Below are 114,748 nucleotides of genomic sequence, written 5' to 3'. Positions count from 1 at the left end.
TCCTCCAGCGCCACGTTAACCCCCGCGCAGAGGAAGTGCCAGAAACTTAACTTCTGTCCCTACTTCATGTAACCTTTCAGCGCCCACTCATACGTCTCGATCGCCTGCTGCAGGTTCATGTTAGCTGTCTCCTTATCGATCTGCTTTTCCAGTACGGAGACTTCCTCGCTCTTGTACTCCATCTGGGTCGTCATGCCAAGCTCCAGCTTCTTCTGCATCGCATTCATCGCCTGCGTCTCTGCTGCCAGAGACGCATCGGCAAGCTGCAGGGCTGTCTGCTTCTGCATGATGTCGTTGTAGAGTGTCTGCATACTGGAGCGGATCGTCTGCTCCTGGTTCTTGATGGTGCGGTCCATGTTTTTCTTATCAGCTGAACCTTCTGCCATATTGGCATAGCCGCGCTTATTGGACTGTAAGGACAGGTTCTGTTGGAGCGCCGTCTGTGTGTCCGCCGCCAGGTTCATTGCCGCGATCCGTCCAAGATCCGCCTGCGGCAGATCCTGGATATCCGGTTCCGCGTCATAGGTCCAGCCGGTCTGGACGCAGAGCTGCTGGTGCTGGGTCTGAAGCCCCGCTTTCGTCTGTGTCAATGTGGATTGAAGCGACTGCAGCGATTTCTGTGCATTTAACACATCAATCTGGGTCGCCTGACCGAGCTGCTGGCGTTTCTGAGTCATCTGCAGTGTCAGTTCCTGCAGTTCCAGCGATTTCTCCATCAGCGGAATTGTCTTTTTGACCTGATTATACGCCGCAAACGCTGCCTCTACCTGTACCACGACCGCATCCTGGCTGTTCATATAGTCCAGACGGTCCATCTCGCTGTCGCGGTAGGAGGAATCGGCCGACTGCTGCGTTTTTAATGCATTCTGCTCGACCATCACCGATGCAGACATCAGGCTGGCATACGCACTTGCCATGCCCGGCACTGCCAGATAATCCTCAATCTGGTCTGCCTGATCCCGCAGGTTATCCGCGCTGTCATACAGGTCATTTGCCTGATTGTACTGCTTATCCTGCACTTCCTTCGCATTCTTTGTATCGCGTCCTGCCTGATAGGTTGTCTGGTTGTTTAAATACGTCGGGTTGTACTCCTGTACCAGATACGGCAGCTCGCTGTATTCCATCACATTGTCCTGAAGCTTCGCCCATGTATCCGCATCGTAGGCGAACTGCGGGCTGGCAGCCAGCGCCGCAAATGATCCCTGCAATGCCAGAACCGCTGCTGCCGCTGCGCTCAGAAGCGCCGTTTTCCTTCTTCTATGTTTCATTTCCGGTTCCTACTTCCTTTCTGTTCCCATTCACGTTACGGTTCACGCATACGTGTCCAGTAACGGAATTTGCCGTGGCTTCGCATTTAAATACGGCAAATTCCTGACGAACTACTTGCTTACAATCAGGCCTCTAACTGCCCACTCATAATTTTCCACCGCTTTGGTATATTCCAGCTCGGCGGTCTTATACGATGCCACGCTGCTGAGCCAGGAACACTCAAGCCCCAAATAATTGGCTCTTGAGAGCATTCCCAGTGCGTTCTGGCGCTTTGCCGCCTCGTAACTCTGCGCGGCCGCCTGATATCCGGCTGCTGCACTGTCATACGCCTGCTTCTTGGATACTACCGCCGCATAGAGGTTCTGGATTGTGATCGCCACCGAATCCTCGGTATAAGCAACGTTTCTTTTTTTGACCGTACGGTTGGAAGAACCCGTTGCCTTATTTGCACGTACCGACATCAGATCATAATTCGCACTGACTGCCGCCTGTGTATCGGTACCCAGATCCATTGCCGCGATCCGGGACGCATCCGGAACCGGCACATCCGCAAAGGTTACCGGCGCATCCGCGCCAAATCCAAGTAGCATTAAAATATTCTGTTTGAGCTGCAATGCCCCGTTTTCTGCCTGCTGGGCGCTGGAATTGGCCTGTTGCAGCGCCTTCTGCGCCGTCAGGACCTCCTGCGCGGAAGCACGGCCGAGCGCCTGCATCTTCTGTGCGGCATCGGCATTTACCTGGCACATTTCCACATTCTTTTTCGCTGTTTCCACCTGCGGGAGCAGTTCCTCATACTGGATGAGCAAGTTCTGCACCGCCTTGACTAACTTATTCTTTGTCTGACGCAGGGTCCGGGCATAGGTGCCGGAAAGCTCCTTGTTCGTAAGCTTTGCCCCCTGTTTGCGCAGCTCTCTCGCTGCCGCCTTGTAGCCCTCAAACAGCTCTCTCGTCTCCGCATCCATATCGTCGGACTTCAGGTCCATCGCATCTTCCATGAGGGCGCTCGCCTCTGCCGCCAGGGCAGTTCCCGCCGACTGGCTGGTCGTCTGGCTGTAGAGCTGGGAACGCAGGTTTAAGTACGTGCTGTTGTACCCCTCGATTCGCCATGCGATCTCGCCATATTCCAGCGTCCCATCCTCTAGCTGTTCTTTGGTGTACGGGGAAGTTTCCTCCTCCACCTCGGTATTGCCGCCCGTCAGCACCGGACCGGTCGCATCGTCGCCAACCAGCGCATCTGAGCCGATCCCCGGCGTTTTAGCCGCATATGCCGGCATCGTCATAGCCGTGCTGACTAACGCCGCCTGTAAAAGAATGGCAAACAGTTTTTTCCTGTTTTTCTTCATCTTACTCATCTTCATTTCCTTTCGGCGCTCTGCGCGCCCGCTCCCGATTCTATCCCAGCGCCCCGTTTCAGGATGCCGAGTGTCAGGGCAAACCGTTCCCGGATACGGTTTTCCGGAACTCCGTCGTGAAAGCTCTTGATCTCCATCGCGATCGCCATCATCGCCATGCGGAAAAAACTCATATATTCCTCCCAGCCCATCTTCCGCAAGGATTTTCCCACGCACGACTCATAGGCGGCACGTTCCAGCTTCCGTCCACGCACGGCGCGTGGACTGTCCGGATCGGAGCTGAATATATCAAAGATCAGCGCCTCGCGGCTGCTGCACTCCATGATGTTGCGGATGAAATCGGTGCGTCTCTCATCGCGGCACAGGGCAAGCGAACCGTTTAAAAACTGCCCTAACATCTCCCAGATGTCCCCCTGCGCCTCTTCAAGGCAGCGCACGCCGCACTCATAAAATTCATTGATAAAACTCTCACACAGATATCCTAAAACATCCCATTTACTGTCAAAATACGTATAAAAACTGCCCCGGGAGATCCCGGCATCTTCTATCATACGGTTGAGCGATGCTTTTTCTATCGTTGTCCGCGTATATTCAGCCATACACGCGTCCCGGATTTTCTTCTGTTTTTCCTCCGGCAATCGCTTAAATCGTTCCGACGGCATCTTCTTCTCCCCCTTTTTCTATCCGTACAGGCAGCTTCCCCGCCCCGGGTCCGCCGCCTGACAGATTCACTGCTTAACCTGCTTTTCCTTAGTCGCAGTCCAGCTTATCATACTCATCTTCTTTGCCTTTTCCCATGTTATAAACCACCCGGTAGAAGGACGGAAGCAGTACCAGCGTCAGGATCGTCGCCGCAACCAGACCGCCGACGTTTACAAGCGCTAAGCCCTGCATCATCTTGCCCGCCTTACCAAATGCCAGACAGTTCGGGATCATCGCAATGATGGTCGTCAGTGTCGTCATGCAGATTGGGCGTACACGGATCGCACCGGCTTCTACCAGCGCCTCGTCTAACGGCATCTCCATCCGCAGCTGGTTCACCGTATCCACGTATAAAATACCGTTGTTTACAACCGTACCGACCAGCATCAGGAAACCAAGCATGGAGTTCATACTGATCGGGCAGTCCGCCAGAAACAGGAATCCAAAGGAACCGATCAAACTGAACGGGATCGTTGCCATAACCATCAGGGAGAATTTCGGGGACTCAAACTGGATCGCCATGACAATGAAAATCAGAAAGATCGCTGTGACAAGCGCCATTCCCAACGCGGAAAGCTCCTCGCCCATCGACTCATCCAGGCTATTGGTCGCCATCTCAACGCCGTACGGGAATTCCCAGTTCTGCACGAAGCTCTTGACATCTTTTTCAGCCGTCTTCTTATAATCTGCCTGTGCCTGCATCGTGATCGATACCTGGTACTGTTTCTCTTTTCGTGAAATCTCCTGTGGGCTATCCTGGTAGTAGATCTCTGCCAGATCCTCCAGCGGAAGCGTATTACCCGTCGCCGTCGTGATCATCATGCCCTGCAGTTTCGCGATGGAATCGTAGCGATCCGGCGCAAATTCTACCTTCACGTCCTGATCATTGCCGTTGACGGAGATCGTCGCCGCTTTCACACCGCTTAAATTACTGTATACCATCGAACCGATGCTGGCCGGGGTCAGTCCCTCTGCCTCTGCCTTAACCGGATCCACATTTACCTTGATAACCGGCGCCGCATTCTCAACAGAAGAATGTACCTGCATAACATCCTCGCGCTTGCGAAGCTCAGTTACCAGATCATCCGCTGCCTTCTTTAGGGTGTCGTAATCGGTACTCTGCAGATCCACCTCAATTGAATCACCGCTGCTCATGCTGCTGCTCATACTGCTGCTGCCCTGTTCCAAGGTAATGGTCGCATCAACGTAGTTCTGTGTCGCATATCTCCACTTCTCGATAACCTCGTCCGTGGAAAGTTTTCTCTTATCTTTTAAGTAGGCATTCAGCGTCACATCACTTCCGGAAGTCATGCTGACACCACTGTTTCCATATGTCATCAGGTAATGATCCACATCCTCGTCTGTCTCTACCATATTTTCCAGATCGAGCACAGTGTCACGGATCGCCGATACCGAATAACCCGGTTTCGTCTTGATCGTCATCGTGACGATACCTTCATCGATCGAAGACATCAGCTCCAGGTTCAGTCTGGACGCCATGAGGATGGACAGGACAACCAGCACTGCAGTCGTTCCGAATACAAGCGCATAGCGCTTGATGACATGCGGCATATGCTTGCGATACCAGCCCTGGATGCCTTTGATTATACGTCCTGCCGGCGCATGATCCTTCTCAACCGGATGCCAGAACATATAGCAGAGCGGCACGATGATGACTGCTGAGAATAAGGAAGCCGTCATACAGAAAATGATCGTGTACCCGAGCTGTGTAAAGAGCTGTCCAGACATACCATTTAACATCAGAAGCGGAATAAATACAACACAGGTTGTCAGCGTACCGCCGGTGATCGAGCCGATCATCGTGCGCGTACCTTCCAGCGCCGCATCATAGAAATCCAGTTTTTCCTTTGCCCGGAAACATCCGTCGAGGACGTTGATCGAGTTATCAACCATCATACCTACACCGAGAACGAGCGACGTCAGGGAAATAATATTCATTGAGAATCCCATCGCCGCCATACAAATGATCGCCAATACAACGGAGATCGGAATGGACGTACCTACGATGACCGACGCACGCAAATCGCCATAGAATAAGAACAGAATGATCATGGACAGGATGATCGCCAGGATCAGGGTCTGGATTACGCTGCTTAAAGACTGTTTCAGCGTGTCACTGGCATCATCTACCACGGTGATTTTAAGACCCGGATACTGCTTTTCAATTTCCTGCACCTTCTTGGTTACCTGGTTGGAAACCTCGATCGCGGTGGAACTCTGCTGTTTTTTGATTCCCAGGGAGATAACATCTTCGCCATTGTAACGTCCGATCGAGCTTGCATCCTCCAGCGCCTCATAGACATTTGCGATATCAGAAAGATGGATCGTCTCACCGTTTGCCAGCGGAAGTACGACATTTTTCAGACTTTCCGTGCTCTTAAATTCGTTGCCGACACTGACGTCGAGATCCTGTTTTCCAACCCGGACATCGCCCGCCGGGATCGTGAAATCGGCGGCACCGACTAACTGTGCAACCGTATTCATATTCAGGTGGTACTGTGCCAGTTTTTCCGGAATCAGTTCCACGCGGGTGTAGCTATCCTGACCGCCGGCAATCGAAACCTCGCCGACCGAGCTTAATTTCTCAAACTCAGGAACAATTTTGTCATCTACATATGTATAAAGGTTCTGATCAGCGTCGCCGCTGACTGCCAGCGTAACCGTCGCCATCGAGTTGATATCCAGCTCCATGATATTCGGATCGTTGGCATCGTCCGGCAGATCGCTCTGAATGCCATCTATCGCCTTTTTCAGGTTAATGTATGCGGTATCCATGTTGGTACCGTACTCATACTGGACAATGACGATCGATACATTTTCACGGGAAATGGACTGTACCTTATCGACCGAGTCCAATGATGTGATCGCATCTTCTTCTTTCTTGGTAACCAGATCGGTTACGTCCTCCGGGCTGGCTCCCGGATACACCGTAGCGATGATTAACATCGGCATCTCCATCTCTGGCGTCAGTTCCAGCTTCATGCCCATGACGGACTGAAGGCCGAAGTACGCGATGGTAATCAGACAGAGAATGATGGTAACCGGACGCCGCAGTGCGAGTTTTGTCAGTCGAATCATTCTTTGTCACCTGCCTCTGTCGTCTCCGCTGCTGTCTCATTGTTTCCGTCTGTCTGCGCGCCATCGGTATCCTGTGCTAACAGGACTTCTCCCTGATCCACCAGCTCGTTGCTCCAGCTCACGATGACCTGGCTGTCACTCGTCAGACCCGATTTTACTTCCATATTTTCATCGTCATAGATACCTGCTTCGATCTCGGTCTTCTCCGCTTTTCCATCCTCATAGAGATATACAAACGGGGCACCGTTGTCATAGCTGACTGCATCGACCGGAACGGTCAGCACCTGGCTGACATGGTCCATGATAACCGTCATTTTTACGCGAGAACCATTCGTAAGACCTGCTGCATCCGGCACCATCGCACGCGCGTCATAAAGGCCGCTGCTCTCGTTGACCATAGATCCGATTTCGGTTACAGTACCGGTGTAATCCGCACCATTTTTCTCCAGCGTCACGCTGTCGCCCAACTCCATCGTCTGGTGGATCTTCTCGGTGATGCCGAATTTAACCTGTAACTGGCTGGCACCGGAGATCGTGCAGATCTCGCCTGCCGGAGATACATGATCATGCGGCTCGACGCTCCGGGACTCGATCACACCGTCGATCGGCGCCGTCACGGTCGTGTATTTCACCTGCAGATCGTACTGGTTCTTCGCAGATTCATAGGAAATCTTCGCATTCTGTGCGCTGTTTTGTGCCTGCTCCATCGCCTCCTGGGAGACAAAACCATCAGCAAAGAGCGCCTGGGTACGGCTTAAATTGCTGTCCGCATTCTTTAAGGCAACGGAAGCCGCATCCACCTGTAGCTTTAACGCTGTCAACGCGTCGGAATCGATCTTGCACAGCGCCTGCCCTGCCTGGACCGTATCACCCGCCTGGAAGTAAACCTCCAGCACCTCGCCGCTCATCTTCGGCATGACGCTCGCGCGGGACTGCGGCTCTACCAGTCCGGTCAGATCCGTGTACAAGCTGATGTCCTGACGAACCGGATTTTCTACTCTTACGGTTGGACGGGATTCATATTCCACCGCCGTATTCTTATGACCGCATCGGGACAAAACGACAGCGCCAACAACTACAATCGCAGCCAGCGCCAGAATCTTTCCTCTTTTTTTCATAATTTCCTCCATCTATGCTTGTTCTTGGTAAAAATTTTTCTCAGTCTATATTTTACTCATCTCGTATACACTTTGCCACTCCCAAGTTCGGACAGGTGTGTACACAAATTCGCCAAAATGTATCTATCCATGTTCATCTTTTTTTCATGGCACCCGAATTCTCCTGCCGCTGACCGTTTTTTCCGGGTACATGACAGCAAAAACGCAGAAAAAACCAACCAAATACCGCTGATTCCTCCTGCGTTTCCTTGTTCCATTTTCTAATTGATAATAATTCGTAACTGTTCAGTACCTTCACAGTCACGCGCAGACCTACTGAACAGTTACAATAATTCTCAAAACTGCCGGAAACCTGCTTTCCTAACGGACCTGCATAGGGTCACGCCCGGTGCATTTGCGGATCACGCTCATGAACGTGGCGACGCGCTCCTTCACATCCGCCTCATCCTTAAACGGCGCGTCAAACGCAACTCCCATAACCGAGAAAATGATGATCTGCACCGCCATCGCCGCCTCCGGCATCGTCAGGTTCTTAAACATACCAATCCGCTCCAGATGGTTATAAAAATACTGGTACACCTTTTCTCCCATCTGACGGCGCAGCGCCATGAACTGTACCGACTCGGACAATGCCCTGATATGCTTCTGATTTTCCATGATATACATATACAGCTGTGTCAGCGCCTTCTCCGGATCTGGCTGGCTCATCGTCTCTTCCATGACGCGCTTCATCTCGCGTTCCATCCGGTATTCCATCAAATCATATATATCTTTAAAGTAATAATAAAATGTTTTTCTTGTGATCCGGCTCCGCTCGACCAGCGCCGTGACCGTGATCTTCTCGACCGGTCTTTCCGACTCCAGCTCGATATAAGCCTCTACAATCCGTTCCTTCGTATTTCCCTGCTGCATACTCTTTTCCTCCGGCAAACCGTTGTTGTTTAAGTATAGTTTATAATTCAACAAACTGCAAGTATTGCCTGAAATTTCCATGTTCCTGCGATGAATCGTTACTGTTCACGCATGCGTGCCCAGTAACGGAATTTGCCGTGGCTTCGCATTCAAATACGGCAAATTCCTGCTGCCACCACGTTTTCTTACGGCACTTTCGGTTCCAAAAGTGCCTACCCGTGAACAGTAACGATGAATCCGCGTTACTGTTCACGCAAACGTGCTTACTTGTGAACAGCAGCCGATACGGCCGGTCCGATTTCGTGTTTCACACGCCCTTCCACCTGCGGCAGTTTCTGCGAGTATACAACCACCCGGTCGCCTTCCAGTATCTGCGTACCGCCGTCTGGAATGATGATCTGGCTGCCCCGCTTTATCATCACAATGATCGTATTCTTATAGAAGCGCGCCTCCGCGATCTTCTTACCACACCAGCGGTGATCTGGTGTCATCAAAATCTCTTTTAAAAGGATTCCCTGGCTGTCCGTAAAGCCCTCTGCACCCAAGACGACGGTATCCCCTTCCTGAATTACAGTCTGTCCTTTGGGCACAATCGTCTGCGCGCCGCGCCGGATCACTGTGATTAACATACCCGGAAGCATCTCGATCTCACAGATTTTACGGTTTTTCCACGGATGATTGTCCCCGATCGGAAGCTGCACGAACTGAATCTGCATATCGCCCGTATAGTCCGAGAACGTCCGCATGACATCGGTCGAGTTGTCGATCATGTCACATTTTTCTGCCACCTTCGGAAGCAGCGAACCCTGAAAAATGATGGAAAATAAAACAACGCAGAACACAATGTGGAATATATCATATTTCATATATCCCTCACTGAGCGTCGCCATGATCGCAAATACGATTGATGCCGCACCGCGCAGACCCGCCCAGGAAATAACCAGATACTGCCCGATCGGCGGTTTCGACGGCGCGAGCAGCAAGCCAACCGCCGCCGGACGCGCCACAAATGTTAAAAACAATGCGATTGCGATCGACGGAAGCACGATCGACGGCATCTGCGAAGGAAACGCCAGAAGTCCCAGTAAGAAAAACAGAAGCATCTGCATCATACCGGTAAACGCATCAAAGAAGCCAACCAGCGCTTTCTGGTTCTTCAGCTCCTGATTTCCGAGGATAATACCGGTCAAATACACACTTAAGTAGCCATTTCCGCCAATCTGGGATGCAAGCGCGTAGGAAATGATTGCCGCCGCAAAGACAAAGATCGTGTCAAATCCCTCGCCATAAAAGGCATACCGCTTTAAAAGCCATGTCACCAGAAACGCGATCGCCGCGCCGGTCAAAAGCCCGAATGCGAGCTGGCGGATCAAAAGCAGAACCGCCGAACCGCCGCTCACACTCCCCGTCATCGCAGACAGCAGAATCACCGTCATCATGTACGCAAACGGGTCGTTGCTTCCGCTCTCTAACTCCAGCATGGATGCCGTGCCGTATTTGAGGTTCAGCTTGCGCGAACGCAGGATCGAGAACACGGATGCCGCATCGGTCGATCCAAGAACTGCGCCGAGAAGCATTCCTTCCATCAGTGCCATCTTAAGCACCAGATGACAGAACAGGCCGGTCAAAAGCGCCGTCAGCACTACACCCACCGAGGATAACAAAATCGACCGCCCCGCGACCGGCTTCGCCTCACTCCAGCGCGTGCCGAACCCGCCGTAAAACATGATAAAAATCAGTGCCACCGAGCAGACCTGTTCCGCCAGTGCAAAATTGCCGAATGGAATCTTAAAAATACCGTCCGATCCAAACAGCATTCCCAGCATAATAAAAATAAACAACGTCGGCACCCCCAGCCGCCCCGAAAGACGGCTTCCCGCGATGCAGACAAGGATAATAATCGCTACGACCAGAAGCGCAAATGAAGTTGAAATATGTATCATTCCTTTCTATGTTTAGTAGGTATCATAAATGTGGTGTTTTTATAATGATACAATATCTCTATGCCTCTTTCGTGTTAAGATTCCATTAAAAAGAGGAAATCTTACAGCGACAGATCTCCCTTCGCCCGCGCCCTCCGGTCGCGGATCGACTGGATCACCGGCACCAGGAACATTGCGACGATACCGCCCGCAAATCCATTGTTATAGAGGTTCATGCCCCCATACACGATCCCGACATTGAGCGCCACCGACGCGTGCAGAAAACCGGCTAACACGCCGCATAAAATTCCAAACTCTCCGGCGATCGGCGCCAGCGTCGTGGAAAAGAGCAGCGCCAGAAGTGCCGACGGATTCGTGATATCCCACGCCCGGACGGTACTCGCAATGCAGACGCCCGCCATGATCGGGAAAATATTCCGCAAATGTTTTCCAGTCGCACTGAATCCAACGATGGTAAAGATTCCGCCGATCGTCGGTCCATTTAGGTTTCCACCGACTGCCAGCACAAAGAAGGTCGCAAACAGACCATTGAGTCCCATGTTGAGAAGCGTCACCGCACCGCCCAATTCCAGCAGGTAATCGGTACCGCCGATTCCCGTTGTCCCAAGGAGTTTTTCATACCCTAAAAGCGTATCTTTTCCGCGCCACAGCACTGCCACCACCGACATGCCTGCAAACAGGACAAATAGCAGCCCTAAAAGCATCGCATCATTGCCGGAGGACCAGATAAGACGCGCCTCCGTCTCAATTCCAAAGGACTTAAACGTGGAGACCAGGACCGTCGCAATGATGCCAGAGGCAAATCCCACATTATAAAGGGAATATCCCTTATGGGCATAGTGGGAATGCGTCGCGAGCGGTGGAAGCACGAATCCGATACAGATTCCCACCAGAATCGTCACACAGAAGCGCTGCCAGATCGGCAGCTCCACCACGTGCATCAGCTGTGTGATGATCGGAGACAGGCTCGTTCCGTAGATGCCGACATAAATATAGTTGGATAAGTGCATTTTATGATATTTTGCATAGAGAAATACACCCAGAAAAATCGCCCAGATATTCATCAGATTTTTTCCGAACAAAGAGAATCCAAACATCAGACAGCAGGACGTGATCGTATGCCCGTCCATCTCCATCCCAAGACTATAGACAAAGTAGATGCTGATAAGCGCCATCATCCCGGCATTGACAAACGCGGCTCCCATGCCGCCGACCGCAATATAATCGGTGATCAGGAAATCCGGCTCCCATATGATTTCATAGATACCAGTCACAATGGAATCAAACGGCTGTATAATCAGCCCCACTGAAATGAAATAGATCGGAATCAGTGCCAGAAGAAAGAATTTCATCTCTCTGGACAGAGATTTCACTGTAGTCATATACGCACACCTTTCAAAAAAGGGATGCAAAAAAGATTCCGCATCTTTGCACCCCGACTGTTAACATTCTATAAAAATGGTTACTATTCTATTGTATTGGATTTTCAACTGTTTTGCAACTGATTTTTTTCTCACTGTAACCCGTTATGAAAACCACCGACAGAACCGGCTGCCCCCATTCTCATGTGAAATTGTTACTCTTCCTCCGGCGCACTTCCCAGCACATAACCGCGCTCTTCCAATATTTCGCGCAGCTCATCAACCACCGCCCCCAGCTCTTTACCTTCCTCGTCGATCGTGATGTCCGCGTATTTCTCAAAATACGAGATCCTCTCATGGTAGAGATCCAGAAGTGTCATGCCGTCTTTCAGCGCCACGCCGCGGTCCTTGACATCGCCGACGCGTTTTACCAGCTCGTCATAAGTAATTTTCAGATAGACAACCAGTCCGATGGATTTTAAATGTTCCATCGCTTCCTTTCCGTAGATCACGCTGCCACCCGGTGCGATGACCGCCTGCTCGGCTTCCACCCCCGCGTTGACGCGGTTCTCCACATCGAGAAATCCGTCCAGTCCCTGTTCTTCGATGATCTCGCGCAGACGCTTACCTTCCTGTTCCTGAATCAGCAAATCCACATCTATAAAGGAATAGCCCAGTCTCTTTGCTAAAAGCACTCCGACCGTGCTTTTTCCTGCGGACGGCATACCAATCAGGGTTACATTATTTTTCATCTTTGGCACCTCTTCTTTTTCTTTACACTCCATCCAAATGTTCCAAGAAGCTCTGAAAGCCCATAATAGCCGCCATGCGAATACACAATCGGTTCCGCCTTTGCAAGCTCCAAGCTGCCGCGCTCGTTAAGCCACTGCTCGTCCACACTGACACCCGTTACCTCTGCCAGAAACATATGATGTGACCCCAGTTCCTTGACTTCGGTCACCCGGCACTCGATCGCGACCGGGCTTTCGGCGATCACCGGCGCTTTCACCGTCTGCGCCGGAACCGGTGTGAGCCCTGTCTCCTTCCATTTATCCACATTCCTGCCGGAGCGGACGCCGCAGTAATCGGTCGCATACGCCATCGACTCCGTCGCCAGGTTGATGACAAACTCACCGCTCTCCCGCAGCATATGGTAAGAATAGCGCTCCGGGCGCACCGAAATGTACGCCATCGGCGGGTTCGTACAGATCGTGCCCGTCCAGGCAATCGTGATGATGTTGCTGTTTCCTTCGCAGTCCGCCACTGTGACCAGCACCGCCGGAACCGGATAAATCATATTGCCCGGCTTCCACTGGGCGCGCGGTCCCGGAGTGTTCCGGGTCTCCATCCGTTTTTTCAACTGTCCTTCCGGGTTCTGCCTTGCTCCTCCCCGGCGACGCTCTTCTGGCTTTCCAGCCGCTCTCTTCTGTGCCATCCCTATATCCTCTTAATCGTTGTCCGGGAGAAGTTTGATCCGGACCATGATCTGTTTCACCATGCTTCCTTCCGGCAGGCTCATATCATCGATATGCGTCTGTGCCGGCAGATCGCCCTCTTCCTCCAGCTCCAGGCTGATCCAGTTGTACGCTGCCTCCCGCGCATTTTCCACCGCATCCTCCAGATCCGGACCTTCCGCCTCGCAGCACTCCAAATCCGGGAAATATGCATCATACCCTTTTCCATCTTTCTTAGGCGTAAAAACCGCCGGATATACAAATGTCATGGTATCCTTCCTTTCCGTCCGACCTTCCTGCCCTGCACGAACTATCACTGGATTTTCCGTATGAAACAATCCCGTCCGCGCACTGTCACCTGATTTACTGCTCCAGTGTCACTGTCAGTGCCGGAATCAGCTGTTTCTTTCTGGAAACAACGCCCGGCAGTGTTGCCGTCTGCTTCAGCTCTTCATTTGCATCACCTACGTGGAACGCATCTGCCACAACCTGTGCCGCCCCCTGTCCAACACAGAGAAGTTCGGTCGTCTCCGTCAGGATATTCGTCAGCATGAAGAAGATCATATCCAGACCTTCGTCCTCACGCGCCTTCTCCATAAACGGCAGCATACGGTTCTTCAGCTTTCCAAGTTCCTCTGCATTCAGGGAGTTGATCTGACCGACGCCGAAGTTTGTCTTTCCAGCTGAGAATTTCTTGAAATCCAGATACAGAATCTCTGCATCGCTCTTGCCCTTTAACTCGCTGCCTGCCTCAAACATCTGGTTTGCGAACTCATCCAGCTTGATGCCTGCCATCTCAGCCAGAGAAACCGCTGCCGCCCGATCCATCGGTGTGCAGGTCGGAGAACGGAACAGAAGCGTATCGGAGATGATCGCACTGCAGAGCAGACCTGCGATGGTCTTGTCGATCTCCAGCCCCTGTTCGCGGTACATCTGGAAGATGATCGTTGCCGTACAGCCGAGCGGCTGGTTACGGAAGAAGACCGGTCCGACTGTTTCCACAGTCCCCAGACGATGGTGGTCAATCAGTTCCAGGATATTGGCATTCTCGATGCCGTCTACCGCCTGGCCGCGCTCATTGTGATCGACCAGAATCACGTTCTTGCCGCGCGCACCCAGTAAGTTACGGCGGGAAATCAGGCCTTTGTATTTGCCTTCTTTATCGAGTACCGGGAAATGACGGAAACGCTTGCTTGCCATCACATCCTTAATATCATCGATGAAATCATCTGTATCGAAGGTGATCAGCTTCTCAGTCTTCATGAAATAGCTGATCGGCATACTCTGGTTAATGAGACGGGCTGCCGTGTAGGTATCATACGGAGTTGTGATGACGGTACAGCCGCGCTCCTGTGCCAGTTTTTTGATCGTCATGGAAACGCCAGCGCCCTCACACACGATGATACAGCTTGCACCCATCTCGATCGCGCACAGCTGCGACTCATAGCGGTTGCCGAGGATAACCAGGTCGTTCTCTTCAATATAATATTCCATCATATCCGGATTAGCTGCCGCAATCAGGACTTTTCCTTTATCAAAATACGCTTTCTCATCGCCAACAAAAATCGCGCCCTCCAGGGTCTCGATGATATTTGCATACTGGGTGCATGCCTTGGAAAGAATGCTGCTGTCGTATACATTCATATAAGAACGGGTGATATCGCCGACTGTGATCAGACCTTCCAGTATATTCTTATCGGTAACAGCCGGAAGTGTTACCAGACCGTCCTCCTGCATCAGGTTCCATGCTTTTCTCAGGGAAATATTCTTGGAAACACCTGGAGTCTCGCGGATCTCAATATCCTTGACCTGCGTTTTGACGGATTTAATCAGTTTCGGCACATCTACCTTAAAGTAATCCAGTACGAAGGTTGTCTCCGGGTTCAGTTCTCCGGCACGGCACGGTACATATTCGCCGCCCGTCTGAAGTGTTTTGAAATTCGCATAGCCGATTGCAGAACAAATCGAATCCGTATCCGGGTTTTTATGTCCAATTACAATCGTTTTCTTTGCTTTTTCTGCTGCCATTTTTTCCTCCTGATTCGCACCGTGCGCTGCAAATTCTGCCATTTTTCTTTCTATCCTCTGTTTTGATAGAGAAACCTCTGATTCATGAAACTTTTTTGTACAAAATCGCCAATTTTCATAATCTGTTTACACGGTGTTCATATTTTATTCATATCTTATTTTTATACTAAAAGCATAAAAGATTTCACTTTTCAAATTTGTTTTATAGTGATTTTGCACATAGATTTTTCATAATTGCCCCGGATGCTTGACCGCTCCGGGGTCTCCTCTTGTCTACAGCATTTTTCGTCATATCTGAACGTTTTTCTATCCCTATTTCCTTCAAACGTCCAGCCCCTTTACCCTGCACTCTGTCACTCAAAACAAGGCGTCTAATCGTAACTGTTCAGCACCTTCACAGTTACGCCTAATCTAAGATCAGTCTCGCCGCCCCATAGATACCTGCATCATTTCCCAATGTTGCCAGGCGAACCTCGCCCTTATTCTCAGAGATCGGGGTCAATTCGCGGTAATAGCGGTCAATCCAATCCGTTAAAAAAGTCCCCGCCTTGGATACGCCGCCTCCGATGACGAAAATCTCCGGATCCACGGTCATCGAAATGGTCGCCAGCGCCCATCCGAGATAATAGCACACGGTGTCCATAACCTCCAGCGCCAGTGCATCCCCGGCTTTTGCCGCATCCAGCACATTTTTTGCGGTGATCGCATCACCGTAGGCACGCATCACCGATGCATCCGGCTTTGCCGCCATCTTCCGTCTCGCCTCCCTGGCGATACCGGTCGCGGACGCTACCTGTTCCAGACAGCCGTGTCCGCCGCAGTTGCAGGTTTCTTTCTCGCCCTCGCGGATATGGATATGACCGATCTCGCCGCCCAGTCCGTGGCGTCCTGCAACGATCTTCTGATCGTGTACCACGCCGCCGCCGACACCGGTTCCCAGCGTCACCATCACGATATCATGGCAGCCCTTGCCGCCGCCCTGCCACATCTCGCCGAGCGCCGCCACATTAGCATCATTACCGGAGCGGACCGGCATTCCATCTAATAACTCACTCAAAATCTTCTGCGGGTTCAGATCGCGCCATCCTAAGTTGACGCAGACCTCCACATAGCCGTCCGGCTGCACCGGCCCCGGAAATCCCATGCCTGCGCCGATCACGGCATCCATCGGGATTCCCCGCTCGTTCAATTTCTTCCTGATCGAAGCGGCTACATCCGGAAGAATGTACGCCCCATTCTCTTCCTTGCGGCTCGGAACCTCCCACTTATAAACAAGCGTTCCGTCCGTCTCAAAAATACCAATCTTAACCGTCGTTCCGCCGACGTCTATCCCAATACATTTTTTTTCCATGTCTGGATCCCTTCCCTTACGGCTGCACTGGCAGCCTTTCTTCTATGCCCTCATCTTTTTTCTGCGCTGGCTCTTATTATACGCAATGCATCCCCGTTTTGCAAGGTTTGGAAAGCAAAATACACCTGCCTGCCGGAGAAAGGCGCATTTCTGCTTAAGCAGTACCGCATTCTTTTCTGCCGACAGACAGGTGCCTGTCTTTTATCTTATTTTTCTTTCAAAATCAGCATTATTTCAGGCTCTTAGCCACCTCTACCACATGCTCAACGGTAAAGCCGAACTTCTTGAACAGAAGCCCTGCCGGTGCGCTGGCGCCGAAACTTTCCATCGCGATGATCTTGCCGTCTAAACCGGTGTACTTGTCCCAGCCGAAGCTTCCAAGCGCCTCTACTGCTACACGGCGGCGTACTTCTCTCGGAAGTACGGACTCCTTGTACTCCTCGCTCTGCTCCTCGAACAGATCCATACACGGCATGGAGACAACGCGGACTTTCTGACCTTCTGCTGCCAGAGTCTCTTTTGCATGAACCGCCAGAGCCACCTCGGAACCGCTGGCAATCAGAATTAACTCCGGTGTGCCCTCGCAGTCGTCGATGATGTAGCCGCCCTTTAATGCCTCACGGCTGCTGCCTGCCATCGGCTCCAGATTCTGTCTGGTCAGCACCAGTGCGGTCGGTGTGTGCTCGGAAGTAACAGCACTGTACCAAGCTGCCTCTGTCTCGGTCGCATCACACGGGCGGAATACATGGAAGTTCGGCATCGCACGCAGCGCTGCCATCTGCTCGATCGGCTCATGGGTCGGTCCATCCTCGCCAACGCCGATGCTGTCATGCGTAAATACATAGGTCAGCGGCACGCCCATCAGTGCAGACAGTCTTGCCATCGGTTTGCAGTAATCACTGAATACAAAGAAGGTCGATACATACGCACGCAGACCGCCGTGCAGCATGATGCCATTTCCGATCGCTGCCATCGCAAGTTCGCGGACACCGAAGTGCAGGTTACGTCCAGCTCTGTCCTCCTTGGAGAAGTCGCCCGCATCCTTCATGTTGGTCTTGTTGGACGGTGCCAGGTCAGCAGAACCGCCAAACAGGTTCGGCAGAACATCCTTGATGTAGTTGATCAGGCGTCCGGAGATCGCACGGCTTGCTTCCGGTTTCTCCTGTTTTGCCCAGAATCCGGCGTCATCTTTCAGCGCCTCGCCCGCCTTTGCATTGTGATACTGGTTCCAGAGCGCTTCCATCTCCGGATATTCCTCGCAGTAAGCGGCAAACATCACGTTCCATGCAGCTTCTACCTCTGCCTTCTGCTCTGCGATCTCGGAGTAGTTTTTGTATACCTCTTCCGGTACGAAGAACGGCTCTTCGCTCGGCCAGTTTAAGTTCTTTCTGAGTGCTTCCACATTCTCCACGCCCAGCGGCTCGCCGTGTGCGCTCGCCTTGCCCTGTTTTGCCGGGCAGCCGAAGCCGATCTGCGTCTTGATGGTGATAAAGGACGGATGCTCGGTATCTGCCTTTGCAGCCTCGATCGCCTTGCCGATCGCGTCGATATCATTGCCGTCTTCTACCGTGATCGTCTGGAAACCAAATGCCTGCATACGCTCCTGTACATTCTCACGGAATGCGATGTCGGTGCTTCCCTCGATGGAGATGCGGTTGGAATCATAGAGAACAATCAGCTTGGAAAGTCCCAGGGTACCTGCCAGAGAGAATGCCTCAGAGGAAATGCCTTCCATCATACATCCGTCGCCGCCCAATACATAGGTGTAATGGTCAACTACCGGATAATTTTCTTTGTTGAATACGCTTTCCAGATGTGCCTCAGCCATCGCCATGCCGACTGCCATACCCATACCTGCGCCCAGCGGACCGGTCGTCGCCTCAACGCCAACGGTATGACCATATTCCGGATGTCCCGGAGTCTTGGAATCTAACTGGCGGAAGTTCATCAGATCTTCTTTGGAAAGATTTCCGTAGCCAAACAGGTGCAGCAGAGAGTACAGCAGCATGGAACCATGACCGCCGGATAAGATGAAACGGTCTCTGTTCTCCCACTTCGGGTTAGCTGGGTTATGGTTCATATGATGTGCCCACAGTTCATAAGCCGCTGCTGCACATCCCAGCGGAAGTCCCGGATGACCGGAATTTGCCTTCTGGATTGCGTCTGCGGATAAAATCCGGATCGCGTTTACGGATAATGTGTCAATCTGATTCATAAGTAACCTCCTGCTATGTATCTTAATTTTAAAAACTAAACGTGTGTTATTTGAGGCGGATCTCGCGCATCCGGTCGCCGCCGCTGATAATCAGTGAATTGAACGCGCGACCGCGTGTTACCTGCGCCACAGAGAAATCAAACTCCCCGGCAAACCGCTCCTTGCCGGACAGACTGTAGACCCGACAGGAATTTTCGTTATTTAGGATGACGAAATCGCCCTGTATATTTATGTTACGCCACGAATACGAGAAATCTGCCGTACCCATAGCGGTTCCATCGGATTTAAACATGCTCAAACGGCTCTCACTTCCGCCCTCGGTGTTGTCCGAGATGACCGCCACATAGTCCTTCGACCATGCCACGCCGCGGACTTCCCCGTCGATCTCCGCCTGGCGCACCAGCGCCGGGCTTGTTACATTTTCCAAAGAGAAAAATGCCACCTGATCATCCGCAAATGCACACGCGTGATCCTCGTCGAGGAACCGGACGCGCGGACAGATGCTGTCTCCCAGCTCATCAAAACCTCCGACCAGACGGTCTGGATAATTCTTTCCATATTCGGAGAAATTGTAAAATACAATCCGGTTTTTGAGTGCCCCGTCCTGCAGATACAGGTCGGAAAGCATGACCTGCGTACCATCCGGCGATAAGGAAACATCCATCAGGTAACCATTTCCCGACATAACCGTCTTGATCGCCCAGTCAAGCTCGCTGCCGTCTTTCTTGAAAAAGGTCACATACGAAGCATTGCTGTCCTCCACCAGCGCCGCCACGATGCCGTATGCCGATACGCTGACGCGCAGGATCGGCAAAAGCGTCGTCGCCTGTCCCTGGCTTCCGGTCTTGTCCACAATATAAATATCATTGCCCTGCTGGTCCCCGATCACGGCATAATCGCCGTTGACATAGCAGATCGGTGATTTCAGCTCATAACTCATCGACCAGACCGCCTTGCCGGACTTGTCCAGATAGGAAGCTCCGTCCTTCGTGTATTTCAGGACATTTTCCCCAAACGGGACAAATTCCGTCGTGCTGCTCTCACTCGCCGCAATCTCTTTTTCCCACGCCACCGTATAGTCCGTGTAGGCATGGTTATCTTTATAATACATAAAACCAGCCGCCAAAAGCGCCGCGATTAACACCGCCGTCAGCACCCTGCGGAGACGTTTCCGTCTGGAATGGCGCTCGGCTTTCTCCGCCACCTCTTCCTCATTTTCCCCGTGGCTTATGCCCCGGCGGGGAAACATGTCCTGCGTGGCGGTGTCGATCACACGCCCTCTCAGCTGCTTTTTCTTCTGTTCCCGTTCAATCGGGTTCATCTCACTCATTTTTTTATCTCCTGTAGCTGGACTGCCATCTTGATTATACACTATTTTAGATGGTTTGGCATTATCTTTTTGCTATTCTCCGGACACATCCGGCAGCACCAGCGTCTGCCCTGCGATAATGCGGTTTTCATCGGTCAGATGGTTGACCGCAAGGATATCGTCCAGATGACGGATATTGCCATAAAGCTTAAAACAGATCCCATAGAGCGTCTCCCCGTCCCCGACCGTGTACGTGCCGCCGGGCTTCAAGTTTGTGACCGGATAGTCCTGTCCCGCCGTCGAATTGCCGCCCGGATTCGGCAGGTCGCGCTGTGCCTCCGGCTCCGGCAAAATGTACGGGGCTTTCGTCTCCGCCATTTTTCCGTCCTCTTCGCTCTGCCCGCCGGAAGCCTGTCCATTCTGTCTGCCTGCTATGGCAGTGCCCTCTGTGTCTCCATCCGCCGCGCTCTCAAGTGTCCATTTATGCGCCTGTCCTCCGTTCTCCGCTGTTGTTCCGTCTGCATCCACATCCGCGCCGGCCTCGCCGCTCTCAAGCGGCGTCACACTGCCACGGAGCTGTTCCACCGTGACCGCCTCTTTCCCGTCCGCAGTGCCCCGCACACCATCCGGAAGGACGGATACCAGCACACTCTCCATCTCGCGCATTTTCTGGTAATTGCCGAAAAGCACCACGCCGCCGGCAAGCACCGCGACCGAAAGCACGCCGCACAGCGTCCCCAGCGCCCGGATCGTCCCGTAACGCGACGCCGCCTCCTGCTGCCGCTCTTCCATCCGGTTACGGAAATCGCGGATCACCCGATCGCCGGTGCCTGTCTCCACCCGGCGGGCGTCCTTCCGCAGAATCATATAGTCCTGCATCATCTGGTTTTTCTCGTAGTATATATGATATCCTTTCAAACGGTAAAACCCGTCCTCCGACATCACATAGTATGCCGCCTCACCGTCCACGCCGCTGTTTATGTACATAAGCTGGTTTTTCCCACCGAAATACTGCTTGTGCAGCCGCCAGTAGGTCAGGGGACTTAACATACACCCCGGCGCGCCGCAGATAAACCACCCCTGCACGGTCTTTTTCGGAAATGTCTCCTCCATCCGCTGGTATGCCTTTTTCCATGCCGCCTCCGAAAAGACAATCTTCTCCCCGGACGGCACAACCTCCTCCATCTCCAGCGCCCCGTCCACAAAGAGGCACGGAACCTCCTGCTGTGGATCCGAATTTCCGAGCAGCAGCCCGACCCGGAGTCCCGGTCCGCCGGATGGATATACCTGTTTCAAATACGTGTTTACATAATCCTCCACATACAACCGGACCACCTCATCCCGCTCGCCGATCTGCCGGATATTTTTCGGCAGTTCTGCGCGGGAACCAGAATATTCTCCCATATGTTCACCCCGCTATGATAGATTCTCCTGAAACCGGGTCTGTACTTGCTTCCATGATTTGATTGCTGCACCGTGCAGCATTTTCAGTGCTGAAAATACCTGCTCAAATACAGTAACATGATTTTCCGTAATTTCAGGAGTATGATGAATTTCTTTCCGCCTATCATAACGCCGATTGCATGCAAAATTTGTCAAACGGAGGCAGCATCCAGGCAAAAATTTTCGACAAGCCCGATCCCCGCGCTGATGCAGTCTGCCAGCTGCATGACGAGTGCCAGGCGGATACTCTGCAGCATCATCGGATCGTAATGGCTGCAGCCCGCCACGATCCCGGTGATAAAGAGATCTCCGACCGCGTGAAGCTCCTTGCAGACGCCAAGCCCCGGCTTTAAAGCCCCACGCCCCAGCGTGACATAGCCGACGTGGCTTTCATCGCCAACCGAGGCATCGACCGCCACCACCAGCGCATCCGGGTACCCATTTTTTAAAACCTGCACGTAATGTTCCAGGTTCATCGCGTGCACGGGGCGATCAAGTGTTCCGAATACCAGCGTACCGCGCCGCCGTTCCTGTTTGAGTTTATATCCGATCAACGGTCCCAGACTGTCTCCGGTCGAGCGATCCGTGCCGATGCAGAGGAAAACCAGTTTCTTTTTATGCCTTCGGGTCATTTCTTCCTGAATCAGCCCACTTAACTGCCCTGCCAGCTCTCCCACCGCGTCCCGGCGGGCTGAATTGTAGTAATATATCTCCGGACTGCCACCGAACCGGCTGCGTCCCCGTCTGTTCATCTCCCACACCGTCCTGTTTTCTCCCTGCCTGTTGGACAGGGGTTGTTTTACCTTTATTATAGGCGGGGTGGCAGGAAATTATGCGAAAATTGAAGGATATATACACGGACGAAAAAAGATGTGACAGAAGGCAGCTTTACAGCGCCCGGTGTCACATCTTTTTTCTGGTTGTTCCTATATCTAATTATTTATTTTTATGAAATAATTTCCACAGTTTACTTTCCGCCGCGTTCGCGGTACTCTGCGATGACCTCGCTTAAATTAACGGCTGTGCTGTTATCCAGAATATGTTTCAGCGCGTCCAACTTTTCTGGATTCAGAAATTCCTTGCCTAAGTAGCACTCGTAGGTATCTGTGATAAAGATTCTCTTTTCCTTGATTACCGTCTCGGTATAATGCAGGCGGCTCTCGACCTCCTGATGGCCTTCTTTGAGTTGTTCGAGCTTTGCACGGCTGTTGCTGGTGATCTCATCGGTCAGGATGGTTTTTGTCACATTTTCGAAGGTGTTTAATGCGTCCTTTTTCTTCTTCGCCGTCTCCTCCAGATCCTGCTCCATCTGGGAGATCTCATCGTCGTATTTTTCCAGATCGTAGAGCGCTTCACTGCGATCCCGGCGGATCGAGGAGGTGATCACCGCGATCTTGCGGTTGTTCGCCGCGATCAGACTGCGGATCGAACGTCCTTCCTGCAGCGCCGCCAGATGGCGATCCTTCGTCCAGTTTCCAATCAGGATATACAGTCCGCCAAAAACAACCACATCCACGCCGTAGATCATCGCCAGGTATAAAGTCTTCTGTTCTGGAAGCAGCTTGTAGATGCCGCACGGGATCAACAGGAAACAGATCGCAAAGGTAATCAACACCGTCAGAAATTCTTTGAATCCCCTCGGGAAATACAGCGCATAGTACAGTGGGCTTTTGCAGACAAATGGAACACGATCCGACTGGAACAGCGTCCGCATCCGCACGGCAAGCTCTCGGTTGTGCGCGTGAAGCTCCTGCGTTTCTTCCTTAATCCGCTCCTTGATGCCCTGGTTTTTCGCCTTTTCGCGGCGTGTCCGCGTGCGTTTCAGCTTATCCTGCAGCTTCCCAAGCTCATCGTCATAGCTTTTTTCAATCTCATCCCGGCGCTTTTTCACGGTCGAATTCACGGCATCCGCCACCGCTTTCCGCTCCGTCTCCAGCACGCGCAGACGCTTTTTCTCTTCCTGAGCAAGCGTCTCCTCCTGTTTTTCAAACTCCGCCAGCTCCACCACTGCCTGTCTGGCGTCTTCCAGAAATGTTTTCACATCCGTTATCGCCTGTGCCATCTCGCCCCTCCCGGTCTTTGTCTTTTTGTAACGGCTGCCTGCCCTTTATTCTTCCAGCACCTGTATCTCCAGATAATCGAAATCGATGCTCTCGATAAAGTTGTCCTGGGTAAAACGCGCCTTATCGTGGCGTTTGAACTCCTCGATCGTCTTATCCAGCCAGACCGGATGCCCCAGATCAAAGGCATAGCAAATCTGGTCGATCGCGTCAAACACCATCGCCGTTCTCGACATTGTATAATCACCGTTGCTGATCACAATATCCCTAAGCATCCGGTTTTCCTTCATCATTTTTCCCCAAAGACGAAACATCCTGCCGTTCCTTTCCCGCTGTCAAATTTCATTTTTACCGTGTCCGGATGTTCTCTCCGGACATCTTTTCTCACAATCTTATGTCCAGTATATCAGCTTTTTTAAGAGTTGACAAGGCGGGGCTTTTCGGCAAAATTCACTGCCACTGTGTCATCGTGCAGCACTTCCCATTTTCAAAAGAAACTGCAGATCGTCCTCAATCCCCCGCACATTTCCAGAAACATCCATCGCATACTCCATGACCCACTCGGCATCCGGCGTCGCCTGCTTTGCCAGTTTTAAGAAGCCGTCAAAATCAAGTGTTCCCTCATGAATCCTCTGATGGCTGTCGTGGACACCGTCGTTGTTGTGGAGATGGTACGCCACAATCTGGTCCGCCAGCGCGTTTACGACCCGCTTAAGCGACCAGCCGTTCGCCCAGGCGTGCCCGATGTCGATAAGCACTGCATACTGTTCCCGGCGGCACAGATCGATAAATTCCTGCTCATCGAAGAGACGGTTTCCGCGCTCCAGAACTCCGGCATTCTCCACGACCACCTGGGTTCCCGCCTCCTCACACAGCTGTTTCACGGTGTAATAATTTTCACAGGAAACGCGGACGCGGTCTTCCTTCTCGCCCGGTATGATGCGGCAGTTGTTGTGATGATAAACGAGATATTTGCTTGAAAGCTCTTTCGCATACGAAAGCGTCTTTTCAAGCAGCTCCATCGTGCGCGCATACTCTACAGTCCCCTCCGCTGCCGAATGCTCTGCCTGATAATATGGACCATGGAAACTGACCGGGACTTCCTTTAAGAGCGGCATGGCGTCCCGCAGGTTCTTCTCAAAGCATTCCTCATGAAACATCGGGAACACCTCGACTCCCACCTGTCCCGGAAACCGTTTGAGGTACGGAAGAACCTGACCGAACTCGCTGCCTTTATACATATTAGTACTGATAAGAATTTTTCTCATGATTGCATGTCTCCTCTTCAAAATATACGTTCAGAATCTTGTTTTGAAAACACTTTTTTCGCTCTATTATCTCTATTCTTACTGGGCGATCGCCTTTTCCAATTTCGGCACCGCCAGCTTTTCCTGTGCGCGGATCACCATCTCCGGGTAACCGAGCGATTTCTCCGTCCCGCGTTCAAACAGATGCAGCTTTTCCGTCTCCACATGGATGTATACCTTCTCACCCGGCTGCGGAATCTCGCCCTCGCGGATGGCAATCAGCTCGTTCTTGTCTCCCTCAACCTGAATATAAACACCGTACCGGTTTCCGTAATCCTCCACGTAACGGACCACGCCCTCGATCGACCGCTCCTGCGGGGTGCGGCTCATCATCACGTGTTCCGGGCGGACACCGGCGTACAGCAGTCCCGACGGGCACTGCGCGGCGATCCGCTGCCAGATACCCGGAAGTTCTACCTTCTGTTTCCCGATGACAAGCGCCCCGTTATGATATTCCGCCTCCACGATATTCATGGACGGCGAACCGATAAACTTCGCACAGAACACGCTTGCCGGACGATTGTACACGTGTGACGGGGTATCGAGCATTTCCATCTTGCCCCGGTACATGAGCGCGATCCGATCGCCAACCGTCATCGCCTCGATCTGGTCGTGCGTAACATAGACTAACGTCGGGTGGTACATTTCATGGATTTTTACCAGTTCTTTTCTCGCACGCATCCTAAGCTGTGCATCCAGGTTTGACAGCGGCTCGTCCAGAAGGAAATAGTCGGCGCGCTTTACCACGGCTCTCGCCAATGCCACTCTCTGGCGCTGTCCGCCGGAAAGCTCCTTCGGCTTCCGATCCTCCAGCCCTTCCAATTCCAGCATTTTGAGGACTTCTTTTAAGCGCGCATTGATCTCGTTCTCATCCATCTTGTGCGCTTTTAAACCATATATGATATTATTCTTGACGCTCATATGCGGAAACAGCGCATAGTTTTGAAACACCATCGAGACACCGCGCTCGCCGCACGGCACATCATTTACCACCTGGTCGCGCATCCATAGGTTTCCGGCAGTCACATTTTCCAGTCCCGCAATCATGCGAAGTGTCGTCGATTTTCCACAGCCGGACGGACCTAATAAAATCAGGCGTTCGCCCTCCTTTACCTCCATGCAGAGGTCCTCCACGACCACATTTTTGCCATACGCTTTTTTAACATTTTCAAATACAATATTTTTCATCGAATTAATCTATCCCTTTCTTATGTCCAGCGCAATCTCCCGTTATCCCTTCAATCCAGACGCCGCAAATGTATTGACGATATAGCGCTGGAAAATGATATACAGTACCAGCGGAATCAGCATCGTGAGCACCGACACCGCCATCGCGATCGTAAATTCCGTACCGCCCTCGGCACTGATGTACATCTGCAATGCCAGCGACAGCGTATAATTTTCCTTGGATTTTAAGATCAGCACCGGCCACACATATTCATTCCACGAATTGATAAAGAAAATGATGCCGGTGGAAATGATGGACGGACGCACCAGCGGAATCACAATGTCGCGCATGATTTTCATGTGCCGGATATTTTCCATCCGCGCCGCCTCAATGAGTGCCAGCGGGATTCCACGCATTGCCTGGCGCAGCAGGAAAATTCCCAGCACATCCGCCAGCTGCGGCAGTGCGACGCCCCAGATGCGATCGCGCAGACCGATCTTAGAGATCAGAAGATAATTTGGAATCATCGTGACCGTAAACGGGATGAACAGCGTGCTTAACATAATAAAATACAAAAATCCTTTTCCCTTAAACCGGAAATAGACGAACGCATACGCCGCCAGAAGTCCCGTGATTGTCTTAAAAATCGTGACCGTCGATGCAATCAGAAACGTATTCAGCGTGATTTTCACAAACGGCAGTTTGTCAAATACATGCCGGTAATTTTCCAGCGTCGGATGCAGCGGAATCACCTGAAAAACTGTGTTGAACGCCTCCTGCATCGTCTTGAAAGAGTTGGAAATTGCAAATACGATCGGCATAAGAAGGAGGAAAACGACCACCACCAGAAACAGATGCCAGCCGATCTGTCTGTCTTTAGTTTTCATAGTAAACCCCCTTTTCTACAAACCGGAATTCCAGCACCAAAAGAATGATAAAGAGTGCCATCGTCATGACCGATACCGCCGAGGAAGTTCCTGTTTTATAGAGTGTAAACGCCTCATGGTACGACATATAAATCAGGTTCGAGCTGGCATAGTTCGGTCCTCCCTGTGTGACGACCTTGATCGGCGTGAACACATACTGGAGTCCCTGCACGATCGTCGTAATAAACACATAGATCCCAGTTGCAGAACTCATCGGCACGACGATATCCTTAAAAATCTTCCACATCGGCACATTTTCCAGACGCGCCGCCTCGATGACCTCCATTGAGACACCGGAGACGCCCGCCAGAATGTTGATGAAATTGTAGCCAAACGTCTTCCAGGTCGTGATAATGCACAGTACCGCGATGACCCAGCCCTCCGTTTTCGACCAAAACGGCAGTTTCAGCCCAAACCAGCCTGCCACAATCGCGACCGGACCCGAAATCGGATTCAGAATCCATGTATACAGAATCGAGCCGACGACCAGCGAAATCACACTCGGCAGGAAAAAAACCGCCTTGTAAAAACTCTGTCCCTTTTTGATGACGCACGAAAGAATGAATGATAAAATGTACGGCATCACAAAGTTAAACACCAGAAGAATCACGATGTACCAGAATGTATTGCCAAAGATTTTCCATGTATTCGGATCCTTCAAAACGGAAATATAATTCCCCAGTCCCACAAACTTCTTGACCGGCTTTACCATGTTCCACTCAAAAAAACTCAAATACAGCGTGTAAAAAAGCGGATAAAACATAAATACCGCAAACATGACGAGCGACGGCAGCAAAAAAACATATCCAAGCGCTGCCTGTTTTTTGTCCTCCCGATTCAAACTATTTCCTCCATTCTAATGTACTATCGGAATCTTTCGGCGCCTGCCCAGCCACAACAGCAGGTGTTGGAAAGACCCTGAGCCTGCATTTTATGAAGGGGCTGCCGCCAAACAGCTCTTTCGCGCTCCGGCCGCTTCCTGCGTCTTATCTGCACGCAGTCCATTCTGCCAAAACACGTTCTGCTATTCCGCAACAACCCCATTCTCATTTCTGTCCTAAATTTTGTAATGATTTTTCTGCCACCCGAAAGCTGTTCCAAGCGTCAGGCTGCCTGTCCCTACTGTGCATCCAGCAGCTGGTTGATCGCATCCTGTGTGCTCGTCATACCATCTTTCGCAGATACCTGACCGCCCAGAATCTGGTCTCTCATATCCAGAAGAAGCTGCTCTGCCTCAAGGCCTGCATCGCCCGGGAATGCGGTCCATGATACAACGCCGTCCATCTGCTCAATCGCTGCATTCATCATTGTGTTCTCAGCCAGAAAATCTTTCAATCCATTTTCTGCCTCTGCCACATCTTTTCTCGGCGGTACATAACCGGTTCCCTCGGTCCATGCTGCCATTGATTCTACGCTGTAAAGATACTTTTCAAACTCCCATGCCGCCTGAATCTGCTCGTCGCTCTGCGCGGTGATGGCTAAGAAACAGCCGCCTGCCGGAACCTTGCGCTCCTTGTCGTTCCACAGCGGGGATTTCACAGTTGCTACGTCAAACTGTGCCCCCTTCTGTACGGAAGCGCGTCTCGCAATGGTGGTGTAAAGCATCGCGCAGTTGCCGTCGATAAAGCTCTGGCAGCCCTCTTCCCATGAAACATGAAGGGCAGAACCATCTTTTACCATATCCTGCATCATTTGCATTGCCGCAATGCCGTCCTCGGTTGCAAAGCTTGCTTTTTTCTTGCCGGATGCATCCGCAGTCAACATATCCGCTCCCGCGCTCTCAACCAATGCCTGCTGCGCCCAGAAGTCTGCCGGTTCCTGCATATAGAAACCATATTTTCCTGTCTTCTCTTTGACTGCCTCGGCAAATTCCTGTACTTCCTGCCAGGTCTCCGGTCCATCTTCGGAAAGGCCCGCTTCTTTTAAGAGATCTTTATTAATGTAGAGAACCGGGCTGCTTAAGGAGTACGGGATTCCGACCTGCTCGCCGTTGCTGTTGACTGCCAGGTCTAAGACATTTGGAAGGAAATTGTCGGTTAAGAAATTTGCATCCTCGCTGTCGAATTTATCAATCGCATCCTGCGGCGCCACATAGTCAAAGTTATTGGAGAAATAATCCAGAAATGCCCAGCCAATCTGAACAAGCGCCGGTGTATTTCCGGTCGCCGCTTCCGCCTGCAGGTTCTGCATCAGACCTTTGTACATATCCGGGTTGTATTTCGCTACTACCTCGATGTGGTCATTTTCCTCATTAAATTTCTTTACCAGATCGTCTACGACCAGACCTCCCTGGGTTTCTGCGTTACAGTGCCAGTATTCAATCACCGTTTTATCGCCGGATGCCGTCTTCTCTGCCCCGCTCTCTCCGGACGCGATCTGTGTGTCGCTGCTTCCTGTCGCCGAGCTGGATGCCTGGCTGCATCCTGCCATCAATGTCATCGTGCCTGCCATCGCAAGCGCCATCAGACGTCTCATACTTACCTTCATTCGTTCTCCTCCTGCTGCGGTGTCCCATCTCCCAGTCTCTCTTACCTTGGAACCAGCCATCTATGTCAAAATCGTGATCGGGAGTCCTTTGCCGCGCTTCTCTTCTGTCAAATCACTTGTGCTGTGTCCAGATTCTATCTTAAAGATGGTCTGTAAAATGCAGGAGGCGATTTATGTAAAAATTATCTATAATTTTTGAAAATTGTTTTTTCGAGGTTCTGCGGCATAAAAGAATGTGCCTTTTTGTGTAATGGGGAATTCCAAACATCGCTTGACAAGGGCACACAGAGAAAAACAACTGAAAATGAGCTGCCAAGCCTTACACAATGCACCGCCTAACAGGACATAGGCGGTGTTTTTGTATGCAGACAGCGTTTTCTCTGTGTGCCGATATGGGCCAGCTGTGCGGCATGCCCTAAATTCTTGTCAAGGAGGTTATTCGTGTCATGGCAGAAGAAAACAAGCATTCCCCTACCACGGAGGAACAGGCCCCGCCTGAAATGCCGGGAAAAGCCCCGGAAAAGGAGCAGGCCGAGATCCCTGATGTGGGTGCCGGCCCCGCTCCGTCCGCAAAGGTGATTGACCTTTCCGCTGTGCGTCCCGCGCCGGAAAGGGACGTTCCGCCGGACACCCCAAAGGAGCCGGAGGCCCCGCCTGTTTCCGTCACCGAGTACAGCAAGCAGGAATGGAAAAAGCCCATGCCGGAGCCGGAGAAAACCAAGCCCAAACGGGGCCGCCCCGCAAAATCCGAAAAAGCTGCGCCTACCGAGCCGGGGGCCAAGAAAGAGACACAGGCGGAAAAGCCCCGCCGTGGCCGCCCGTCCAAGGCGGAAAAAGTGGCCCCGGAGCAGACCAAGCCGCCCAAGGCTGGCAAAACCCATGCAGCCCCCGAGGAAAAGGGAGCACCTCCGGCCCCGGAAGTGCCGCCTACACCCCGCGACGCTACCCGCGCCGAAAAAGAGGAAATCGTCTATCTTGACCTTTCCGACCTGCACCCTTTCAAGGATCATCCTTTCGGTGTCCGTGACGATGCGGAAATGAAATCTCTGGTGGAGAGTGTCCGCAACGGCGGCGTCAACCAGCCCGCGCTGGTACGTCCCCGTGAGGGCGGCGGCTATGAGATCATCGCGGGCCACCGCCGCCAGATGGCCAGCCAGCTTGCCGGGTATCGCAATATGCCCTGTATCGTCCGCAATATGACGGATGACGAGGCCATTCTCGCTATGACGGATGACAACCTCCGTCAGCGCGAAACGATTTTGCCCAGCGAAAAGGCTATGTCCCTGAAAATGCAGTATGAGGCCATCAAGCATCAGGGGGCGCGCGGCGACAGCGCCGAGGCCGGAAAGCTCTCACTTGAAAGCGTGGGCCAACGCAACGGCATGAGCGTGAAAACCGTGCAGCGGTATATCTGGCTCAATGATCTTGTGCCGGAATTGAAGCAGACGATGGATGACGGAAAGCTGTCTTTCACCCCGGCTGTGGAAATTTCCCGTGTGCGCCCCAAGCACCAGAAGTATATCGCCGTGTCCATTGAGGGCCAGCAGGCTTCGCCCTCCAAGGGTCAGGCAAAGCGGCTCCGCGAGCTGGACAAGGAAAACAAGCTCTCCCCGGATGTGATCGACGGTATTTTGTGTGAAGAAAAGAAAAAGGAGGATCGTGACGTGATCATTACTGGCGCTGAACTGGAAAAGTTTTTTGGCAAGGAGGCCACGCCCCGGCAGATGAAAGACCAGATCATGACGCTGCTGGAGGACTGGAAAGAGCGGCAGCCGCCCGAGCTTGCCAAGCCCGATAAGAAAATGGATATGGAAAAGTAACGACCTCTGGCCACCATGACCAGAGGCTTTTTGCTGCCCCGATAGGACAGGCTCTTTGGGTTATATCCCCCGTCGCCGCCCGTAATCGAGCACAGGCGGGAGTGGGCTGTCAAGGGGGCTTCGCCCCGCCGTGTGCGGCGGCTTTGCCCTTGACCGCCTGCCCCGGCTGTGCTTTTTCTCCGGCAAGCGGCGGGGGTATATCCTCCAGAGCCGCCCCCTTTTCCAAGATTGGAAAAGGGCGGGGGGAAAAGGTTGACCCACCACATTATATAAAAACGGAGGTTTTCACAATGAAACGACCCCTTGCGTATATCACCGCCGCGTGGAGCGGCGATCCCTGTGAGGCGACAGAGCAGGCCGCCAAGTATTGCCGCGCTGTCTATGAGGCGGGCTTTTCGCCCATCTGCCCCACGCTCTATCAGCCCCTTTTCCTGAACGACGCCGTTCCCGAGGAGCACAAGAGCGGCATCGACATGGGCCGTGACCTGCTCCGCCGCTCTCATGTGCTGGTGGTGTGCGGCAGTATCTCCACGGAAAGCATGAAAAACGATGTGGCTGTGGCCCAGCGGCTGGGGATCACGGCAACCACGCTGGACGGCATCCTGACCGTAAAGCGTCAGGGCCGCCGCTGATATGTCATCCCTGTTTGAAGCCTACATTACCAACCTCGGCAAATACAACGAGGGGCGGCTTGTGGGCGAAACGCTGAAATTCCCGGCCACCACGGAGGAGGTGCAGGCCCTTTTGAAGCGCATCGGCGTGGATGGGGTACGGTATGAGGAAATCTTTATTACCTCATTTGACGGTGATGTGCTGGGCCTGTATGACCATTTGGGCGAGTATGAAAGCATTGACGAGTTGAACCATCTGGCCCATGTGCTGTCTGACCTCGACCAGAGCGATATTGAAAAGTTTGAAGCCGTCATTGACAGCGGCGAATACACAGGCAGCGTCCATGACCTGATCAATCTCGCGCAAAATCTGGATTGCTATGACTTCTACCCCGGCATTGACAGCGAGGAGGCGCTGGGCCGGGTCTACATCGAGGAAATGGAAATGCTGGATGTGCCGGATAATGTGCTGCCCTACTTCGACTTTGAAGCCTACGGGCGGGATGCACGGATCAATGACGGCGGCCATTTTGCCCCCGGCGGCTATGTGTTCAATAATGGCGGTAACTTTGTGGAGCGGTATCACGGGATGGAAGATATTCCCCCGGAGCACCGCATCTTCGCCTATCCCAAGCTGAATATCCGGGAGCAGATGGCGGCGTATCAGGAGGTCATAGACCGTTCGGCGCTGAACGAGGAAAAACAGCGGCTCCCTGCCAGCCGCGAGGACAGATAGGCCGCTTCTGGTCACGGTGGCCAGAGGGTAAAGGAGGTGTAAGCTATCGTCGGAGATGAAGTGTCCCGGCAGACCATCGCCGTCAGCGTCAAGGCATCCAAGCTGACCGCCCGTGCGCTGGCCTATGTGGTGGCCGCCGTGGGACGGAAGATCGCCAAGGAGCACCGCAAGGCGCAGACGCCCCACGGCAAGCAGAGTGTGCGAAAGCTCATGGGCCACGGCGGGGACATCAACGCCATTGAAGTGGACACGCCTAAGCTGTTTGACAAGGTGGCCCGGAAATGGGGCGTGGACTATGCCATCCGCCGCGTGGGGGATGAAAAATATCTGCTTTTGTTCAAGGCACGGCAGGCCGACGCCATCACAGGCTGCTTTGCCGAGTATTCCCGGTTGGAACTAAAACGGGCCAAATCCCGGCAGACGCCGATTCGGGAGCAGCTCCGGCAGGCGGAGGAAAAGGTGAAAAAGCAGCCCCAGCGGGAACTGACAAAGGAGGCGGCGCATGGCGACAGATAAAATCAGGAAGTATGTTCTTCCGAATATCCCGTACCTGTTCATCGGCTGGTTTTGCCTGAAAATCGGTACGGCGTACCGTCTGGCCGCTGGCTCGGGCTTCGGGGAAAAGCTGCTGGGGCTGGGCCAGACCATCGGCGCGGCCTTTGCCAGCTTTGCCCCCGGCCTTGCCCCGCTGGATTGGTTTGTCGGCATTGTGGGCGCAGTCGGTTTCCGGCTGCTGATCTATGTGAAAAGCAGGAACGCAAAGAAATTTCGGCGTGATGAAGAGTACGGTTCAGCCCGTTGGGGATCTGAAAAAGATATACGCCCTTTTGTCGATCCCAAGTTTGAAAATAATATGCTGCTGACCGCCACGGAACGGCTCACCATGAACACCCGTCCGAAAAATCCCGCTAACGCCCGCAACCTCAATTTTTGCGGCATCGGCTCATCCGGCTCGGGCAAGACCCGCTTTTGGCTCACGCCCCAGCTTTTGCAGGCTCATTCGTCCTATGTGGTGGTAGACCCCAAGGGCGGTGTGCTGGGGCAGGTCGGGGCCTTTCTCCAGCGCCGAGGCTATCAGATCAAGGTGTTCAACAGCATAGATTTTTCCAAGTCCATGCACTACAACCCTTTGTCGTACATCCGCAACGAGGCCGACATCCTGAAATTCGTGAACGCCCTGATCACCAACACCAAGGGCGAGGGCAAGGAGGGCGATCCGTTCTGGACGAAAGCGGAAACGCTTTTGTACTGCGCCCTGATTGCCTACATCATTTTCGAGGGGCCTGCCGAGGATCGGAATATGAATACGCTGGTGGACATGATCTCCGGCATGGAGGTCAAGGAGGATGACGAAAACTATAAAAACGCCGTGGATTATATGTTTGACGGCCTTGCCAAACGCAAGCCGGATTGTTTTGCCGTGAAGCAATACCGCAAATTCAAGCTAAGCAGCGGCAAGACGGCCAAAAGCATCCTCATTTCCTGCGGCGCACGTCTGGCCCCCTTTGACATTCCCCAGCTTCGGGAGATCATGTCCTATGATGAGCTGGAGCTTGACCGCATGGGCGACAGATGCACGGCGACCTTCTTCTGCATCAGCGACACGGACAGCACCTACAATTTCCTTGTGGCGCTGGCCTTTTCGCAGATGTTCAACCTCCTGTGCGAACGGGCGGACAATGTTCACGGCGGCAGGCTGCCCCATCATGTGCGGGTACTGTGGGACGAGGCGGCCAACACGGGACAGGTACCCCAGCTTGAAAAGCTGGTGGCCGTCATCCGTTCCCGTGAGATCAGCCTGTGTCTGCTGTATCAGCAGTTGGCCCAGTGCAAGGCCATCTACGACAAGAACGCGGAAACCATCCTCGGCAACATGGATAGTGTGCTGTTCCTCGGTGGACGCGAAAGCTCCACCATCAAGGAAATATCCGAGAACTGGCTGGGTAAGGCCACCATCTCCATGCAGACCGAGGGACGCTCACGGGGCCAATCCGAAAGCTACAGCCAAAATACCCAGCGGCTGGGCCGGGAGCTGATGACCCCCAGCGAGCTTGCCACCATGCCCGGAGATCGGTGCATTTTGCAGCTTCGGGGCCTGCCGCCGTTCTACTCCAAGAAGTACGATTTGAAACAGCATCCAAACTACAAATACACCGCCGAGGCCGACAAGGTGAAAAACGCTTTTGACCTCAACAGCCTTGTGACACGGCAGATGGACAAGCTCAACCCCAACGAAACCTATACCGTTTACAAGGTGGACGTGCCGGACGAGGCGCTCACAGGCGAGGACGAGGACATCCTCAACTATGACGACCTCGACGACCCGGACGCCTTTGTATAACCTCTGGTCACGGTGGCCAGAGGAGTAGCTGCCGCCAGAAATGGCGGCTTTTTTCATGGCCGGGGCGTTGCCCCCCGGAGAAATGGAGGACTTATGCAGTTTTTTGCTTCTGCCGTTACTACCCTGCAAACTCTCGTCGTGGCGCTGGGCGCTGGCCTTGCCGTGTGGGGCGTGGTCAATCTGCTGGAGGGCTACGGCTCGGATAACGCAGCTGCCAAAAGCCAGGGCATCAAGCAGCTCATGGCGGGCGGCGGCATCATCGTGCTGGGCACGACCCTGATCCCTCTGCTGTCTACCCTGTTTTAAGGGCAGCTGCCGATGGGTATTCTCACCGAATGGATCACGGAATGGCTCAAAGGGCTTTTGATCGAGGGCATCATGGGAAACCTCGAGGGGCTGTTTGACACGGTGAATACCCGCGTCGGGGAAATATCCGTACAGGTGGGGACTACCCCGGCGGCATGGAACGCCGGGGTGTTCTCCCTGATACGGCAGCTTTCCGAAACGGTGATATTGCCGATTGCCGGATTGATCCTGACCTTCGTTGCCACCTATGAGCTGATCCAGATGATACTGGAAAAGAACAATATGCACGAGTTCGACGTGGCGAATATCTACAAATGGGTATTCAAAACCACTTGTGCCATCCTGATCCTGTCCAACACGTTCAATATCGTCATGGCCGTCTTTGACGTGTCCCAAAGCGTAATCGCAAGCGCGGCGGGCATCGTCACAGGCGCAACTGACATCACGCCGGATATGCTGGCCGATCTGGAAATGACCCTTGAAACAATGGAGCTTGGTTCCCTGCTGGGCCTGTTCCTGCAATCGTTCCTCATTAAGTTTACCATGCTGGCGCTGAACATTTTTATTTTTGTGATCGTCTATGGCCGCATGATCGAGATATATCTGCTGACCAGTTTGGCTCCGATCCCTGTGGCGACGCTCTCCAACCGGGAGCTTGGCACAATGGGCCAGAACTATCTGCGCTCCCTGTTTGCCGTGGGCTTTCAGGGGATGCTGATCCTCGTCTGCGTGGCCATCTATGCGGTGCTCATTCAGGGGATCGCTACAGGCGGAGATCCTATCGGCGCGATTTGGGGCTGTATCGGCTATACGGCGCTTTTGTGTTTCATGCTGATGAAAACCGGGACGATCTCAAAAAGCATCTTCAGCGCCCATTGAGAAAGGAAAGGTGATCTTATCGCTGATACCACCGCTTCTGGTCACGGTGGCCAGAAGCCGATCCCGGAGGGCCTGCACCTCTCCGACGGCATTGAGGGCCTGCGTTCCCTGCCGAAGCATAGCGTGGATATGCTTTTGACTGATCCGCCCTATGGCACGACCCGGAACTTTTGGGATGTGCCGCTGCCGCTCCCGGAGCTGTGGGAGGCGGTGAAATGGGCCGTCAAGCCAGAGGGCGCGGTGCTGTTTTTCGCACAATGTCCCTATGACAAGGTGCTGGGCGCGTCCAACCTCGCCATGCTCCGTTATGAGTGGGTATGGTACAAAAGCCGCTGCACGGGTTTTCTCAATGCCCGCCGCGCTCCGCTGAAAAAGACGGAGAATATTCTGGTGTTCTACCAGAAGTCCCCGGCCTACTTTCCGCAGTTTGAACAGGGCAAGCCGTACAAGAAAATCCACCGTTGCAGCGGGAACAGCCCCAACTACGGAAAGTTTGAACGCACCAGCGGGGAGTCCGACGGGCGGCGCTTTCCGGGGAATGTGCTGGCGTTCCCCACGGTGACAACCACTGTACATCCCACGCAGAAGCCCGTGGCTCTGTGCGAGTACCTGATCCGCACCTACACACGTCCCGGTGAGGTGGTTGCGGACATCTGCGCTGGCTCCGGCACAACTGCCGTGGCCGCGCTGAACACGGGCCGCCGCTTCGTCGGCTTTGAAACCGCCCCGGCCTTTTACGGCCCCGCCACGGAGCGCATCCGGCGGGCGCGGGAGGCTGTGGCATCTGGCAGGAAAGGAGAATGATGACAGGAACCTACGAAATTATTTACGCCGATCCCCCGTGGCGCTACTCCGCAAAGAAAGTGCAGGGGGCGGCAGAAAACCATTACCCCACCATGAGCATTGATGAATTGTGCGCGCTGCCTGTGGCCGAGCTTGCGGCCAAGGACAGCGCCCTTTTCATGTGGGCCACGTTCCCACAGCTCCCGGAGGCCCTGCGGCTCATCCGTGCGTGGGGCTTCACCTATAAAAGCGTCGCTTTTGTCTGGCTCAAAAAGAACAAAAAGGCGGATAGCTGGTTTTATGGGCTGGGCTTCTGGACGAGGTCAAATGCCGAGGTCTGCCTGCTGGCGACCAAGGGACACCCCAAGCGGCAGGCCGCCGATATTCACCAATTTATCATTTCTCCCATCGAGGCCCACAGCAAAAAGCCGGACGAAACGCGGGACAAGATTGTTGCCCTCATGGGCGACAGGCCCCGCGTGGAGCTGTTCGCACGGCAGACCCCTCCCGGCTGGGACGTGTGGGGCAACGAGGTGAAGCCGACAGCGGGCCTCTGGTCACGGTGGCCAGAAGATAGCGGAAAGGAGGACGTTACTTGCCCTATGTGAATGTTCCCAACGATCTTTCCAAGATCAAGACGAAAATTGCCTTTAACCTCACCCGCCGCCAGCTTATCTGCTTCGGCGGCGCGGCTGCCGTGGGTATCCCCGTGTATCTGCTGACCCGTCACGCGCTGGGCGGCACCGGGGCGATGTTCCTGATGATCGCGCTCATGCTCCCGGCCTTTTTCATGGCGATGTATGAGCGTGACGGCCTGCCCTTTGAAAAGGTGGCGCGGAATATCATCCGGGCCAAGTTCCTGCGGCCCGGTGTGAGGCCCTATCAGACGCAGAATATCTACGCCCCGTTTGCGGGAAAGGAGGTCACACTTGAGCAAAAGCCCCAAGAAGTCAAAAAGCCTGACGCGGGCCGGTAATCGTCCGGCGACCATATCGGCCCAGCAGACCATTCCCTATGTGCGGATGCTGCCGGACGGCATTTGTCAGCTCCCCGGCGGTGTCTACACAAAAACGCTGGAATATGAGGACATCAACTATTCCGTTGCGTCCGCCGAGGATCAGACGGCCATTTTCGGCGGCTGGAGTTCGTGGCTGAATTATTTTGACAGTTCGCTGCCGTTCCAGCTTTCCTTTGTCAACCGCCGCAGCCGCTCCGGGAGCCGCTACAAGGTGAATATCTCCGAGGCGGATGACCGCTTCAACAGCGTCCGCACGGAATACACGGGGATGCTGAAAAACCAGATCGCCAAAAGCAACAACGGTATCGAACGGGCCAAGTACGTCACCTTTTGCATCCCCGCTGAAAATGTGGCCGCAGCCCGTCCCCGTCTGGAGCGTGTGGAGGCGGATGTGATCGGCAACTTTAAGCGGCTGGGGGTACAGAGCCAGCCCCTCGACGGGCGGGAGCGTCTGGCCCTGCTGCACGGCCAGCTTCACCCCGGCAGCCGGGAGCCGTTCCGCTTCAAGTGGGCGGACATCGCCCATACGGGCATGGGAACGAAAGACTTTATCGTGCCGGACAGCTTCGACTTCCGGCAGAGCCGCTCGTTCCGCGTGGGCCAGACATGGGGCGCGGCGTCCTATTTGCAGATCATGGCGTCGGAGCTGTCGGACAAGCTGCTGTTGGAGATTTTGGAGTTGGATGCCGAGCTGACTGTCACCATGCACATTCAGACGGTGGACCAGGTCAAGGCCATTAAAACGGTCAAGGGTAAAATCTCCGACATCGACAAGATGAAAGTGGAGGAGCAGCGCAAGGCTACCCGCGCCGGATATGACCCTGACATTCTTCCGCCCGATCTTGTCACCTTTTCCAAGGACGCCGCCGAGCTGCTGAGTGACCTGCAAAGCCGCAACGAGCGAATGTTCCTCTTGACGTTCCTGATCGTCAACACCGCCCCCACGCGGGAGCGGCTGGAAAACGACATTTTCACCGTGAACGGCATCGCGCAGAAATATAACTGCGCCGTCAAGCGGCTGGACTGGCAGCAGGAGCAGGGCTATATGTCCTCGCTGGCCCTCGGCTACAACGGCATTGAAATTCAGCGCGGCATGACCACCAGCTCCACGGCCATCTTCGTCCCCTTTATGACGCGGGAGCTTCGCATGGATGGCCCGTCCCTCTACTACGGCATGAACGCCCTGTCCCATAACGTCATCATGGCTGACCGCAAAAAGCTGAAATCCGCCAATGGCTTATACCTCGGCTCCACGGGCAGCGGCAAGAGCTTTGCCGCCAAGCGTGAATTGCTGAACGTCTTTCTTGCCATCCCGCAGGATCGCATCATCGTGGTAGACCCGATGGGCGAATATGCCCCGCTGGTGGAACGGCTGGGCGGTCAGGTCATCGAGATCGCGCCGGACAGCCCCAACCACATTTCCCCGATGGATGTTCAGATAGACATGGGCGGCGGGGACAGCCCCCTGTCCCTGAAAGCGGATTTTCTGCTGTCGCTGTGTGAGCTGGTGGTGGGAGGCCGGGACGGTTTGCAGCCTATCGAGAAAACCGTCATTGACCGTTGTGTGCGTCAGGTGTACCGGGAGATGGCGCTGGGGCTGGAAACGGCAAAAACGCCGCTGCTCCAAGATTTGTATGAGGAGCTGCTGCGCCAGCCGGAGCCGGAGGCCAAGCGGATCGCAACGGCGCTGGAGCTTTACTGCACAGGCTCCCTCAATCTCTTTAACCATCCTACCAACGTCAACCTCAATTCCCGTGTGGTGTGCTTTGTGCTCAAAGGCATGGGAGAAAACCTCCGCAAGATCGCCATGCACATCACCAACGATTTTGTCACTTCTGCGGTGGGAACCAACTTCAAAAACGGCGTGGCGACATGGTGCTATTTTGACGAGTTCCATATCCTGCTCCGTGACCCGCTGACGGCCAGCTACTTTGTGACCGTCTGGAAAATGCTTCGCAAACAGGGCTGCGTCCCCTCGGCCCTGACGCAGAACGTGAAAGACCTGCTGGCCAGCCGGGAGATCGAGAACATTCTGGACAACACGGATTTTATGATCCTGCTGTCGCAGGCGCAAAGTGACCGCGCCATTCTTGCCAAGCAGATCGGCATTTCAGAGCACCAGCTATCGTATATCACGCAGTCCAACTCCGGCGAGGGCCTGCTGTTCTATGGCAGCGTCACCATCCCGTTTGTTGACCGCTTCCCCCGTGGCGAGATCTACGACCTGCTGACTACCAAGCCGGAGGACGCTGCCAATGGAAAACAGACAGAATAAGCCGCCCGAGGGCGGGGCTGCTTCTGGTCACGGTGGCCAGAAGTTCCATACCAACAGCGAACAGGCCAAGCTCCACAAGTCCAAGCTCCGCATGGAGAGCCGGGAGGAACGGCTGAACAAGGCCCGTGAAAGGCTGGCAAACCAGAAGCCGCCGAAAAAGCCCGGCCCCATCAAGCGGATCGCCCGGATCGCCGGACACGAAACCCACGCTTTTCTTCACGGAAAGGTGTATCAGGAGGAGCGCGACAACGTAGGCGTGGAGGGCGGTCATTTTGTGGAGCGTTCCGGCGAGGCCGCGCTGCACTATGGGCGGCACAAGGTACGCAGGGCCATCCGGGAGCACCCGGCCAAGGCCGCCGCCCGTGCCGAGTCCCGGTACATCAAGTCCACGGCGGACTACCATTCCCGCAAGTTCGCACAGGAGCAGCCGGAGGCGCAGAGCGCCGCCGCCCGGTTATGGCACCGCCACAAGCTGAAACGGGAGTATCAGCGCAAGGCGCGGGAAACCGCCAAGCAGACCGCCAAAGCTGCCGAACAAACCGTATCGGCCACAGAGCGGTTTGTCCGGGAAGCGGCGGCGTTCGTCAAGCGGCATCCCGTGGGGACGCTGCTTGCGCTGGGCTGCCTGCTGGTGGTGCTGACCCTGCAATCGTGTATGTCCTCGATGGTGTCCGTGGGAAACAGCACCCTTGCGGCCATCGCCGCCAGCACCTATAAGGCGGAGGACGCGGATATGCTGGGAGCCGAGGCCGCCTACTGCGCTCTGGAGGACGAGCTGCAACGCTACCTCGACACCTACACCCGCACCCACGATTACGACGAATACCATTTTGACCTCGACACCATTGAACACGATCCCTATGTGCTGATCTCCATGATCTCCGCGCTCCATGAGGGCGCGTGGACATTGGACGAGGTGCGCGGGACGCTGCAAGACCTCTTTGACCGCCAGTACATTTTGACTGAGGATGTGGTTGTCGAGGTGCGCTACCGCACGGTCACAAGGACGGACAGCGAGGGCAACGACTACGATGTGGAGGTGCCGTACAACTATTACATCTGCTATGTCACGCTGGAAAACTTCAATCTCTCCCACGTCCCGGTTTACATGATGTCCGAGGAGCAGCTTTCCATGTATGCCCTGTATATGTCCACGCTGGGAAACCGGCCTGATCTGTTCCCCTCGTCCGGCTATATCGGGAAATACATCACCAACCGCCCGCCGGAGCATGAAGTCCCGGAGTCCTATCTGGACGATGAAACCTTTGCCGCCATTCTGAAAGAAGCGGAAAAGTATCTCGGTTTCCCCTATGTGTGGGGCGGCAGCAGCCCGTCCACGTCCTTTGATTGCTCCGGCTTCGTCAGCTACGTTTACAATCAATGCGGCTGGAGCCTCGGACGGCTGGGGGCGCAGGGGCTTTATAATATCTGCTCCCGGACGAGCAGCCCCCGGCCCGGTGATCTGGTGTTCTTTGTCGGCACCTATGACACAGCGGGCGTTTCTCATGTGGGCATCTATGTGGGCGACGGCTGGATGCTCCATTGTGGCGACCCAATCAGCTATGCCAACCTGAACAGCAGCTATTGGCAGTCCCATCTTTACGCCTACGGGCGACTACCGTAAAGGAGGTTTTTTGATATGGCAATTACGAAAAGCGCAAAGATCGAGGCTGAGATTGAAAAGGTCAAGGCCAAAATTGCCGAGCAGCAGGCACGGCTTAAAGAATTGGAGCAGAAGAAGCTGGAAGCGGAAAACAGCGAGATCGTGGAGATCGTGCGCGGCATGAGTATCTCCCTTGCCGATCTGCCGCTGGTGCTCCAGCAGCTCCGGGGTGGCACTTCTGGTCACAGTGGCCAGAAGCCGACGAAACAGGCGGAGGTGACGGAATGAAAAAACTGCGGCTTTTGCTGATGACGCTTTGTGTGTCCGTCCTCATGGGTAGTATGGCGGTCACGGCCTACGCCGGGGGCGGTGAGGAATGGGATGGGCTTGACCCGGTGGAGCCGCTGCCCACGGAAACCGTTGACCCCGGCGAGGGCTTCACCGAGGACGGCAACCTTGTGACCCGTGACCTGCTCTACGATAAGGCCACCAACAAGCAGTTCATCACGGTGCAGACCAGCGGCGGCAATACCTTTTACATTGTCATCGACTACGATAAGCCCACCGACGAGGACGGTGAGCAGTACCAAACCTATTTCTTGAACATGGTGGACGAGGCCGACCTGTTGGCGGCGATACAGGCGGCGGGCGGTGAGCTGCCGGAGTGCTCCTGCTCCGATAAATGCGCTGTGGGGGCTATCAACACGGATTGTACCGTCTGCGCCGTGAACATGAGCGAGTGCCAGGGCAAGGCCCCGGAGCCTGCGCCCGTGGTAGAGCCGGAGCCTGACCCCGAGCCGGAGCAGCCCAAGGCCACGGGCAACGGCGGTATGCTTCTGCTGGCGCTGGCCGTGGTGGTCATTGGCGGCGGCGCTGGCTGGTACTTCAAAATCTACCGTCCCAAGAAGCAGCGGGCCGCTGAGTCCGCGGCGGACTACGGCGGCGAATATGACGGCGCGGAGGACTATGACGAAACCGATCCCGAGGATGACGGGCCGCCGTGGGACGAGGACGGTGAGGAATGAGGTTTACCGACAGCCCCTATGAGGACTTTATGAAAGAAAAGAGCTACTTCAAGGGTGTCCCGCCCAACCTGCCGCCCAAAGGCTCCCGCTGTGATGGCTGTCCCTACTGGCATGGGATCGGCTGCGTGTTCTGCTACCGGGAGCGGCTTCAGTCAAAGACAGGGGGCAAACATGAGCCGTGAATTGACCCGGCAGGAAAAGGCGGCGATCCGCTCCCTTGTGAAGCGGTGGTGCGCCAACTATGACAAGGACGCTGGCTGCCTGCCGCTGGACTGCCCCTGTTATATGCTGGGGAAATGCTGGACGGGCACTTATTGCCGCTATTTCCGTTCTGCGGTGCTGCCCCTTGATCCCGTGCTGGAAAGGTCGCTGGCCGTGGAGCGTATCACGGAAACCCGGCCCTGCCCGGTGTGCGGCAGGGCCTTTCTCCCGGACGGGCGGCAGCGATATTGCTCCCCGGCCTGTGCCCATGCCGCAAGGCGGCAGAAGCAGCGTGGCTATATGCGGAAATACCGGGGGTAGACCGTGAGCATTTGGCCCCGGAAAACACCCTTGATTGCAGGGCTTTCCGGGGCCGCTTCATGGGCGAGGCGTATGATTTCATAGCCCCGCCCGGTTTTGCAGAAATATTGCTAACATTTTGGAAAGGAGGACGTATGGACAAAAACCAAGGCTATGAGATCATTCAGGCCGTCATGCTGGAAAATGGCCGCGGCTTTGCGCTGGGGCATGATCCCGCCGCGCCCTCGCCCTATGTCACATGGGCTTACTATGATGACAAAGACGGCCAGCGGCAGTATGAATGGGGGCATTACGGCAGCGACCGCGCCGCTCTGGAAAAGGACTTTGCGGCGCGGGTACAGGAATACCAGCGCCTTTACAACGTCGGTGTCAAGCAGACCGAGGCTCCCGGCCTTTACAAGTATTACTCTACCCAGCGCCCCGTGGACATTGGGACGTTTCCCAAGCCGCCCCGCAACGCCCCGGATGAGATCGTCAACTACGATCAGCGCGTCCCGGTTGAAAATGGGGCATTTCTGGCGTGGGGGCATTTGACCTACACACGGCCATTGACTAAACGGCAGACATCTGACTATGAGCTGCGGCCTGCACCTGACAATCCCGACAGGCCCCGTTCGATCCGGGAGCAGATGAAAACCGCCGCAAAACAGGCCGAGGCTGACCGGGGCCAAACTGCCCCAAAGAAAAATGCCCCTGACCGGGGCGACAGATAGGAGGACATTTATGGATCAGGAACGCAATCCCAACAAGAACGCCGAGCTTTCTATGGAGCAGAACTATAATCAGATTGACGGCATCATCAACAATCTGCCTGTGCCGCCCCCGGAGGATAAGCCGCTGGACAAGGTACGGGAACATCCGCCCAAGCGCCGCAGCCGGGAGCGTGAGGAGCGTTGACAAAGAAGCGCGTCCGCAGCGTCCCCATCTATGTGTGGGTACGGCCTGACGAGCTGGAGGTCATTCGGGAGCGCATGGCCAAGGCGGGCATCCGCAACATGAGCGCCTATATCCGAAAAATGGCGCTGGGCGGCTATGTGCTCCACGTTGACCTTGAACCCGTCAAGGAGCTTGTGTCCCTCCAGCGGCGCTGTGCAAACAATCTTAATCAGGCGGCAATCCATGCCAACAGCTACGGCGGCCTGTACCCGGACGAGCTGAAGCGTCTGCAAAAGGACTACGCCGACCTGTGGGGGCCACTGTCTGATCTGCTGGCCCAGCTCTCCGCCATTGTAACGATGTGACACAGGGGGAACGGCCCCGCGCCGTTCCCCGGCTGTCCCTGCTTCTGGTCACGATGACCAGAAGTAAGGACAACCGGGACATCCTTGAGTGCCGATTTTTTCAGAGTTATAATAGACATATACAGGAAAAAGGAGGAACCCCCTATGCGGATCATATTCAAAATTCTTGCCGCTCCCTTTGTGCTGGTGCTGACCCTGCTTGTGGCCGTGCTCTCGTTCCTGCTGAGTCTTTCCGCTGGTTTGCTCTCCATCCTCGCGTCGGTGCTGGGGCTGCTGAGTGTCCTGATGCTGTTTGTGGAGAAAGACATTTCCACAGGGATCGCGGGGCTTCTGATGGCGTTTGCCATTTCGCCCTTTGGCCTGCCTGCGCTGGCCGGATGGCTGCTTGCCAAGCTGGACGAGCTGAACGGCTCTCTGAGGGGCTTCATCACGGGCTGAGTTCTGGTCACGGTGGCCAGAAGATGCAGAAAACGGCGGCTGATCCCAGCCGCCGTTTGTCGTATGGAAAGGAGGACTGCCTACGGCCACAACTTACCTCAAATCCCACAAGCGGGCCGATAAGCGGACGGCCCTGCAAAGCCTGAAAGACCGCTTTGACTATGGCCTGAACCCGGAGAAGCTGGGGGCCGTTTCCTCCCACCTCTGCGATCCGGCCACAGCACACGCCGAGTTCATGCTGGTCAAAAATCAGTATCAGGGCGAAACTGACCGCAGAGCCGGACACGGGGCGCTGTGCTACCAGATCCGGCAGGCGTTCCCTCACGGCGAGGTGACGGCGGAGGAGGCCAACCGCATCGGCTATGAAACGGCGATGCGCTGGACAAAGGGCAAGTATCAATTCTTTGTCTGTACCCATATAGATAAGGAGCACATTCATAATCACATTTACTACAATTCCACCGCCTATGACCGCTCCCGGAAGTTCCGAAACTTCATCGGCTCCTCGTTCGCCCTGCGGCGGCTGTCTGACCGGGTATGTCTGGAGCACGATCTATCCGTGATTGTAAATCCCAAGCTCCACAGCAAGGGGCGGTATCTGCACTACGGTCAATGGCTGGGCGAAAATCAAAAGCTCTCACAAAAAGAACAGATCCGTCTTGCCATTGACGCGGCTCTGACGGAGCACCCCGAGGACTTTGCAGATTTCCTCCGGCGCATGGAAACGGCAGGCATACAGGTCAAGCACGGGCGCGGCGGCGTGATCTCATTCCTTGTGCCAGGACAACAGCGGGCAGCCCGTTTCCGGGCGGCCACGCTGGGGGACGGCTACGGCCCCGAGGACGTGCAGGCCGTCATTGACGGCAAGGCTTCCACGCGAAAGACCCCGGCGCGGAGAACGCCCACGCCCCGCCGTGTCAATCTGCTGATTGACATTCAGGAGCGGATGCGTCAGGGCAAAGGCCCCGCCTATGAACGATGGGCCAAGGTGTATAACCTTAAACAGATGGCGGCTGCGCTGCAATATCTGAAAGAGCACCAGCTCTTTGAATATGACGATTTGGCCGCAAAGACTGACGCTGCCACGGAGCAGTTTCACACGCTGGCCGAGGACATTCAGCAGACCGAGGCCGAGCTTTCCCGTGTGTCCGATCTGATGGCCGCCGTGGTGCAGTACGCAAAGACCCGCCCTGCGTTCGATGGGTACAAGGCCGCCAAGTACAACCGGAAATACCTTGCCGAGCATGAGGCGGAGCTGGCCGACTACCGGGCAGCCAAGGCGACAATGGCCGAGCTGCTGGGTGGCGAGAAGCTCCCCAAAATGGACGTACTAAAAGAAAAACGCCGCCAACTGGCAGCGCGGAAAAAAGCTCTTTATTTGGAATACCGCAAGGCTCAACAGGATATGCGGGAGCTGGTAGCGGTCAAGGGCAGCGTGGATCACCTGCGCGGGCTGACGGACAACCAGCGCAATAAGGAGCAGGCCCGTTAGGGACGGCGACGCAGACAATGTTTCTTCTGGTCACGGTGGCCAGAAGTCCAGCGGGTTTGGGGGCACCCCAACAAGCATTTCCGCAGCGCGGAAATTGCAAGTGTCAATACACTTGCCTTGCTTGCCGCTAACGCGCTCCCCCGGAAACTCCGCGAAAAAACGGAGGCAGCGCCGTTTCTTACGCTCCCTCCGTTCCACGGTTTTCTATGATTGCATTGATAATCCCCTCGACGAGCCGCAGCTCGTTCTCGCTGAGGGAATTAAGCAGAATGTTGATCCGCTTCTTTGCGGCTTCATCGGCGCTCATATCGGGGTAGAAGTATTCATCTACTGACAGGTCGAACATGGTTGCCAGTTGATAGAAAATATCTAAGCTCGGATGTTGACCGTCGTTTTCGTGGTACATGACAGTACGAGTGTCCCGCCCGATGATGTCGGCCAGTTGCTCCTGTGTCATGCCTTTCTTCTCACGGGCTTTCTTAATCGCAAGCCCCATCGGACGAAAATCAAATTTGCGTTCGCTCTTTTCGTTCTTCATGTCATCACCACCTAATGTAATTTTACATTTCGGGTGATAGTATTTGAACGGTGCTACATTTCATTCGTACTCATTTTTCATTTCATGTACACGGTTGAACTTGTGATACTGTAATGATAAAATAAACAATAGTGTACCTTTCACGAAAGAAATATCTCAACTCTACTATCATTCAACATCCAAAATGATATACTCGCTTGCCATTCGGTTGCTAAATGGCAGCGTTAGAGCGATAATGCTCTTAGCAATCACAGGAGGTCAAAATCAATGTTCAATATTGACAAGAAGAAATTTGGCGCATTTGTCGCCGCACTTCGCAAAGAAAAAGGAATCACTCAAAAAGAGTTGTCAGAACAACTCTGTATATCTGATAAGGCTGTAAGCAAATGGGAAACGGGAGTTAGCTTGCCCGATACCGTTCTATTGATCCCGCTGGCAAATCTGTTGGATGTTTCCGTTACGGAACTTTTGATGTGTGAGAGATTGCCGAACGATGATGTACTAAAACCTGATAAAGTTGAGGATATTGTTAAGACGGCAATCACTTATGCGGACGAAAGCCCTGAAAGGGCATATCATGTAAAGAGCAAGTGGATTGTCTTTTACGGATTTTCCCTTTTGATTTGTTGTATCGGTACATTTCTGAACTATACAACGGCGCAGCCCTGCATGGAAACCTTGGAAACGCTTGCGCTTCTAAGTGCGGTATTCGGCGCGTACTTTTGCTGCTTCGTCCGCACTAAGTTATCAAGCTTTTATGATGAAAACAGTGTAAACATTTTTTATGATGGCCCATTCCGCATGAATGTGCCGGGAGTAAAATTCAATAATCGCAACTGGCCACATATTGTGAGAACTCTCCGCTTGAGTTTGTGCCTGTGTATGATACTATTCCCGATTATCAACATCGTGGCGGGCAGCATTGTAGCAGATGTATGGGAAAACATAGGGAAATATGTTTTCTTGGCTATGTTCCTTTGCGGTGTGCTGTTGCCAATATATGTGGTTGGAAAGAAGTATGAATAAATTAACTATAACCTGTAATAAAGCGTTGCACTAACTCTGCCAAATCTGCTGCACGACGGCAAAAGAAAAAAAGCCGTCGTACAGCAGTCCCATCAACACGCCTATATGAAACGGCGGCTTTGAATTTCAGAGCCGCCGTTTCTTTGCGCTTGCACAAACTGATGACGACTTGCAGGGACACGGTAGCCGATTGGAGGTTAATCTGCCGTGTCCATTTTACTTTTCCATAGCGTTCATGATCTGCACCAGCTAAAAAAAGCGTAGCCCCTCCATCGGAGCAGTCCGGCTTTGAAAGTGAAATTAAACATCATGTAACAGGATATTTATTTGCTTGCGTCCGCATAGCGTCATGCTGTGCGGGCGTTTTTATATGCCCCTGCTTCTGGTCACGGTGGCCAGAGGCTCCAAGGTGCCGGGGGCCGCCTGTTCTCCATTTCAATCCGCACTCACCAACCACCTTTTGAAATGGAGGACAATTATGACGACTATCAACCTGAAACGGTATTACCCCTATATGACCGAAAATGTGATGCTGGAAGTTTCGGACGAGATCGCCGCCGCCCTCTCGATGGGAGGCCGCCTGTGTGACAGCTACAAGCGGCAGAAGCGCAGAAACGGCGAGTGCTCGCTGGACATCGATCCCGGCTTTGAGGCCGACGTGCTCCGCCAGCCCATGACCCCGGACGAGTACATTGAGGCACGGGAAACCACCTTTGCCCTCTATGACGCGCTGGCCCAGCTCCCGCCTACGCAGGCCCGGCGTGTGTACCAGCACTACCTTCTCGGCATGAGCAAGGCCGAGATCGCGGCAGCCGAGGGCGTTGGCCGGAGCCGTATCTGCTGCTCCGTTGAGCGAGGTCTGGCCGCTATGAAAAATATTTTGAAAAAATCTCTGTAAGAGGGAGTACATTTGCCCCCGAAACCTCCTGATAGGTGAGAGGAGTTTTCTTCCTCGCCTTGAAAACTGAATAGACAGTATTCCCGATACGAAATCCGCGTGATAGCGACGTAAGGTGCGCCGCCACGACAGCCAGTTCAGGAGGTGATGGACAAGCTGGCCGAGCGATCAACGCAGCCTTTGACCCGGTGCTGGCAAACCGGGTGCGAGGACAGCGCGGAGGATAATGAAACTTGCTCACGCCCTCCCACAGACTTGAGGGGGAGTTCCTGCGGTATGCGCCAGCCCTCCACGGGCAGCGGTGCTGTGGGACTATGCAGCCGAAGCCATCGGCGGTCTGGAATACTCCCCGTGCCGGGGATGCGTGGCAAATACGGCACACAACAATCATACAGGGAGCCGCCCAACCGGGTCTTTCTGTCTTATGACAGCCCAAACCATTCCGGCGCGGCGGCTCCCTCTTTTGTGGACTGAAACGGAAAACTACTGTCCCGCTGCTTCTGGTCATCGTGGCCAGAGGTGGGGCAAGGTGAAAGGACGGCACTTTTGTGCCGTCCTTTCACGTTTCCCCACGGACAACGGGAAACCATCAAATCTATTCACACCGCTGATTGTTATAGGAGGTTTTCAGATGACGGAGGCAAGAGTCGGCTATCACAAGGAAGTCAAAACCGCGTCTTTTCAGGGCAAATCCATCACCGTGGAAAACCTGACCCCGATGCTCTCTCCCCGAGCACGGGACAAGCGCAAGCGTGAAATTGAAAGCTGTCTGTATGAGGTCTTTGTGAAGTATGCGCCGGGACGGGCGCAGATGCACTAATGCGGGACATCCTTGAGATGCGGGGCTGCCAGAGGTATAATATAGGTGTAAGGTTTGGTAGCTCCTACACGGAAAGGAGCACCAAATGATTATTCGCGAAGATGCCATTTATGGCAGACAGTCCGTTGACCGCAAGGACAGTATCAGCATTGAAAGCCAGATTGAGTTCTGCAAGTATGAATTGAGAGGAGGCAATTTCCGCAAGTACACCGACAAGGGCTATTCCGGCAAGAATACCGATCGGCCCAAGTTCCAAGAAATGATGGCCGATATTCGCCGGGGCCTGATTAAGCGCGTGGTGGTCTACAAGCTGGATCGTATCAGCCGTTCCATTCTGGACTTCGCAACCATGATGGAAACTTTTCAGGAATACAATGTCGAGTTCGTATCTTCCACGGAGAAGTTTGACACGTCCACACCGATGGGGCGGGCCATGCTGAATATCTGCATCGTGTTCGCCCAGCTTGAACGTGAAACCATCCAGAAACGCGTGACCGACGCCTACTATTCCCGCTGCCAGCACGGTTTTCACATGAGCGGTGCGGCCCCCTACGGCTTCCAACTGGAGCCGACCACTATTGAGGGCATCCGCACAAAAATGATGAAGCCTGACCCGGAAACGGCAGATATTGCAAAGCTGATGTTTGAAATGTACTCCCAGCCCGGAACCTCTTTCGGGGACATCGCCCGCTACTTTGCCGACGAGGGCATCCTGATCTATGGCAAGGAAATGAAACGGGGCTTTATCTCCCAGCTTTTGAGAAACCCCATTTACGCACAGGCTGACCTCGATATGTACGAGTTCTTCAAAAGCCAGGGTACGGTGGTAGTCAATGAAGCCACAGATTTTGCCGGGACAAACGGCTGCTATCTCTATCAGGGCCGTGACGTGCAGGAAAGAAAAAACAAGCACCTGAAAGATCAGATACTTGTTCTGGCTCCCAGCGAGGGGCTGGTATCGTCTGATACATGGCTGCGCTGCCGGAAAAAGCTCATGGCAAACAAGACGTTCCAAGGCGGGCGCAAGGCAAAGAACACATGGCTTGCCGGAAAGGTCAAGTGTGGCCGCTGCGGGTACGCGCTTATGAGCGTCGGCAATCCTACAGGCGTTCAGTATCTCCGCTGCTCTAAGCGGGCCGACAGTAAAAGCTGTGACGGCTGCGGGACACTCCGTACACGGGAATTTGAAAGGTTCCTGTACGGTGAAATGGTCAAGAAGCTGTCCGAGTTCCAGACGCTGACGGCAAAGCAGGAAACAGTCAATCCCAAATTGACCGCGCTGAACATGGAGCTTGCCCGCGTGGAGGACGAGATTGAAAAGCTGCTGAATACTCTGACCGGGGCCAATGCGGTGCTGCTGTCCTATGCCAACAGCAAAATCGAGGAGCTGGACACACGCCGCCAAGCCCTGACAAAAGAGATTGCGGCGCTGTCGGCGGAAACCATGTCCCCGGAGCAGATCGAGCGGTTGTCGGTCTACCTCAACCAATGGGAAGAAATTGACTTCGAGGACAGGCGGCAGGTTGCCGACGGCCTGATCTCACAGATCCGCGCAACCGACGAACACGTTTCGATTGAGTGGAAAATTTGACTTTTACTTATCCATCGCACACGACAAAGGGCTGTGTGCCCTTGTCAAGCGATGTAAGAAATTTCCTATTACACACAAAAAACGCCTCTATCAGTTTTTGCTGATAAAAGCGTTTTTTATTCTATGTTCCGTTTTCTATTTTTAGATCCGGGCTGCAGTTTCCTTCATGAAACATGCCAGAGTGAACGCCGCAGAACGCATATTCTTTTACAGACCTGCCCCTTACAGTCTCTTAAGCAGCGCCTCTCTCGCTTCCTCATAGCCCGGTTTGCCAAGCAATGCAAACATATTTTTCTTATAGCTCTCTACGCCCGGCTGGTTGAACGGATTGACGCCCAGAAGGTATCCACTGACGCCGCAGGCAAATTCGAAGAAATAGAAGAGCTGTCCTAAGCTGTACGCATCCATCGCCGGGATCGTCACTTTCAGGTTCGGCACACTGCCGTCGGTATGTGCCAGAATCGTGCCGTTCATCGCACTCTTGTTGACGAAATCCACGCTCTTGCCAGCCAGATAGTTCATACCGTCCGTGTCAACATCTTCTTTCTTCAAAATGATCTCCGCCGGAGATTCAGCCACTTCCAGAACTGTCTCAAACATGATTCTCGCGCCGTCCTGGATGAACTGACCCATCGAATGAAGATCGGTCGTTAAATCAACCGCTGCCGGGAAAATACCTTTCTGATCCTTGCCCTCGCTCTCGCCGTAGAGCTGTTTCCACCACTCCGATACATAGTGCAGGCTCGGCTCATAGTTTGCCACAATCTCGACCTGTTTGCCCTTCCGGAGCAGAATGTTGCGGACCGCCGCATATAACAGAGCAGAATTCTTCTCAAACGGAGTCTCCAGTGCATTCTTTCTCGCGTCTGCCGCGCCCTGCATCAACGCATCTATATCCGCGCCGCTGACCGCGATCGGAAGCAGACCGACTGCCGTCAGGACGGAGAAACGACCGCCAACATCATCCGGAACCACGAAGGACTCGTAGCCCTCTTCATTTGCCAGATTCTTGAGTGCGCCCCGCGCCCGGTCTGTCGTCGCGTAGATTCGCTTGTTTGCCTCTTCTTTACCATACTTCTCAATCAGCATCTCCTTAAATACACGGAATGCGATCGCCGGCTCCGTTGTCGTACCGGACTTGGAAATAATATTGATAGAGAAATCTTTTCCATCGACCAAATCCATCAGATCATGGATGTATTTGCTGCTGATGCTGTTGCCAACGAAGTAAATCTCCGGTGTTTTTCTTTTTTCTTTCGGAAGATTATTGTAAAAACTATGGGACAGGAACTCGATCGCCGCTCTTGCGCCCAGATACGAACCGCCGATACCGATTACCAGCAGGACATCGGAATCCTTCTGAATCTTCTCCGCCGCTTTTTTGATGCGTCCGAACTCTTCCTTATCATAGTCCACCGGAAGGTCGATCCATCCAAGGAAATCATTGCCCGCGCCGGTCTTTTCTACCAGCGTCTCTCTTGCCGCCTGCACGCCCGCCTTGATACCGGCGATCTCTTCCTCATGAATAAATGCAGCTGCTTTTGAATAATCAAAGATCACATCTTTTCCCATATGTTTCCTCTCCTTTGCATTTCAGCCGTCCGCAGGCGGCGTGATTACTTTGTCAAAAACTTAACTTATCTTTATTATAGCAATCTGGACACCCGTGTGCAACCAGTTTTCAGTTGGAATCATCATTTACAACCCCGATAAATACTCCCTCATAATATCCCCCAGAACCTGCGCCTCCTCGCGGCTCAAACCTTTCATCCAGTCACCCGCATTTGCCTCGCCATTTCGTGTTTTCCGCGTATCCCGGCTTGCTGCAATCTGGTCGAGGCTCTGCTTCAAATACTCCATTTCCTTGTCGCCGGGACGCTCCTTCGCTTCCTGCCTGGGACCCGTATTGTTTTCCGTTTCATTTCCTGATACCATCCGGCGATCCGTAAGATGCCCATCTGTCTCATGCTTGTCCCGTTCCTCCGCTTCGCGCGGTGCAGTGCGAACTGCCCGCATCAGATTCTGTGCCCGTGCATCCCGCTCACGGAACGGATTCACTCTCATCGCTGTCCGCGATTTTCCTTTTTCAAACTCCGTTTCTCCCAGATCCCGGTTATCCGTTTCAGCACCATCCCGACCACTCACGCCACGATCTGCCCGCAGAGTACTCTGCAGCCATTTCGGCATTTCCCGCACATTCGAGTCCACGCCAGCAATTCCGCCGGATACTCCAGAAGCTCCGGACATTTCCTGTCCGCGCGTCTCCTTCTCACGTGCCGCCCGAAGGAACACCGAATTATCCACATACTCCAAAAGCGCCGTTTCCAGCCGCTGCTGTTTCTGGTCAATCTGGAAACAGCTCTCGATAAATGCCAGAAACAGACCGCTCATGACAGCTGCCGACGCATACAGCACAATATAGCTCGCATCCAGCTCATACCAGTATGCCAGAAATGCCTCCGCTGCTCCGGTCAGAAGCCCTAAAAGCACCATTTCCATTGACACGCCGTTCCACGCATCCAGCGAAATATGTAAAAATGAAAATCCGTCAATCTGCTTGTCCAGATATGCCTGCGTGTTCACGATGTTCTGACCCAGGCGGCAGGTATTTTCCAACCGCTGCTTCAGATTTTGAAGATTCTTGTTCCGGGTCATCGCCATGTTGTCAGTTTCTTTTAATAATCTTTTGTAGAGGCTCCGTGTAATCAACTTGCTGACAAATCCGATCATTCCGATTGCCGCAAGAACGGACAGCGCTTTTCCAGTTTGTAAAAATTCCAGCATAAAAAAGCTCCCCTTTCTCTACTTCCGGATCACTTCCGGGTGGCTTGCCACAGGTCAGGTTTAGGCGCTTCGCAGTTTGTCTCTTGCAATTTGCTTTTCACATTCTGCTTTTTGCATTCTGCTTTTCACATTCTGCTTTTTGCGCCCTGTCAAATCCCGCCTGCATCGTGGCTTTATTATATCCGCCGAAAGAGTCTTTGTGAAGATGAGAAAGGGGAAAATCGTTCGTCAAATTCTGCCTTAATTCGATTTTTAATAGGTATTAATAATGCGTATCATGCAAAATTTCTGGTTGTTAAAAATTCCGTCTGTGAATCATATTTATGACTCATTATGCCTCATACCGGGATGCCATTTCAAGCAGTAGGTTTACCGAATGCTTGATCGCCTGCGCCTCAAATGCCGCATAATCCATACCTGCGCTGTCATCCGCCTTATCTGAAATAGCACGGATAATCAGGAACGGGATTCCGTTTAAATATGCCGCCTGTGCGATCGCTGCGCCCTCCATCTCGGTACAGCTTGCGCTAAACTGCTCGATCAGCCACTCCTTTTTTGCCTTATCCGAGATAAACTGGTCGCCGCTTACCACGCGTCCCGGAAATGCCCGAATCTCCGGATTGACCTTCTGGTTGCACTCAATCGCCAGCTCGCGCAGCTTCTCATCCGCCTCAAATGCAAAGGTATCTACACGCGGAATCTGTCCGATCCGATATCCAAATCCGCTCGCATCCATATCATGCTGCACCGCATCCGTCGATACAACGATATCGCCAATGTTGATCTCTGCACGCAGGGAACCGGCGATACCTGTGTTCACAATCGCGCTGATATGGAACCGATCCGCCAGAATCTGACTGCACATACCTGCATTTACCTTGCCAATACCAGAGCGGACCACAACTGCGTCCTTTCCGCCCAGTTTGCCTTGATAAAAATCCATACCGGCTACGCTTGTCACGGTAACATCCGTCATTTTCTCCTTGATCTGAGCCACCTCTTCATCCATCGCTCCGATGATTCCTAACATCTGTTTATCCTCCTGTTTTTTCTAAATGTACTCTCGGAATCTTTCTGTGCTTGATTTTGTGAGATAATTTTTTGTCAGTTGCGCCCAAATTTCTGAAGCGTTGGCGTTGCGTCCGCCTCTGAAATTCGGGTGCAGCTGGCGGAAAATAAGCCGCAAAAGCAAGTGCAGAAAAGACTCCGAGCGTACATTCTATTATTCATCCTTCTATTCTTTTTAACACGACCGTATCGTCACAGTTCACACGTTGTGCAAATTCCTGCTGCCACCATGTTTTCTTACGGCACTTTCGGTTCCAAAAGTGCCTACCTATGAACAGTTACACCGTATCTTCTCAAAAGAAAGTATACTGGATTTTTGTTATCTTGACAACACCTTTACTGGCAGACTATAATCATTTTACTGCGGTGGATTCCCGCCACAGCAGATTAAAACACATACCATTTTGAGGAGGTTTTACCATGACATACAAGACAAAGGGAGTCTGTTCCCGTGAGATTAATTTTGAAGTAGAAGATAATAAAGTAAAGAATGTGCAGTTCGTCGGCGGCTGCTCCGGCAACACACAGGGCGTTGCCCGCCTGATCGATGGCATGGATATTGACGAGGCAATCTCCCGCATCGAAGGCATCCAGTGCGGCTTCCGCCCAACTTCCTGCCCGGATCAGCTGGCACAGGCGTTGAAGGAGTATAAAGCGAACGTGAAATAGGAATTTTTGAGGAGATTCTTTCACGCCTGTTGGCATAATGAAAAACCGTTTAAGAACCCCCACCTGAAAACATCTGGAATTTTGAATCAGAAATTCCTGGATGGTTGCAGGTGGGGGTATTTATGTGATCGCTTTTTTCATACTATTTCGTGTTGCAAATATAAATTTAGTAACACTGTCCCCGTTTAGAATTAGTCGCCGTATTCGGTGATTTTGATTCCCTCTGTTTTTGTCATAAAGGACTGTCCCTTTCCATTTGACTCTACATAATGAACGCCAACTACTCTATAATAATATCCTGTTTTCTGGTTTTTCACTGTAAAATCATTCGACATTCCTGATAAATCTTCCGTTGGAAAATCCTCTTTGCTAGCATCATATATATATCTAGAAACTTCTACCCATTTACCATCCTCTTCTCTTTGCAGAACTGCAATATTTTTTATTTTATCACACTCTACATGAGCTACTGTCTGAATAAGGATTCCAATATCTCCTTTTCCTAAATTACTAATTCTTGTTAATGCCGTATCAATAATACTTCCCCTTGGTTCTATCCCCCTCGCAATTCCCTCCGAAACATTTTCATTTAATAAACAAGCATTGCTATAATCCGCCTCTTCAACCGAAACTCCATTAATATACTGTGTGTCTGCTGCATAAACTTGCATCATACTTGCAGCTATAATCATTCCTGCACATATCAGTGTATATAATTTTTTTCTCATATAAAATTTCCCCCTAATAATTTTCTAAAAATAAATTTTCAACAATCTTTTTAAACTCTTTTTTAGGAATTATCCCCGAAATTTGATAGTATGTATCCCCTTTTACAATATTAGCACTATATTCAAATTTCCCATCTGAAAGCTCTGATTTTTCAAAATAAATATTTTCTTTTAACAAATCATTATAAATATACTCTTCTTTTTTTCTATCAGATATAACATTTGTAGAATTACCAGTACCACCTACTTCTTCTAATATCTTTACACGATATTTTTCATAAGAAAAATACATTATAACCCACGTTTCTCCTATATCTGCTTTTACATACTTCATCTTTTTAGGCATATACGCAAGTTTCAACGGACGAACCTTTGTTTTTTTAGTTATTTCTATATATGCTTTATCTAATTCATCCTCTCCAGGAATAGCCTCAACATTATTTAAGACAATCTCATTCCGTACACTGTCCTTCTCCCGCACCACATACCGATACTCCCTCTTCGCCCCAACCGAAATCCCCATCGCCACAACCATCACTGCGATAGCGGCGGCAGCTACAGAGACTTTTACAATCGATTTCAACCGGCGTGGTTTGCGAGCTTCTTCGTGCAGTTTGACAATGTTCTCGCTGGATGATTCTTTTTCACTTTCCGGGCTTGTTCCCACCTCCGCTTCTAACTTTGCCATCAACCTCTCAAAGCCATCTTCTGATCCTGGAGGTATGTCGCTGTCTTTTACTTCCGTCTGTGCAAGGATAAAATCCTTCAACAGCTGATCTTCGCTGACTCCAAACGCTTCCTGCAGCAGGCGCTCTGCATCTTCTCCAGCTTTTTTTCCGCGCCGGCTTCTGCTCACTTTTTATCCCTCCTCTCTGTCCTCGTCCTAACTTTTAGGTTGACTTTTCTTTTTTTCCGTTTACTATACTAAATGTAACCCTTTGCGGGTATGATAAAGCATAAAAACAGTTGTTTTCAGGTTATGGTTGTCCCCTCACACCGTAACCAGCGGCTGATGTGTGGAGGAAACTACTATGAAAAAAATCATTCTGACCGGCGGTGGTACTGCAGGTCATGTTACACCGAATCTCGCCCTGCTTCCGGCACTGCGCGAGGAAGACTTTGAGATTCACTATATTGGTTCTTATAACGGCATTGAGCGCCGCCTGATCGAGGCAGCCAGCATCCCTTACGATGGAATCTCATCTGGAAAACTGCGCCGTTATTTTGACCTTAAGAATTTTTCAGATCCGCTTCGCGTTCTGAAAGGATACTTTGAGGCTCGCAAGCTTATGAAAAAATACAAACCGGATATCGTCTTTTCCAAAGGCGGTTTTGTCGCTGTTCCGGTCGTTCTGGCTGCCAAGCATTATAAAGTGCCTGTCATCATCCATGAATCCGATATGACCCCAGGACTGGCAAATAAAATCTGTATTCCAGCCGCTTCCAAGGTATGCTGCAACTTTCCGGAAACACTTAAATATCTTCCGGAAGATAAGGCGGTTCTGACCGGTTCCCCGATCCGTGAAGAGCTTCTGCACGGGGATCGTCTGGCGGGACTCCAGTACGCCCATCTTTCTGCCGATCGCCCAGTAATTCTGATCATCGGCGGAAGTCTCGGCTCCGTCACGGTCAATCAGGCTGTCCGCGGCATTCTTCCGCAGCTTCTGAAAACCTATCAGGTAATACATATCTGCGGAAAAGGCAATCTGGATGAGTCTCTCATCGGCACCGAAGGATATGTTCAGTATGAGTATGTGGATAAACCACTCCGCCATCTCTTTGCAGCGGCAGATCTGATCATCTCCCGCGCGGGCGCAAATTCCATCTGCGAAATTCTGGCACTCCGCAAACCGAACATTTTGATCCCTCTGTCGGCTGCTGCCAGCCGCGGCGACCAGATCTTAAATGCCAACTCCTTTGCAAAACAGGGATTCAGCACCGTTCTGGAAGAAGAAGTTTTAACCGCAGATACTCTCAGCCAGGCAATCGAAGAGACCTATAAAAATCGCCAGCAGTTCATTGATAAAATGTCTGAAAGCCACTTAAACAATGCTGTCAAAACCATCATGGGGCTGATTCATGATTGCGCACGCAGTTAGTAGCATTGCTACGTTTGTATAGTACAAGACTAAAACACTGAATATGTAAGCTTATCATCACATCGGACAGATTCGAAACGGCTCTGCTTCGATGTGATTTTTAAATATCAAACAGCTTTGCCCTCAACACGCGCTTCTGCAATTCTGCTTTTGCCCTGTAAAGACGTGTACAGCATACCGTTGATTTGATTTTCAAAACCGCACAGGCTTCTTCCGCCGTCAAGCCCTCCAAAACACGGAGAATCAAAACATCCCGCCAGTCCTTCTTCATAGATTTGACAATCTTCCATACGTTCCAATAGATATCCCTATCGATAACCTCCTGATCCAGAAGCTGAATTCCTATCTCCCCTTCCAAAAGAAGGTTCATAATCTCTTCTTCCGCATCCGGATCTTCCAGATGCAGCATCTCGCGGCGCCGCATCTGCCTCCGGTTATCGATCCACTTGCTCCGTAAAATGCGGATCAGTAAAACCAACTTTACTTTATGATCCAGATCTAACGAATAGCGCTTGTAATATTCAATGAAAGCTTCATGCACCATATCCTCAATGTCATCGTACCCTACTCCAATTCTATACGCATATTTCTTCAGCGGTACCAGGTACTCTCTGTAAAGCGCTTCAAAAAGCGCCATTTTTTCATTCTCATGGTGCATATCCAAACTCCTATCGCGTCAGTTCTTCGCGGATGGAGCTGCTAATTTCTGCCAGCTCTTCCGGCGTTGCTTTTCCTGGCGCCCATGTCACCATATCCGGTCCATTTTCATATCTCGGAATAATGTGTACATGGAAATGAAAAACAGTCTGTCCTGCGGATATGCCATTGTTCTGAACCACATTGAAACCCGTGCAGCCCAGTGCTTTCTTCATCGCCGCACCAATCTTTCCAGCTAATGGAAGAGCTTTGGCCGCAATCGCCGGATCCAGCTCACATAAATCTTTGAAATGCTGCTTCGGCAGAATCAGCGCATGTCCCTTCGATGCCGGTCCTAAATCCAGAATCACACGAAAATCTTCATCTTCATAAACCGTTGAGGATGGAATCTCTCCGCCAGCGATCTTACAAAAAATACATTCTTTGTCTGTCATGTCGGTCTCTCCTTCTCTCTATGCTTCTCCATTCACTGGAAAAGCGGTATTTTCTTTTGTCACTTGGCTTGAAACTTCCATGTCAAGTGCCTTTATTATAGCATATCCCCATGGCTTGTTCTATGTAAATTTGCAGAAACGCGAAATTGATGTACTTGCAAAATAATTCACATCAATTTCGTGTTTTTGGTTATTATTTCATATTTTCAGACAATTTATCGGTGTTCCCAAAATTTATATCCGACATCCGCCAAATAAATGGAATCCCCATTCCCCAAACTGACTGTTTCATTTGCCTGAAGCGGATAGCCATTGACCGATGTTCCATTGGTTGAATTGAGATCTGTCAGAATGTATACGCCCTCCTTCTGATCGATCCGCGCATGAAGACGGCTGACGGTCGGACGGTCAATACATGCGTCCGACAGCCCCGGATGTTTTCCAAGTGTAAATGGAATATAGGAAATCTGAATCACTGTTCCTCCGGCTTCCACCGGCTCTAAGCGCACCGTTCCTTCCCCATTCTTTGAGGCAGACAGAAGCGTAGTCCCCGCTTCTCTCGCCCGCTCTATCTGTGCTTCTTCTTCTCTTCGAAGTTCCTGCCGATAAGCTTCTTCACTCTCCGGATAGACCTGCCAGCGGTTTTCAGGCGTTGTCTGCTGCCAGTCTTGATATGATAGAGTCCCTTCTATCCCAGACCGTTCTTTCTTTTTCTGGATCACTTTCCTCTCACCATTCCGCACACGACTACTCTTTCCACCTCGTCCAGCTTCATTCGCCTGATCCACTTCCGTGCTTTCCTCTCTATCCTCTCCCTGACCTCGATTTTTCTTCCTGCCACCATATACCTGCCATTTTCTGCGGGCTGCCAACATCTCCCTCAAAAACACGATTCCCCCGATGCCGCCGCTGATTGCATACAGCCATACATCCATTTCTCCCGTCACGTACCAATACACAATGCCAGCTGCCACCGCGCTTCCAAGTACCTTTATCCACCTGTTCTGCCATTGTCCCTTTTGTTTTCCACCTGCCCTTTCAGACTTTTCCCCCACTTCATCTGAATTCTCTACCGACTCCAGGTTCTTTTTCGTCGTTTTCTCCTGATACAACGCTTCCTGCCTATATTTCCAATCCTTCCTGGCTGGCGTTTGAGTGTCAAAAGCCATTTTCCCAGATCCAGATTCCAACGTATCCCTCCGATTTTGCTCCGCTTCAAGCCACTCCTGCCGATCCGCCCACACTCCCGCCGTCTCAGGATCCCCCTCATCCTCGTTTCGTTTTTCTGCCGAAAAGATCCGATCTTCCCCCGAAAGCTGGCGCAGCAGATCTGCCGTTCCGTAATTCTCCCGAAGACTAATCTGGTACAGATTATAAGCTAATACAACAGCCTCCCGATCCTGATGATCCGCACGTTCCAGAAGATACCCCAGCAGTTTTGAGAGCGCCTGCGGCGCCTCTTCCCGATGCCCCGGAACCAGACATAATTCCACAGTAAAATGATCGGGTTCCAGATACAGATATTCCGGATCCAGCAAAAGCTGTTCCTCTTTTAACAGGTACTCTTCCACCCGCTTCAGAACCGCCAGCACACCAAGCAGAATCGACCGGAGTTCTTGTCCCGACAAGGTCCGCTTTTCCAACACCCGTCTAAGCGGCTGTCTCGACGTTATCTCATAATAATATTCTCTCGCCTCCTCCGTCTGGCGGACCCGGAACTTCAAAAGCCCTTCGATGGCATTCGCCGACAGCATCTGTACCGCATAGCCCGTTTCTTCCTCCGGCGCTTCGATTATCATATAATTATGATTCATTTCCCGGCTGTACCGAATCTCCATCCCGTATCCTCCATCACTCTGCATTTTCCAACACTGTCAGCAAACGGATCGCCCGCTCCGGCTCCTGTCCGCGCAGGGATATCTCCGTCTCTGTACTGCTCTTTACCCTTCCGTCCAAGTCTCCCCCATCTTCCCGGATCGTCAAAACTGCATCTCCGCACCGGAAGAATCCATGCAGGCGCTGTCCAGCTCTGCTGCTTATCTCCCCCACAGTCATTCCATCTCCCCGCAACGTTTTTTCCTCCCGATACAGGCACCATTCCATCGCCTCCTGCAGGACAAAACGCCCCGTAATCCTGCCATGCACCTCAAACACTCCATTTAACAGTGCCGCGATAAAAAAGAATGCAACCGCCATCACAAACGAGGCTTCCACCGTATAACTGGCAGAAACCTCCCGCTTCATCCAAGAGATGCTATCAGCATCCAAATCCACACCGGAAGCACACACGTCAGAAATGGCAACTTCTTTTTCCGCATTTTCTCCCATAGACCATTCCCCTTTCCGCCAAGCAGTGCCGTAAGCATCCAGACACCTCCTACCAGACTGCTCACAAATACAGCTCCCATCAAAAGTTCAAGCGTCCGCCATCCCCCCAGATAGCACCCAGTGATCAGAAAAAAGCAGCCATCTCCCAGTCCGACCGCACCTTTCGTCTGCCGCTCCATCCAGAACAAAAAAATCCCCGGCAGCATTCCCAAAAGCCATACCGTTATCTGCAACACACTTTTTTTCCAATCCCATCCATCTTTTATAATCGACAGCACACACCGTATCATCGTAAGCGCCATTCCTGCCGTTCCAAATCCATATAGCCAGCTTACGCGTATCCGTTTTCTATGAAAATCCTGCCAGGAAAAGACCATCAGAAAAAGGGAAAAAACAACCGCACAGAGGAAACATACTGCACTTTCCAAATCCATCCGCGTAAATCCCATGAAACTTATTCCTGCACTGTTTTCCATCACTCCGCCCTCTCACCCCTCCTTGATTCTTTCCGCCATCCGCACCTATCCACTTCCACAGTATGAACACACACCCATATATTCCACCTCTGATCGCCGCACCTTCTGCACATAATATGCCAATGACGAACAGTCCTGCTTTCCATGGTAAACCTCGCCGGACGGAAGAATATACACCATACCTCCCGCCGACACCGTCTTTCCACAGTATCTGCAAGCCTTATAACGGCATCCCCCGCTGTTTCTAAGCACCCCCGAAATTACATCTGCATACGCAGCCGCGGTGATCTGATTCGATATATAATGGCACGAAGGCGAGAGATGGTAGCGCGTACTGTCCCGCCCCACATAGACCCATTTTCCCTCCGGTTCTGAAGCGTTTTTCTCTGAGAAATACCCGCCTTCCGCCCCAATCCATCCCCGCTTCCGACTCCGGGAAGTAAGCGTCACATGGTCAAGCGCAAATACCGAGAATGGCAGCCGCACCTTATAGGAGGCGCGCAGGTCAATCCATTCTCCATCTTCCGATACGCGGCTGGCACCACACTGGATATTGGACACTTTGTTCCCGCCCGCTGTCTGAATCTTCTCCTTTAAATATCCCTGCAGGATAAGCCCGGACGGAAGTTCTGACCAGCCCCCCGTTCCCTTTTCTTCTGCCTCTGCCGCTTTTCCCGCCTCCATTTCTGCCGGATGCACCGTATGGGATGTCCGATACACCTGCCATCCCAGTTCCCGCCCCGTCACTTCCAGCACCGTCTGCACCTTTCTCTGAGTATCCAGTATTTCCATCGGAACTGACAGGAGAATCACCGTAAACATAAACAATATCAGACTAAGCGCCGCCTCAATCGTCAGGCTCGCACACAGGGAAGCAGAGGACAATGCCCTTTTCCAGGGTCGTTTTGTTACTTGGGCTCTATGCCGCCGAAGGACGGGTATCCCGACCGCACAGATACTTTCATTTATTCGTTTTGTTAGGTTAGTTGTCATCATCTTTTTTACTGGCTTTCTTTATGTACTTGGAGAGGCACATTCACTTGCATCATCTCCTGAAAAAGGACACTGTCCTCCACTCCCCTGTAATTGTGTTTAATATTCCTTCTGGGACGTTCTACGAAGCGGTATCAACGTTCCCTGTGCCGCATAGGACACACTTACCCCATACTGGCACTGATCCATCCGAAATCCCGGCTCTTTTTCTGAAATGCGGTTCTGAATCATATCCATCATCCGGTAACAGAAACGGCTCTTTCCCTGTATCAGGAAAAAGAGTTTCAGCCAGTCCTGGTAGTCCAGCCCTCTGTCGTCTGTCCCGTTTTTCAATGAAGGATCCGTCCCCGTTTCCAGAAAGATGGACGCGCCCTTTTCCGTCAGAGCAGAAAGCGAAATCTGCCACTCCCCCGGCTGTTTGAAAAAAGGAATTTTTCCGCCCGCCAGCAGAACCTTCACATCTGCCACCGACTCTGCAAACGCCCAGACTGTCATGATAAAGAAGGATGCCGCCGCCGTGATCGGTGTGATTCCCGCCAGCCCCGTGATTGCCAGCGCCAATGCTTCCGCCTCCGACCGTTTTTCAGAATCCGCATATAAAGCTGCCAGATTCACCGCCTCGCGCACAGCCAGAAGTTCATTGACGGTGCGTTTTAAATTTTCCCGCTCCGACGCATTTCCCTGTAAGAGATATTCCTGCTCATAATGGATACTTCCCGTCTTTTCCTGCCCGAACCGGGTAAAAAAATGCGCCGCATACGCATCTAAAAGAGCCCGTTCAAGCCCCGCTGTCCAGACATCCCCAGTCGTCCCCCGCTTTCCGCTCTCTCCGCCTGCATACAACGCCGACGGAAATGCCGCGGTCGAAATCCAGTTTTCTGAAATCACAGTTCCCGCCGGCACACAAAGACTCAGCAGATCCGTCCCCGACAGGCGGCTGACTGCTTCCAGCACATTCATTTTTTTCTTGTCTCGGACTGCCGGAGCCCGGAAACGTCCATCCTTCTGAAAACCCGCTGTGATCGTCAGAACCGGCGCCCACAGCGCTTCCTCGTCCAGCTCATCGTCCTCATCGTCAGGCTCCCAATCATCGATATAATCCTGTATCTCCTTCCCTTTCCGGACTGCTTCTGCAACCACCTCTTCATTTCCTTGAGCCGTCTCTTCTGTCTTTTTTACCTCCTGGCGGCGCGCTCCATCCGCATCCAAATACGAACGATACCCCCGCATCTCCTCCTGTACCATGCCCCAGGAGCCTTCTTCCAGATCCGGCTGGGCTTCCTGCGCCCCCTGCTCCGATCCCTGCAATTCTTTCGCAAGCCGGTCCGCCTGTTTTTCATACGCCGCAACCAGCCCCGGAATCTGCTTTAATTCTTTCTCTAAGCTTTCCGCCGATTGAAAGAACGAGCTTCCATCCGCCTGGCTGACCGCTGCCTCCATCTCCTCCAGATGTTTCTCCTGTTTTTGCAGGCAGGCTCCGATCGCCTCGATCGACTCTTCCAGACGCAGCACTTTTCTGCCATTTTCCTGATATCCTTCCGCAATTCCATGAACCGCCCTTGCTTCCGTCATCCGTTTTTCCATCTCAGGCAGTTCAGACTCCTCACTTTCCAGCGTCCAGACACCCACTTTCATATAATCGGTAACTTCCTTCGCAAAGAAATCCCCATTATGGCCGGTGATCGCATCCATCGCTTCGATCTGTGCCTTGCCGCCGCTGACCGGATAAAAGGGCGCTGCCGCCAGATATGTTTCCATCTGCGGCTCCATCTCCGCCGCCAGGCGCTCTTTATCCGCACATTCCAGCACAAAAATCCGGTATTTATCCCAAATCTCCCGGTGATAACAGCTCATCAGCGAATCCAGGGAGGAATTGAGCGCCATCTGCATATACCAGCCGCTTCCGGCTGCCCGGGCGGACTCAAACAGCCCGCCCATCAGCGCACAGATACAGGTCAGAATCAAACTCAGGAAAACTGTGATCCCCCCGCAAACGTCCATTTCTGCTTCAACGTGCCGTTCTGCCCGGATCAATATACCTCCTTCGACTTGCTGTTGATCTGTTTAAAGATATTTGTAAGAAGCGTATTAATCTGCTTTTTAAAGACAATGACCAGACCGATCAGCACCACCATAAAATCCAGTACCTGCCCCGGAATGCTTGAAAATAATTGTCTCATCTTTCACATCACTCCGATGTGTAAATTATTTTTCTTTTTAATTTAGTAAAAAAGCAGGCTCTTGGATATCCTCTTGTCCAAAAGTCTGCTCTCTTACTTTATGTAAAATTACCTATTTTCTTTCAACCTCTGATTTTCCTCTTCTAGTAATTCTATCTGCAGCTCTAGCTCTTTAATTCGTCTCTTGTATAAAATCATTTGTCTTTTCAGCTGCTTATTAACTTCCTCAGTCGCTCTATCAAAAATTGCCTTTTTAGGGTTATAACATTCTCCCTGCTTCAATTGTGCATCTTCTACCATTTGTTTGGCCTGCAAATTTCTATAAAAATAGCTCCTATCCACCCCTGCATATTTTGCCAATGCAGTAATTGATATCCGCTCCTTTCTTCGAAGCATCGCATCAATCTCTCTCTGAATAATTTCTAAATTCTCTTTTTCTTGCTGTTTCTTGAGCCCTACAATTTTATCATACTTCATTTAACATCACTCACACCTTCCTGTTGTCTTCGCAAAAAATCTAACTCTGATTCTAACTTTTGATTTTCTGCTTTCAATTTTATAATCTCGATTCTCATAGCTAACAATTTTTCCTTATACTCATCAAGGAGTTCCACTTCGTCTATGTTCATTTTATAGCTTTGATTTTGAATATCAACAGCTTTATGTACTTCTTCTTTGATTTTTGGATTTCTGTAAAAAAACGAGTTAGATAAGCCTGTTCTTTTGCATAATCCGGAAACTGTAATCCTTTCGCCCTCATTACGCATTCTTTGAATTTCATCCATTGCTAGTTTTACTTTTTGCCTGCTTTTTTCCTGGCTCATTTCGATGATTTTATTTGCCTTCATCCTTAATCACAACCTTTATAGTTTTTTTAACAATGCAATTTCCTTTCGATCCAACCGTTTCTTCAATGTGTCCACCTCTTTTTGAAGTATACTGCACTTTTGGAGAAGCTGCTCATTTTCAGCCTTTAACCTTTGATTCTCTGACTGGCAGCTGTTAAAATCCTTCTTCAATTCCTGAAAATTATAATCTGCAGCATTTCTTTCTTCAGATGGCTGCTGTACATCTATCCGCCGTGGCTGTTTAATAGCTTCCTCCAGTTTCTGACGGACTTGCACATTCTTATAAAAAAATCCTCTTGATAAACCTGTCCAACGAACCAATTCTGTTACAGAAATCGGCAGCCCTCTGGCACCCATATCATCGATTGCCCGAATCGCCTTTTTTATTTTCTGCTCACTCTCAGCTTTGTTAACGGCTATCATCTTATCATATTTCATATCCATCCCACTCCTTTACCACATCCATTAAAATCATATCGATTTTCTCTCTGACTGCCCTCGTTTCATCCGCCATTATCTTGTTCCCAATCTTTCGGTAATGATGTACACTTTGTAATGTTTTATGCCCCAAAAGCCTTGCGATCATCCAGTCGTCGATATGCATCTCTGTCAGCTTTTTCCCATAACAATGTCGGAATGTATGTGTTCCAAAATTCAGCAACTCTCCATTCTCATCCCGAATATCATTTTTCCTAATCATCTGCATGACTCGATGTTGAAGCATGCTATACTGAAATGGTCTCAATGGATCCTCTTTTTTTACAAAAATATATTTTGTCTTTCCATAATGTTCCTCGGTATAATCAATTGACTTTATAATAAGCTGTGCTATTTCATCACTAATTGCTTTTTCAAATGTAATTGATTTTACCTGCTCGATTCGTATAAAATATCGATTTTCTCTTATACTCAAACAGTCTGTTTTTAGTGTAAGCGTATCCGAAATTCGTGTTCCCAGCAGCTGATGAAGGATTAACGCCCTCGCTATTTGTTCATCCATCTGAAAAATGTTTTCATTCAGCTTCTTTATGGTCTCGTCCGAGTAAAACTTAAATAGATATCTTGGCGTGCTAGGAAAATCTGTACTTATAAATAGGTTTTTAATATCCTGCCTATCATAATGATTTCCCACATCTTCAATTACCCTTCGTAGACCATATAAATCAGAGCGATAATTTTTCCTCTCCTTTGCCTCTGTCTGAAGATAGATCAAATAGCTTTCCATAATATCCCGTGTCAAATCTAGTAATGATATAATCTTAGGATACCTTAATGCCAGATATCTACAAAATCTTTTAGTCGCTACCATCTCAGCCATAATACTTCCTATTGCCATATATTTCAAATGCATAAAAATTACTGTTTTAACTTCTTTTCGGATTGTTATTTGACTAATTCCTTTAAAATTTATAGTCTTTACATTCTTTATCGGGTTGCTGCGGAGAGGAAATTCAAACTTGTCCAATTCCCACACATCTCTCTCCTGTTCTAAGCACCCCCCATCTTTCTGAGAATACCTCAGAATCTTCTTCATATGCTTTATTATGCCAGGTGTTTCTGTTGCTACAATTTCATAAACGCTTCGATACTTCTTACTTGTAAGGGCATATCCCTTTTCCATCATCCAACTCTTTAGCTGCAAAATAATCTTATTCTCGTCTTCATATCTCAGGATTTTAATATTCTTTTCTATAAGAAAATTCCGGATATTATTAAAATATAATATTTCAGATGCCAAACTACTTGGAGCAAGTTTCTTTCCCCTTTCCCAGACAAAATCTTCTAGGAGCTTTCTTACTTCTTCTGACGGAAGTCCCTCCAAGTCGAAGTAACGGTCTTTCCGAACCCTCATTCTCTTTTTTTGTTCTTCAGTCGCATTCTTATAGCAGTCTAATTCATAGATATGTATCTTATTTTCCAGTTTTTTCACCCCGTTTCTTTGGAATAATTCCAGTTGCAAGAAGATTTTCTGCCTGATTGAAATATTCCTTATTCGCCTGTTCGATCCGTTTAGGCATGTAGTCTATATACTGCTTTGTCATATTTTCATTGTTATGCCCTAAATAATCCCGAATCGTCTGAATGGACACTCCTTCATCATAGAAACTACTTGCCAATGTATGCCTGTAATCATGCGTCTTGAATGTTTCGCCCGAAATATGTATTCCATACTTCTTACAATTTGCTTTGAAGCCCTTAACAAAGGTACCAGTCCTATATGCCCCGCCATCCTTTGATTTAAACAGGAAATCGGTAGGTTTAATATGATGCTTTTTTATATAAATTTTCATAATTTGATAAAGCACCAATGAAATTGGTATCATTTTCTCCGTTTTCATTTTAATTTGATAAACCTTAATCCATGCATCTTCCCCATCCCAATAATACGCACCTCCTTTTAATGTACATACCTCACTGATCCGTAGTCCTGTTGCCCATAAATTTAGGAAAATAAGTCTTTGTACTTCCGGAAAAAACTTTAGCTTTTGTAATATTTCCATATACTCATCTTCCTGAACACTTCGATCATGGTGATATGGAAAAACTTTCTGGATGTAATAATTCGGATCAAAAATTATTCTCTTGATATGTCCTTTAGCATTTAAGTACACAAAAAATCTGTGAATATCAAATATCTGTCTGTTTACTGTTTCTGCTTTAATTTCCTCTTCCTGCAGAAGTTTGAAATACTCTGCTATCTGTTCTTCCGTAATTTCACATATGGATTCCAATGTGTTAAAGTAAACTAGAAATTTTTTAATATAACACAATTGATTTCGTATATTTCCAAGTGCTAAATCACCGATACCTACTTGATATTTCATATACTCTTGCAGCAATTCTCTGTTTCTCTCATTCGTCACTTCGTAAAAACTGAGTCGCTGCACAGGATTGCTTGGATTTACACGCTCTGGTGCAAAATTAAATCTTTCCATATACCAGACATTTGCATGCCAGTGAATTTCTTTTCCACTCATAAATAGTATTTTGCGGCTGTTATCCACAATCTGCATACTATTCTTCACATTTGCAACTTTCCTGGCTACAATTGTTTCCAATTTCTTTATTTGCTCCAGTTCAAGCCGCTCGATATCATCAATTCCTTCCTCTACGCAAAACTCATACATCCACCTTAAAGGAAGTAGATAGCGCACTCTGCGATCCTTGCTGTCTTTTATATTTCTCAAGGCATAGCATAAAATCTGAAAAATTTGTTTTTTTAAAGTTTCTGGCACCTTTTGACTAAAATCCCATACCAGTTCGCTTTTATCTTGGATATAATCAAAATCTGATGCTATGTCCTGATCCGGTATATAGGGAAGAAAAATCACTTGCCCTTCATACTTGAGCCGCTCTTTATTTCTTCCAGAAAGGGTTTCCATTTCTTTTCGGATATCAAACTGTTTGATCCGATCCAATGTCTTCAAATATTCAAGACCTTTAGAGGAAGTTTTTGTCCTGCGCAACTCACTTTCATACAGTTCTCTGATTCTATAATCAATTTCCTTTACATGATGAATTCCCTGCCGTATCAAGAAATTCCTGACATTTCCTTTCAAGCGTTCTTGCACTGTATTGCACTGCTCAATTTCATCCAACAACTCTTTATACTCTTCTTGGATGAGAGTCTTCTTCAAGTTTCGCAGGAACCCAGTTCGCTCAAATACCTGTTTCTTTGTAAAATTCCCTGTTTCACGCAAAAAGATTTTATAATTACGGAAATCCTGTTCTTCTATAAGGAAAACATCATATATCCCTACACCTTTTAGGTAGGACTCTGCACACTCCCAGTATGTACTCGGTACATTTATATCTGTTATCAACTGGTTGTGAAGATAATCCGCTTTATCCTGTGATTCCGTATTCAATAATCTTAATGCAATCACATACTTCTCCTCCTTCCCTAAAGTAATTTGTCAATTTCATAAATGGACTGATGTTTTCTATAAAATTCATCACTGACATCCATCAACTCCTGATCCGATATATTTAAATATCTCATTGTTGTTTCTATATTTCGATGCCCAAGCGCTTGACTGATAAGTTCCAGCTTCCATCCAGCCTTCCGGCGAGCATTTGCAAAATAATGCCGCAGCATATGTGGTGTTACTTTAATCCCAGTCTTCTTCTGCAGCCGTTCCATCAATGCATAGACGCCTGAGTCCTGCATCGGTTTTCCTGCATAATCTCCCGAAATGTTAATAATCAAGTATTCCTGCTGGAAAATAAGGTCTTTATATTCCTCTATATAAAACTGCAGAATTTCAAAGGTGGCATCGCTGATTTTTGCCTTTCTGTATTCTGCATTCTTAGCCCTGGCTCCATTTTCATTATCTTCTCTAAAATTGACATACAGTAAGTGTCTTTCATAATCAATGTCTGTCGCATACCGGACTCCCAAAAGTTCCCCGATGCGAAATCCCGTTTCTGCTAATAATAAAAGCAGGATTTGATCGCGACAATTGGCACATGCCTTTAATAAAATCACGATCTTATCCTGCTCTATGGTCTTCCCTATATGTCCTTTTTCCTGTAGATATCCATGAAATGTATTCCGATATAATGTTCTTTTTACTCCCACTGAATTATGTACAATAATTCTCATATCAGAGAGGACTTTCAATTGCTTTGTAGATTCATCCTGCTGTCCAGAAAATCTATAAAATCGGAACACCTCTTTTAAATACGCATTACAGGTCTCATTATATGGTTTCTTTTTGTAACTATCTCCACTATGCAATCCTGCCTGTAACCATATCAAATAGTCTGTAAAGTGTTCCTGCTGCTTATTATATGGCATCTCCCATACATCATCTAACTGAATGCCAGTCTCATCTATATAATTCAGATAGTATGAAATGGCTCCTGCACTTCTTCTGATAGTGTTAGGTGACAATTTTGATCTTTTTTTATGCATTAGATACTTGGAGGGCAGTAATACTATATCCTGGCTCTCCTGTTCACGAATGAAATAATATTTTTCGTGATTATCTATCTGGGAATCCACAATATACCTTGCCATATTACTTTACTCCTTTCCTCTAACGCTATACACAGTATACCGTGTTACTCTTCTCATAGCTATCACACAATGTAACAATCTTTCCTTTTCAAACGAAGCATTATCAATAAACAACGTCAATCGATTTGATAACTCCCTGCTATTCCAAATGCAATACCTGCAGTTAACAAAAATCCAATAATTCCAACTGCCGCAACAATCAATATCCCAATCATGATCGTTCTACCTCCTCAACAATCTCTATAACATCTGACATTCTGCCATCGTAACCTCTTCATCTTCCATAGCAAAATATTCATCTGCCACATTGCGTTCCACCGCCAAAATCTCTCCAGCCTCCTTCTCTCCCAGCTGGATCGGCGCCAAATACTCAATAATTCTCCCACATAATTTCTGGTCCGGACAAACATCCAGCATCCCCATACAGGTATTCACAATCAGGCGATCCAACACATCGGTAATCACTATTTTTTTAGCATCATATCCTCTCGCACCGATAAAATTTGCCAAGTTCTCCGGGGTCAGTGCCAACATATATTCTTTTCTGGCTCCCCCACCATATGGATACTCATAGGCATATCCCATCGTTTCTGTGTCCATGATCCGTTCTACCATATTCTTTTCTTCTGCTCTCATAAAATCTTCTCTCCTATTTTTTCAACTGCCAAACTCAATTTTCCCTTCCAATGGCGAATATGCATCGACATCATAGCTTTCCTGAAGGATCTGAAATCTTGCGAGCTGCATGGATGATCTGGACAGCCTGCCACGGTTTACAATCAAAAGAACATCTACCTGTTCTCTCTGAACCGCTTCTATAAAATGACGAAATCCATTTCGATTCCAAAGCGGAGTTGTCCCCACATCACTGGAACTTCCAACCAGTTCAAATCCCATCTGCTCTCCATAATCAATCAGCTGTTTAAACTGACTTTTTAATGCACCATTTCTATCTTCCGGTGCATCAATCGCACAATAGATCCACGCACGTTTTCCCTGACCCATTCCTGCCTCCTGCTCCTTTTCCAAACACCCTTTATGTTCTTCTCTGTACTGTTACACCAAAACTCACGAGAATTGCCTCATCTACTTTACGCATCATGGCTCCACTCAGACTTCCTACATACCCTCTTAATCTTATCCGGTCAATCGTCCTTACCTGCTCCAATAAAATAACAGAATCATTATGGAGTCCTCTTACATGATTTCCCAATTCGATATGTGTAGGTATCCAGTGCTTATTAGGCCGACTTGTAATTGCTGCCACAATGACGGTTGGACTGTAACAATTACCAACATCATTCTGAATAATCAAAACCGGCCGGATTCCCCCCTGTTCAGAGCCTATTACCGGCATCAGGTCTGCATAATATATATCTCCTTTTTTTATCGTAACACTTCCCCTCCTTCCATCTACTTTGGACTACGAATGTTCCTACTCTTTATGAAAAGTCTCTATCTCTATGTAATTCTGCCGTCATATGGCAAATGCCCTTTTTCCAGCTTACGCTGATGACCTCGCCTGCCAAAAGTTCATCAGCTCGGATTCCCTTTCCCAGCTCCTTCTTGGCTGCTTCTTTCTGCCCTTCCAAAAGTATGGATTTTACCTGGTCAGAATTCAGAAATAAATATCCTTTCGATGTCATAAAATGAAAATTGCTGTCAGAATATAATTCCATAAATTCTTTGACACGCATATACATCTTCCTCCTTATCATTTTGTGATTTAGAACACAAGGATAGCGGCAGCCTTATCCAGCTGATCTATCTTTCCTTTTCCGCTGGATAAATATAAAGCTGCCGCCATAGTTTCTGTTAAAAATCACTTGTTCTTCATTTTCAAAAGTTCCTATTCGACACAACTTCCCGGAACCAGATATCGGAAATACTGATATTCCTGTTACAACCGATATCTTTGGGCGGCAACACTGACCAGCCATGGCTTAAGGCTGTCATGGGATTGTTCCCCTCCGAGGGTCTCTCCGAGCCGCCCTCATTGCGTGTTCCCGTTTTGCGGGGCTGTGACTGGACGGAAGTATCATTATAGGCTGTTCAGGTCATTGCAGGCAGTCTGCCAAAACTGCTTTAAGGACAAATTTTTTTCGCTCTGCACCTTTGATGTCATCTTATTGACAGACACTCTGACTATCTGCAGGTGGTCGTGGCGGATTTTCCTTTGTGCTTTTCCTTTTGGGCTGAACAACTAAGGTATCTGTATTGCCGGATATGACTGTTTCACACAGTTTTTGCCAAAGAACAGAAAGAGAAATCAGTCCCCTTCACTTCTTTCCACGCTGGCAGAGAAGTTTGAGAACCAAAAACAGAAAAATAATTAAAATAATTTTCTCAGTTTCTCTAAAATCTTCTGTCTCCGTTTGTTTATCGCCTTCTGTGACAATCCAAGTACCGAAGCTACCTCCCGTTCCGTCCGTTCCTCAAAATAGAGTTCCTGAATCAACCACTGTTCTTCTTTCGAGAGTTCTAAAAGGAATTTATGTAACTGTTCACACTCTATTTTTTTCAGAATCTGATCCTCAACACTTCTGTTTTCTTCTGGAAATTGCACAGCCATTTCCTGCAGGCGTTCATAGGAATCCTCTCTGCTAGGAATGGTCATTTTCTCTCCTGTTTTAGGATCTACGATATTTCTTGCTCTTTTTAAGTCATATTCCTGATACTGCATTTTTCTTTCACTTGTTCTCAATACAGCGATTACTTCCTCGCTGGCTTCCGGATACATTTTTCTAAAATCCGGTATCTTATACGGTTTTGCCATGTTCCTGTCCTCCTTAGTTTTCGTTGGGTGGTGAAAACGAAGGACAAGTGGCGGACTACGACATAGGTTTCTGGCAATCCTCAAGCAAAAGCTTTTCTCCATACGCTGCTCCTTAGAAAAAAAGAAGCCAACGGGAAGATCCCGCTGGCTCTTAACAAATTTGAAATTGGATGCAGCGCACAAAACACTATAAAAAAAGACCCCATACATTTCTGTATGAGATCTTCTCGCTCAGCACACTGACCATCCAGTGTACTGACTATAACATGAGAGAAGTCGGACTTTCAGTAGGACTATTGTCGGACTTTAGTCGGACTATTTAATTAATATGAAGCGTTCTCGGTTTGCTTCCGTCACTTTCAATCAGATGTTCTTCCTTCAATTGCCGAAGATAACCATGCACAGTTGATGGGGAACGATACCCTAAACCTTTTCCGATATCCCGCACAGTAGGCGGATATCCATACCTTTTTATGTATTGCTCAACAAAATACAAAACTTCCATTTTCTTTTTGTTGCTCATAAAACCACCTCTCCTCTATTCATAAAGTAACGGTTCTTCCAAAGCCTGTTTGATTTGAGGAAGAGCACTCCCCCAAAGGGATAGACCGAATATTTTAATTGCTTCCTTTTTTCTATCATAATATGTGCTTCTTTCCATCCGAAGCGTTTCCAGTAATTCAGGTTCTGTATATCGGAACCGGCTTAAATAACACTTAAACACAATGTCAAAATAAAGCTGTGGTGAATATGGAAAATCACGCATTTTAACCATGGCCGAGTCTACCAGTTCCACAAGCCACTTGGTCTGGAACAGGCTTTTTACTGTTTCTTCAAACTTTTCCCTCTCTACAGTAGGAGCAAAATCATTCAGATATAGAAGCCCCTCCTCCAGTTCTCTGCCATAACAATATTCTGCTTCTTCACGAAGCATTGCAGCACGGTCACAGGCCGTCCAGCATACATTTCGATAAATAGATAATAACAATTTTGACCTTTCATATAAATTTTGTTCATCCAGATGCTGCATCACACACAGCATCTGAATACTGTTTTTTGCCAATGAGTTTTTCCGTCCCATAAGCCCCTCCTATCTTACCGGTTCATAACTCCCGGCATAATCAAACCATGATCTCGGTATTCCGGCATCTTCAGATCCTTCATCAAGGCCGCTGGATAGATAGCCCTTTTTCCAAATCGCCGCCGAATTTCCTCAATCGCCAGAAATAATTTTTCTTCTTTCTCAAGCCGGATTGGATCCGAAAACAAACAGATTTGCTCCGGTTCTTTTGCTGATACCAAGTTGATTGCACGAACAGTTACCGAACGCACAGGTTCCTTCCAATCATAATTTCTCTGAAATAGTTCCCTCGCCAGTTTAGCAATTTCCAAAGGCACTATCGTCGGAAGGGAAAGTTGACCTTGATACTGCCTTATAAATAGTTCCTGACTGCGAATCGCTATCTGAACCCCCTGTGCTTTCAATCCATGAATCCTTAATCGATGTCCTATGTCCTGGCATAATTCCAGAATAACCTTCCAGACCTCCTCTTCTGTTTTAAGATCTGCTGTACAAGTAATTCCATGCCCCACACTTTTCATCGGAGACACAAAGTCCTTCTCCATTACCGGACTATCATCCAGACCATTTGCATATGACCACAGCATCAGCCCATTTTTACCAAGAAGCTGGTTCACATAATCATGATCCATTTCTGCCAGATCTCCTATCGTATAAATTCCAACTTGCTCCAGCTTCTTTGTAGTTGAGCGGCCACAGAATAATAATTCCGATACCCGAAGCGGCCAAACCTTTTGTTTCCATTCTGATTCTTCAATGCTAGTTATGGCATCCGGCTTCTTCATATCACTTCCCAGTTTTGCAAATATTTTATTGAATGAAATTCCTATACTAACAGTCAATCCCAGTTCATTCTTCATCCTGCAGCGAATCTGGTCTGCAATTTCTTTTCCAGAACCATAAAGAACCTGACTTGCTGTCACATCTAGAAAGCACTCGTCCATTCCGTAAGGCTCTACCAGGTCTGTATATTCCTGATAAATCTCTCTTGCCATATTGGAATATTTTAAATACTGTTCATACTGGGGTGGAACCAAAATCAAATCCGGACAAAGTCGTTTTGCCTCCCAGTTAACCATCCCTGTTTTTATTCCTGCTTGTTTCGCTTTCTCTGATTTTGCAAGAACAATTCCATGACGGTTTTCTGTGGACCCGCACACTGCTACTGCTTTTCCCTGTAGCTCTGGGTTCAGCATCATTTCTACAGAAGCATAAAAACAGTTCATATCGCTATGAAGGATTGTCCGATTCATATTCTGTACCCTCTTCCAATTTTTTCTAGCAAGTATTAGCACACTTATTCTTGACAGTTTGCACACTTACCATTATAATTTGCATATAGTCACTGATACTTGCTAACTCTTGCTAATTCAAATATTAGCAACTACATGCACACTTGTCAATAGCACAGTTAGCAAGTTTACGCACACTAAAACGAATGGAGGTCTGACATGAAATCTTTTGGTGCTAAAGTTAAAGAACAACGCGGAAATCTTGGATTAAGTCAGAAACAATTAGCAGAAAAAGCCGGAATGGGTATCCGGACAATTACTTCTTATGAATTAGGCGAAAGAAAACCATACCAGGCACAGCTTTATAAACTGGCAAAGGCACTGGAGGTATCAACCGAGTATCTGCAGAACGATAACATAGAGGATCCATCTTACGGCTTAGACCGCATGGAATATGTAGAAGATATGAGAAAAAATAGCGGAACCAGGGAGGCGTTGGATCTACAGAAAATGCTGGCTGAGAACACAGCTCTTTTTGCAGGAGGCACTCTAAGCGAAGAAGCAAAAGATGCTTATTTTCAGGCAGTTGCCGAAGCATACTATGACTGTAAAAAAGCAGCCAGAAAAACCTTTGGCAAAAAGAAAAATCCACAATAATCTTCTCCCGTAATATAGTCCGAAAGGAGGGAGCTGTTTTGACTATTCAATCCATATCTGAAGAAGTCAGACGGATCCAGAAAAAATATGGTGAATCGGATCCATTCCGTCTGGCACAGGCAATGAAAATTATCGTGGTATTAAAACCGATGGGAAGATATAAAGGGTGCTGCAAAGGATTTTATGTTCAGCACCGCAGAATCAAACATATCACAATCAACAGCGATTTACCGGAAGTGATTCAACGGGTCATACTAGCTCATGAAATTGCTCACTCCGTGCTTCATACAAACATAACAGCTGCGTTTCATGAATTTACACTATTTGACGATACAGATCGGCAGGAATATGAAGCAAATCTCTTTGCTGCCGAACTGCTGTTATCCGATGACTGCGTATTAAATGCATTAAACGAAGACCAGTTTTTCTTTCAGGCAGCCAAAGCTCTTTATGTACCAGCAGAATTACTGGACTTTAAATTTCGTGTCATGAAACGTAAAGGTTATAAACTGGAGTCTCCCATCGTATCACATGGGAATTTTCTGAAAACAATTGAATAGGAGGACTACTGATGAACGAAGATACTATCCGCGATATATACTATGTAGAACATAAATGGAACCCCCATTTTTTCTATCTTTCCCCAAAATCATTTTGCCAGGATCTTGAAAAAAATGGCTCCGATCTATACCTTGACTTGTTCCATGCCATGTATCAGGAAGAGTCTGATTATATTTGTCCATATACGGAAAACGATTTTTCCCTTAGAAAAGAACTTTGCAACAATGGGACAACTATCATCTATCAGCTTATTACTCCATCTCCTGTCCTCTCCCCTCTTACCCGGTGTGCCTATTTCTGCTGTCAATTAGATAAGCAGCAATATTTTTACTATACCTCTGAGCTAACACATACCGGTGATTATCTGCTATGCGGATGGACAAAGGATGAAGCACATCTCATTTTCCATTCAGATGCATCTACACTTGAGGAAGAACTGGAAGAAGTTAAAAAACTTTTTAAGGAGGTAGAACTATATGAGCGGTGTTCAGACAGACTGCAAGGTTTATGTAAACGTAAGAGCAGCCTTCCTTCCAGACGGAAAAATGCTTCCAGAAGAACTTACCTGGGAAGACGGAACGCCTTATACAATTGACCGCATTTTGAATGTGAAACCCTCTGTCGCAAGGAAAGCTGGAGGTCAGGGCGACTGTTATACAATTTTGGTAAACGGAAAGCAAAGCCATCTCTTTTTTGAACGCAGTACAAATTTAACGGGAGCTTATATAGGCCGGTGGTTTGTAGAACGAAAATCTTAACCAAAACCCTTATATAAAAAAGATAGCTGTCATTTTACGATATAATGTCAACTATCTTTTTTATATGGCATCATTTTATATTAACGCATTCCAGATGCACACTCTCCCATATTAATGTCCAGCACCCCTCTGAGCGGCTGGATCAGAGCGTCCTCATACTGGCACTTCCACTGAATCTCCCGGCACATCTGGCCATCCGCCACGCCGTCTATGGTTTCCCCATCCTGAATGGGGTTATCATGCTCCAATATGTACGATGCCACATTGTAGGCGTGGTTTACCACCCAGTTGGGGTCCATGTCGTGGAAGTGGTACTGGAGGTCGGGCAGGAACAGGGTGCTCATGCCCACCGTGTCGATGAGCATATCTTCGGTGCCCTCAATGTTAAAGAAGCGGACATTGACGCCAAAGCGGATGAACCGATCCGAACCTTCAATCTGGTGAGAACGCACATCCTCCGCCAGAAACAGTTTGCCGCAGTTCTGGAAATAGAATGCCTCACAGGTGGGGTATAGCTCCGCCAGAGCCTCCAAAAAGTCGGCATCCAGATTGGCACGCTCCAGCGCCGGAAGCGCCGCAGACAGCATATCGGTGGCTACCACCTGATATTTGCACTCCCGGAAGATCCGCTCCCGGTCCTCCTGGCAGTCCCACATCTGGCTCATCAGGAAGGCATCAAAGCCTTTGCCCTTGAACTTGTCGCATTTCATCACCATCAGCTGCACCGGGCATTTTCCGTCCTTGAACTCTGCAATATGCTCCTGTGCGGCAAAGCCAGCCATTTTCTTATCATAACAGAAGCACTCTGTTGATCCGATGTGCTTCTCCATTACAGCAGTCATTTTTTCTTTATCCGGCATTTCTACCGGCTCTTTGAACAGCATCTGAATGAGATAGGGGCCACCGGGCTGGGGGCCTTTTTTGTCGTTCAGATTTTGCCGGAAAACTTGATTGCTCATTTAGTTTCCTCCTTATAGCAGTAGATTATGTGGCAATGGACAATCACTACTTTGTGTGTGGAGTTACTCCAAAGGCTAAAAAAAGAACCACACAAAACAGAATCAGTCCGATGAAGTTGCGTTCTATCAGCAGTTTTATAGCCATGAGAAGCAGCAGACTACAAACCAGAATAATAATACCGTTCATTTTCTTTCTTCCTCTCTGTTAGCGAACAGCTTCCACCGGAACTCCAGTTCTTTCTGGACAAATTCTTTCGGCAGACCCCGGGGATTGGCGATGAGATACCATACCCGAAAGGTGCGTTTCTTCGGATCTGTTTCCTGCTGGTAGAGCTGATAGCCCGCCTCATCCTCCTGCGTCCACTGTCCTGTCTGCCGCTTGGCCTGCACAAAGGGTTCCACCACCTGGTCCAGTTCCTCTCTGGTGCGGCTTGAGGCCCAGGCATGATCCACATCCTTGGCATGGGACTGGTAGAACAGCAACTTTCCGGTATGGGTCTTCGCCTTGCACTCCGGCGTTCCGCGCAATTCTGCCTGACGGCGGTACTCCTCCATCTGCTCCGCCGTTCCGTACCGTTTCACCATCTGCTCCCGCACATAGATGAACCATCTGTAGTCCTCCGCCTCGGTGAAGGGGGCGCAGACCGACTGTAATGCCTCCACGGGGTCTGCCTCGAAGCGGTCGATGAAGTCAAGGTAGTGGGCTTTGATCAGGGGCAGAAAGGTGTCCAGCAGCCCGGTGTTCAGCCGCAGGTCCTCTGTCAGCATCCGAAAGAATGAACCGCCTGTTGTGGGTTCAATTCTGAAAGAGTAGAGGTAGTCATCTCCCTGCTTTATGATACAGCTGAAACCCACCTCCACATTTCCATGGCCGATTTCGTAGTCTATGTAGTTGTAGCGGCTCCGGTCAAACCAGATCTGATAGGTCAGCCCGTTTTTCGTTTTCTTTTTGAAGTCGCCTTTTTTCAGACGCTTCCAGCCCTTTTCCTCCAGGCCCAGGCCGTTCCATAGGTAGTCCAGAAGTTCCTGGAATATATCTGCCGGGCGTTTTTGTTCCACGGACTTCACCTCCTGATGAATCCTCTTTAATAATCAAGCAGGATGGGCACCTGCTGTTCCTCGGCAAACCGCATGGCCCGCCAGAACATGGAGAAGGCAAACTTGGCAAGGGATTGGGTGTCATACTGGGTGTGTTCCGGGATGTCCGCCTTGCTGTACTGTCCATCCGGGCCCAGGGTCCCGTCTACCGGGTATCCCTCCGTGTCTGCCCAACCAAGGATGGTATCCTCATCTGCCTGCCATGCCAGCTGGTTCAGCTTTTCCAGTTCCTTCCGCAGTCCGCCCAGGGTGGCGATCATCGCCTGATCATCGGTGGGCAGAGGCGCCTGAAAGAAGAAGGCATCCGCCAGAGGCAGCCACCAAGTTGCGCCCCGAAGCAGGGACCACACCCGCTCCTCGTCCGATGCAAGACGGGCGACCAGAGGATGCTCCCCGAAGATCCAGTCCTTCTCCACGGTGGAAGGCACCGGTTCCTCGTATGTACGACAGGCGGCCACCAGCAGCATAGCGCCGAAGGCATCCCAATCCGGCTTGTCGGTGTAATAAGGTTTCTCATTATCTTCAAGCCAGGGAGCGTAGGGGGGCTGGCCCGGCTGAGAAATGGCGCTCAAGATCTGATCCCGCCAGTTCTCCACCGCCGCCTGAACCTCAGCCGGGGACATTTCTTCCTCGTTATCAGCAGGTTCCCCATCCGGGGTGATGCAGTTGAAGGAGTATCCGTTTTCCTCCGCCCACTGCTGGACAACGGTTTTCCAGTTGTGAGAATAGTACCGGGTCAATGTTCCGGCGTAGATGTCAAGTCCCATAGTATTGCCTCCGTTTCTGTTCGGTCAAAACCGTTCCAGGGTACAGTCGTGCCCGGAATGGTCTGTATCCAAAATGATTTCCACAATGGTGTCCATAGTCACTTTTCCGAGATTACGGACGCTTTTTTCATAGGCCAACCACTGGATGTGGATGGGCTGTCCATACTCATGCCGTCCAAAACCGCCCCGGAGAATATCGTTGAAAGCGTTCAGGTTCCGACCGTTCTTCCGGTCCAAACCAAAGGTAAACACCCGCTCCACCTCGTCATAAAAACCAGCCATGTTAGAAAAGCGGCGACCGTCGATGGTGAACTTCTGCCGCTGTGGTTGCTCCGCTGTAAACACCCGGTCAATCTGCTCCAGATTATACTCCAAGATCCAGCCATGAAACTGATGGTAAAGCGGCAAAAGCAGTTCTCTGGAACTGCCCAGCACATCCAGCCCCCGGTCATCGTACAGGTGGTAGAGGAACGGTCCAGGCCCTGTCAGATAGACGCTGGACACAAAGCCGGCCCAGCCTCCGATATCTCCCAGAATGATCTCCTGCAAAAGTTGCTCCGGCTGAAAGGTAATCCCGCTGAGATCCCAGTAAAACTGCACTTGTGCATGGGTATCCCCATCTTCGTCCAGCTCTATGACCGGAAGTTGCTCATTGGGAACCGGGAGTCCCATTCGCTGCCGGATAACGGTCAGCAGGGACTCGGCAGGTTCTTCATCGGGATATCCGTCGATCCGCAGAAGGTCCGGCACCTCCGGAAGTGCCCGATAGATCGCGGCGGCCCGGTCCAGCGCCCCCTGAACATAGGCGGGGTTGGTTCTCAGCTTCGCCGCACTCCTGTCCAGATAGATTGGTTCCTCCCCGCCGATCTCAAACCGAATGCCTACCGGCGCATGGTAGAACAGAGGGTGTTCCAGTTCAGCCATGCCCAGCTTATGTAAAATATCTTCAAACCGCTTTGCCAGCATAGTATCCCTCCGCCTTATAACATTTCATACAGCAGGGCAACGTCGCCCCGCACCAGTTCCAGATGGGAGCGCAGCGTTTCAAGCCCGCTTTGCACCGCCTCGGTGGGCAGGTCCCAGTCAGGGGCAATTTCAGCGGCCAGCTCCGGGAGGTCCCACTCCCGCAGAGCTGCCAGCATATTATACGCCAGATCTCGCTCCAGCAGAGCGCAGTCCAGGGTGTCCTCCGTCTGGGGAGCAGGAAAACGGACATCCAGATCCAGCTCGCTCTCACACCAGTCCCAGATGGCCATATAGACCACGCCGGAGCAGTCTCCGTTGGACAGTTCCTGCCGCTGGCCGTCTTTGAGAAGATAAAAGGATGCAATCTGTGACATGGTGATTCCTCCTGCAAGTTAATCTTACGCGTCTCCTCTTTGCTCCAGCAAAGCAAAAACTTCATTCATATCCATTTCGAACATGACACTGTTTGCCTGCACCGGTGCAAAGTAGTAGGCAACTTTTTCTGCGCCAAATTCCTGCTCTATCTGCTCCCATTCTGAAGTGGGATAAATACAGAAAGCGAGGGTATCGCTACCGAGCGAGCCCATATACCAGCGGAGCTGATACTGCGGCGACAGATACTCCTGAATACTTCTCAGTGTAGTGTCACGGTCGGTACAATCATCTGCGTAGGGGATCGGTGCGCTGACACCATTCTTTTTCATAAAAATATCAACACCGCGTTCTTTTTCTGTTTCCACACATTCAAACTGAATTTTATCTTCATCAGGCAGTTTTTTATTGAAGTATTCGATGATAGATTCATCAAAATCTCTCCAGTCCACCCAGATCAGAGCATCGCTTTCCCAAAATTCGTCCTGATGTTCCTCAGGTTCCGATAAAAACTTTCTGATTTCTTCCATACCGCTTTCCTCCGTTTTGTTTTCTTACTGTAATTTATTATATCTTTTTCAGATACTCCCGGGAAGCATTCGATGAACTCCCGATTCCGCTTAGGGACATCGAACCCCCTCCGATAGGGGAAGAACCCCTCTCGTTCCACATCGTCCAGCAGCTTCGGCAAGTCGGAAAACCGGGCGAAGAACGGCAGGGCATAGTCCCGGATCTGCCCGGAAATCTCCTGGATGGAGCGTTCCCGCTCCAGCAGAGTAGATACCTCATAGCGGGGGAAGTCATCATACCGGTGGGTCAGCCGGGCGATGGAGGTACCAACGATACCATCATAGGTTTCCTCCGTCCCTTCCTGCTCACTGCGCCACTGGGCAATCACCGGGGAACTCACATCGAAGAAGGCAGTAAAAGTGGTGGAGCCAAAGCAGATAGAGGGGGAAAAGTAAAAGGAGAACACAAAGATGCCGTCTTTTTTGTAGATGTCATTTTTGCTCTTACGGTATTTGTAGCCCAGCGGGATCAAAGGCTCCGCGATCCGCTCACAGGTATAGACGAAGATCTCGCGGGGCTTGGTTCCCTTGGGAAAATCCTTCTTCTCCATGTTGCCACCTCAATCAAAATCCATCCAGACCAGGTGCTTTCCGCAGTGGAGGCACTGGAACAGATAGCATTGCAGGTGCCCGCCATTGACGGATTCCCGGATCATATCTTTCTGCTCCTCGTCCCACATGGGATCGTCCAGCACCTCCTCCAGCACACCCAGTGCCCGCAGTTCTCTGGCACCCACATAGCCCAAAAAGGCACAGTAGTCGCCGCAGTGAGCACGCCAATATTCCTGCTGCCAGCCGGAGTAGCCGGGGGTGCGGTGGATCAATTCGTCCAGCTTCTCCGGATCGTCTACACCATCATCCAGAGAGAAATCATCTTGAAAACTACCGTCATATTTCCGGACCGCTTCGCCGCTGGCGATGCACTCTGGGCACAGATATGCAATATCCTCCACTGAAAAGAACGGATTTGTATAGAAAACATGGGTCGTCTTGCCACAGCAGTCGCAGACAACGCCATCCGCGGACTCCTCAAAAGCGCCGGTTTCCAAAGGGTAGGGGTGATACCGGAAGGCGGGCAGACCCAGCTGGGCCCGCCGCTCCTTCTCATTCTGCTTTTCCTCTGGTGTTTGGGGCTTGGGGATGGCGTAGTGATTGCCCCAATTTTCCGCATAGTCCTTCAAGACTCCCAACCGCTTGAGGGTCTTCTTGTCGGAACGATTTCCAATTTGGCAGAGCAGTTCGTAGGCATCCTTCTTGAAGTCCAGCAGATCATACACATCCACCAGCACTTCCTTGGCCTGCTTGTCTTCCGACAGCTCCAGTTTCTCCTTGAAGGTATAGAGAGCACGGACACTGTCTGGATCTCCTTCTGTCTCCCGAAACTGCTTTTGGAGTTCAATATATTGCTTCAGGTATTCGTTCATGGTCACAATCTCCCATCAATCCCACCAGAAGTACCAGACGGTGGACTGCCGCAGCACATCCGCCAGATTGCCCACAGTGGGGTCATCCTGCTCCTGATCCACGATGTCCGGGCAGAAGCCGTACTGCTCTGTGGCAACTTCCATAGCCTGCTCCTGGGAAACAGGGGCCGGGAGCAGGAACTCCAACTCATCGTGGCTCATAGCGGCGGGGATGGCACCATGCTGCTCAAACCAGTATTTTGCCACCGCCATCAGTTCCGGCGTATCGGGACACTCGTTCCAGTTCCCAAAGGGCAGGTAGGCGAAGATCTCCCAGGGGTTCTTGACCGGAATTTTGGCCAGAATGAGCGGATAGGTCATGTGGCTATCCGAATCCCAATAGCAGGAGAAGCGGTCATTGTCATAGCCGCCCTCCATCTCGCCCAGGACTTCCTCCTCCCAGTCCATGTCATCGTCCTCGGCTTCTTCCTTACGCTGGCCGGTCAATTCCTCCAAAACCGCCTTTCCGTCCTTGACGGGAGCGGCCAGCATCTTCTTCCGGTACTCCATTACCGTTTTGAGGTCAAATTCATAGAAGTCCGCATCATGCTCCGGATCGGCGTTCATTACCAGACACTCCAACAGCGTTTCATCATCCGCCTGGATAAGCACGGGAACAAAGCCCTCCCGTACCCCCAGCCGCTGGGCGTAGCTGTATGCCGACCTGATGGGGTCATCATCCTTCATGGAGGGGAAATAGGTACACTCGCAGTCCAGATACTCCATGATGGCCTGGGCCACCTCGGAAGGCTCCAGCGTGTCCCCGTCGAAGTCCTGTCCCTGCCAGTTTTCAAAACGTTCCCCGATCACCTCTGCCATAACCTGATAGTAGTCCTCGTCAAAGGGGATGAACAGGTAGGCTTCGTCCTGGAACTCAGCGGAGTGATACCGCTCCGGGCCGAAGAAGCGGAGGGCGTTGTCGTCAACATCGGCAGGATAGTAGGGGCTGTCGCCCTCTCCGTAGTAATAGCCTGCAAAGGCACGGCCTTGCTGATTGAATAGCACAGAGAACAGACAGCCGTCCAGCTCATCCCGGATAAACTCCCGCAGATCCACACTGGCAGGGTCAGCTTTGACCTGTTTGGCCACTTCGCTGTATTCTTTCAGGAAGTCCTCACCCATCAGGTCGTGCTCCATGCACCAGCGCAGGTAGATGGCCATGTGGTTATAAGCATTGATGGGGTCAATAGGCAGTTCCTTCTCCTCAATGCTCTCAAGGTGATAGGAAGCGTCGTCCATCTCACCGTCAAAATCATCATTGGAAAGGGTGCCACGGGTGATAGCATTCTGGCGAGTGGGGTTTACGACAAAACTGATCCCCCTCATCTTGTTCAGCAGAGCGTCTACATCATGTTCCAGTTTATAGTCCAACTCGTCCTCATAAAGCGGAATGACCTGATAGAAGTTGACCTCCTCGCCGCCCGGCAGAGTGCAGACCTCGCTGCCATCCTCCGTATCCTGGAGACCGATCAGGGTAGCAGTACACAGTTTGGTGTTGTCTGCAAATGGTTCCCGGTTCTCCACCGTATGACCATGCCCCAACCAGCTGTCACAGTTGATGGGCAGACGGGCCAAGGATTTCAGCAGGCGGATGGGCCAGTACCACTTTTCGTCTTTCATGGACTCCTGATCCAACTTCCAGTCCGCAGGCAGCGCGATAGCCAGCTCCGCCCGCTCCAGCTTGTATTCCGCCAGTTCCACCGGCACATTCATCCGGTGGGCACCCATACCCATGGTGACCAGGGTGTAATAGTCCCGCTCCTCAGTGGGCGGCACCATGCAGATGTCCACATGGATGTCGGGAGAAACCAGCTCGTGGAACACATTCTCGACCTTGCCGAAATACTGCTCAATGTGCCCCTCGACGGCCTCCATCTCCTCCTCGGTGTAGACTTCGGGATTACTGAATTCTTCCTCATCCTGCGTGTCATCATTGTCTGAGTGGTCGCAGCTGTCATCCTCCGGATCTCCCTTTATAGGCTCGTAACTGATTTTCAGGGTCATCTGCTCCTCCGGCAGAGAGACGCCGGGGCTGCGGGTGATGGTGTGCTTATCGTCCGCGGAAAAGCCGATAGTCTCGCCGTCTTGTAGCGTCACATCACACGCCAGCACATAGGAGGCAAGGCTTGCCAAAAAGTCCCGCAGTTCCTCCGGCTCGGCGTCGGTGTTCAGCACCTCCATCTCCTCCTTGCCAAATACATCCATGCCGTAGGTGTAGCCGTTCAAGCCATCCTCGCTCCGGTACAGGCCGAACCAGACCCAGTTGAAGATGGGCAGCTCGTCCTCTTTGAGCATATCGGCAAAGCCCTCGTAGAACCGGGGCTCAAACACCACGCCGCTGGTGTAGACGCCGGTGGCATAGCTCTGGCGGCAGCAAGCGGCCATCAGCTTGGTGAAGAGCTTGCCCTTCTCCAGAACCTTTTCCTCTTTGCCCAGCACCGCCACCATGATATGGGCACAGTGCTCCCTGGCGATTTTCACCGCATCCGGCCACATATAGTTGTTTTCCGCATTTACCTCGGCCTCACCACCGGGGATAGGGGAGGAGGCCAGGCTGACGGCGGCCAGCATATCGCCTACTTCAAACACCAGGGCGTCATCGTCCTTTTCCTCGCTGGCGTCGTATTCATCCACGGTGATGTCCCATTTTTCCTTCATGTCCCGGATGAACTGCTCTTTATCCCATTCTGCCTTGGACAGGAGGACAAAGCCGGTGAAGACGCCTGTGTGGCTGTTTTCCTCCCCGTCAGCGTCATCTTCCTCGTCGAGATCGTCTGTATCTTCTTCATCCGGATCATACAGGGATTCATGCTCCAGTCCCCGGATAAATTCCTCAAAGCTGTCTGCCAGATGGGAAATTTTATAGTTATTTTCCTGATCCACATGGACCACCGCAGGCTCTCCCTGGGGACCGCAAGCCCGGTAGTCCAGGAAAACCATATCGTGTCCGGCGCTGGGACAGTCGCAGATGGCCACGCCGATGGCGGGATACTCCCACTCATCGATCATAAACTGGCTGCCCAGCTCTCCGCAGAGGGAGCAGCTCTTTTCTCGCCCGATGCCGAAAATTCCGGTGATGGCCACATGGTCCTCTGCCCAACAGGTAGGCTCATCGCAGGGATAGCAGGTATTCACCGGAATGCCGCCGTTGTGCTGCTTCATCAGCCAGATGTAGGCGGCGGGCAGCTTGTAGCCCAGTTCCTCCTCCACGCTGGCAATCAGCTCATCGGAAGGCGGCTCACTGACATATTCTTTCAGTGCATACCAATTATCATCCCAGAAGTTGGTGAGGTCGAAGCCCTCAAAAGGGGTATTACCAGGCACGAATTTGGCCTTCTTCCGGCCGCGCTGGCGTTTCCGGATCTCCGCCTTACACTCCCGAATCACCGCCGGAGCGTCCTCGTCTTCCGGGTCCAGTTCTGCCCAACGCTGGGCGTAGGGAATGGCCTTTGCCTCCTGGCCATAGAGATACTGATAGCCGTAGGCCATCCGCATATTCCACTCCGCCTTGTCCTGGCCTTCCTCCCGGACGGACTCCAACACCTCAATGGCCCTCAGGAGGGCTTTGTCTCCCTTGGATTTCAAAGTACCTTCGTCATGGTCCCCGATGATGGCGTAGTTCTCCAGTGCACGGGCCAGGGCGTAGGCGGTGCGGTAGTTCCTCCAGTCCTCCGGGATGGCATTCAGTGCCTGGATACAGCGGGTGTACTCGTCCTCGTCGTTCCACTGCTCCAGCTGAGCGAAGAATGCTTCGGCGTTCTGTTGGGTATAAGGAATATAGTCCATGCCCGTAAGCGTTTCATCCAACTCGTCATCCTGATTCTCAGTTTCTGGCCCATCATCTTGTTGCTTTAGGGGTACAGAACCGGCTTCACGGCGGAAGGTGTGGAAGATGGCCCATGGGATGTCCGTGCCTTCAAAGAACTCTTTCGCCATGTTCAGCGCCTCTTGGATGTCCCAGGCGATGAAGTCCACATAGCCGCAGTAGCGGCCGGTGGCCCCGCCGGTGAGAGTGAGCACTTCCGATCCTTCATCAGTGGCAAACACTTCTTCCAGCTTGTCTCGGAAGTCGAAGATCTTCTGACTGCCTTCCTCCTCCCGCAGGGTATCCAGGGGATAGCAGAAGAAGCCCGCCACCGTGCCATCGGCATGGAGATCGTCCATAAAATCATTGTCGGCATTCAGATAGCCGTTGATGAGCGGCACACAGCAAGTGGAGCCCACCATGGTATCCAACCGCCAATCGGCGTCGGGATCTTCATTGGGTTCCATTTTGTAGCCAAGGTAGCTCTCCAGATAGGCTTCCGGGTCGGTGGAGAGTTCCAGCCCCCGCTCCTTCAGAGCGTCGGGAAGCTGAGACAGGAGGAAGGACGGCTCTGTCTTGGGTTCCTCCAGCACATCAAAGCTATCTATGTATCTCATGTGGGGGATCTCGCCCAGCACCTGGTCGGTGAGGGTGGTGAGCATCCACCAGGCCCTACTTTCCTCCTCCCGGAGCATAGGCAGCAGCTTTTCACAGTAGGCGGAGATGGAAAAGCTGTTTTCGCCCTGCTTCTCCAGCCAGATCTGCACATCCTCCCCGGAGATATCCCAGCCATCGTCGGTGCGCAGTCCGATGTTTCGGATGGGCTGACGGCCCACAAGGATGTTCCAGTGCTCCAGCACCTCCTTGGGGGCATGCTTCTGGAAGTAGATCAGCTCAAACAGTTTGACCTTATCACCCTCCGGGGTGAGGATCAGCTCGTACTTCTCGCCGTTAAATCCCATTTCAAAGGAGATTTCATCAAAGACCAGATTCAGGGTTTCCTGCATTTGGGCCACGAGTTCGGCACCGCGGGTGTGATCTTTGTCCTCATCCATCATCTGGCGCAATTCTGCTTCCATTTCCGCAAAGGTTTCCCACCAGTCCTCTGTCCGCTCCCGGAAGCACTCCGAGAACTGCGGCAGGGAAATGCCCTTCTGGCACCAGTCAATCAGTTCCTCAATGTCCTGTTGGGTGTTGAGCTTAGGATCATCACCGGGATGCAGTTCCAGAGCTTTTTCAAAATACCGAAGAGCCCGGCCTTCCTGATCCAGATAATAATAGGCATATCCCATGCGGAAATTCCAGGAATAAGTGTCTCCAAATTTCTCCTCTTGGGACTGCATCAGTTCCAGTGCCCGGTGAAGCAGCTTTCTTCCCTCCGGCTCGCTGGGGTTCGCCAGATTGTTGTAGGCCCGGGCCAGTTCCATATCGATTTCCGGGGTACGCTCTTCGGCAGGAATAGCCTCCAGCGCGTTAATGATCTTCTGGTGTTCGTCGTTTTCATGCCACTTCTGGCACTGCTTCAAAATATCCATATCAGGCTCCTCCTCATCCTGTTCCGGTTTCCAGCCTTGAATCTGCTGAAACACACCACTCTCGTCCCGCTCAAAAGCGCAGGGGGCGGGCGTATGCAACAGCGAAATGATGTCGGGATCGTCGTTGCAGATCGTATTCAGCTTGTAAATCCCGGCATTGTTGGGATCATCCATGTACGCCTCGCTCTCGTCACCAGCGGTAAAGCGCCAGCCGCTGTCCCAGCCGCCGTCCGGCTCCTCCCTGTAGCAGTAGCCCACCTTGCGGCCCTCTACTGTGATGCGGTTGGTGGCGATACAGCCATCGGCGCCCTCCCAGTCGGGCAGCAGATGTTTCACATCTTCCGCCTTTACATGGTAGTTCCGATTACGGCCGGAGGCTTCGTACAGCTCTTTCCGCAGCATCTCCACCTGATAAGCCATATCTGTGATCTCATCCTCGCCCATCATCTCGCTGATGTCGTATTCCAGCGGGGCATGGACAAAGTCCGCCAGGGCCTTATTCATGGCGTCGTGCTCCTCCGGCGTAACCGTGATGCGGATACGGCGGGCGGGGGTGTTGTACTCGTCCAGATCCTGAAGGTTTACACTGCCACTGACGCTGCACTCCAGCAGGATGGCGGCCAGGTCGGTGACCACATCAATGGCGAAGTGGAAGTCCATCTCCACGCCATCGGAATGTGTAAACTCCAGGTACTCCACGGTTTGGCGAAAGTCCCAGTTCTGCTTGTCCAGACCGATCTTGGCGAAAATCTCGCTGAGGGGGATCTCCTCCTTTTTCTGATCCTCTAAAAATGCCACAAGGTTCAGACTGTCATCGGAACCTCCGATAAAGTTGCCCCAGTATTTTTTGATATACATTTTCCGCACCTCCTGTTCTGAATCCAGTCGATCAATGAGCTGATTCAAGTGTTCCAACCACTCAGGAGCGATCTCACCGCTATCCTCGTTCTTCCAAAGATCCACAATCTCACGGATGCCGTCCTCGTCCGGCACCTCGTTTTTGATGTCGGTGAGCTGCCGCAGCAGGAAGGCAATGGCTTCTTTGGATGCTGTGAAACCGGTGATTTTATCCCATATAGCTTCTTCATGATCGTAGTCCAGCTTGCTGTTATCCTTCCATTGGAAATACAGCTCAGCCAGAGCCATAGCGGTGTTATCATAGAGAAAGTCGATGTCGGAGAGATCTTCTCCCAACATACCTTCCTCTTTCATCAGTTCGATCATCTCACCCAGATCCATTACCGGATGCTCCGGTACATATTCATTTTTGAGGATGTTCAGTACATCCAGCCCTTCGTCACGCTCTAATGCTTTTATACCCCATGCTCCCATGTCGGCACCTCTCTTTCTTTATTTCGTATCAAGCTTCTATTGTCAATCATAGTTCTCCAGCCGAATGATAGGCCGATAAAAGTCATAATCTCCGTTTAGTTCATTGTCCTCCTGCACTTCCGGCTTACAGTGAGGCGAACAGGGTAGGAAACCGAGAAATGGGCCCAGCCCACCACAGATATTGCATCCGCCGTCACCGCCGCAGGTGGTAAGCCTATCAGCCTGCACCACTTCCCGCATATAGGGATCGTAGGCGATGGACAGGCCGAAGAAGTTGGGTTCCTCCATGTCATAGGGCCGGTTCTCATCCTCATCCATGTCCTCAAACCAGTGCAGATGCATGGAGTAGTCTAACCCATCTCCCCATGGGAACAGGGTCCGACATCCGCCGCCACACAGGTAGGCCCACTCGTCCGCCGTGGGCAGCGAAAGCCCCTGCTTTTCCAGCCTGGCAAGAAGCGCATCGTAGTCTGTGCGGTTATAGATCCAGGTCTGAAATCCATCTTCTGTCCGTTCTATGCGAGCCGACTGATGCAAGGTAAGACTGCTGCTGTCACTCCAGGCAAAATCACGGAATTCCTTCAGCCAGTCAGGGTGGGCAGTCAGCCTGGGATCGTCCATTTTGACTGGCTCCCAGTTAATTTCCTCCAGCTCCCGGCCCACCAGCATGGGTCCAATGGCCGCCTGCCGAACAGGAGCCATGCTTTCCCGGATCATCTCCTCCGGGTTCTGCGGTTCCATCTCCCACTCCTGGAACAGATAGTCCAATTCCTCCCGGCTCTCCTGATTCAGTCCCACGGCAAACTGCTCCCAGCCCAAGGTGACGGTATCGCCGGGGACAAAGACGAACTCCCGGCCATCTTTCTCGAAGATGCCGGTGATGCAGCTCTGACCCCAACGGTCAAAGGTATGTAGACCGAGAAAGGTCATATCATAATGAGCAGCCAGGCTTTCCATCAGCGCCTGCTTCTCGGTGGTATCCATTTGATTGAATTGGGGACGGGACAGTTTTTCGTTCATGGCAAGTCCTCCTTCGATTCGTTTTGCGTGTTCCAGCAGATAGCTCCGGCCATCCTGCTTGGCCCGTTCCAAGTATTGTGGAAGCAGGTCGGAATGGATGACATCCAGCGAGACCAGAACAGCGATCCGCTGGTATTCCTGAAGTTCAGGAGGGTAACAGTTGCGCTCCCAAAACAGCGGAGCGAACTGTTCCACACAGTCAGGACGCAGAGCGGGCATCGCCAAAAGCGCCCGACGGCTCACATATTCATTGGGGTCCTTTGCGAAATTCAGAATTATATCCCTGACTTCCTGACTACATGAGCATTCCGGCAGATAGGCGGCAAACTGCCACTTGGCCTCATTCTCATTGGAGGCTACGGCCCTGCGGCAGAGGCACTCAAACCATTGTGGATGGGAAGTGGTCTCCTGTATAACCCCCTCCGCTTCGTTGTCCCTGGCTATCAGATAGACCATCTCATCCAGCAGGACGCTGTCTGCCGTTTCTGCATCCATTTGGGTCAGCACATGGCAAAAGGCATCAAAAATATCATTCCATGCAGGGTAATCGACCTCCCACTCACCGCCAATCTCCTCGGTGTTTTTTCCGGGATAAGTGATTTCCTGCCACTGATGAAATTTTCTTGCCTGCTCTAGCAGGCACTCCCTGATGTCCTTTGCCATACGCTTACCTCACAATTCTCTGCACAGTTTTCCCAGTTCCAATGCCTGTTCCACAAGGTCCAGGAGCAGGCTGGAAAAATTCTCGGCAATCTCCTTCAGATCGGCATAGTCACAGTTACAGCCCCGGACTCTGCCGCTCTCCAAGTCGATAAATACGATACTCCCGTCACCCAATCCTCCGATTGGAAAGGCGGGACCGTGGTCATATTCGCTCATGTAATCCTCATAAGCCTCTTGAAAAATCGGGTAGGCTTTTTCCAACTCTTTCAGTGTGAAAATCCACGGCTCTGCCAAATAGCAGCCGCCGAAGTTCAAAAGTAGCCAGCGGTACTCTGCGGGGATGGGAGTATACCTGCTTTCAAATCGTTTCACAGCATCCTCCGGTTCTGGGCAGGTACCCTTTGTGAAGGGGCTTACTTTATAAGCAGTTTGAATTTTACTGCGGTTTTTTTCCAAATTCATGTCATGCATTGTATTTCCCTCACAGAGCATCCAGGTTTTCCTGTAAATCGCCCTGCATCAAGTGCTGGGCAATGGCTTGGTTCAGTGGCTTATGGGGGTGATAGGCTGCCTCCTCTACATCGTGCAGACACTCCTCCATCAGTGCCTCCGGAGAAATGCCTTCCCGTTTGCCATAAAGATGGCCGAAGGCATAGCACACGGACTTGAGAAAGCCGAAAATATAGTCATGATTTCCACGCATACTGGGCAGGTCATTGAACGAGCCCATGCCGCCGTATGCCCGAAGATGGTGGGCAACCTCATGGCGCTGGATCCAGTCCTGAATATCCCTCTCCAGCCAGTCAATCCAGTTTTGAAATTCTGGATGGTCTGCCAGAAGGATGGAGCGCAGACAGGTCAGAGCTTCGGTATAAATATCTGTCTGTTTCATCAGAACCCTCCTGATTCTTTTAACGCTCCATCATAGGTGTGGCTTTCCCAGATGGCCTCAAATTCCGCTTTCTCTATGACGCAGGCGTGGAATTCCTCGCCCCAGACATGGGCGTTCAGTTCCTCCACAGTGGGGACGGGCGTGATTTCAATAGCTCCATCGTAAAGGTCGGGTATGTTGCGGGTGCAGCCGTCCCTAAAGATGTCAATGGAGCGGAGGGCCAGCCGCTCATTTCCGGTATCCACTTCATAGAGGATCACCAATGGTTCTCCCTCCGGTGCGCCCTCCCAAAAAAGTTTGATGTACTCGATCATCTCGATTCCCTCATCGTATCATTTGAAATAATAATACCAATTCCCGCCAAATTCCCGGTCACATTCCTCCTGGGAGGCAAAGGTGCAGTCCTTGATTCCCTCAATGGGGTAATGACGCTTTATCAGCTGCCCTCTGTGATAGGAATTGATCTGTTCCGTCAGGCCGCTCCGCCGCGCCGTCTCTAATTGTGCATCGGTGGCAAAGATGTAGGACACAAAGTAGTTGTCCGGCTGGATGTAGCAGCCAAACTCAATGGCCTGCTGGATGTCATCGAAGTGGTGTTTCACATTCTCCATGCAGGCTTCTATTACTTTTTGCCATACGAACTCCTGCTCCTTATTTCTCATGTTCCACCTCTCCTTTGCCCAGATAAGTCCGCATCGTTTTTTCATTGTCACAGGCCGCTCGGATCATTTTGGACAACAGCATCAGGTCATCGATGTATTGGGAGTATACGCAGAACACATCTTCGTCGGAGTCGAAGTGAAACAGATCCACGCCGCTGTTATTTTCCTCGAACTCCTGGATCACGCCCCGGGCAAGCCGCTCCCAGTCCTCGCTGTTGCCAATCAGTCCCAGCCGTCGGAATTCCTCTGTCCGGAACCCGTCACTGATTTTCAGCAGAAGGGAGATCGCATAGGGGTGGTGGGGGATGAGAAAGAATGGCGCGATCTGCTCCAGCTTCGCCCAAATTTTGAAGGGCGGGCGCGGATCAGGTATCCATGGCAAGATTTCCCATTCGTCCTCCGGTCGGTTTCCGTATTGGCAAAGGTCTTTCATAGTGTTCTCCTCATTCGATGTCGTTTCGTTCTTCTTTCACATCCAGTGGAGCGCCGTCCAGAGATGTGATCTGTGACAGTTCTGTTTCAGTCAGATTCTTCAGGAAAATGCAGTATTCGTCCGGGTGGCCTCCCACAAATTCCATTTTAGGCATTCCGATCTGCTGTGGGTCGGTGATCCACAGGCAAGGCTCTCCTGTTGCCCAAAACCGAGTCAGAGTAAGAATTTGGCCGTTGTAAATTACTTTCTGCTCCATCCTCATCCCTCCTGTAACTTCTTCAGCAGTTTCACGATCCGCTCCCGGTTCTTTGCGGTTTTCATGAAGGTGGGGAGATGGTCAGCCTGGGTCATTTTCGCTCTTCCCATCGGCTTTTCCCGCAAATCGGCACTGAGATAGTTGATCAGATAGGCAAGGTGCTCCCGGTTGAGGGCCCAGACTGGCTTACCCTGGAAGGAGGTCAAAAACCAAAGTTCCAGGCCGAAATAAGGTTCTCGTCCGTCCTGAATATCAGCAATATAGGAGAAAGCCTCTGCTGTTTTATGAACTTCTCCCGACATGGTTGTTCCACAATAGGGACAGGCCACATGGAGAACGGAAAAGTGCTTCCTTTCCTCATCTTCAATATCCACCCGGTAGTACCTGCCGCAGTTTTTGCACTGGTTATGGACATCGTAGCGGTAAATCGTCCGGTCACGGGTCTCCTGATGGCCGCAACTCAAACAGCGGAAATAGGCGTTATCCTCATCCGCTGTCACCACACCCGCGCCGTGGCACTTGGGGCATTTCACCTGAATGCCGGAGGTCAGGGCGTTGTATGCACTGTATGTAAAGTAGGGTTTATCGACGATTCGGCTCATGCGCCCACACACTCCTTTCATCCGTCTTTCTCTAAATAAAATCCCCATACGCAGTTGGAGAACTCTCCAGCAGCAAAGCGGTGGATCTGCCCATCAATCTCTACCTGCCAGACCTCGAAGGTATGGTCTTGGTGATAGATGGGGTCTTTGATTTTTACCCGCTTGCCGGTGGTTTGCCAGTCGTAGTCAAAGATGTTCACACCGAACAATTTGCATTGACCGTCCGGGCCAAAGGTTTCATATTCCCAAGCCATGTGATGCCTCACAATTCCGTGCGCTGCCAGCCGTTCAGCCGCTCCTGCACCGCATCAATCTTCCAGCCTTCGCCCACACGCTTCATAAGAAAGCGGCGGTCAAAGCCGATGTTTTTCTCCCTGGTGTAGATGTAGAGCTTGTTTTTGGTGATCTGCTCTGCGTCAAGGAATTCTTCCCCGTTGTAGGTGCCCTGGGCGCTGTATGAGAGGCCCAGAGGTCGATAGCCCGGACGGGGCTTTTCGTTCACATACTTCTCCCAGATCGCCAGCAGGCGGGGCACCGCCTCAGCATCTTCAAACCCGGCCTGCTCCATATACTGCTCCCATTCTGTCATTTCGGCAAAAAAAGCGGACAAGATTCTGCGACATTCCGCCGCCGCCTGTTCATCCAGCTGGACGGGCTTTTTGGCCTTTTCCCGCTGGAGCCGGGAGAAGTGTTCCATCTGCTCCTTGGCAAATTGCACATGGGCCACCGGCTTGATATAGTTGTTGCCGGCGATGGCCAGCAGGCCCTCGTATGTCACAGCGGTATGGTCAATCTGGATGTGGGAGAGTTTGGAGATGGAGGCTGCCTGGAGCAGACCGGCATCATCCAGCCCGGTGCGGTTAAGGGTCAAAAGATCCAGCTTGCAGCCTTGCAAGGCGGACAGGCCCCTGCCGTGAATGGCGGAATTGCCGTCCAACAGCAGATAGCGTAGCTTTGGCATAGCGGAAAAGACGGGGAAACAGGCGTCAGTGAGCGCGCCGTCCTCCACACCGAAATTCACCATGCTTTTGTGCCCGGCAAAGGGGGCAAGCAGTTCATCCGTCGCCGGATAATCTTTCACATGGAATCCCACCAGGCTGTAACCGGCCAGCCGCTCCATGAGTTCCATGGTCAGCTCCGGAATTTCAAATTTCTTTTCTCCGTCTAAGGTCAGGACACCGTTTTCCCAGTCCGCTGTCCGCGCCCGTTTTGGTAATTCCATAGCGTGCCTCCTTATTCCTGCTCTTTGTAACTGGCTTCAATGTCGATGAAGCGCACATACACGGCGCAGACTTCGCCCTTGGCGTCATAGCCGAAGTAGACGGGATAGTAACCGTCACCCCAGCCGGAAGCGAAGATGGGCAGGTTGCAGTCCGTGTCCGGCACCGTCCAGTTGAGCCAGTCGCCGTAGTCCCCCTGATATTTTGGGTGGGCTTGGGCGTTTTCCTCCAGTAAGTCACAGAACAAGTCGTTGTAGGGGTCGATGTCCGGGTCCACCTCCAGCCGCTTGGCCCAGTATGTCTTGAAGGCCGCCTGGGTCTGGATGTCCGCAATACACCCCATCCCGGCATCCACGCCGAAACCGAAGTAGTCGTCATCTCCCAGCGCCGTGTCCAACTCCTCGTTGCCCACCATGCCCAGCTCATAGCGGACAGGCTTCTTCTGAGAAACCTCCACCTTGACGCAGGCGTAGCGGTCGCCGTATTGTTCGCTGGGTACCACGCAGATTTTCACGGGATAAGTTCCGGCGGGGATCGTTTGAAGGAACGGCAGAGTGTCCTCCAGTTCCACCAGCGGATCACAGGCGAAGATCTGCCCGGTGGGGAAATGGACGGCGCCGATGTCCAGTACATCCACCGCCATGTTCCCAATCACTTTCTCTGTGAAATGGGCCTCCAAGTCATCTTTACAGGTCAGTTTATCCTTGATTGCTTCGTATTTGTTCAGCCATTCAGTTATAGGCATATCAGTTTCCTCCTGTTGATTCTGTTTCTTGATGTACAGACTCTTTGAGCCATCCCAGTAGCAGTTCACACACCGGCCATCCTGAAAATGATGGCCACAATTCGGGTAGCCATAGAGAATATGGGCACATTCCGGGCACAGCCCCATCATCTGTGAGGAGCCTTTGAAAAACAGGCTGCCGCACTCATCACTAAGGGCCAGTTCTTTTTCTGCCATAGGGCTCACCAGTCCCGTTCCCGGATGGCCTCCTCGGTGTCAATAGGGATGCCAAACCACTCCAGAATGTAGGCCACGGTTGCCGCGATACATTCCCGTGCCACCGTTTCGATCTCGCTGTCGTGCTCGTCAAACTCCTCCTGGAGATCATTGATGCCGCAGACCGCCTCGTCCAGTGTTTCCTGCACCACTTCGGTGTCGGTTTCGCCGCTTTCCAGCAGGTCGATGACCTTCTGAAGCTCGTCCTTTACCTTGTCTACCAAAAAAGCAGGATAGTAATTGTCCTGATACATCTCGTCCAGCAGTTTGTAATTGGGGTCAAATGCTTTCATCGTGATTTCTCCTTTCTCATTCAAACATCAAACCGTATGATTCGGTCAGGCTTCCGTCGTCCTCGTGAAATATACACTGATACAGAGGCTCACGCTGGGTTGCTTTGCGGAACCGCTCCAGAACCGGAGCCAGCGGCTCACCGTTAGGGATGCCGAGGGCATCAGACACCTGTTGCAAGCTGTCCATATCCATATCTTCCAAGTTACAGTTGCGCTGTCTCTGCCCATACTCCTCCAATGTTTTGGAATCTACATACTGCTTTGTGTCACAGCAGTCGTGCCAGCAGATACAGCTCACAAGCAGGGAAAAGAGGTCGTCCATGCTCTCGGCCAGACGGCCTGCCTCCCCTTCGCTGCTGTAATATCCAATGGAGCCATCTTCCAACAGGTGGTATTCTCCGCCGGAGCCATCTCTGGCAAAGGCCATGCCGGGCAGGGAAAAGGTGCATCGGCCTTCTGCGTCATCCCGCGGGGATAACTCATCCAGCAGGAAGAAGTCAAACAGCGAATCAAATTCATCCGCCAAATCAGGGTTTTCATGTAATATCTTCAAATAGTCCATAGCCGTTTTCCTCCGTTTACGGTTCTTGGGTCATTTTGCGAAGCTGTTCCAGCCACAGCGTTTCTTCCATTATCTCATCATTTTGGTAAAAATGGTCTTTGTCGCGGGCCAGATGATCGGCAAGCGGAGCCGCATCCACAGGAGTGCAGACTGTGAAACTGTCCCGATCCGCCCCCTTGATCTCCCGGTTGAGGTAGTACACCCGCTTGGCATCGCGGGAATACCAGTGCCCAAGCAGCTCCCAGGAAGTCAGCTCTGCTTTTGGAAGCTGTTTGCCGTAGGCATAGATCCGCTTCTCATCTCTGGCAAAATAGGTATCACCCAACGAGCGGAAAGAGGAAACTTCCGCGCCCTTGATGATCTTCACCTTGCCGTCTCCGTTGTGGAAGTAGACCTGTCGGCTGTCCTTTGCATATCCCTGGGGCGCACCCGAATCGTTCTGGCCGTTGTCTAATACCTGGAAGGCTGCCAGCTCTACATCTGGTATTCTCCCGCTGGTGGTGTAGACAGCTGTTTTATCCATCGCGTAGGCATAGTTTAACACCCGAAACGACGCCGGGTCTGCTCCACGCAGGCGAATCCCGCTGAGAAAGCAGGCCGTAGAGGATTTTCCCCAGTAATGCCAACAGCAGAAGTCTTTGGGCGCAATACCCTTCAACAAGCCGTTTTCATATAGACCGGAGAAATAGACCGCTCCATCCCGAAGGAAAAATTCGTTGTCCACCGGCTCTGTGTTGGTGAGCGGTTGGAGCATTTCTCCGTGCTCGGCTGTGATGCTCAACTCAATCTCATCGTCGCTGTAAACTAAGTAGAGTTCATGAGGGTCCTTTCTATCGAAATGCAGTTCAATGTCACAATATTTGAGAATCAAAGGTTTCCCGTCGCTTCTCATGGTGGAAACGGCATCGGGATTCCCGAAGATTTCTATGACCTCATCCTGCGACATTCCGAATTTCAGCGGTAAAATGTCCCGTGGATTCTGCAATATTTGATTGCGCCAAATCGTAAAGTCCTGTTTCATAGTTTTTCGTCCAGTGCCTCCACAGTTTTCATGGCAGCGGAATCAAATTTGCACTGCCGCAGTTCCCGTTCGATCAGGGCAAACACATCTGGAAAGCACTCAATCTCATCCTGGTACTCATATTTCGCATACAGTTTCCCATACTCCGAGATCCAAACCTCTGCCGGGTAGTAGTAGCCGATGTGACCGATGGGCTGGCACTTCTGACCAGCTGCCTGCTCGATCTCCGCCAGCTCACAGCCGGACATATCCCGGAAATAGGCGTCCTCCAAATGGTTTTTAATTCCGTTGACCAGGTAAGGGAACAGAGCAAACTCAAAGTCAGCCGCCCATTTCAGCTTTTTCTGCGCCAGGTACCACTCGTAGCACAGGCCGAAATATTTGCGGTAAAACCGCTGGGTGGTCTTCATCATCGGGACGCCATGATCGGCGTAATACTTCTCCGCAATGGAAATATCCACACTGCGGCCTTCCTGCCATCCGGCGTACTCCATCAGCTGCTTGACCTTGCTGCCCAGGTCGCCAGAGATAGGGATGCGTTCTTTGATCATTCAATTCACCTCCTGTCTGCTGCGAATCAAAGTTCATTTGGATACCCGATCTTGTCCAGGCCCGCCTTGATTTCTTCCCATTCATTGCGCTTGGGGTTCAGTGCAGCGACCAGTTCTTTTGTTACCGGCCCCCCATCAGCAAGCTGGCGCACAGCCTCCAAAGGCAGGTCTGCTGGGTAAAACCACTTTCCATACTTCACATAGGTCTGTGGATTGCCATCAATCGTGGGGAGCAAATCCTTGGATGCATCCTCGCCGTCCATGGGATTGCAGTTCCAGGTGGTGCCATCTTCCGTCCAGACGCAGAAGGTGCTTTTCATCTTTTTGACTTCACGGCTGCTCATGAGTTTTTGCAAAGCAGGGGGCATCCCATCTGTCAGGTCTTCGATACGGGGAAGTTTTTCCTCCCAGTCGTAGAGTTCAGAATCCACGCCGTTAATCACGCAGCCTTCGGGCGCGAATAGGACAATCATACTCTGGTCGCTACCATCGGTGGCAAAGAATGCCTCCTTGCCTTTTCGCCATGCGGGGTTGTATGTATAGTGGCGGATGAAGCTCCATTCCTCCTCCACCATGATGATGTCCAAAGCCGCCAGCCCTTTGCAGAAGTTTTTCAGGCGCTCCGCATTGGGAAGGCCAGATAAATCTTTTGTGGAAATCATGTGGTTATCCTCCTGTTTTTCATCACCACAGCCGGTCGATCTGGGTATATATCATATTCGGTTCTCTGTCCATAAAACTGGTCAATGCGTCGGTGGGTTCTGTAAGCGGCATCACATTCAAAATGTCCAGCACATAATACCAGATCCCTGTGTCCCAGTCTCGAAACCTCCCATTGCAGATAGCCCGACCATAATCACCAGGAATCAAATCCAGTGCCAGCTCATTGAGGGGCTGTTTTTGCCCGGTCTTATCATAGGTATATCGCTCCGGCATCGCACCAATATGCCAATCATAGCGGTAACGCACCTGGATTCCGGACTCCTGCTGAATCAGTTCAAAAGAGTGAACCCGCATTGTGCCATTAAGCTTCCATTCCATCAGCCTGCGACAGTCCTTATTGATCTGAAATCCATCGGGCCTCTGTAGGATAGATACAAAGTGTGTAGGCAGGCCAAAGGAATAATAAGAGAAGAAGTCTTTCGGCAGCCGCATCGCTCTGGGATACTGGTTTCGCTGTGCGGCGGCGTTTCCTCCCCGGCAGTCTTTATACCATTGCAGGCGGATCTGCTGGATCAGAAGTGTGGGCAGATATTTTTCTCTTTTTCGTTCCTCAGCTCTCATGTGTAATACAGAAAATATCCTTGTTCAAATCAAAGTAGATTACCAGCAGCTCGTCTGTGATCTCCGGGTTGAAGGACAGATCCATGATGAACACTTGTTGATCCATTTCGTCATCCACCAGACTACCAAACCGCTTGAGTTTCAAAAAGTCCACCATCTCGGCAAAGGACAGCTTGGATGGGGCTGTTCCCGGAAAAAGTTCCGCCGCAATATCTGAGCCTACATCGTCCCGGTGGAACTCCATGAAAAATGTCACAACGCTATGGTAGCGACTGTCCTCGTCCGCCAGCGCCGCTTTGATGGCGGTTTTGGCCTTCTCCGCCAATTTCTCCGCCTCATCCAGCATTTCTCCCACCGCATCCATGGCAGCAGGATCGCCGGTCAGTTCTTCCTCTACATCGAAGATAAAGGGTAGTCCCGATTCCTCGGGAAAGTTGAAGATTTCCTCGCCGGGTGTATATGTAAAATCAATGCGTTTACAGTTCAGTTTCATAATATTATCCTCCTTACCCCTCAATGTTGGCAGTTTTGAGGCCCTTTTTCAAGGAGCCGTAGACTGTCACTGCATGGTCGGTGAACATCTCGTCGCAGTCAAACCAAGCGGTGAAGCTGCCGCCGGAGGTGACGGACAGGCTGGTCATGCTGATTCGCCGGGCAAGTTCTTCCTCCGTAATGGGGTCTGTTTCCGGATCACGGGGATTTTCCTCATCCTGAGAGAGCCAGTTGTTGGCCAGCCCGGTCAGGTTCTTGGCTGCAAGCTCTCGCATGGCCTTGTCCCAGGTTTCACAGTCGGCCAGCAGCTTCTTGGCGGCACTGCGGGCGCGGGTCCAGGAGGGCTTGCTCTCGGCATTGACCTCAAGGGAAAGAAGCACATCCTTTCCGCGCCACTGGATCTCACCCTCAAAGACATCATGGTCCTTGTCCAGTGTCAGTTCTCCCAGCACCTGGTCCTGGATCACGACCGGCTTGTGGTACTCGTCCAGAACGGTCTGAAGTTCCGGGCAGTCCTCATGGGCCTTGACCACCTGGGAGATACACCAGGGCCACGCCACCAAATCCTTTGCCCATTCTTCTTTCATCCGGCGGATCTTCAGGCGGCAGATCTGCTCGTTTTGAAAGCGTTCCCAGCCCTTATCGCTGTTTCGTTCCTCGTCTGTGACTGGCCACTCCAGCCGCTCCTCTTTGGTGGTAACTTTGCCGGTGTCACAGAACACCATGCCCAGCGTCACAACGGTCATTTGCCAAAAGCCACCCTTGTTGTTATATCCGCCCCCGATGCAGCGATTGATCAGAGCGACCACTTCCTGCTCCTCGGGCTCGTACATCTCATAAAATTCTTCAAACATAGATCATTCTCCTCATCCCTCTATATGATTGTGGTATTCCTTTTCAAGCTGGGTGTACCACCGTTTCAGCATGGTTTCCAGACTGGTCTTTCCTTTCCGATCATAAAAAGCAAGGAACTTGTCCAGCAACTCAGGAAACAAATTCTTACCGGTATTTGTCAAGTCCTGATTGAGATAGACCATCCGCAGGATACGGTCATACCGGTCCAGAGGGTTCTTTTTCAGCAGCTCCTTTTCAAAGCAGAAGCGCAGGAATACCACATTCTCGTCGTAGAAGTCCTCCACCACTGCTGCTCCAATGCTGGTGTAGGTGATGTCGTACACCAACCGGCTCCAGTCAAATTTCTCGGTATAGAGCAATTTCAGCGCCTTCGCCCAATGTTCCTCCGGGATCACCAGCATCCTGTGCTGGGCGGTGCTGGAGTAGCCGCGGTAGACGGATTCCGGCTGCCCCAGCAGTTCACTCACACTGTCGGCGTAGACGAAGCACAGCGCCTCATCGAACGGGCCACCGATGAAGTTGCCATTGCAGTACAGCATATAATTCTTGGACTTGGCCGGAGAGTAAGAGAGGTTGTATTCCTGCGAATCCAGGATTTTATGTACTTTGTTCAAAAAATCTATTGATGTCATCGGTTTGCTCCTTATTCCTCAAACTCGCCCTCGATCATTCCATTGAGATATTTTCCGGGATCAGCGATAAATTCCTCCCATTTGGCCAGGGGATGGAACTCCTTGTGCTCGATGTCCAGATACCACAGCTTTTTGTCCCTGGGGCTCCACAGCAGCAGGTAGTCGCTGTAATTGTCCATGGCCGCCATGAGGGAGAGCAGCCTTTTTCGTTTCCAGGTCATCTCCTGCACATCCATGTAGGCGTACAGCTCCGCCCATTTCACCCACTCCTGCTCCGGGAATTCCAAACGCAGGGGGCCGGTCTTCAAGTATTCCACCAGCTTGGCGGGCAGTTTATAGGGCATGAGCTGCCGGATCTTTTCCTGCTCATTGTGCCAGTCCTCCGGTTCCAGGGCTTTTAAGTAGTCGGCCAGCTCCTGATTTTTGTTCTGCACCGCCACGGTGTAAGGCCGGTCGCCGTATTTGTCGGCAATGGTGATGTCGGCCCCCTGTTCCACGAGCCAGCGCACCATAGGGAAATCGTTGGAGCGGGCGGCCTCGGTGACAGGGGTGGAAGCATAAGGGAACACCATGTCCGGCTTGTGGTAATTGATGTCTGCACCTTTTTCCAGCAGGAGTTTGGCAAGTTTGGCCTCTCCATCAGACACAGCGGCCCGAAATGCCTCGCCGCCAAACTTGTCCACTGTGATCCCGGCTTGCTCCAGCACCGGGATATTCTCCGGGCGCTTGCCCCAGCGTACTTCCTGGAAGGCACGCTCTTTCTGCTTCGGGCTGAGTTTTACGGCCTGTCCAGCAAAGAGGGTGACCACCTCCGGCCCACAACAGCGGGCAGCGGTGAGCAGCAGGGGCTGTTCCTCTGCCAGACCGGGATCAGCTCCATGCTCCAGCAGGAAGTGAATCATAGGCACATCGTTCCGAAAAACCGCGATTTCCAATGGCATCAGCTTGATGTATTCGCTGAGCTGGATAGGAGCACCCAAATCCAGCCCGCCTTGGAGCAACGCCTCCAACTTGGGAGTGTCATGGTCACAGATGGCGGCAGCCGTTTCCGGGAGGGTCTCCCAGCGGCCAATATATGCAATTTGGTACATAAGGCACCCGCTTTCTCGTCTTGTACTCATTCATCCCCGAACCGCTCAGCAGCATCTTTGTAAACAGTAATACTTTCTTCCACTTTTACTTTTTCGCTGCGAATACGGAAGTAGTCCCGCAGAATGCTCTTCAGTTCCGGGTTTTCTACCTTGCGGGGCAGCAGGCTGATGAACATTTCGTCGTAGCTTCCATATAGCACACCGCTCCGGTTGTAGGTCTGCCATGTCACCGTAGGTTTGCGGCCCTCCGGGTCCTTGGCCAAATCAAAGAGCCACCGCTCATCCAGATCCACATAGCGTTCAATCATAAACCTTGTGTCATAGGTTCCATAGCTATAATTCCCCCAGAAAATCAGAGCGATCATTCCATCCGGCCCCAGGCGTTCATAGGTCCAGCCTTCCGGATAACAGCGGTAATGGAGCATTCCCAGCGCATGGAACAAATAGCCTTTTTGCGGCGTATCCAGAAGGGGCGAATAGGTCTCGTACACCTGCTCCTTGGGCTGGGTGATGATCGCCTTCATAAAGACCGGCATCAGCCAGTTGCCGCCGTAGCGTTCATTCAGCTCATCAGCCAATGCTTGCAGTCGCTCATCCGGGTTGCGGATCAGGGAGGCGGTCAGCACCACAGCGGGAATTTTCTCTTTTTCCTTGGGTGTGGCATCCCAAATGCGAAGCCCGTCCGTGATCCACCAGGAGGTACAATCATCATCAGAATAAACAGGCGTGCGTTTCAGCTGGGCGATCCGCTGGGTGTTTTCCGCCAGGAAGCGGTAGACCTCCAGCATTTTAGGCGAGGCTTTCCCCAACATCAAATGGAAACAGAAGTTCAGTTGTTCTATATCCAGCGGCTTTGTGTCCCCCTCGTCCAGCAGCTTGGAGAGAGTCTTCAGAATAACTGGGGCGATCTGCTCCGATACACAGTCGGAACAGGCATCCGACATGATATTGCTGCCCATCCATTTACCCTTGACCAACTTGGCCCACAGTGGGGCAGCAGGGGCATACTCCAGATGCGCCAAGGCCTTCTGAGCAGCCGTTTTGTACTTGCCCTTTTCTGTATTCACAAGCTGGAACAGCAGTTCGGCGTTTGCTTCATCCTTGCCCAGCTCCAAAATGGCCTGTTCTCGCTTTACGCCCTTGGGGGGCAGTTGTTCCAAAGTCATCATTCATTTTTCTCCTATCCCACAATGGTGGTTTCCTTGACGGCCAGATTGTCGTAATTCATAGCGATCAGCTTCTCGGCGGCCTCCGGGGTACACATGAATCAAGTGCTCTCGCCCCAGGCGTCCATCCTTGTGACGGTGAAGAAGTCGGTTTGGGCAGAAGCAGGTTCTCTTGCGTCAATATAGTAATCGGAGTAGAGATACACCAGATCGACCTCTCGCTCCGGTAGCCACTTGGCCCGGCGCGCACGCGGTTTACCATTTTTCAGAGTCTTTTCTCTGGGGTTCTCAAACCACGCCAGTTCCTTGAGCTTCAGACCGGTGAAGGTATCCATGAGCCGCTGGGCAATCTCCCGGTGGGTGAATACTCCGCAGTCCCAGGAGCCCATCAGCCATGTCTTTATAAAGTCGCCCACCTTGCTGCCGGGAGCAGGCGGCCCATAGACGCTCTCATCCGCCCACATGACCTCCAGCTTTTCACATTGATCTGGCCGAGGACAAGACTGCTTATTGCCATAGCGGTACATGATATTTACATAGCCATAGTCTTCTCCGGTTCGGTCATGACCGACGGCTTCTACTTTATAGGCAGTTATGGACATTGCAGTTCCACCTCCTGAGCCAGTACAAATCCGCACAGTCCAAGGGATGAGTCGATGACAAATACCCGGATGTGCTCCCGTTCCATGCGCTTCCGCAGTTCCTCGATACTGCAGCAGGCGGGAAAGCCGTAAGAGATAGTCCCGCCCAGCAGGTCTTTGTACTGCTGGAAAAACCCATCCACGGTAATCTCTTCCATACCAAAGAGGATGTTGTCCTGAATCACATTTTCAAACCAGTGGGCCAGCAGGCCGGTGAAGCGAACGGATACTTTCTCTCCGGCCTCGGTCTGGGTATCCATGTGCAGGGTATGGGCTTCAAAGTCAGCGCAGTAGCGCAGGACTCGGTTGTCGTGCAGATTGTCAAAGGATTGAATTACCATACTCATGCCAATTCCGCGTCCAGTATCTGGACGGGTTTTCCTTTCTCATTCACATAGTAAAGGGCGATATAGTCGATGCCATCCCGCTTGACCTGCTCCCAAGGTATACGCTCACCGTTGATTAGTTCCACAGTATCTGCCTCGTCCGGGTCGAAGTCTTCTTTTTCGTCTTCATAGTCGATACTGTAACCCAGCTCCAGCACCAGTTTGGAGGCAGGGATTTCGTACCGCTTGAGGGGACGGTGTTCCAATTCAGATGGATTATGTTCATCGCAAAACATATTGTCGTAGCCATGCCGTCCACCGTCAAAGATGACGAACTCCTCGCCGCTCTCCGGATCACGGGCTGCCACCAGTCCGGGAGCCGGAGAGCCATCTACAATATAGGATTGGGGCTCTCCTTTCACCGTGAGCAGATCTCCGTAATACCAAACCTCCAGCAGTTCATTGCCGGTGGTGGAACAGAGTGTCACGGTGGGCAAACGCTTCTCCGCCCACTCTTTCACATGGCCGGTGAGCCAGGTGGGATATTTCTCAGTCATCATAGTCTTTCTCCTCCTATTTCAATTTCAGTACAAATCCCCAGATGCTCACTACGATCAGGAGGACACCCAGCAGGAAGAACACCACCCGCCGGTATCCTCTGCTGTGGCGGTGGGCATCTCGCGTACCAGTGGGATTGCAGAGCCAGTTCCAGTTGCGGATCGCTCCAATTAAAATCACGGCCCCGATGAGCACCGAGGCAATATACCAATGCTCTTGCAAAAATGCTGTGACCTGTTCGCTGTTCATTCTACTTCCTCCTCACGCAAATACCTGCTGGTATTTCTCTTTCAGTTCCTTGGGCGCCGTCTTGATGACCTTGCTGCCGCCGTTTTCAGAGGCTGTGCCCCAGATGGCCCAGAGCACATCACGCCACAGGTAGGCCAGCGCCCTTTTGTTGCTGCCGGATTCTTCCGACAGGTAATATTCCAGATGCCCCTTGATCTCCAGTAGCGCATCCAGGCTCTCCTCATTGGCGATCAGGGTGCGGAACTCCTTTGCGGGCTTCAGATTCTGCATGGACTGGACACCGTGGACCAGCACCGGCAGGGACTGAGCAGTAAACCCGTACTTCTTAAAAAAGGTGTGAATAAACTTTTCTTGCAAAGAGGAGTGCTCGTCATCACAGCGATCCAGGTAATCGCACACCAGCCGCCACCACTTCGGCCCTTCCAGTCCCAGGGCAAACACGGCAAAGGTGCCAGGCATGGCGCAGGACTCATCAGAGAGGTTGTTGTACCACTCGTCCTCCTGCATGGCCAGCCGAGCATAATTCTCCATCCGGACATGGAGACGGGGATACCGCACCGCACAGGCAAAAAGCTGATGGACACCCTTCTTGGGCAGGCCGGGGATGGGCAGGTAGATCTTCTCTGGTCCGCGAAACTCGATGGAGTAGCTGCGGGGGAACTCCGGCTGCTCCAAAATCTCAATCAGATAGCTGAGAGCCTCCTCACAGGCCCCCTCGCCGCAGTCCTTGGCGGTAATGCGGATGGTGGCGAAAGCGTCGTTAGCCGAGGCGGTCAGGTGCTTTGTTTTCCGCTTTTGGATATTAGGCGGCAATTTGCCGCTACCATTGGTTTTCAGTTCCTTTACCATGTCAGGACGAATCTGGGAAACCAGGCCAAGGATGTGTTCAGTGGTGAGGGATTCAAAACTCTGCCCATACACCGTATGGCAGATCGCCACATAGCAGGCAAAGCGCAGCAGACCTTCATCCACATCCTCCGGATGCAATTCTGGCAGTACTGTACAGGGCGGGAAGACGGTAAAGCCATCATCCCGCTCTCCCACAAGGAAGAACCGCTCCTGCACCTGCTTTTCTATGTACTTCTCCAATGTATAGCGGATCTCTTCCCAGCCAACCAGCCGCCGCATGGCATCGCATAGGGAAACAGCAACATCGCAGGGAAATTCCTTCAACGGCAGACCGGTCAGATACCGCTCCAGCAGTTGATCGGGAAGAAACGGTGTCCCGTTGTGATTTCGCACTACGGTCGGGTAGGCGGAGTGATTTTCACGGGCGGTGCCATTCAGCACATCCTGAATGCAGAGATCCGCCTCTGCCAGCACCTCCGGGGAGGTGTCCGGCTTGTGGATCAGATAGTAGCGGTCATGTACGCCGTCACGCTTTGGTAAGCTCATGGCAAGGTCTCCTCTCAGGTCTGCTGGTGCTGCATGGATACGATCTGGCAGTCCGAGCAGAACTCCACATAGAGCGTGCCCTCCGCACAATCAAACACCGTATCCCACTGGATCTGAGCCAGATACTTCATGGGTTTGCCGCAGTGGGGGCAGGTGGTATATTCCGCGTCCTGCACCCAGTTGGCAAAGCCGCCGATGGTGTTCACATCCTGGCAGGCCGCGCCGTAAAACAGGGGCACAGGCGCTTCGCCCAGCACAAAGGGATTTTCCGTGAGGGCCTTGTAGTCCTCGGAACTGACATAGCAATCCGTCTTCTCCGCCCCGTCAAAGAGTTCGGAGGGGAAGACCTCCACGCCGCCATCCAGGGTGAACCGGTTGAAGGCGGGGCCTTTGAGAAATCCCACACAGCTGGGGCAGCAGGTGGCGGTCAAGATGCCGTCCAGTCCCAGGAACCGGAGCCGCTCATCCCGGCCGTCCAATACCAGCATGTCCACCATGCGCCCGCCACAGTGGGGGCATGTGTCCTCCCTTGCCCGGCCAATGCGGACGGGAGATTTCTCATCGGTGGTTCCTTTGACCATAGGATAGCAAGTGTCGAAGTTGAGTTGGATTTTCTGGCCCTCCTTGTTGAAGGTCCAGCCTCCGATCTGCGCATAGCTGGATGGGTCCACATAGAGGCCCTTGCGCCAGGGCCGGGGATTTCGCTCCAGCTCCAGCAGCGTCTCCATTGCCTTGTCATCTCCCTGCATAGCAAGGCAACTCATCAGGTTGGAAGCCGCGCTGGAATATTCCGCAGACAACAGCGCATGGATCAGACCATCCCGCACATCGGCGGGAGCGTGATAATAGATTTCACACGGCCAGAACACCTCTGCGGCCAGTGCCACTCGCTGAATCTCCGGGGTGATGGCATCATGGTAGCCAAGCAACTGCCAAAAGTCGGTGAACTCCGGGTCCTCCATATCAGCCAGCCTCTGGATGTTCTGGATCAGGTTTTTCTGTTTCTTCGTGATTTGTTCCGGCGTCCAGGCAAGAGCAGCTTGCCGTTCTTGCTCGCACTTACATTTCCAACACAATCCCTCATAACCCAAGGGGGTTCCACAGCTGGGGCAGGTATATTTCAGACTCATGTTCTCATACTCCTTTCAGGCAATAAAAAAGCCCCACGCCGCACTGTCATAAAGACAGGCTGACGCAGGACATGAAGAAGCCGCGTTGAAGGAGCCGCATCCACCAGCAGATGTAGTTTCTTCAACAACCAAAATATTTTTTTCGTATCTTAAAGCAGCAAATTGCTGTCCAATATATTGATTCATCGCAACACCCTTTTTATTCACATAGCATTGTCTTTTATTATACCACATATTGTTTTATTCGGGAATATTTTTCTTACCCTAAGTTGTTTTATATTCACCAAAAATTGATACGCATTAACCTCACACTCACCTTCTTTTTTTATAGATAACTGTCTAATTTTTTCTCTGATTATTATATTTCTTCAAGTGATACCTTCTCTTCATATGTCATATTGCCATATCCCATATGCCACCAAGAAAACAAACTGATCCCTTGGTGGCGTATCTTTTAGCTGCTGTCTATCAGCGTATACAAAAGACTGCTTTTTCCTCCGTTTTCACGCCACCTCTGTTCCTTTTTTATAAGCCCAGCCTTTACCAGATCCTGAATCGCCCGCTCTACAGTTCTCCGTGATAGGTTTAATTCCTTTGCGATAGTACCAATCGCAGGATAGCATTGTCCGTCTGTATTACTCCGGTCTTTCAAATACATATACACAGCTTTAGCCCGATGAGGCAGATCTGAAGAATAAATTTTAGAAAAATAAGCCATCTGTTCTCCTCTCTGCTAATCAGTTCTAAGAGGTAGTCTTCGAGTAGCTGCCTTATGCTGTTTTTCCTTCGCTGTCTCTCCATGAGCCTTTCCCCCTAAAAAAGAAGCCTCCTCCAACTTTCCGCTTTCAACAGATCCCCTCCATAAGTCTTCCTCATCAAAATCAGACCGCCTTACTATTTCCTCCTCCAATTCCAATCGGTCAGCATATACAACCTCTCTTGCTGCCTGTTCCGGGACTTCATAAACCTCCTCAAACCGGATACCCCATTTTAAAAACAAAGGAAGTCTTGTCTTCATAGGGCATACCCCTGTCTTAGCAAGAATGAAATTCCCTTTTGGCAAGGTCTTTAACTCCTCCGGCGCCATTAATGGTCTGCTCATCATTTGCAGGCTCTGGCTGGGGTCATTTTTTCCTCTGGATATAGAACCAGACAACACCGTTCTGTTTCCCAATGCTTTTGATAAGATTTCTGCGCTCTCTGAGTTTGGTGCAAAACCTCCAAACAAAATATCCTGGCAGTTATCGATGATAATACTGGAACCTTCTTTTCCATAATTCTTTTCCAACTGCGCAAAGCTTTGAATGATAGGAACCATGCTGATCCGTCTTGAACGGCCTGCGGAAAACATCATCTCCATGGATTCAATTTTTGGTATGGTTCCGATTTCATCTGCAAACATCATGACTCTGTTGGGCAGCTTTCCTCCATGTTCATCTGCAATCGTCAACATTTCCCGGTAAAGCTGTTGTAAAAACAGGGATACCATAAAATACTTCGTGTTATCTTCTTCCGGCAGCACAATAAAAATTGCTGACTTTTCCCTACAGAATGTTTCCGTGTCCAAAGTACTCTCAAAGCACAGGATCTGTTCCATCTCAGAATCCAGAAACGCATTCAATCTGGACATTGTTGTGGATAGCACAGAGGCCATTGCCTGATCCGCAGAATTTAAAGCTGCTCCTGCAAACCACTTCGCCTTGTGAGTAGGTGGCAGCTTATCCATAAGTAACTGGAACAGGCTCCGGTTCTTCACGGGGGATGGCGCCAGAAGATCCTGAATCAGCTTGAACACAGAAATGATATGGCGTTTCTCTGGCGGGCAATACTCTGCAATCAACAGAATCACAGAAGTCAGCAAACCTTCTGCTGCATCATAGAAAAAAGCATTTTGTCCATAACTGCTGGCAGAAGCCCCTTCAGAGCAGATAATTGTTTTAGCTGTAATTTTCGCATACTTCTCTGCTCTTGCCTTTGCTGCCAGATTTTCAGGATTCTTTAAATACTCATCCATGTATTTATTAACCAGCGTCAGGATATTGTTGCCATCAGAACGGGTGGGATTTCGTAAATCCAGAATGGAAATCCGATAGCCATAATATTCCTTGGCTATACCTGCATAATTACGAAACAGATCGCCCTTCGTGTCTGTGGTGAGGAAACTCATTCCTGAAGCACAGGCATATTCGATATTGGGGTATAAGAAGTTTGCGGTCTTACCCACTCCTGCTGCCCCGATCATGAGACAGTGAATATCTCCACTGTCTACCAGTGCTGAAATGGAATTTCCTTTCTTTTTGCATCCAACTACCAGCCCCTGCTCTTTTGGTAGATGCTTTCCTGCTCTCCATTGTTCCGGTTCATATGGTACATGTGCATACGTTTCCCGTATTTCCTTTTCCGTTGCAAACCGTGCAGTTCCATACTGCCCGTCTCCTACCGTTCTCGATTTAATTCCGTTTAAGGTATAATGATTTGATATCATTACCAGACTGCCGATTACAGCGAACATCCCCAAACCTATACAAATAAATATAATGACTCCCTGTATCCTACTCCCCTCCTCTCACATCATCTGTATAACTGTCTGCTGTCTATTCATATATTCCGGCGGTGGCTTCTTCAGTTCTTGAAGATCCTCATTCCAATCCTTAAGATTTGAAAAAAGCGAGAATACCATATGGTATCCCCGCTCAGACAGGTTTTTCTTTATCCGTTCCCTTGCCTGGATTCCCGCCTTATCATGATCCAGACATAAAGCAATTTGGGAGATGTGCGGTGCATCATTCAAAAGCTGCATCAACGCATGTTCTGCCACCCCACAGAGTGCCACATAACTATGATCCATCCACCCCTTTTGATACATGGAAATAAAAGACAGCATATCAATCGGTGCCTCAAATACATACACGGTATTACTCTTCCCAATCCAACGAAAACTGTACCTTGGATCACATCCTTCTACATTCCCCTTAAATGGTTGTCCCTTCTGACAGGTTCCCCTTTTATGTGCATGGCGTGGAATTCCATCTGAATCAAAACCCACAAACACAACATTATGATATTTGACATCTTCATAAATCATGTGTTTTCCTGCAAATACAGATACTACTTTAGGATCCACACACCTTGTCTTTATCAGATACGCAAAAGCACGGTGCATGGTCTGGTTCGCCTCTGGAAGTACGAATGGCTTTTTCGGTTCTAGTTGCTGATTCACGCTTTCCCGGTATGCAACTCCCTGTTCTCCGCCAAGCAGCATTGTAACTGCGTCCGGAAAGCTCTGGTTATAAAACATCCGCACAAAGTCAATGGCACAGCCTCCCTTTTCTGTCGCGTGATCATACCATCGATTTCCCCTCACTGTAATACTGTGATCACTGGCCAGGCGCTTTTCTCTTCCAGAACGAAGCAGCTTTTCCCCCTGCCTGGAAAGAAAATCTTCCAGATCCACCGCATTGGCCCTCTGTTTCTGTTCTTCCGTAAAATAAACAAATTCTCCCATGCCATCCTCCTTCGTCAATAAATACCTTGTGCCGGCTCCTGATCCTCCCTATGATGTCCTTGAGCCTGCTTTTTCTCTAACAGTTTCCTGCGTCGTTTCCGGTCAATCTGATACCGCTTCATTTCCATTGGTCTCTGTACTTCTTCGCAAAACAGCTTTTCCAGATGATGAAGCAGTCTGGTTGCTGCCAGAAACAAGGATGGATCCTGATATGCATCCAGATGTTCCAGTAAAAAACTGGCATACAGATTTCCTTGTTCTGCCGATGCTGTCAGATATTCCACTGCCTTTTCCCGATCACGGGAAACATCTCTGCCACAGAGATATAACTTTCCCAATACATACTGGGCATACTGGTTTCCTTTTTCCGCACATAGTCCTAGGTAATGTACTGCTGTTTCCACATTTTTCGTTACATGTTCTCCTGAAAGATATAACTTCCCTAACTGATAAAAGGCCCATTCATTTTTCTGCTCCGCTGCCTGTTGAAGCCATTTCATTGCCACTTCCACTTGAGGAGAATACTCTTCCCCCTTGAGATATAGCATTCCAAGCCGATACTGC

Annotated in this window: 124 protein-coding genes (1 of these 124 only partly in view); 30 read left to right on the top strand and 94 right to left on the bottom strand. The window is 51.1% G+C overall.

The genetic code is table 11. The annotated features are described in order from the left end of the window. Positions 1–59: 59 nt before the first annotated feature. The 24 genes from DW931_RS13540 to DW931_RS13425 all read right to left on the bottom strand — a co-directional run bounded on the left by DW931_RS13540 (position 60) and on the right by DW931_RS13425 (position 29,504). Positions 60–1,268 (bottom strand): TolC family protein, encoded by a 1,209-nt coding sequence (locus tag DW931_RS13540; RefSeq protein ID WP_107001736.1) that lies wholly within the window; start codon positions 1,266–1,268, stop codon positions 60–62. Positions 1,269–1,379: 111 nt separating this feature from the next. After that, complete coding sequence (locus DW931_RS13535) at positions 1,380–2,621, bottom strand: TolC family protein (protein ID WP_181357260.1); 1,242 nt, start codon at positions 2,619–2,621, stop codon at positions 1,380–1,382. 2 nt (positions 2,622–2,623) lie between these two features. After that, complete coding sequence (locus DW931_RS13530) at positions 2,624–3,220, bottom strand: TetR/AcrR family transcriptional regulator (RefSeq protein ID WP_207664453.1); 597 nt, start codon at positions 3,218–3,220, stop codon at positions 2,624–2,626. 151 nt (positions 3,221–3,371) lie between these two features. Continuing rightward, complete coding sequence (locus DW931_RS13525) at positions 3,372–6,422, bottom strand: efflux RND transporter permease subunit (protein WP_107001739.1); 3,051 nt, start codon at positions 6,420–6,422, stop codon at positions 3,372–3,374. Continuing rightward, entirely contained in the window at positions 6,419–7,540 is a 1,122-nt protein-coding gene (locus tag DW931_RS13520) for an efflux RND transporter periplasmic adaptor subunit (RefSeq protein ID WP_227589701.1), read from the bottom strand. The genes DW931_RS13525 and DW931_RS13520 overlap by 4 nt, the downstream gene beginning before the upstream one ends. Before the next feature lie 360 nt (positions 7,541–7,900). Continuing rightward, positions 7,901–8,452 carry a TetR/AcrR family transcriptional regulator gene (locus DW931_RS13515; protein ID WP_181357261.1) on the bottom strand — a complete coding sequence of 184 codons (552 nt, stop codon included), beginning with the start codon at positions 8,450–8,452 and terminating at the stop codon, positions 7,901–7,903. A 263-nt stretch (positions 8,453–8,715) separates the two neighbouring features. After that, positions 8,716–10,395 carry a potassium/proton antiporter gene (locus DW931_RS13510; protein ID WP_107001741.1) on the bottom strand — a complete coding sequence of 560 codons (1,680 nt, stop codon included), beginning with the start codon at positions 10,393–10,395 and terminating at the stop codon, positions 8,716–8,718. Positions 10,396–10,496: 101 nt separating this feature from the next. Further along, complete coding sequence (locus DW931_RS13505) at positions 10,497–11,777, bottom strand: DUF1576 domain-containing protein (protein WP_022360008.1); 1,281 nt, start codon at positions 11,775–11,777, stop codon at positions 10,497–10,499. Between the two features lie 194 nt (positions 11,778–11,971). Continuing rightward, positions 11,972–12,508 carry a shikimate kinase gene (locus tag DW931_RS13500; protein ID WP_022360009.1) on the bottom strand — a complete coding sequence of 179 codons (537 nt, stop codon included), beginning with the start codon at positions 12,506–12,508 and terminating at the stop codon, positions 11,972–11,974. Then, on the bottom strand, positions 12,505–13,191 hold the full coding sequence (locus DW931_RS13495; RefSeq protein ID WP_333489860.1) for a flavin reductase family protein: 687 nt from the start codon (positions 13,189–13,191) through the stop codon (positions 12,505–12,507). The genes DW931_RS13500 and DW931_RS13495 overlap by 4 nt, the downstream gene beginning before the upstream one ends. A 12-nt stretch (positions 13,192–13,203) precedes the next feature. Beyond that, a complete protein-coding gene (locus DW931_RS13490; RefSeq protein ID WP_107001743.1) occupies positions 13,204–13,479 on the bottom strand; it encodes a type II toxin-antitoxin system HicB family antitoxin in 276 nt (91 codons plus the stop codon). A 94-nt stretch (positions 13,480–13,573) separates the two neighbouring features. Beyond that, positions 13,574–15,238, bottom strand: a complete 1,665-nt coding sequence (locus DW931_RS13485; protein ID WP_118482330.1) for a putative manganese-dependent inorganic diphosphatase — start codon at positions 15,236–15,238, stop codon at positions 13,574–13,576. Between the two features lie 406 nt (positions 15,239–15,644). Next, entirely contained in the window at positions 15,645–16,589 is a 945-nt protein-coding gene (locus tag DW931_RS13480; RefSeq protein ID WP_117796613.1) for an ROK family glucokinase, read from the bottom strand. A 229-nt stretch (positions 16,590–16,818) separates the two neighbouring features. Then, on the bottom strand, positions 16,819–18,804 hold the full coding sequence (tkt, locus tag DW931_RS13475) for a transketolase (RefSeq protein WP_022360014.1): 1,986 nt from the start codon (positions 18,802–18,804) through the stop codon (positions 16,819–16,821). Between the two features lie 46 nt (positions 18,805–18,850). Then, on the bottom strand, positions 18,851–20,134 hold the full coding sequence (locus tag DW931_RS13470) for a DUF5711 family protein (RefSeq protein ID WP_022360015.1): 1,284 nt from the start codon (positions 20,132–20,134) through the stop codon (positions 18,851–18,853). Positions 20,135–20,206: 72 nt separating this feature from the next. Then, positions 20,207–21,517 carry a LysM peptidoglycan-binding domain-containing protein gene (locus DW931_RS13465; protein WP_118626995.1) on the bottom strand — a complete coding sequence of 437 codons (1,311 nt, stop codon included), beginning with the start codon at positions 21,515–21,517 and terminating at the stop codon, positions 20,207–20,209. Between the two features lie 191 nt (positions 21,518–21,708). Further along, positions 21,709–22,308, bottom strand: a complete 600-nt coding sequence (yyaC, locus tag DW931_RS13460) for a spore protease YyaC (RefSeq protein WP_107001747.1) — start codon at positions 22,306–22,308, stop codon at positions 21,709–21,711. Between the two features lie 215 nt (positions 22,309–22,523). Then, complete coding sequence (locus DW931_RS13455; RefSeq protein WP_117796611.1) at positions 22,524–23,618, bottom strand: hypothetical protein; 1,095 nt, start codon at positions 23,616–23,618, stop codon at positions 22,524–22,526. A 45-nt stretch (positions 23,619–23,663) separates the two neighbouring features. Next, the gene (locus tag DW931_RS13450) at positions 23,664–23,930 is read right to left on the bottom strand and encodes a hypothetical protein (RefSeq protein WP_107001749.1); all 267 of its coding nucleotides are present in this window, start codon (positions 23,928–23,930) and stop codon (positions 23,664–23,666) included. Between the two features lie 150 nt (positions 23,931–24,080). Further along, entirely contained in the window at positions 24,081–24,884 is an 804-nt protein-coding gene (locus DW931_RS13445; protein WP_233430282.1) for a sugar phosphate isomerase/epimerase, read from the bottom strand. A 78-nt stretch (positions 24,885–24,962) separates the two neighbouring features. Further along, positions 24,963–26,111: an ABC transporter ATP-binding protein gene (locus DW931_RS13440; protein ID WP_107001750.1), complete on the bottom strand. Its 1,149-nt coding sequence runs from the start codon at positions 26,109–26,111 to the stop codon at positions 24,963–24,965. Between the two features lie 42 nt (positions 26,112–26,153). Beyond that, positions 26,154–26,978: a carbohydrate ABC transporter permease gene (locus tag DW931_RS13435; protein WP_107001751.1), complete on the bottom strand. Its 825-nt coding sequence runs from the start codon at positions 26,976–26,978 to the stop codon at positions 26,154–26,156. After that, positions 26,968–27,858 (bottom strand): sugar ABC transporter permease, encoded by an 891-nt coding sequence (locus DW931_RS13430; RefSeq protein WP_022360022.1) that lies wholly within the window; start codon positions 27,856–27,858, stop codon positions 26,968–26,970. The genes DW931_RS13435 and DW931_RS13430 overlap by 11 nt, the downstream gene beginning before the upstream one ends. Before the next feature lie 278 nt (positions 27,859–28,136). Further along, positions 28,137–29,504 (bottom strand): ABC transporter substrate-binding protein, encoded by a 1,368-nt coding sequence (locus tag DW931_RS13425; protein ID WP_107001752.1) that lies wholly within the window; start codon positions 29,502–29,504, stop codon positions 28,137–28,139. Between the two features lie 446 nt (positions 29,505–29,950). On the opposite strand from DW931_RS13425, the gene DW931_RS13420 reads away from it, so the two are divergent. The 21 genes from DW931_RS13420 (at position 29,951) to DW931_RS13320 (ending at position 46,594) form a co-directional block, all read left to right on the top strand. After that, positions 29,951–31,324 (top strand): ParB/RepB/Spo0J family partition protein, encoded by a 1,374-nt coding sequence (locus tag DW931_RS13420; protein ID WP_118482325.1) that lies wholly within the window; start codon positions 29,951–29,953, stop codon positions 31,322–31,324. A 290-nt stretch (positions 31,325–31,614) separates the two neighbouring features. Beyond that, positions 31,615–31,956 carry a hypothetical protein gene (locus DW931_RS13415; protein WP_055060880.1) on the top strand — a complete coding sequence of 114 codons (342 nt, stop codon included), beginning with the start codon at positions 31,615–31,617 and terminating at the stop codon, positions 31,954–31,956. A gap of 1 nt (position 31,957) precedes the next feature. Beyond that, entirely contained in the window at positions 31,958–32,671 is a 714-nt protein-coding gene (locus tag DW931_RS13410) for an antirestriction protein ArdA (protein WP_118482324.1), read from the top strand. Positions 32,672–32,797: 126 nt separating this feature from the next. After that, the gene (locus tag DW931_RS13405) at positions 32,798–33,187 is read left to right on the top strand and encodes a PcfB family protein (protein WP_118626997.1); all 390 of its coding nucleotides are present in this window, start codon (positions 32,798–32,800) and stop codon (positions 33,185–33,187) included. Continuing rightward, positions 33,174–35,012: a VirD4-like conjugal transfer protein, CD1115 family gene (locus DW931_RS13400; RefSeq protein ID WP_118482322.1), complete on the top strand. Its 1,839-nt coding sequence runs from the start codon at positions 33,174–33,176 to the stop codon at positions 35,010–35,012. Before DW931_RS13405 ends, DW931_RS13400 begins: the two co-directional genes overlap by 14 nt. A 93-nt stretch (positions 35,013–35,105) precedes the next feature. Beyond that, a complete protein-coding gene (locus DW931_RS13395; RefSeq protein ID WP_097785041.1) occupies positions 35,106–35,318 on the top strand; it encodes a Maff2 family mobile element protein in 213 nt (70 codons plus the stop codon). Positions 35,319–35,330: 12 nt separating this feature from the next. Beyond that, positions 35,331–36,197: a VirB6/TrbL-like conjugal transfer protein, CD1112 family gene (locus DW931_RS13390; RefSeq protein ID WP_118482318.1), complete on the top strand. Its 867-nt coding sequence runs from the start codon at positions 35,331–35,333 to the stop codon at positions 36,195–36,197. A 129-nt stretch (positions 36,198–36,326) separates the two neighbouring features. Next, a complete protein-coding gene (locus DW931_RS13385; protein ID WP_347559451.1) occupies positions 36,327–37,001 on the top strand; it encodes a site-specific DNA-methyltransferase in 675 nt (224 codons plus the stop codon). Further along, on the top strand, positions 36,998–37,588 hold the full coding sequence (locus DW931_RS13380) for an MT-A70 family methyltransferase (protein WP_118482316.1): 591 nt from the start codon (positions 36,998–37,000) through the stop codon (positions 37,586–37,588). Before DW931_RS13385 ends, DW931_RS13380 begins: the two co-directional genes overlap by 4 nt. Then, positions 37,576–37,956 (top strand): PrgI family protein, encoded by a 381-nt coding sequence (locus tag DW931_RS13375; protein WP_097785037.1) that lies wholly within the window; start codon positions 37,576–37,578, stop codon positions 37,954–37,956. Before DW931_RS13380 ends, DW931_RS13375 begins: the two co-directional genes overlap by 13 nt. Positions 37,957–38,002: 46 nt before the next feature. Continuing rightward, positions 38,003–40,273 (top strand): VirB4-like conjugal transfer ATPase, CD1110 family, encoded by a 2,271-nt coding sequence (locus tag DW931_RS13370; RefSeq protein WP_118482329.1) that lies wholly within the window; start codon positions 38,003–38,005, stop codon positions 40,271–40,273. After that, entirely contained in the window at positions 40,254–41,897 is a 1,644-nt protein-coding gene (locus DW931_RS13365; protein WP_118482315.1) for a C40 family peptidase, read from the top strand. Before DW931_RS13370 ends, DW931_RS13365 begins: the two co-directional genes overlap by 20 nt. A 15-nt stretch (positions 41,898–41,912) precedes the next feature. Then, complete coding sequence (locus DW931_RS13360) at positions 41,913–42,164, top strand: DUF4315 family protein (RefSeq protein ID WP_118482314.1); 252 nt, start codon at positions 41,913–41,915, stop codon at positions 42,162–42,164. Further along, the gene (locus DW931_RS13355) at positions 42,161–42,901 is read left to right on the top strand and encodes a DUF4366 domain-containing protein (RefSeq protein ID WP_118482313.1); all 741 of its coding nucleotides are present in this window, start codon (positions 42,161–42,163) and stop codon (positions 42,899–42,901) included. Before DW931_RS13360 ends, DW931_RS13355 begins: the two co-directional genes overlap by 4 nt. After that, the gene (locus DW931_RS13350) at positions 42,898–43,083 is read left to right on the top strand and encodes a hypothetical protein (RefSeq protein ID WP_118482312.1); all 186 of its coding nucleotides are present in this window, start codon (positions 42,898–42,900) and stop codon (positions 43,081–43,083) included. Before DW931_RS13355 ends, DW931_RS13350 begins: the two co-directional genes overlap by 4 nt. Then, entirely contained in the window at positions 43,073–43,423 is a 351-nt protein-coding gene (locus DW931_RS13345) for a cysteine-rich VLP domain-containing protein (protein WP_118482311.1), read from the top strand. The genes DW931_RS13350 and DW931_RS13345 overlap by 11 nt, the downstream gene beginning before the upstream one ends. Positions 43,424–43,557: 134 nt before the next feature. After that, positions 43,558–44,136 (top strand): hypothetical protein, encoded by a 579-nt coding sequence (locus DW931_RS13340; protein WP_118482310.1) that lies wholly within the window; start codon positions 43,558–43,560, stop codon positions 44,134–44,136. 10 nt (positions 44,137–44,146) lie between these two features. Continuing rightward, positions 44,147–44,320 carry a DUF4316 domain-containing protein gene (locus tag DW931_RS13335; RefSeq protein ID WP_021887815.1) on the top strand — a complete coding sequence of 58 codons (174 nt, stop codon included), beginning with the start codon at positions 44,147–44,149 and terminating at the stop codon, positions 44,318–44,320. Next, positions 44,317–44,664 (top strand): plasmid mobilization relaxosome protein MobC, encoded by a 348-nt coding sequence (locus DW931_RS13330; RefSeq protein ID WP_118626994.1) that lies wholly within the window; start codon positions 44,317–44,319, stop codon positions 44,662–44,664. The genes DW931_RS13335 and DW931_RS13330 overlap by 4 nt, the downstream gene beginning before the upstream one ends. 144 nt (positions 44,665–44,808) lie before the next feature. After that, a complete protein-coding gene (locus tag DW931_RS13325) occupies positions 44,809–45,102 on the top strand; it encodes a CD1845 family protein (protein ID WP_059085530.1) in 294 nt (97 codons plus the stop codon). A gap of 142 nt (positions 45,103–45,244) precedes the next feature. Beyond that, positions 45,245–46,594 carry a relaxase/mobilization nuclease domain-containing protein gene (locus DW931_RS13320; RefSeq protein ID WP_118482309.1) on the top strand — a complete coding sequence of 450 codons (1,350 nt, stop codon included), beginning with the start codon at positions 45,245–45,247 and terminating at the stop codon, positions 46,592–46,594. Between the two features lie 178 nt (positions 46,595–46,772). On the opposite strand, the gene DW931_RS13315 is transcribed toward DW931_RS13320, so the two are convergent. Beyond that, positions 46,773–47,132: a helix-turn-helix transcriptional regulator gene (locus DW931_RS13315; RefSeq protein WP_118482308.1), complete on the bottom strand. Its 360-nt coding sequence runs from the start codon at positions 47,130–47,132 to the stop codon at positions 46,773–46,775. Positions 47,133–47,399: 267 nt separating this feature from the next. Here DW931_RS13315 and DW931_RS13310 point away from each other — a divergent pair, with 267 nt between their 5' ends. The 4 genes from DW931_RS13310 to DW931_RS13290 all read left to right on the top strand — a co-directional run bounded on the left by DW931_RS13310 (position 47,400) and on the right by DW931_RS13290 (position 51,467). Further along, positions 47,400–48,158 carry a helix-turn-helix transcriptional regulator gene (locus DW931_RS13310; RefSeq protein ID WP_118482307.1) on the top strand — a complete coding sequence of 253 codons (759 nt, stop codon included), beginning with the start codon at positions 47,400–47,402 and terminating at the stop codon, positions 48,156–48,158. A gap of 460 nt (positions 48,159–48,618) precedes the next feature. Then, positions 48,619–49,056, top strand: coding sequence for a sigma factor-like helix-turn-helix DNA-binding protein (locus DW931_RS13300; RefSeq protein WP_147353633.1), 438 nt, complete (start codon positions 48,619–48,621; stop codon positions 49,054–49,056). Between the two features lie 631 nt (positions 49,057–49,687). Beyond that, the gene (locus DW931_RS13295; RefSeq protein WP_021886981.1) at positions 49,688–49,876 is read left to right on the top strand and encodes a hypothetical protein; all 189 of its coding nucleotides are present in this window, start codon (positions 49,688–49,690) and stop codon (positions 49,874–49,876) included. A gap of 85 nt (positions 49,877–49,961) precedes the next feature. Beyond that, the gene (locus DW931_RS13290) at positions 49,962–51,467 is read left to right on the top strand and encodes a recombinase family protein (RefSeq protein WP_118482304.1); all 1,506 of its coding nucleotides are present in this window, start codon (positions 49,962–49,964) and stop codon (positions 51,465–51,467) included. Between the two features lie 222 nt (positions 51,468–51,689). On the opposite strand, the gene DW931_RS13285 is transcribed toward DW931_RS13290, so the two are convergent. From DW931_RS13285 to DW931_RS13275, 3 genes are all read right to left on the bottom strand, one after another. Then, a complete protein-coding gene (locus DW931_RS13285; RefSeq protein ID WP_107001753.1) occupies positions 51,690–53,039 on the bottom strand; it encodes a glucose-6-phosphate isomerase in 1,350 nt (449 codons plus the stop codon). Between the two features lie 126 nt (positions 53,040–53,165). Continuing rightward, positions 53,166–54,251, bottom strand: a complete 1,086-nt coding sequence (locus tag DW931_RS13280) for a hypothetical protein (protein ID WP_118469385.1) — start codon at positions 54,249–54,251, stop codon at positions 53,166–53,168. 331 nt (positions 54,252–54,582) lie between these two features. Continuing rightward, positions 54,583–55,281, bottom strand: coding sequence for a 5'-methylthioadenosine/adenosylhomocysteine nucleosidase (locus DW931_RS13275; RefSeq protein WP_118469386.1), 699 nt, complete (start codon positions 55,279–55,281; stop codon positions 54,583–54,585). A gap of 458 nt (positions 55,282–55,739) precedes the next feature. Between DW931_RS13275 and DW931_RS13270 the strand changes: the two genes are divergently transcribed. Beyond that, positions 55,740–55,988: a TIGR03905 family TSCPD domain-containing protein gene (locus DW931_RS13270; protein ID WP_022360027.1), complete on the top strand. Its 249-nt coding sequence runs from the start codon at positions 55,740–55,742 to the stop codon at positions 55,986–55,988. Between the two features lie 191 nt (positions 55,989–56,179). Here DW931_RS13270 and DW931_RS13265 read toward each other — a convergent pair whose 3' ends face one another. Next, positions 56,180–56,716, bottom strand: a complete 537-nt coding sequence (locus DW931_RS13265) for a hypothetical protein (RefSeq protein WP_117796604.1) — start codon at positions 56,714–56,716, stop codon at positions 56,180–56,182. Positions 56,717–56,729: 13 nt separating this feature from the next. Continuing rightward, a complete protein-coding gene (locus tag DW931_RS13260; protein ID WP_117796603.1) occupies positions 56,730–57,572 on the bottom strand; it encodes a hypothetical protein in 843 nt (280 codons plus the stop codon). 175 nt (positions 57,573–57,747) lie between these two features. On the opposite strand from DW931_RS13260, the gene DW931_RS13255 reads away from it, so the two are divergent. Further along, on the top strand, positions 57,748–58,815 hold the full coding sequence (locus tag DW931_RS13255) for an undecaprenyldiphospho-muramoylpentapeptide beta-N-acetylglucosaminyltransferase (protein ID WP_117796602.1): 1,068 nt from the start codon (positions 57,748–57,750) through the stop codon (positions 58,813–58,815). A 100-nt stretch (positions 58,816–58,915) separates the two neighbouring features. Here DW931_RS13255 and DW931_RS13250 read toward each other — a convergent pair whose 3' ends face one another. From DW931_RS13250 to dinB, 22 genes are all read right to left on the bottom strand, one after another. After that, entirely contained in the window at positions 58,916–59,473 is a 558-nt protein-coding gene (locus tag DW931_RS13250; protein ID WP_227589698.1) for an RNA polymerase sigma factor, read from the bottom strand. 10 nt (positions 59,474–59,483) lie between these two features. Then, positions 59,484–59,906, bottom strand: a complete 423-nt coding sequence (locus DW931_RS13245) for an HIT family protein (RefSeq protein ID WP_022360422.1) — start codon at positions 59,904–59,906, stop codon at positions 59,484–59,486. A 215-nt stretch (positions 59,907–60,121) separates the two neighbouring features. Next, a complete protein-coding gene (locus DW931_RS13240) occupies positions 60,122–61,744 on the bottom strand; it encodes a DUF6382 domain-containing protein (RefSeq protein WP_117796601.1) in 1,623 nt (540 codons plus the stop codon). Positions 61,745–61,757: 13 nt separating this feature from the next. Continuing rightward, the gene (locus DW931_RS13235) at positions 61,758–62,150 is read right to left on the bottom strand and encodes a hypothetical protein (protein ID WP_117796600.1); all 393 of its coding nucleotides are present in this window, start codon (positions 62,148–62,150) and stop codon (positions 61,758–61,760) included. Beyond that, positions 62,147–62,710 (bottom strand): prepilin peptidase, encoded by a 564-nt coding sequence (locus DW931_RS13230; RefSeq protein WP_118482091.1) that lies wholly within the window; start codon positions 62,708–62,710, stop codon positions 62,147–62,149. The genes DW931_RS13235 and DW931_RS13230 overlap by 4 nt, the downstream gene beginning before the upstream one ends. 45 nt (positions 62,711–62,755) lie before the next feature. Beyond that, the gene (locus tag DW931_RS13225) at positions 62,756–63,595 is read right to left on the bottom strand and encodes a hypothetical protein (RefSeq protein WP_118482090.1); all 840 of its coding nucleotides are present in this window, start codon (positions 63,593–63,595) and stop codon (positions 62,756–62,758) included. Between the two features lie 207 nt (positions 63,596–63,802). Next, positions 63,803–65,704 carry a DUF5702 domain-containing protein gene (locus tag DW931_RS13220; protein WP_118482096.1) on the bottom strand — a complete coding sequence of 634 codons (1,902 nt, stop codon included), beginning with the start codon at positions 65,702–65,704 and terminating at the stop codon, positions 63,803–63,805. A gap of 29 nt (positions 65,705–65,733) precedes the next feature. Further along, positions 65,734–65,883, bottom strand: coding sequence for a Flp1 family type IVb pilin (locus DW931_RS13215; protein ID WP_118482089.1), 150 nt, complete (start codon positions 65,881–65,883; stop codon positions 65,734–65,736). 108 nt (positions 65,884–65,991) lie between these two features. Then, on the bottom strand, positions 65,992–66,360 hold the full coding sequence (locus DW931_RS13210; RefSeq protein ID WP_008400326.1) for a DUF6262 family protein: 369 nt from the start codon (positions 66,358–66,360) through the stop codon (positions 65,992–65,994). Continuing rightward, positions 66,357–66,731 (bottom strand): DUF6262 family protein, encoded by a 375-nt coding sequence (locus DW931_RS13205; RefSeq protein WP_008400327.1) that lies wholly within the window; start codon positions 66,729–66,731, stop codon positions 66,357–66,359. Before DW931_RS13205 ends, DW931_RS13210 begins: the two co-directional genes overlap by 4 nt. Before the next feature lie 15 nt (positions 66,732–66,746). Further along, positions 66,747–67,169 carry a DUF6262 family protein gene (locus DW931_RS13200; protein WP_118482088.1) on the bottom strand — a complete coding sequence of 141 codons (423 nt, stop codon included), beginning with the start codon at positions 67,167–67,169 and terminating at the stop codon, positions 66,747–66,749. Then, positions 67,159–68,661: a site-specific integrase gene (locus DW931_RS13195; RefSeq protein WP_008400330.1), complete on the bottom strand. Its 1,503-nt coding sequence runs from the start codon at positions 68,659–68,661 to the stop codon at positions 67,159–67,161. Before DW931_RS13195 ends, DW931_RS13200 begins: the two co-directional genes overlap by 11 nt. Next, on the bottom strand, positions 68,642–70,618 hold the full coding sequence (locus DW931_RS13190) for a site-specific integrase (RefSeq protein WP_008400331.1): 1,977 nt from the start codon (positions 70,616–70,618) through the stop codon (positions 68,642–68,644). Before DW931_RS13190 ends, DW931_RS13195 begins: the two co-directional genes overlap by 20 nt. Positions 70,619–70,635: 17 nt before the next feature. After that, positions 70,636–71,754, bottom strand: a complete 1,119-nt coding sequence (locus tag DW931_RS13185) for a tyrosine-type recombinase/integrase (protein ID WP_008400332.1) — start codon at positions 71,752–71,754, stop codon at positions 70,636–70,638. 240 nt (positions 71,755–71,994) lie between these two features. Next, on the bottom strand, positions 71,995–72,390 hold the full coding sequence (locus DW931_RS13180; protein WP_008400335.1) for a hypothetical protein: 396 nt from the start codon (positions 72,388–72,390) through the stop codon (positions 71,995–71,997). Positions 72,391–72,411: 21 nt separating this feature from the next. After that, complete coding sequence (locus DW931_RS13175) at positions 72,412–72,759, bottom strand: recombinase family protein (RefSeq protein WP_044944624.1); 348 nt, start codon at positions 72,757–72,759, stop codon at positions 72,412–72,414. A 31-nt stretch (positions 72,760–72,790) separates the two neighbouring features. After that, positions 72,791–73,144: a type II toxin-antitoxin system PemK/MazF family toxin gene (locus DW931_RS13170; RefSeq protein ID WP_038292372.1), complete on the bottom strand. Its 354-nt coding sequence runs from the start codon at positions 73,142–73,144 to the stop codon at positions 72,791–72,793. 52 nt (positions 73,145–73,196) lie between these two features. Beyond that, positions 73,197–73,451 (bottom strand): hypothetical protein, encoded by a 255-nt coding sequence (locus DW931_RS13165; protein ID WP_002593745.1) that lies wholly within the window; start codon positions 73,449–73,451, stop codon positions 73,197–73,199. Between the two features lie 635 nt (positions 73,452–74,086). Further along, positions 74,087–74,530, bottom strand: a complete 444-nt coding sequence (locus tag DW931_RS13160) for a sigma-70 family RNA polymerase sigma factor (protein ID WP_002593746.1) — start codon at positions 74,528–74,530, stop codon at positions 74,087–74,089. A gap of 319 nt (positions 74,531–74,849) precedes the next feature. Continuing rightward, on the bottom strand, positions 74,850–75,053 hold the full coding sequence (locus tag DW931_RS13155; RefSeq protein WP_002593747.1) for a hypothetical protein: 204 nt from the start codon (positions 75,051–75,053) through the stop codon (positions 74,850–74,852). A 15-nt stretch (positions 75,054–75,068) separates the two neighbouring features. After that, positions 75,069–75,611 carry a hypothetical protein gene (locus DW931_RS13150; RefSeq protein WP_002593748.1) on the bottom strand — a complete coding sequence of 181 codons (543 nt, stop codon included), beginning with the start codon at positions 75,609–75,611 and terminating at the stop codon, positions 75,069–75,071. A 14-nt stretch (positions 75,612–75,625) separates the two neighbouring features. Then, positions 75,626–76,930 (bottom strand): DNA polymerase IV, encoded by a 1,305-nt coding sequence (gene dinB / locus DW931_RS13145; protein ID WP_243036955.1) that lies wholly within the window; start codon positions 76,928–76,930, stop codon positions 75,626–75,628. A gap of 132 nt (positions 76,931–77,062) precedes the next feature. Between dinB and DW931_RS13140 the strand changes: the two genes are divergently transcribed. The 3 genes from DW931_RS13140 to DW931_RS13130 are packed head-to-tail and all read left to right on the top strand — an operon-like array spanning position 77,063 to position 78,656. Beyond that, positions 77,063–77,500 carry a helix-turn-helix transcriptional regulator gene (locus tag DW931_RS13140; RefSeq protein ID WP_002593750.1) on the top strand — a complete coding sequence of 146 codons (438 nt, stop codon included), beginning with the start codon at positions 77,063–77,065 and terminating at the stop codon, positions 77,498–77,500. Positions 77,501–77,538: 38 nt separating this feature from the next. Continuing rightward, entirely contained in the window at positions 77,539–78,060 is a 522-nt protein-coding gene (locus tag DW931_RS13135) for an ImmA/IrrE family metallo-endopeptidase (RefSeq protein WP_002593751.1), read from the top strand. An 11-nt stretch (positions 78,061–78,071) separates the two neighbouring features. Further along, a complete protein-coding gene (locus DW931_RS13130; RefSeq protein ID WP_002593752.1) occupies positions 78,072–78,656 on the top strand; it encodes a hypothetical protein in 585 nt (194 codons plus the stop codon). Between the two features lie 243 nt (positions 78,657–78,899). Here DW931_RS13130 and DW931_RS13120 read toward each other — a convergent pair whose 3' ends face one another. The 42 genes from DW931_RS13120 to mobP3 all read right to left on the bottom strand — a co-directional run. Continuing rightward, positions 78,900–79,778, bottom strand: coding sequence for a DUF4261 domain-containing protein (locus tag DW931_RS13120; RefSeq protein ID WP_002593753.1), 879 nt, complete (start codon positions 79,776–79,778; stop codon positions 78,900–78,902). 183 nt (positions 79,779–79,961) lie between these two features. After that, positions 79,962–80,837, bottom strand: coding sequence for a hypothetical protein (locus DW931_RS13115; RefSeq protein ID WP_002593755.1), 876 nt, complete (start codon positions 80,835–80,837; stop codon positions 79,962–79,964). A 26-nt stretch (positions 80,838–80,863) separates the two neighbouring features. Next, positions 80,864–81,643: a hypothetical protein gene (locus DW931_RS13110; protein WP_002593756.1), complete on the bottom strand. Its 780-nt coding sequence runs from the start codon at positions 81,641–81,643 to the stop codon at positions 80,864–80,866. 24 nt (positions 81,644–81,667) lie between these two features. Further along, positions 81,668–82,609 carry a DUF3885 domain-containing protein gene (locus DW931_RS13100; RefSeq protein ID WP_002593757.1) on the bottom strand — a complete coding sequence of 314 codons (942 nt, stop codon included), beginning with the start codon at positions 82,607–82,609 and terminating at the stop codon, positions 81,668–81,670. 14 nt (positions 82,610–82,623) lie between these two features. Then, positions 82,624–82,983 carry a hypothetical protein gene (locus tag DW931_RS13095; RefSeq protein WP_002593758.1) on the bottom strand — a complete coding sequence of 120 codons (360 nt, stop codon included), beginning with the start codon at positions 82,981–82,983 and terminating at the stop codon, positions 82,624–82,626. Positions 82,984–83,007: 24 nt separating this feature from the next. Then, entirely contained in the window at positions 83,008–83,511 is a 504-nt protein-coding gene (locus tag DW931_RS13090) for a hypothetical protein (RefSeq protein WP_038292374.1), read from the bottom strand. Continuing rightward, complete coding sequence (locus DW931_RS13085; protein ID WP_002593760.1) at positions 83,439–84,101, bottom strand: DUF4304 domain-containing protein; 663 nt, start codon at positions 84,099–84,101, stop codon at positions 83,439–83,441. The genes DW931_RS13090 and DW931_RS13085 overlap by 73 nt, the downstream gene beginning before the upstream one ends. Before the next feature lie 9 nt (positions 84,102–84,110). Then, entirely contained in the window at positions 84,111–84,974 is an 864-nt protein-coding gene (locus DW931_RS13080) for a CbrC family protein (protein ID WP_002593761.1), read from the bottom strand. Positions 84,975–84,989: 15 nt separating this feature from the next. Further along, complete coding sequence (locus DW931_RS13075) at positions 84,990–91,685, bottom strand: DUF2185 domain-containing protein (RefSeq protein WP_118626993.1); 6,696 nt, start codon at positions 91,683–91,685, stop codon at positions 84,990–84,992. Positions 91,686–91,727: 42 nt separating this feature from the next. Further along, positions 91,728–93,368, bottom strand: coding sequence for a hypothetical protein (locus tag DW931_RS15985; RefSeq protein ID WP_002593763.1), 1,641 nt, complete (start codon positions 93,366–93,368; stop codon positions 91,728–91,730). A 9-nt stretch (positions 93,369–93,377) separates the two neighbouring features. Then, positions 93,378–93,740: an SMI1/KNR4 family protein gene (locus DW931_RS13065; RefSeq protein WP_330363956.1), complete on the bottom strand. Its 363-nt coding sequence runs from the start codon at positions 93,738–93,740 to the stop codon at positions 93,378–93,380. A 109-nt stretch (positions 93,741–93,849) separates the two neighbouring features. Continuing rightward, positions 93,850–94,260, bottom strand: coding sequence for a hypothetical protein (locus DW931_RS13060; protein WP_002593765.1), 411 nt, complete (start codon positions 94,258–94,260; stop codon positions 93,850–93,852). Next, positions 94,260–94,574, bottom strand: coding sequence for a hypothetical protein (locus tag DW931_RS13055; protein WP_002593766.1), 315 nt, complete (start codon positions 94,572–94,574; stop codon positions 94,260–94,262). Before DW931_RS13055 ends, DW931_RS13060 begins: the two co-directional genes overlap by 1 nt. A gap of 18 nt (positions 94,575–94,592) precedes the next feature. Then, positions 94,593–94,922: a hypothetical protein gene (locus DW931_RS13050; protein WP_002593767.1), complete on the bottom strand. Its 330-nt coding sequence runs from the start codon at positions 94,920–94,922 to the stop codon at positions 94,593–94,595. After that, complete coding sequence (locus DW931_RS13045; RefSeq protein WP_002593768.1) at positions 94,912–95,355, bottom strand: Imm51 family immunity protein; 444 nt, start codon at positions 95,353–95,355, stop codon at positions 94,912–94,914. Before DW931_RS13045 ends, DW931_RS13050 begins: the two co-directional genes overlap by 11 nt. 10 nt (positions 95,356–95,365) lie before the next feature. Further along, entirely contained in the window at positions 95,366–95,611 is a 246-nt protein-coding gene (locus DW931_RS13040; protein ID WP_002569132.1) for a hypothetical protein, read from the bottom strand. A gap of 2 nt (positions 95,612–95,613) precedes the next feature. After that, positions 95,614–96,213, bottom strand: a complete 600-nt coding sequence (locus DW931_RS13035) for a hypothetical protein (protein WP_002593769.1) — start codon at positions 96,211–96,213, stop codon at positions 95,614–95,616. A 17-nt stretch (positions 96,214–96,230) separates the two neighbouring features. Further along, on the bottom strand, positions 96,231–96,467 hold the full coding sequence (locus DW931_RS13030; protein WP_002576922.1) for a hypothetical protein: 237 nt from the start codon (positions 96,465–96,467) through the stop codon (positions 96,231–96,233). 8 nt (positions 96,468–96,475) lie between these two features. Beyond that, a complete protein-coding gene (locus DW931_RS13025) occupies positions 96,476–97,435 on the bottom strand; it encodes an NTF2 fold immunity protein (RefSeq protein WP_002593770.1) in 960 nt (319 codons plus the stop codon). Between the two features lie 11 nt (positions 97,436–97,446). Further along, positions 97,447–98,394 carry a DUF4241 domain-containing protein gene (locus DW931_RS13020; RefSeq protein ID WP_002593771.1) on the bottom strand — a complete coding sequence of 316 codons (948 nt, stop codon included), beginning with the start codon at positions 98,392–98,394 and terminating at the stop codon, positions 97,447–97,449. A 5-nt stretch (positions 98,395–98,399) separates the two neighbouring features. Continuing rightward, a complete protein-coding gene (locus tag DW931_RS13015) occupies positions 98,400–98,726 on the bottom strand; it encodes a DUF5713 family protein (RefSeq protein WP_002593772.1) in 327 nt (108 codons plus the stop codon). Positions 98,727–98,742: 16 nt separating this feature from the next. Next, entirely contained in the window at positions 98,743–99,288 is a 546-nt protein-coding gene (locus tag DW931_RS13010) for a hypothetical protein (RefSeq protein WP_008400358.1), read from the bottom strand. Between the two features lie 16 nt (positions 99,289–99,304). Then, entirely contained in the window at positions 99,305–100,234 is a 930-nt protein-coding gene (locus DW931_RS13005) for a DKNYY domain-containing protein (RefSeq protein ID WP_243036954.1), read from the bottom strand. A gap of 71 nt (positions 100,235–100,305) precedes the next feature. Further along, on the bottom strand, positions 100,306–100,860 hold the full coding sequence (locus DW931_RS13000; RefSeq protein ID WP_002593775.1) for an SUKH-3 domain-containing protein: 555 nt from the start codon (positions 100,858–100,860) through the stop codon (positions 100,306–100,308). Between the two features lie 26 nt (positions 100,861–100,886). Continuing rightward, positions 100,887–101,522: a hypothetical protein gene (locus DW931_RS12995; RefSeq protein ID WP_002593776.1), complete on the bottom strand. Its 636-nt coding sequence runs from the start codon at positions 101,520–101,522 to the stop codon at positions 100,887–100,889. Between the two features lie 22 nt (positions 101,523–101,544). After that, the gene (locus DW931_RS12990; RefSeq protein ID WP_002593777.1) at positions 101,545–102,144 is read right to left on the bottom strand and encodes a hypothetical protein; all 600 of its coding nucleotides are present in this window, start codon (positions 102,142–102,144) and stop codon (positions 101,545–101,547) included. Next, a complete protein-coding gene (locus tag DW931_RS12985; protein WP_002593778.1) occupies positions 102,134–102,637 on the bottom strand; it encodes a DUF2004 domain-containing protein in 504 nt (167 codons plus the stop codon). Before DW931_RS12985 ends, DW931_RS12990 begins: the two co-directional genes overlap by 11 nt. Positions 102,638–102,650: 13 nt before the next feature. Next, positions 102,651–103,490, bottom strand: coding sequence for a DUF2262 domain-containing protein (locus DW931_RS12980; RefSeq protein ID WP_002593779.1), 840 nt, complete (start codon positions 103,488–103,490; stop codon positions 102,651–102,653). A 12-nt stretch (positions 103,491–103,502) separates the two neighbouring features. Continuing rightward, positions 103,503–104,123, bottom strand: coding sequence for a hypothetical protein (locus DW931_RS12975; RefSeq protein ID WP_118482087.1), 621 nt, complete (start codon positions 104,121–104,123; stop codon positions 103,503–103,505). Between the two features lie 11 nt (positions 104,124–104,134). Continuing rightward, entirely contained in the window at positions 104,135–105,214 is a 1,080-nt protein-coding gene (locus DW931_RS12970; RefSeq protein ID WP_038292377.1) for an ankyrin repeat domain-containing protein, read from the bottom strand. A 26-nt stretch (positions 105,215–105,240) separates the two neighbouring features. Next, a complete protein-coding gene (locus DW931_RS12965; RefSeq protein WP_002593782.1) occupies positions 105,241–106,383 on the bottom strand; it encodes a hypothetical protein in 1,143 nt (380 codons plus the stop codon). A gap of 98 nt (positions 106,384–106,481) precedes the next feature. Then, positions 106,482–106,982 (bottom strand): hypothetical protein, encoded by a 501-nt coding sequence (locus DW931_RS12960; RefSeq protein WP_002593783.1) that lies wholly within the window; start codon positions 106,980–106,982, stop codon positions 106,482–106,484. Next, positions 106,973–107,368, bottom strand: a complete 396-nt coding sequence (locus DW931_RS12955; RefSeq protein ID WP_002593784.1) for a hypothetical protein — start codon at positions 107,366–107,368, stop codon at positions 106,973–106,975. The genes DW931_RS12960 and DW931_RS12955 overlap by 10 nt, the downstream gene beginning before the upstream one ends. Then, positions 107,365–107,907 carry a hypothetical protein gene (locus DW931_RS12950; protein WP_002593785.1) on the bottom strand — a complete coding sequence of 181 codons (543 nt, stop codon included), beginning with the start codon at positions 107,905–107,907 and terminating at the stop codon, positions 107,365–107,367. Before DW931_RS12950 ends, DW931_RS12955 begins: the two co-directional genes overlap by 4 nt. Before the next feature lie 13 nt (positions 107,908–107,920). Beyond that, positions 107,921–108,154, bottom strand: coding sequence for an immunity 17 family protein (locus DW931_RS12945; RefSeq protein ID WP_002593786.1), 234 nt, complete (start codon positions 108,152–108,154; stop codon positions 107,921–107,923). Between the two features lie 12 nt (positions 108,155–108,166). Beyond that, positions 108,167–109,549: a DUF6138 family protein gene (locus DW931_RS12940; protein ID WP_002593787.1), complete on the bottom strand. Its 1,383-nt coding sequence runs from the start codon at positions 109,547–109,549 to the stop codon at positions 108,167–108,169. 14 nt (positions 109,550–109,563) lie between these two features. After that, a complete protein-coding gene (locus tag DW931_RS12935; protein ID WP_002593788.1) occupies positions 109,564–110,679 on the bottom strand; it encodes a hypothetical protein in 1,116 nt (371 codons plus the stop codon). A 15-nt stretch (positions 110,680–110,694) separates the two neighbouring features. Next, positions 110,695–110,886, bottom strand: coding sequence for a hypothetical protein (locus DW931_RS15780; protein ID WP_147366154.1), 192 nt, complete (start codon positions 110,884–110,886; stop codon positions 110,695–110,697). A 247-nt stretch (positions 110,887–111,133) separates the two neighbouring features. Continuing rightward, on the bottom strand, positions 111,134–111,397 hold the full coding sequence (locus DW931_RS12930; protein ID WP_002593789.1) for a helix-turn-helix domain-containing protein: 264 nt from the start codon (positions 111,395–111,397) through the stop codon (positions 111,134–111,136). Positions 111,398–111,412: 15 nt separating this feature from the next. Beyond that, positions 111,413–113,191 carry a VirD4-like conjugal transfer protein, CD1115 family gene (locus DW931_RS12925; protein ID WP_002593790.1) on the bottom strand — a complete coding sequence of 593 codons (1,779 nt, stop codon included), beginning with the start codon at positions 113,189–113,191 and terminating at the stop codon, positions 111,413–111,415. 54 nt (positions 113,192–113,245) lie between these two features. Further along, complete coding sequence (locus tag DW931_RS12920; protein WP_002593791.1) at positions 113,246–114,184, bottom strand: DUF3991 and toprim domain-containing protein; 939 nt, start codon at positions 114,182–114,184, stop codon at positions 113,246–113,248. A gap of 14 nt (positions 114,185–114,198) precedes the next feature. After that, positions 114,199–114,748, bottom strand: partial view of a MobP3 family relaxase gene (gene mobP3 / locus DW931_RS12915; protein ID WP_002593792.1) — the 3' portion only. 2,327 nt of this gene lie beyond the right edge of the window; 550 of the gene's 2,877 nt are visible here — the last part of the coding sequence; its start codon lies beyond the right edge, outside the window; the stop codon is at positions 114,199–114,201.

It is taken from the genome of Clostridium sp. AM43-3BH (assembly GCF_003479985.1).
Taxonomy (GTDB): Bacteria; Bacillota; Clostridia; order Lachnospirales; family Lachnospiraceae; genus Otoolea; species Otoolea fessa.
This window is presented reverse-complemented; position numbering and strand designations above follow the sequence as displayed.

Coding starts and splice junctions, on each gene's coding strand:
- DW931_RS13540 (WP_107001736.1), bottom strand. CDS start 1,268: ATGAAACATAGAAGAAGGAAAACGGCGCTTCTGAGCGCAGCGGCAGCA.
- DW931_RS13535 (WP_181357260.1), bottom strand. CDS start 2,621: ATGAGTAAGATGAAGAAAAACAGGAAAAAACTGTTTGCCATTCTTTTA.
- DW931_RS13530 (WP_207664453.1), bottom strand. CDS start 3,220: ATGGCTGAATATACGCGGACAACGATAGAAAAAGCATCGCTCAACCGT.
- DW931_RS13525 (WP_107001739.1), bottom strand. CDS start 6,422: ATGATTCGACTGACAAAACTCGCACTGCGGCGTCCGGTTACCATCATT.
- DW931_RS13520 (WP_227589701.1), bottom strand. CDS start 7,540: ATGAAAAAAAGAGGAAAGATTCTGGCGCTGGCTGCGATTGTAGTTGTT.
- DW931_RS13515 (WP_181357261.1), bottom strand. CDS start 8,452: ATGCAGCAGGGAAATACGAAGGAACGGATTGTAGAGGCTTATATCGAG.
- DW931_RS13510 (WP_107001741.1), bottom strand. CDS start 10,395: ATGATACATATTTCAACTTCATTTGCGCTTCTGGTCGTAGCGATTATT.
- DW931_RS13505 (WP_022360008.1), bottom strand. CDS start 11,777: ATGACTACAGTGAAATCTCTGTCCAGAGAGATGAAATTCTTTCTTCTG.
- DW931_RS13500 (WP_022360009.1), bottom strand. CDS start 12,508: ATGAAAAATAATGTAACCCTGATTGGTATGCCGTCCGCAGGAAAAAGC.
- DW931_RS13495 (WP_333489860.1), bottom strand. CDS start 13,191: ATGGCACAGAAGAGAGCGGCTGGAAAGCCAGAAGAGCGTCGCCGGGGA.
- DW931_RS13490 (WP_107001743.1), bottom strand. CDS start 13,479: ATGACATTTGTATATCCGGCGGTTTTTACGCCTAAGAAAGATGGAAAA.
- DW931_RS13485 (WP_118482330.1), bottom strand. CDS start 15,238: ATGGCAGCAGAAAAAGCAAAGAAAACGATTGTAATTGGACATAAAAAC.
- DW931_RS13480 (WP_117796613.1), bottom strand. CDS start 16,589: ATGGAAAAAAAATGTATTGGGATAGACGTCGGCGGAACGACGGTTAAG.
- tkt (WP_022360014.1), bottom strand. CDS start 18,804: ATGAATCAGATTGACACATTATCCGTAAACGCGATCCGGATTTTATCC.
- DW931_RS13470 (WP_022360015.1), bottom strand. CDS start 20,134: ATGAGTGAGATGAACCCGATTGAACGGGAACAGAAGAAAAAGCAGCTG.
- DW931_RS13465 (WP_118626995.1), bottom strand. CDS start 21,517: ATGGGAGAATATTCTGGTTCCCGCGCAGAACTGCCGAAAAATATCCGG.
- yyaC (WP_107001747.1), bottom strand. CDS start 22,308: ATGAACAGACGGGGACGCAGCCGGTTCGGTGGCAGTCCGGAGATATAT.
- DW931_RS13455 (WP_117796611.1), bottom strand. CDS start 23,618: ATGGCACAGGCGATAACGGATGTGAAAACATTTCTGGAAGACGCCAGA.
- DW931_RS13450 (WP_107001749.1), bottom strand. CDS start 23,930: ATGTTTCGTCTTTGGGGAAAAATGATGAAGGAAAACCGGATGCTTAGG.
- DW931_RS13445 (WP_233430282.1), bottom strand. CDS start 24,884: ATGAGAAAAATTCTTATCAGTACTAATATGTATAAAGGCAGCGAGTTC.
- DW931_RS13440 (WP_107001750.1), bottom strand. CDS start 26,111: ATGAAAAATATTGTATTTGAAAATGTTAAAAAAGCGTATGGCAAAAAT.
- DW931_RS13435 (WP_107001751.1), bottom strand. CDS start 26,978: ATGAAAACTAAAGACAGACAGATCGGCTGGCATCTGTTTCTGGTGGTG.
- DW931_RS13425 (WP_107001752.1), bottom strand. CDS start 29,504: ATGAAGGTAAGTATGAGACGTCTGATGGCGCTTGCGATGGCAGGCACG.
- DW931_RS13420 (WP_118482325.1), top strand. CDS start 29,951: ATGGCAGAAGAAAACAAGCATTCCCCTACCACGGAGGAACAGGCCCCG.
- DW931_RS13415 (WP_055060880.1), top strand. CDS start 31,615: ATGAAACGACCCCTTGCGTATATCACCGCCGCGTGGAGCGGCGATCCC.
- DW931_RS13410 (WP_118482324.1), top strand. CDS start 31,958: ATGTCATCCCTGTTTGAAGCCTACATTACCAACCTCGGCAAATACAAC.
- DW931_RS13400 (WP_118482322.1), top strand. CDS start 33,174: ATGGCGACAGATAAAATCAGGAAGTATGTTCTTCCGAATATCCCGTAC.
- DW931_RS13395 (WP_097785041.1), top strand. CDS start 35,106: ATGCAGTTTTTTGCTTCTGCCGTTACTACCCTGCAAACTCTCGTCGTG.
- DW931_RS13390 (WP_118482318.1), top strand. CDS start 35,331: ATGGGTATTCTCACCGAATGGATCACGGAATGGCTCAAAGGGCTTTTG.
- DW931_RS13385 (WP_347559451.1), top strand. CDS start 36,327: ATGCTTTTGACTGATCCGCCCTATGGCACGACCCGGAACTTTTGGGAT.
- DW931_RS13380 (WP_118482316.1), top strand. CDS start 36,998: ATGATGACAGGAACCTACGAAATTATTTACGCCGATCCCCCGTGGCGC.
- DW931_RS13370 (WP_118482329.1), top strand. CDS start 38,003: ATGCTGCCGGACGGCATTTGTCAGCTCCCCGGCGGTGTCTACACAAAA.
- DW931_RS13365 (WP_118482315.1), top strand. CDS start 40,254: ATGGAAAACAGACAGAATAAGCCGCCCGAGGGCGGGGCTGCTTCTGGT.
- DW931_RS13360 (WP_118482314.1), top strand. CDS start 41,913: ATGGCAATTACGAAAAGCGCAAAGATCGAGGCTGAGATTGAAAAGGTC.
- DW931_RS13355 (WP_118482313.1), top strand. CDS start 42,161: ATGAAAAAACTGCGGCTTTTGCTGATGACGCTTTGTGTGTCCGTCCTC.
- DW931_RS13350 (WP_118482312.1), top strand. CDS start 42,898: ATGAGGTTTACCGACAGCCCCTATGAGGACTTTATGAAAGAAAAGAGC.
- DW931_RS13345 (WP_118482311.1), top strand. CDS start 43,073: ATGAGCCGTGAATTGACCCGGCAGGAAAAGGCGGCGATCCGCTCCCTT.
- DW931_RS13340 (WP_118482310.1), top strand. CDS start 43,558: ATGGACAAAAACCAAGGCTATGAGATCATTCAGGCCGTCATGCTGGAA.
- DW931_RS13335 (WP_021887815.1), top strand. CDS start 44,147: ATGGATCAGGAACGCAATCCCAACAAGAACGCCGAGCTTTCTATGGAG.
- DW931_RS13325 (WP_059085530.1), top strand. CDS start 44,809: ATGCGGATCATATTCAAAATTCTTGCCGCTCCCTTTGTGCTGGTGCTG.
- DW931_RS13315 (WP_118482308.1), bottom strand. CDS start 47,132: ATGAAGAACGAAAAGAGCGAACGCAAATTTGATTTTCGTCCGATGGGG.
- DW931_RS13310 (WP_118482307.1), top strand. CDS start 47,400: ATGTTCAATATTGACAAGAAGAAATTTGGCGCATTTGTCGCCGCACTT.
- DW931_RS13295 (WP_021886981.1), top strand. CDS start 49,688: ATGACGGAGGCAAGAGTCGGCTATCACAAGGAAGTCAAAACCGCGTCT.
- DW931_RS13290 (WP_118482304.1), top strand. CDS start 49,962: ATGATTATTCGCGAAGATGCCATTTATGGCAGACAGTCCGTTGACCGC.
- DW931_RS13285 (WP_107001753.1), bottom strand. CDS start 53,039: ATGGGAAAAGATGTGATCTTTGATTATTCAAAAGCAGCTGCATTTATT.
- DW931_RS13280 (WP_118469385.1), bottom strand. CDS start 54,251: ATGCTGGAATTTTTACAAACTGGAAAAGCGCTGTCCGTTCTTGCGGCA.
- DW931_RS13275 (WP_118469386.1), bottom strand. CDS start 55,281: ATGTTAGGAATCATCGGAGCGATGGATGAAGAGGTGGCTCAGATCAAG.
- DW931_RS13270 (WP_022360027.1), top strand. CDS start 55,740: ATGACATACAAGACAAAGGGAGTCTGTTCCCGTGAGATTAATTTTGAA.
- DW931_RS13265 (WP_117796604.1), bottom strand. CDS start 56,716: ATGAGAAAAAAATTATATACACTGATATGTGCAGGAATGATTATAGCT.
- DW931_RS13255 (WP_117796602.1), top strand. CDS start 57,748: ATGAAAAAAATCATTCTGACCGGCGGTGGTACTGCAGGTCATGTTACA.
- DW931_RS13250 (WP_227589698.1), bottom strand. CDS start 59,473: ATGCACCATGAGAATGAAAAAATGGCGCTTTTTGAAGCGCTTTACAGA.
- DW931_RS13245 (WP_022360422.1), bottom strand. CDS start 59,906: ATGACAGACAAAGAATGTATTTTTTGTAAGATCGCTGGCGGAGAGATT.
- DW931_RS13240 (WP_117796601.1), bottom strand. CDS start 61,744: ATGGAGATTCGGTACAGCCGGGAAATGAATCATAATTATATGATAATC.
- DW931_RS13235 (WP_117796600.1), bottom strand. CDS start 62,150: ATGAAGCGGGAGGTTTCTGCCAGTTATACGGTGGAAGCCTCGTTTGTG.
- DW931_RS13230 (WP_118482091.1), bottom strand. CDS start 62,710: ATGGAAAACAGTGCAGGAATAAGTTTCATGGGATTTACGCGGATGGAT.
- DW931_RS13220 (WP_118482096.1), bottom strand. CDS start 65,704: ATGGACGTTTGCGGGGGGATCACAGTTTTCCTGAGTTTGATTCTGACC.
- DW931_RS13215 (WP_118482089.1), bottom strand. CDS start 65,883: ATGAGACAATTATTTTCAAGCATTCCGGGGCAGGTACTGGATTTTATG.
- DW931_RS13210 (WP_008400326.1), bottom strand. CDS start 66,360: ATGAAGTATGATAAAATTGTAGGGCTCAAGAAACAGCAAGAAAAAGAG.
- DW931_RS13205 (WP_008400327.1), bottom strand. CDS start 66,731: ATGAAGGCAAATAAAATCATCGAAATGAGCCAGGAAAAAAGCAGGCAA.
- DW931_RS13200 (WP_118482088.1), bottom strand. CDS start 67,169: ATGAAATATGATAAGATGATAGCCGTTAACAAAGCTGAGAGTGAGCAG.
- DW931_RS13185 (WP_008400332.1), bottom strand. CDS start 71,754: ATGGCAAGGTATATTGTGGATTCCCAGATAGATAATCACGAAAAATAT.
- DW931_RS13180 (WP_008400335.1), bottom strand. CDS start 72,390: ATGAGAGCAGAAGAAAAGAATATGGTAGAACGGATCATGGACACAGAA.
- DW931_RS13175 (WP_044944624.1), bottom strand. CDS start 72,759: ATGGGTCAGGGAAAACGTGCGTGGATCTATTGTGCGATTGATGCACCG.
- DW931_RS13165 (WP_002593745.1), bottom strand. CDS start 73,451: ATGCGTGTCAAAGAATTTATGGAATTATATTCTGACAGCAATTTTCAT.
- DW931_RS13160 (WP_002593746.1), bottom strand. CDS start 74,530: ATGGCAAAACCGTATAAGATACCGGATTTTAGAAAAATGTATCCGGAA.
- DW931_RS13155 (WP_002593747.1), bottom strand. CDS start 75,053: ATGAGCAACAAAAAGAAAATGGAAGTTTTGTATTTTGTTGAGCAATAC.
- DW931_RS13150 (WP_002593748.1), bottom strand. CDS start 75,611: ATGGGACGGAAAAACTCATTGGCAAAAAACAGTATTCAGATGCTGTGT.
- DW931_RS13140 (WP_002593750.1), top strand. CDS start 77,063: ATGAAATCTTTTGGTGCTAAAGTTAAAGAACAACGCGGAAATCTTGGA.
- DW931_RS13130 (WP_002593752.1), top strand. CDS start 78,072: ATGAACGAAGATACTATCCGCGATATATACTATGTAGAACATAAATGG.
- DW931_RS13120 (WP_002593753.1), bottom strand. CDS start 79,778: ATGAGCAATCAAGTTTTCCGGCAAAATCTGAACGACAAAAAAGGCCCC.
- DW931_RS13110 (WP_002593756.1), bottom strand. CDS start 81,643: ATGGGACTTGACATCTACGCCGGAACATTGACCCGGTACTATTCTCAC.
- DW931_RS13100 (WP_002593757.1), bottom strand. CDS start 82,609: ATGCTGGCAAAGCGGTTTGAAGATATTTTACATAAGCTGGGCATGGCT.
- DW931_RS13095 (WP_002593758.1), bottom strand. CDS start 82,983: ATGTCACAGATTGCATCCTTTTATCTTCTCAAAGACGGCCAGCGGCAG.
- DW931_RS13090 (WP_038292374.1), bottom strand. CDS start 83,511: ATGGAAGAAATCAGAAAGTTTTTATCGGAACCTGAGGAACATCAGGAC.
- DW931_RS13085 (WP_002593760.1), bottom strand. CDS start 84,101: ATGGAGAAGAAGGATTTTCCCAAGGGAACCAAGCCCCGCGAGATCTTC.
- DW931_RS13080 (WP_002593761.1), bottom strand. CDS start 84,974: ATGAACGAATACCTGAAGCAATATATTGAACTCCAAAAGCAGTTTCGG.
- DW931_RS13075 (WP_118626993.1), bottom strand. CDS start 91,685: ATGGGAGCATGGGGTATAAAAGCATTAGAGCGTGACGAAGGGCTGGAT.
- DW931_RS15985 (WP_002593763.1), bottom strand. CDS start 93,368: ATGGCAAAGGACATCAGGGAGTGCCTGCTAGAGCAGGCAAGAAAATTT.
- DW931_RS13060 (WP_002593765.1), bottom strand. CDS start 94,260: ATGAAACAGACAGATATTTATACCGAAGCTCTGACCTGTCTGCGCTCC.
- DW931_RS13055 (WP_002593766.1), bottom strand. CDS start 94,574: ATGATCGAGTACATCAAACTTTTTTGGGAGGGCGCACCGGAGGGAGAA.
- DW931_RS13050 (WP_002593767.1), bottom strand. CDS start 94,922: ATGAGAAATAAGGAGCAGGAGTTCGTATGGCAAAAAGTAATAGAAGCC.
- DW931_RS13045 (WP_002593768.1), bottom strand. CDS start 95,355: ATGAAAGACCTTTGCCAATACGGAAACCGACCGGAGGACGAATGGGAA.
- DW931_RS13040 (WP_002569132.1), bottom strand. CDS start 95,611: ATGGAGCAGAAAGTAATTTACAACGGCCAAATTCTTACTCTGACTCGG.
- DW931_RS13035 (WP_002593769.1), bottom strand. CDS start 96,213: ATGAGCCGAATCGTCGATAAACCCTACTTTACATACAGTGCATACAAC.
- DW931_RS13030 (WP_002576922.1), bottom strand. CDS start 96,467: ATGGCTTGGGAATATGAAACCTTTGGCCCGGACGGTCAATGCAAATTG.
- DW931_RS13025 (WP_002593770.1), bottom strand. CDS start 97,435: ATGGAATTACCAAAACGGGCGCGGACAGCGGACTGGGAAAACGGTGTC.
- DW931_RS13020 (WP_002593771.1), bottom strand. CDS start 98,394: ATGGCAGAAAAAGAACTGGCCCTTAGTGATGAGTGCGGCAGCCTGTTT.
- DW931_RS13015 (WP_002593772.1), bottom strand. CDS start 98,726: ATGAAAGCATTTGACCCCAATTACAAACTGCTGGACGAGATGTATCAG.
- DW931_RS13010 (WP_008400358.1), bottom strand. CDS start 99,288: ATGGACTATTTGAAGATATTACATGAAAACCCTGATTTGGCGGATGAA.
- DW931_RS13005 (WP_243036954.1), bottom strand. CDS start 100,234: ATGTCGCAGGATGAGGTCATAGAAATCTTCGGGAATCCCGATGCCGTT.
- DW931_RS13000 (WP_002593775.1), bottom strand. CDS start 100,860: ATGATCAAAGAACGCATCCCTATCTCTGGCGACCTGGGCAGCAAGGTC.
- DW931_RS12995 (WP_002593776.1), bottom strand. CDS start 101,522: ATGATTTCCACAAAAGATTTATCTGGCCTTCCCAATGCGGAGCGCCTG.
- DW931_RS12990 (WP_002593777.1), bottom strand. CDS start 102,144: ATGAGAGCTGAGGAACGAAAAAGAGAAAAATATCTGCCCACACTTCTG.
- DW931_RS12985 (WP_002593778.1), bottom strand. CDS start 102,637: ATGAAACTGAACTGTAAACGCATTGATTTTACATATACACCCGGCGAG.
- DW931_RS12980 (WP_002593779.1), bottom strand. CDS start 103,490: ATGTTTGAAGAATTTTATGAGATGTACGAGCCCGAGGAGCAGGAAGTG.
- DW931_RS12975 (WP_118482087.1), bottom strand. CDS start 104,123: ATGACATCAATAGATTTTTTGAACAAAGTACATAAAATCCTGGATTCG.
- DW931_RS12970 (WP_038292377.1), bottom strand. CDS start 105,214: ATGTACCAAATTGCATATATTGGCCGCTGGGAGACCCTCCCGGAAACG.
- DW931_RS12965 (WP_002593782.1), bottom strand. CDS start 106,383: ATGATGACTTTGGAACAACTGCCCCCCAAGGGCGTAAAGCGAGAACAG.
- DW931_RS12960 (WP_002593783.1), bottom strand. CDS start 106,982: ATGTCCATAACTGCCTATAAAGTAGAAGCCGTCGGTCATGACCGAACC.
- DW931_RS12955 (WP_002593784.1), bottom strand. CDS start 107,368: ATGAGTATGGTAATTCAATCCTTTGACAATCTGCACGACAACCGAGTC.
- DW931_RS12950 (WP_002593785.1), bottom strand. CDS start 107,907: ATGATGACTGAGAAATATCCCACCTGGCTCACCGGCCATGTGAAAGAG.
- DW931_RS12945 (WP_002593786.1), bottom strand. CDS start 108,154: ATGAACAGCGAACAGGTCACAGCATTTTTGCAAGAGCATTGGTATATT.
- DW931_RS12940 (WP_002593787.1), bottom strand. CDS start 109,549: ATGAGCTTACCAAAGCGTGACGGCGTACATGACCGCTACTATCTGATC.
- DW931_RS12935 (WP_002593788.1), bottom strand. CDS start 110,679: ATGAGTCTGAAATATACCTGCCCCAGCTGTGGAACCCCCTTGGGTTAT.
- DW931_RS12930 (WP_002593789.1), bottom strand. CDS start 111,397: ATGGCTTATTTTTCTAAAATTTATTCTTCAGATCTGCCTCATCGGGCT.
- DW931_RS12925 (WP_002593790.1), bottom strand. CDS start 113,191: ATGTTCGCTGTAATCGGCAGTCTGGTAATGATATCAAATCATTATACC.
- DW931_RS12920 (WP_002593791.1), bottom strand. CDS start 114,184: ATGGGAGAATTTGTTTATTTTACGGAAGAACAGAAACAGAGGGCCAAT.